This window comes from Corynebacterium sp. c25Ua_89 (genome assembly GCF_047459735.1).
Taxonomy (GTDB): Bacteria; Actinomycetota; Actinomycetes; order Mycobacteriales; family Mycobacteriaceae; genus Corynebacterium; species Corynebacterium simulans.
This window is the reverse complement of record NZ_JASBOD010000001.1, coordinates 229,162-344,504: the sequence shown is the minus strand read 5'-3', so window position 1 is coordinate 344,504 and position 115,343 is coordinate 229,162. Positions and strand designations below refer to the sequence as shown.

Annotated in this window: 108 protein-coding genes, 1 tRNA gene and 1 pseudogene (2 of these 110 only partly in view); 44 read left to right on the top strand and 66 right to left on the bottom strand. The window is 58.8% G+C overall.

Features of this window, described 5'->3' with window-relative positions; genetic code table 11:
• The 22 genes from QKB66_RS01630 to rho all read right to left on the bottom strand — a co-directional run.
• Positions 1–498 carry the 5' portion of an ABC transporter ATP-binding protein gene (locus QKB66_RS01630; RefSeq protein ID WP_248090599.1) on the bottom strand. Its footprint begins 300 nt before the window's first position, so only the first 498 of its 798 coding nucleotides appear in the window; its start codon is at positions 496–498; the stop codon falls past the left edge of the window.
• A gap of 53 nt (positions 499–551) precedes the next feature.
• The gene (locus QKB66_RS01625; RefSeq protein WP_248090602.1) at positions 552–947 is read right to left on the bottom strand and encodes a low molecular weight phosphatase family protein; all 396 of its coding nucleotides are present in this window, start codon (positions 945–947) and stop codon (positions 552–554) included.
• 21 nt (positions 948–968) lie between these two features.
• Positions 969–2,405 carry a cation:dicarboxylate symporter family transporter gene (locus tag QKB66_RS01620; protein WP_414252535.1) on the bottom strand — a complete coding sequence of 479 codons (1,437 nt, stop codon included), beginning with the start codon at positions 2,403–2,405 and terminating at the stop codon, positions 969–971.
• A gap of 123 nt (positions 2,406–2,528) precedes the next feature.
• Complete coding sequence (locus QKB66_RS01615; protein WP_311517987.1) at positions 2,529–3,413, bottom strand: tetratricopeptide repeat protein; 885 nt, start codon at positions 3,411–3,413, stop codon at positions 2,529–2,531.
• Positions 3,410–3,718, bottom strand: coding sequence for an MTH1187 family thiamine-binding protein (locus tag QKB66_RS01610; RefSeq protein ID WP_248090611.1), 309 nt, complete (start codon positions 3,716–3,718; stop codon positions 3,410–3,412). Before QKB66_RS01610 ends, QKB66_RS01615 begins: the two co-directional genes overlap by 4 nt.
• A 10-nt stretch (positions 3,719–3,728) precedes the next feature.
• Positions 3,729–4,013 carry a hypothetical protein gene (locus tag QKB66_RS01605; protein WP_414252534.1) on the bottom strand — a complete coding sequence of 95 codons (285 nt, stop codon included), beginning with the start codon at positions 4,011–4,013 and terminating at the stop codon, positions 3,729–3,731.
• On the bottom strand, positions 4,013–4,705 hold the full coding sequence (gene nucS / locus QKB66_RS01600; protein ID WP_248090619.1) for an endonuclease NucS: 693 nt from the start codon (positions 4,703–4,705) through the stop codon (positions 4,013–4,015). The genes QKB66_RS01605 and nucS overlap by 1 nt, the downstream gene beginning before the upstream one ends.
• Positions 4,706–4,729: 24 nt before the next feature.
• Entirely contained in the window at positions 4,730–5,206 is a 477-nt protein-coding gene (locus tag QKB66_RS01595) for a DUF2550 domain-containing protein (RefSeq protein WP_248090622.1), read from the bottom strand.
• Between the two features lie 181 nt (positions 5,207–5,387).
• Entirely contained in the window at positions 5,388–5,756 is a 369-nt protein-coding gene (locus QKB66_RS01590) for a F0F1 ATP synthase subunit epsilon (RefSeq protein WP_061921985.1), read from the bottom strand.
• A gap of 10 nt (positions 5,757–5,766) precedes the next feature.
• Positions 5,767–7,212: a F0F1 ATP synthase subunit beta gene (gene atpD / locus QKB66_RS01585; RefSeq protein ID WP_062035306.1), complete on the bottom strand. Its 1,446-nt coding sequence runs from the start codon at positions 7,210–7,212 to the stop codon at positions 5,767–5,769.
• A 3-nt stretch (positions 7,213–7,215) separates the two neighbouring features.
• On the bottom strand, positions 7,216–8,199 hold the full coding sequence (locus tag QKB66_RS01580; RefSeq protein ID WP_414252533.1) for a F0F1 ATP synthase subunit gamma: 984 nt from the start codon (positions 8,197–8,199) through the stop codon (positions 7,216–7,218).
• 57 nt (positions 8,200–8,256) lie between these two features.
• Complete coding sequence (gene atpA, locus QKB66_RS01575; protein WP_248090624.1) at positions 8,257–9,897, bottom strand: F0F1 ATP synthase subunit alpha; 1,641 nt, start codon at positions 9,895–9,897, stop codon at positions 8,257–8,259.
• A gap of 65 nt (positions 9,898–9,962) precedes the next feature.
• A complete protein-coding gene (locus QKB66_RS01570; RefSeq protein WP_062035312.1) occupies positions 9,963–10,778 on the bottom strand; it encodes a F0F1 ATP synthase subunit delta in 816 nt (271 codons plus the stop codon).
• A gap of 6 nt (positions 10,779–10,784) precedes the next feature.
• Complete coding sequence (locus tag QKB66_RS01565) at positions 10,785–11,351, bottom strand: F0F1 ATP synthase subunit B (RefSeq protein ID WP_061921968.1); 567 nt, start codon at positions 11,349–11,351, stop codon at positions 10,785–10,787.
• Positions 11,352–11,396: 45 nt separating this feature from the next.
• Positions 11,397–11,636: an ATP synthase F0 subunit C gene (locus tag QKB66_RS01560; protein WP_005532052.1), complete on the bottom strand. Its 240-nt coding sequence runs from the start codon at positions 11,634–11,636 to the stop codon at positions 11,397–11,399.
• A gap of 105 nt (positions 11,637–11,741) precedes the next feature.
• Positions 11,742–12,542 (bottom strand): F0F1 ATP synthase subunit A, encoded by an 801-nt coding sequence (gene atpB / locus QKB66_RS01555; protein WP_414252532.1) that lies wholly within the window; start codon positions 12,540–12,542, stop codon positions 11,742–11,744.
• A 438-nt stretch (positions 12,543–12,980) separates the two neighbouring features.
• Entirely contained in the window at positions 12,981–13,424 is a 444-nt protein-coding gene (locus QKB66_RS01550; RefSeq protein WP_311517983.1) for a hypothetical protein, read from the bottom strand.
• 38 nt (positions 13,425–13,462) lie between these two features.
• Positions 13,463–14,638: an MraY family glycosyltransferase gene (locus QKB66_RS01545; RefSeq protein ID WP_414252531.1), complete on the bottom strand. Its 1,176-nt coding sequence runs from the start codon at positions 14,636–14,638 to the stop codon at positions 13,463–13,465.
• 15 nt (positions 14,639–14,653) lie between these two features.
• The gene (locus QKB66_RS01540) at positions 14,654–15,322 is read right to left on the bottom strand and encodes an L-threonylcarbamoyladenylate synthase (RefSeq protein ID WP_248090633.1); all 669 of its coding nucleotides are present in this window, start codon (positions 15,320–15,322) and stop codon (positions 14,654–14,656) included.
• Positions 15,323–15,352: 30 nt separating this feature from the next.
• Positions 15,353–16,198: a peptide chain release factor N(5)-glutamine methyltransferase gene (prmC, locus tag QKB66_RS01535; RefSeq protein WP_414252638.1), complete on the bottom strand. Its 846-nt coding sequence runs from the start codon at positions 16,196–16,198 to the stop codon at positions 15,353–15,355.
• 17 nt (positions 16,199–16,215) lie between these two features.
• A complete protein-coding gene (gene prfA / locus QKB66_RS01530; protein ID WP_061921954.1) occupies positions 16,216–17,292 on the bottom strand; it encodes a peptide chain release factor 1 in 1,077 nt (358 codons plus the stop codon).
• Positions 17,292–19,130 (bottom strand): transcription termination factor Rho, encoded by a 1,839-nt coding sequence (rho, locus tag QKB66_RS01525; RefSeq protein WP_414252530.1) that lies wholly within the window; start codon positions 19,128–19,130, stop codon positions 17,292–17,294. The genes prfA and rho overlap by 1 nt, the downstream gene beginning before the upstream one ends.
• Positions 19,131–19,466: 336 nt before the next feature.
• On the opposite strand from rho, the gene QKB66_RS01520 reads away from it, so the two are divergent.
• The 5 genes from QKB66_RS01520 (at position 19,467) to QKB66_RS01500 (ending at position 24,698) form a co-directional block, all read left to right on the top strand.
• The gene (locus tag QKB66_RS01520; protein ID WP_070498320.1) at positions 19,467–21,227 is read left to right on the top strand and encodes a long-chain fatty-acid--CoA ligase; all 1,761 of its coding nucleotides are present in this window, start codon (positions 19,467–19,469) and stop codon (positions 21,225–21,227) included.
• Positions 21,228–21,302: 75 nt separating this feature from the next.
• The gene (gene moaA, locus QKB66_RS01515; protein WP_248090639.1) at positions 21,303–22,319 is read left to right on the top strand and encodes a GTP 3',8-cyclase MoaA; all 1,017 of its coding nucleotides are present in this window, start codon (positions 21,303–21,305) and stop codon (positions 22,317–22,319) included.
• A 25-nt stretch (positions 22,320–22,344) separates the two neighbouring features.
• Complete coding sequence (locus tag QKB66_RS01510) at positions 22,345–23,580, top strand: molybdopterin molybdotransferase MoeA (protein WP_070498317.1); 1,236 nt, start codon at positions 22,345–22,347, stop codon at positions 23,578–23,580.
• A gap of 32 nt (positions 23,581–23,612) precedes the next feature.
• Positions 23,613–24,092 (top strand): cyclic pyranopterin monophosphate synthase MoaC, encoded by a 480-nt coding sequence (gene moaC, locus QKB66_RS01505; RefSeq protein WP_248090644.1) that lies wholly within the window; start codon positions 23,613–23,615, stop codon positions 24,090–24,092.
• Between the two features lie 3 nt (positions 24,093–24,095).
• A complete protein-coding gene (locus tag QKB66_RS01500; protein ID WP_248090647.1) occupies positions 24,096–24,698 on the top strand; it encodes a molybdenum cofactor guanylyltransferase in 603 nt (200 codons plus the stop codon).
• A gap of 16 nt (positions 24,699–24,714) precedes the next feature.
• Here QKB66_RS01500 and QKB66_RS01495 read toward each other — a convergent pair whose 3' ends face one another.
• Positions 24,715–25,197, bottom strand: coding sequence for a molybdopterin-binding protein (locus QKB66_RS01495; RefSeq protein ID WP_248090650.1), 483 nt, complete (start codon positions 25,195–25,197; stop codon positions 24,715–24,717).
• A gap of 232 nt (positions 25,198–25,429) precedes the next feature.
• On the opposite strand from QKB66_RS01495, the gene QKB66_RS01490 reads away from it, so the two are divergent.
• Genes QKB66_RS01490 through narI form a run of 5 tightly spaced genes read left to right on the top strand, consistent with a single transcriptional unit; the run spans position 25,430 to position 33,738 of the window.
• Positions 25,430–26,755, top strand: a complete 1,326-nt coding sequence (locus QKB66_RS01490) for a nitrate/nitrite transporter (RefSeq protein WP_062035330.1) — start codon at positions 25,430–25,432, stop codon at positions 26,753–26,755.
• Positions 26,756–26,787: 32 nt separating this feature from the next.
• Positions 26,788–30,516, top strand: a complete 3,729-nt coding sequence (locus QKB66_RS01485; protein WP_248090652.1) for a nitrate reductase subunit alpha — start codon at positions 26,788–26,790, stop codon at positions 30,514–30,516.
• Positions 30,516–32,111, top strand: coding sequence for a nitrate reductase subunit beta (gene narH / locus QKB66_RS01480; RefSeq protein WP_062041156.1), 1,596 nt, complete (start codon positions 30,516–30,518; stop codon positions 32,109–32,111). Before QKB66_RS01485 ends, narH begins: the two co-directional genes overlap by 1 nt.
• 16 nt (positions 32,112–32,127) lie before the next feature.
• Positions 32,128–32,946: a nitrate reductase molybdenum cofactor assembly chaperone gene (gene narJ / locus QKB66_RS01475; RefSeq protein ID WP_248090655.1), complete on the top strand. Its 819-nt coding sequence runs from the start codon at positions 32,128–32,130 to the stop codon at positions 32,944–32,946.
• 9 nt (positions 32,947–32,955) lie between these two features.
• Positions 32,956–33,738 carry a respiratory nitrate reductase subunit gamma gene (narI, locus tag QKB66_RS01470; RefSeq protein WP_062041159.1) on the top strand — a complete coding sequence of 261 codons (783 nt, stop codon included), beginning with the start codon at positions 32,956–32,958 and terminating at the stop codon, positions 33,736–33,738.
• A 57-nt stretch (positions 33,739–33,795) separates the two neighbouring features.
• On the opposite strand, the gene QKB66_RS01465 is transcribed toward narI, so the two are convergent.
• From QKB66_RS01465 to QKB66_RS01455, 3 genes are read right to left on the bottom strand one after another with little or no spacing between them, the layout of a single operon-like run.
• Entirely contained in the window at positions 33,796–35,163 is a 1,368-nt protein-coding gene (locus QKB66_RS01465) for a multicopper oxidase domain-containing protein (protein ID WP_414252529.1), read from the bottom strand.
• Entirely contained in the window at positions 35,164–36,363 is a 1,200-nt protein-coding gene (locus tag QKB66_RS01460) for a beta-carotene 15,15'-monooxygenase (RefSeq protein ID WP_414252528.1), read from the bottom strand.
• Positions 36,350–37,417, bottom strand: coding sequence for a hypothetical protein (locus QKB66_RS01455; protein WP_235591286.1), 1,068 nt, complete (start codon positions 37,415–37,417; stop codon positions 36,350–36,352). The genes QKB66_RS01460 and QKB66_RS01455 overlap by 14 nt, the downstream gene beginning before the upstream one ends.
• A gap of 75 nt (positions 37,418–37,492) precedes the next feature.
• On the opposite strand from QKB66_RS01455, the gene QKB66_RS01450 reads away from it, so the two are divergent.
• From QKB66_RS01450 to QKB66_RS01435, 4 genes are all read left to right on the top strand, one after another.
• The gene (locus QKB66_RS01450; protein WP_110333295.1) at positions 37,493–37,753 is read left to right on the top strand and encodes a DUF2249 domain-containing protein; all 261 of its coding nucleotides are present in this window, start codon (positions 37,493–37,495) and stop codon (positions 37,751–37,753) included.
• 22 nt (positions 37,754–37,775) lie between these two features.
• The gene (modA, locus tag QKB66_RS01445) at positions 37,776–38,492 is read left to right on the top strand and encodes a molybdate ABC transporter substrate-binding protein (RefSeq protein ID WP_062035347.1); all 717 of its coding nucleotides are present in this window, start codon (positions 37,776–37,778) and stop codon (positions 38,490–38,492) included.
• Positions 38,493–38,502: 10 nt separating this feature from the next.
• A complete protein-coding gene (locus QKB66_RS01440; RefSeq protein WP_414252527.1) occupies positions 38,503–40,188 on the top strand; it encodes an ATP-binding cassette domain-containing protein in 1,686 nt (561 codons plus the stop codon).
• A 119-nt stretch (positions 40,189–40,307) separates the two neighbouring features.
• Positions 40,308–41,003, top strand: coding sequence for a helix-turn-helix transcriptional regulator (locus QKB66_RS01435; RefSeq protein ID WP_414252526.1), 696 nt, complete (start codon positions 40,308–40,310; stop codon positions 41,001–41,003).
• On the opposite strand, the gene thrB is transcribed toward QKB66_RS01435, so the two are convergent.
• From thrB to argS, 4 genes are all read right to left on the bottom strand, one after another.
• Positions 41,000–41,929, bottom strand: a complete 930-nt coding sequence (gene thrB, locus QKB66_RS01430) for a homoserine kinase (RefSeq protein ID WP_414252525.1) — start codon at positions 41,927–41,929, stop codon at positions 41,000–41,002. The two genes, QKB66_RS01435 and thrB, sit on opposite strands and share 4 nt — an antisense overlap.
• Positions 41,926–43,263, bottom strand: coding sequence for a homoserine dehydrogenase (locus QKB66_RS01425; RefSeq protein WP_414252524.1), 1,338 nt, complete (start codon positions 43,261–43,263; stop codon positions 41,926–41,928). Before QKB66_RS01425 ends, thrB begins: the two co-directional genes overlap by 4 nt.
• A gap of 111 nt (positions 43,264–43,374) precedes the next feature.
• Positions 43,375–44,709, bottom strand: coding sequence for a diaminopimelate decarboxylase (gene lysA / locus QKB66_RS01420; RefSeq protein ID WP_414252523.1), 1,335 nt, complete (start codon positions 44,707–44,709; stop codon positions 43,375–43,377).
• Positions 44,710–46,371, bottom strand: a complete 1,662-nt coding sequence (argS, locus tag QKB66_RS01415; protein ID WP_070456190.1) for an arginine--tRNA ligase — start codon at positions 46,369–46,371, stop codon at positions 44,710–44,712. It abuts the gene before it with no gap.
• A gap of 197 nt (positions 46,372–46,568) precedes the next feature.
• Between argS and QKB66_RS01410 the strand changes: the two genes are divergently transcribed.
• The 8 genes from QKB66_RS01410 to QKB66_RS01375 all read left to right on the top strand — a co-directional run bounded on the left by QKB66_RS01410 (position 46,569) and on the right by QKB66_RS01375 (position 53,505).
• On the top strand, positions 46,569–48,221 hold the full coding sequence (locus tag QKB66_RS01410; protein ID WP_248090678.1) for an L-lactate permease: 1,653 nt from the start codon (positions 46,569–46,571) through the stop codon (positions 48,219–48,221).
• 330 nt (positions 48,222–48,551) lie between these two features.
• Positions 48,552–49,337, top strand: a complete 786-nt coding sequence (locus QKB66_RS01405) for a (Fe-S)-binding protein (protein ID WP_311517972.1) — start codon at positions 48,552–48,554, stop codon at positions 49,335–49,337.
• Positions 49,337–50,842 (top strand): lactate utilization protein B, encoded by a 1,506-nt coding sequence (locus tag QKB66_RS01400; RefSeq protein ID WP_414252522.1) that lies wholly within the window; start codon positions 49,337–49,339, stop codon positions 50,840–50,842. Before QKB66_RS01405 ends, QKB66_RS01400 begins: the two co-directional genes overlap by 1 nt.
• Positions 50,839–51,474 (top strand): LutC/YkgG family protein, encoded by a 636-nt coding sequence (locus tag QKB66_RS01395; protein ID WP_414252521.1) that lies wholly within the window; start codon positions 50,839–50,841, stop codon positions 51,472–51,474. The genes QKB66_RS01400 and QKB66_RS01395 overlap by 4 nt, the downstream gene beginning before the upstream one ends.
• Positions 51,475–51,568: 94 nt before the next feature.
• Positions 51,569–51,642 (top strand) — tRNA-Arg (locus QKB66_RS01390).
• Between the two features lie 306 nt (positions 51,643–51,948).
• Positions 51,949–52,161 (top strand): hypothetical protein, encoded by a 213-nt coding sequence (locus QKB66_RS01385; protein WP_414252520.1) that lies wholly within the window; start codon positions 51,949–51,951, stop codon positions 52,159–52,161.
• A 3-nt stretch (positions 52,162–52,164) separates the two neighbouring features.
• On the top strand, positions 52,165–53,019 hold the full coding sequence (locus tag QKB66_RS01380) for a hypothetical protein (RefSeq protein ID WP_414252519.1): 855 nt from the start codon (positions 52,165–52,167) through the stop codon (positions 53,017–53,019).
• Between the two features lie 60 nt (positions 53,020–53,079).
• The gene (locus QKB66_RS01375; protein ID WP_062035372.1) at positions 53,080–53,505 is read left to right on the top strand and encodes a cupin domain-containing protein; all 426 of its coding nucleotides are present in this window, start codon (positions 53,080–53,082) and stop codon (positions 53,503–53,505) included.
• A gap of 91 nt (positions 53,506–53,596) precedes the next feature.
• Here QKB66_RS01375 and QKB66_RS01370 read toward each other — a convergent pair whose 3' ends face one another.
• From QKB66_RS01370 to QKB66_RS01340, 7 genes are all read right to left on the bottom strand, one after another.
• Positions 53,597–53,797, bottom strand: a complete 201-nt coding sequence (locus QKB66_RS01370) for a hypothetical protein (RefSeq protein WP_062035374.1) — start codon at positions 53,795–53,797, stop codon at positions 53,597–53,599.
• A 106-nt stretch (positions 53,798–53,903) separates the two neighbouring features.
• Complete coding sequence (locus QKB66_RS01365; protein ID WP_414252518.1) at positions 53,904–54,227, bottom strand: molecular chaperone GrpE; 324 nt, start codon at positions 54,225–54,227, stop codon at positions 53,904–53,906.
• 86 nt (positions 54,228–54,313) lie between these two features.
• Entirely contained in the window at positions 54,314–54,832 is a 519-nt protein-coding gene (locus QKB66_RS01360) for a MarR family winged helix-turn-helix transcriptional regulator (RefSeq protein ID WP_239238803.1), read from the bottom strand.
• 36 nt (positions 54,833–54,868) lie between these two features.
• Complete coding sequence (locus QKB66_RS01355) at positions 54,869–57,448, bottom strand: AAA family ATPase (protein ID WP_414252517.1); 2,580 nt, start codon at positions 57,446–57,448, stop codon at positions 54,869–54,871.
• Between the two features lie 4 nt (positions 57,449–57,452).
• Complete coding sequence (locus QKB66_RS01350) at positions 57,453–58,550, bottom strand: metallophosphoesterase family protein (RefSeq protein WP_062041200.1); 1,098 nt, start codon at positions 58,548–58,550, stop codon at positions 57,453–57,455.
• A gap of 54 nt (positions 58,551–58,604) precedes the next feature.
• Entirely contained in the window at positions 58,605–59,438 is an 834-nt protein-coding gene (locus QKB66_RS01345) for a hypothetical protein (protein WP_061925914.1), read from the bottom strand.
• Positions 59,438–62,479 (bottom strand): DEAD/DEAH box helicase, encoded by a 3,042-nt coding sequence (locus QKB66_RS01340; RefSeq protein ID WP_414252516.1) that lies wholly within the window; start codon positions 62,477–62,479, stop codon positions 59,438–59,440. The genes QKB66_RS01345 and QKB66_RS01340 overlap by 1 nt, the downstream gene beginning before the upstream one ends.
• A 237-nt stretch (positions 62,480–62,716) precedes the next feature.
• Between QKB66_RS01340 and putP the strand changes: the two genes are divergently transcribed.
• From putP to QKB66_RS01325, 3 genes are read left to right on the top strand one after another with little or no spacing between them, the layout of a single operon-like run.
• Entirely contained in the window at positions 62,717–64,279 is a 1,563-nt protein-coding gene (putP, locus tag QKB66_RS01335; RefSeq protein WP_414252515.1) for a sodium/proline symporter PutP, read from the top strand.
• 60 nt (positions 64,280–64,339) lie between these two features.
• Entirely contained in the window at positions 64,340–64,876 is a 537-nt protein-coding gene (locus QKB66_RS01330) for an HNH endonuclease family protein (protein ID WP_070432818.1), read from the top strand.
• Between the two features lie 37 nt (positions 64,877–64,913).
• Complete coding sequence (locus tag QKB66_RS01325) at positions 64,914–65,357, top strand: hypothetical protein (RefSeq protein ID WP_061925925.1); 444 nt, start codon at positions 64,914–64,916, stop codon at positions 65,355–65,357.
• Between the two features lie 111 nt (positions 65,358–65,468).
• On the opposite strand, the gene QKB66_RS01320 is transcribed toward QKB66_RS01325, so the two are convergent.
• Positions 65,469–67,430: a DEAD/DEAH box helicase gene (locus tag QKB66_RS01320; RefSeq protein WP_414252514.1), complete on the bottom strand. Its 1,962-nt coding sequence runs from the start codon at positions 67,428–67,430 to the stop codon at positions 65,469–65,471.
• Positions 67,431–67,591: 161 nt separating this feature from the next.
• On the opposite strand from QKB66_RS01320, the gene QKB66_RS01315 reads away from it, so the two are divergent.
• Positions 67,592–68,470, top strand: coding sequence for an SGNH/GDSL hydrolase family protein (locus QKB66_RS01315; protein ID WP_414252513.1), 879 nt, complete (start codon positions 67,592–67,594; stop codon positions 68,468–68,470).
• Here QKB66_RS01315 and hutI read toward each other — a convergent pair.
• The 6 genes from hutI to QKB66_RS01285 all read right to left on the bottom strand — a co-directional run bounded on the left by hutI (position 68,467) and on the right by QKB66_RS01285 (position 74,533).
• Entirely contained in the window at positions 68,467–69,645 is a 1,179-nt protein-coding gene (hutI, locus tag QKB66_RS01310; protein ID WP_414252512.1) for an imidazolonepropionase, read from the bottom strand. The two genes, QKB66_RS01315 and hutI, sit on opposite strands and share 4 nt — an antisense overlap.
• 48 nt (positions 69,646–69,693) lie before the next feature.
• Positions 69,694–71,370, bottom strand: a complete 1,677-nt coding sequence (gene hutU / locus QKB66_RS01305; RefSeq protein ID WP_070518667.1) for a urocanate hydratase — start codon at positions 71,368–71,370, stop codon at positions 69,694–69,696.
• A 263-nt stretch (positions 71,371–71,633) separates the two neighbouring features.
• Positions 71,634–71,837 carry a hypothetical protein gene (locus QKB66_RS01300; RefSeq protein ID WP_414252511.1) on the bottom strand — a complete coding sequence of 68 codons (204 nt, stop codon included), beginning with the start codon at positions 71,835–71,837 and terminating at the stop codon, positions 71,634–71,636.
• Positions 71,825–72,193 (bottom strand): flavin reductase family protein, encoded by a 369-nt coding sequence (locus tag QKB66_RS01295; protein WP_414252510.1) that lies wholly within the window; start codon positions 72,191–72,193, stop codon positions 71,825–71,827. The genes QKB66_RS01300 and QKB66_RS01295 overlap by 13 nt, the downstream gene beginning before the upstream one ends.
• A 1-nt stretch (position 72,194) precedes the next feature.
• A complete protein-coding gene (gene hutH, locus QKB66_RS01290; RefSeq protein ID WP_414252509.1) occupies positions 72,195–73,748 on the bottom strand; it encodes a histidine ammonia-lyase in 1,554 nt (517 codons plus the stop codon).
• 77 nt (positions 73,749–73,825) lie between these two features.
• Complete coding sequence (locus QKB66_RS01285) at positions 73,826–74,533, bottom strand: IclR family transcriptional regulator (RefSeq protein WP_248091272.1); 708 nt, start codon at positions 74,531–74,533, stop codon at positions 73,826–73,828.
• A 98-nt stretch (positions 74,534–74,631) separates the two neighbouring features.
• Between QKB66_RS01285 and hutG the strand changes: the two genes are divergently transcribed.
• Complete coding sequence (hutG, locus tag QKB66_RS01280) at positions 74,632–75,564, top strand: formimidoylglutamase (RefSeq protein ID WP_414252508.1); 933 nt, start codon at positions 74,632–74,634, stop codon at positions 75,562–75,564.
• Between the two features lie 36 nt (positions 75,565–75,600).
• On the opposite strand, the gene QKB66_RS01275 is transcribed toward hutG, so the two are convergent.
• Positions 75,601–76,014 carry a hypothetical protein gene (locus QKB66_RS01275; RefSeq protein ID WP_414252507.1) on the bottom strand — a complete coding sequence of 138 codons (414 nt, stop codon included), beginning with the start codon at positions 76,012–76,014 and terminating at the stop codon, positions 75,601–75,603.
• Positions 76,015–76,136: 122 nt separating this feature from the next.
• Complete coding sequence (locus tag QKB66_RS01270) at positions 76,137–77,483, bottom strand: YjiH family protein (protein WP_414252506.1); 1,347 nt, start codon at positions 77,481–77,483, stop codon at positions 76,137–76,139.
• Positions 77,484–77,617: 134 nt separating this feature from the next.
• On the opposite strand from QKB66_RS01270, the gene QKB66_RS01265 reads away from it, so the two are divergent.
• Complete coding sequence (locus QKB66_RS01265; protein ID WP_061921839.1) at positions 77,618–78,031, top strand: (deoxy)nucleoside triphosphate pyrophosphohydrolase; 414 nt, start codon at positions 77,618–77,620, stop codon at positions 78,029–78,031.
• 82 nt (positions 78,032–78,113) lie between these two features.
• A complete protein-coding gene (locus QKB66_RS01260; protein ID WP_141741036.1) occupies positions 78,114–78,338 on the top strand; it encodes a hypothetical protein in 225 nt (74 codons plus the stop codon).
• Here the strand turns inward: QKB66_RS01260 and QKB66_RS01255 are convergent.
• Positions 78,316–78,708 (bottom strand): hypothetical protein, encoded by a 393-nt coding sequence (locus QKB66_RS01255; RefSeq protein WP_144290896.1) that lies wholly within the window; start codon positions 78,706–78,708, stop codon positions 78,316–78,318. The genes QKB66_RS01260 and QKB66_RS01255 overlap by 23 nt on opposite strands.
• 160 nt (positions 78,709–78,868) lie before the next feature.
• Between QKB66_RS01255 and QKB66_RS01250 the strand changes: the two genes are divergently transcribed.
• Positions 78,869–79,906: a DNA cytosine methyltransferase gene (locus tag QKB66_RS01250; protein ID WP_096336783.1), complete on the top strand. Its 1,038-nt coding sequence runs from the start codon at positions 78,869–78,871 to the stop codon at positions 79,904–79,906.
• A gap of 10 nt (positions 79,907–79,916) precedes the next feature.
• The gene (locus QKB66_RS01245) at positions 79,917–80,837 is read left to right on the top strand and encodes a NaeI family type II restriction endonuclease (RefSeq protein WP_096336784.1); all 921 of its coding nucleotides are present in this window, start codon (positions 79,917–79,919) and stop codon (positions 80,835–80,837) included.
• Positions 80,838–80,841: 4 nt separating this feature from the next.
• On the opposite strand, the gene QKB66_RS01240 is transcribed toward QKB66_RS01245, so the two are convergent.
• Both QKB66_RS01240 and QKB66_RS01235 read right to left on the bottom strand, forming a co-directional pair.
• Positions 80,842–82,842: an ATP-binding protein gene (locus QKB66_RS01240; RefSeq protein WP_096336785.1), complete on the bottom strand. Its 2,001-nt coding sequence runs from the start codon at positions 82,840–82,842 to the stop codon at positions 80,842–80,844.
• 585 nt (positions 82,843–83,427) lie between these two features.
• Positions 83,428–84,707 (bottom strand): annotated as a pseudogene (locus tag QKB66_RS01235) ((Fe-S)-binding protein); the annotation flags it as partial.
• Positions 84,708–85,011: 304 nt separating this feature from the next.
• Here QKB66_RS01235 and QKB66_RS01230 point away from each other — a divergent pair.
• Complete coding sequence (locus tag QKB66_RS01230) at positions 85,012–85,812, top strand: GntR family transcriptional regulator (RefSeq protein ID WP_414252505.1); 801 nt, start codon at positions 85,012–85,014, stop codon at positions 85,810–85,812.
• On the opposite strand, the gene QKB66_RS01225 is transcribed toward QKB66_RS01230, so the two are convergent.
• Positions 85,809–87,092, bottom strand: coding sequence for an MFS transporter (locus QKB66_RS01225; protein WP_414252504.1), 1,284 nt, complete (start codon positions 87,090–87,092; stop codon positions 85,809–85,811). The two genes, QKB66_RS01230 and QKB66_RS01225, sit on opposite strands and share 4 nt — an antisense overlap.
• Positions 87,093–87,234: 142 nt before the next feature.
• Here QKB66_RS01225 and QKB66_RS01220 point away from each other — a divergent pair, with 142 nt between their 5' ends.
• Positions 87,235–87,807 (top strand): hypothetical protein, encoded by a 573-nt coding sequence (locus tag QKB66_RS01220; protein ID WP_311518131.1) that lies wholly within the window; start codon positions 87,235–87,237, stop codon positions 87,805–87,807.
• Here the strand turns inward: QKB66_RS01220 and QKB66_RS01215 are convergent.
• The 3 genes from QKB66_RS01215 to QKB66_RS01205 are packed head-to-tail and all read right to left on the bottom strand — an operon-like array spanning position 87,762 to position 91,260.
• Complete coding sequence (locus tag QKB66_RS01215) at positions 87,762–88,679, bottom strand: hypothetical protein (protein WP_414252503.1); 918 nt, start codon at positions 88,677–88,679, stop codon at positions 87,762–87,764. The genes QKB66_RS01220 and QKB66_RS01215 overlap by 46 nt on opposite strands.
• Positions 88,669–89,505 (bottom strand): hypothetical protein, encoded by an 837-nt coding sequence (locus tag QKB66_RS01210; protein WP_062035418.1) that lies wholly within the window; start codon positions 89,503–89,505, stop codon positions 88,669–88,671. Before QKB66_RS01210 ends, QKB66_RS01215 begins: the two co-directional genes overlap by 11 nt.
• A 60-nt stretch (positions 89,506–89,565) precedes the next feature.
• Positions 89,566–91,260 (bottom strand): carboxylesterase/lipase family protein, encoded by a 1,695-nt coding sequence (locus tag QKB66_RS01205; protein ID WP_414252502.1) that lies wholly within the window; start codon positions 91,258–91,260, stop codon positions 89,566–89,568.
• 187 nt (positions 91,261–91,447) lie between these two features.
• On the opposite strand from QKB66_RS01205, the gene QKB66_RS01200 reads away from it, so the two are divergent.
• Both QKB66_RS01200 and QKB66_RS01195 read left to right on the top strand, forming a co-directional pair.
• Positions 91,448–92,215, top strand: coding sequence for a hypothetical protein (locus tag QKB66_RS01200; RefSeq protein ID WP_414252501.1), 768 nt, complete (start codon positions 91,448–91,450; stop codon positions 92,213–92,215).
• A 154-nt stretch (positions 92,216–92,369) separates the two neighbouring features.
• A complete protein-coding gene (locus QKB66_RS01195) occupies positions 92,370–96,086 on the top strand; it encodes a multifunctional oxoglutarate decarboxylase/oxoglutarate dehydrogenase thiamine pyrophosphate-binding subunit/dihydrolipoyllysine-residue succinyltransferase subunit (RefSeq protein WP_248090755.1) in 3,717 nt (1,238 codons plus the stop codon).
• 118 nt (positions 96,087–96,204) lie between these two features.
• Here the strand turns inward: QKB66_RS01195 and QKB66_RS01190 are convergent, their stop codons facing one another.
• Positions 96,205–96,990 (bottom strand): hypothetical protein, encoded by a 786-nt coding sequence (locus tag QKB66_RS01190; RefSeq protein WP_248090758.1) that lies wholly within the window; start codon positions 96,988–96,990, stop codon positions 96,205–96,207.
• Between the two features lie 133 nt (positions 96,991–97,123).
• Between QKB66_RS01190 and QKB66_RS01185 the strand changes: the two genes are divergently transcribed.
• Positions 97,124–98,260 carry an Mrp/NBP35 family ATP-binding protein gene (locus QKB66_RS01185; protein ID WP_096336706.1) on the top strand — a complete coding sequence of 379 codons (1,137 nt, stop codon included), beginning with the start codon at positions 97,124–97,126 and terminating at the stop codon, positions 98,258–98,260.
• A 31-nt stretch (positions 98,261–98,291) separates the two neighbouring features.
• Here the strand turns inward: QKB66_RS01185 and QKB66_RS01180 are convergent, their stop codons facing one another.
• The 3 genes from QKB66_RS01180 to sigE all read right to left on the bottom strand — a co-directional run bounded on the left by QKB66_RS01180 (position 98,292) and on the right by sigE (position 100,270).
• The gene (locus QKB66_RS01180; RefSeq protein ID WP_414252500.1) at positions 98,292–98,921 is read right to left on the bottom strand and encodes a Sec-independent protein translocase TatB; all 630 of its coding nucleotides are present in this window, start codon (positions 98,919–98,921) and stop codon (positions 98,292–98,294) included.
• Positions 98,922–99,018: 97 nt separating this feature from the next.
• Positions 99,019–99,477 (bottom strand): anti-sigma factor family protein, encoded by a 459-nt coding sequence (locus tag QKB66_RS01175; RefSeq protein ID WP_248091278.1) that lies wholly within the window; start codon positions 99,475–99,477, stop codon positions 99,019–99,021.
• A 127-nt stretch (positions 99,478–99,604) separates the two neighbouring features.
• Complete coding sequence (sigE, locus tag QKB66_RS01170; RefSeq protein WP_311518126.1) at positions 99,605–100,270, bottom strand: RNA polymerase sigma factor SigE; 666 nt, start codon at positions 100,268–100,270, stop codon at positions 99,605–99,607.
• A 152-nt stretch (positions 100,271–100,422) separates the two neighbouring features.
• Here sigE and QKB66_RS01165 point away from each other — a divergent pair, with 152 nt between their 5' ends.
• Positions 100,423–101,067, top strand: coding sequence for an O-methyltransferase (locus QKB66_RS01165; RefSeq protein ID WP_070586666.1), 645 nt, complete (start codon positions 100,423–100,425; stop codon positions 101,065–101,067).
• An 83-nt stretch (positions 101,068–101,150) separates the two neighbouring features.
• Here the strand turns inward: QKB66_RS01165 and glgC are convergent, their stop codons facing one another.
• Complete coding sequence (gene glgC / locus QKB66_RS01160) at positions 101,151–102,368, bottom strand: glucose-1-phosphate adenylyltransferase (protein WP_096336702.1); 1,218 nt, start codon at positions 102,366–102,368, stop codon at positions 101,151–101,153.
• Positions 102,369–102,477: 109 nt separating this feature from the next.
• Between glgC and glgA the strand changes: the two genes are divergently transcribed.
• Together glgA and QKB66_RS01150 are read left to right on the top strand one after the other, a co-directional pair.
• On the top strand, positions 102,478–103,632 hold the full coding sequence (glgA, locus tag QKB66_RS01155) for a glycogen synthase (protein WP_414252499.1): 1,155 nt from the start codon (positions 102,478–102,480) through the stop codon (positions 103,630–103,632).
• A 26-nt stretch (positions 103,633–103,658) separates the two neighbouring features.
• Positions 103,659–105,101, top strand: coding sequence for a GH32 C-terminal domain-containing protein (locus QKB66_RS01150; protein ID WP_248090769.1), 1,443 nt, complete (start codon positions 103,659–103,661; stop codon positions 105,099–105,101).
• 114 nt (positions 105,102–105,215) lie between these two features.
• Here QKB66_RS01150 and QKB66_RS01145 read toward each other — a convergent pair whose 3' ends face one another.
• From QKB66_RS01145 to dapE, 7 genes are all read right to left on the bottom strand, one after another.
• Complete coding sequence (locus QKB66_RS01145) at positions 105,216–106,082, bottom strand: methyltransferase domain-containing protein (RefSeq protein WP_248090772.1); 867 nt, start codon at positions 106,080–106,082, stop codon at positions 105,216–105,218.
• Positions 106,083–106,092: 10 nt separating this feature from the next.
• Entirely contained in the window at positions 106,093–106,260 is a 168-nt protein-coding gene (locus tag QKB66_RS01140; protein WP_005531903.1) for a DUF3117 domain-containing protein, read from the bottom strand.
• 63 nt (positions 106,261–106,323) lie between these two features.
• On the bottom strand, positions 106,324–106,620 hold the full coding sequence (locus QKB66_RS01135; protein WP_061921778.1) for a hypothetical protein: 297 nt from the start codon (positions 106,618–106,620) through the stop codon (positions 106,324–106,326).
• A gap of 3 nt (positions 106,621–106,623) precedes the next feature.
• Positions 106,624–107,358 carry a glucosyl-3-phosphoglycerate synthase gene (locus tag QKB66_RS01130; protein WP_061921775.1) on the bottom strand — a complete coding sequence of 245 codons (735 nt, stop codon included), beginning with the start codon at positions 107,356–107,358 and terminating at the stop codon, positions 106,624–106,626.
• Positions 107,355–108,167 (bottom strand): dihydropteroate synthase, encoded by an 813-nt coding sequence (gene folP, locus QKB66_RS01125; protein ID WP_162492722.1) that lies wholly within the window; start codon positions 108,165–108,167, stop codon positions 107,355–107,357. Before folP ends, QKB66_RS01130 begins: the two co-directional genes overlap by 4 nt.
• A 28-nt stretch (positions 108,168–108,195) precedes the next feature.
• Positions 108,196–108,960, bottom strand: coding sequence for a TIGR00730 family Rossman fold protein (locus QKB66_RS01120; RefSeq protein ID WP_070496778.1), 765 nt, complete (start codon positions 108,958–108,960; stop codon positions 108,196–108,198).
• Between the two features lie 5 nt (positions 108,961–108,965).
• Complete coding sequence (gene dapE / locus QKB66_RS01115; RefSeq protein WP_414252498.1) at positions 108,966–110,066, bottom strand: succinyl-diaminopimelate desuccinylase; 1,101 nt, start codon at positions 110,064–110,066, stop codon at positions 108,966–108,968.
• Positions 110,067–110,155: 89 nt separating this feature from the next.
• Between dapE and QKB66_RS01110 the strand changes: the two genes are divergently transcribed.
• From QKB66_RS01110 to QKB66_RS01090, 5 genes are all read left to right on the top strand, one after another.
• Positions 110,156–111,517, top strand: coding sequence for an amino acid permease (locus QKB66_RS01110; protein ID WP_239239954.1), 1,362 nt, complete (start codon positions 110,156–110,158; stop codon positions 111,515–111,517).
• Positions 111,518–111,599: 82 nt separating this feature from the next.
• A complete protein-coding gene (dapD, locus tag QKB66_RS01105) occupies positions 111,600–112,577 on the top strand; it encodes a 2,3,4,5-tetrahydropyridine-2,6-dicarboxylate N-succinyltransferase (RefSeq protein WP_239239956.1) in 978 nt (325 codons plus the stop codon).
• Positions 112,578–112,682: 105 nt separating this feature from the next.
• Positions 112,683–114,029 (top strand): amino acid permease, encoded by a 1,347-nt coding sequence (locus QKB66_RS01100; protein WP_248091281.1) that lies wholly within the window; start codon positions 112,683–112,685, stop codon positions 114,027–114,029.
• A 152-nt stretch (positions 114,030–114,181) separates the two neighbouring features.
• Entirely contained in the window at positions 114,182–114,406 is a 225-nt protein-coding gene (locus QKB66_RS01095) for a helix-turn-helix transcriptional regulator (protein WP_061921754.1), read from the top strand.
• Positions 114,399–114,887: a transcriptional regulator gene (locus QKB66_RS01090; protein ID WP_248090784.1), complete on the top strand. Its 489-nt coding sequence runs from the start codon at positions 114,399–114,401 to the stop codon at positions 114,885–114,887. The genes QKB66_RS01095 and QKB66_RS01090 overlap by 8 nt, the downstream gene beginning before the upstream one ends.
• Before the next feature lie 147 nt (positions 114,888–115,034).
• On the opposite strand, the gene QKB66_RS01085 is transcribed toward QKB66_RS01090, so the two are convergent.
• Positions 115,035–115,343, bottom strand: the 3' portion of a protein-coding gene (locus QKB66_RS01085) for a GtrA family protein (RefSeq protein WP_248091284.1). 219 nt of this gene lie beyond the right edge of the window; only the last 309 of its 528 coding nucleotides appear in the window; its start codon lies beyond the right edge, outside the window; it ends in the stop codon at positions 115,035–115,037.

The following is a 115,343-nucleotide window of genomic DNA, read 5'->3' as shown; positions in this document are numbered from 1 at the left end:
ATTATGGAGTACTGCGCCGGCAAGCAGAATCTTCTTGGTCATGCCGGCGGAATAGTCGGCGATGCGTTTGGAGGCGGCGTCGTCAAGCGCGAGCACGTGCAGGAGCTCGACGGCACGGCGCTGTGCCTCCCCCTCGTCGAGCTTGCGTAGCGCGCCCAAGTAGTAGAGATACTCGGCGCCCGTGAGGCGGTCGAATACGGGTGCGCCGTCCATGAGCAAGCCCATCGATGCCTTCGCAGGGATGGGATCGTGCCACACGCGGTGACCGGCAACGAATGACTCGCCGCTATCGGGGCGCAGAAGACCGCAGGCCATGGTCAACATCGTGGTTTTGCCCGCGCCGTTGGGGCCGACGATGCCATAAATGGAACCTCGCGGGACGTCGAGATCTAGATTGCGAACGGCGGGAGAACCATTGAAGGATTTGTTAAGGTCACGGACCGCAAAGGCGTGCTGCCTAGGATCGGGCGAAATCGGTGCTCGGTGCGGACTTGTCATGCACCGCACTTTATTAGAAAAAGTTACCTATTTCTAGGTATTTAGTATCCAAATTAATTATGGCGCGCAATCAATTCTTTGACGCGGGCATCAATATCGTCGCGCAGCTCGACCATCCTTTGCTTCCCCTCGACGCCACGCTGGGAGGGATCTTCAATCTCCCAGCGCTCGGCGGGGCCTGAGTAGTCTGCTCCGCCAACGATGATGACATGATCAACCTTCGCGGCAAGTTCCGGATCAACCGGCTTGGGCGTGCCCTCCGACATGTCGGCGCCTACTTCGGCCAGGCAATGGGACGCCTCGAGATTTACGTCGCCGGGCTGGCCCGGTTCGGCCACCTGGACGCCTGCCGAATAGACCTCCCACGAGGGAGCGTGCAGCTTCGCCAAAGCTGCGGCCATCTGGGACTTGCCGCGGTTGGAATTGCAGAGGAAGAGTACTTTCGTCATAGCCTCGCAGTATAGCGAGAACTATTTGTAGTACATCTCAGAGCCGTCTTTGTAGCGCTCCAAGTCAACCTGCTGCGTTGGCTGCAGGCGGTCGTGGGCTGGGTTCTCCACGTCTGGCATGCGCAGGTTAACGGTGCTGTCCTTGCCGGAATCAGCGTATGGTTCCTCACCGTTGAGGACCTTCGTGACGCGGTCCATGTCTACGGTCTTGGTCCAGCGGCCAACCAGGATGGTTGCGAGCGCGTTGCCGGCAAAGTTGGTCAGAGCGCGAGCCTCGGACATAAAGCGGTCGATGCCCATGATGACGTCGACGCCGCCGAGGAGCTCAGGACGGTGGGACTGCAAGCCCGCAGCCAGCGTTGCGATGCCGGCTCCGGAGACACCCGCTGCGCCCTTGGACGCGATGATCATAAAGACCAGCAGGCCCACCTGCTCGCCCAAGTTCATCGGCATATGCATTGCCTCGGAAATGAAGATGGCGGAAAGCGTCAGATAAATAGCGGTGCCATCCAGGTTGAAGGAATAACCGGTCGGTACAACGATACCCACGGTCGGCTTCTCCACGCCGAGGTGTTCCAGCTTGCGCATGAGGTTCGGCAACGCGGATTCAGAAGAAGAAGTAGCAACGATGAGCAGGAACTCGCGGCCCAGATACTTGCAGAGCTTCCACATGCTGATGCCGCCGAATACACGGGCGATGAGGCCGAGTACCACGAATACGAAGAGGAAGCAGGTGATGTAGAAAGCCAGCATCAGGGTGGCCAAGGACTTCACGGCATCCATGCCGGTCTCACCAACGACGCCGGCCATAGCACCGAAAGAGCCGAGCGGCGCCAGCCACAAAATCATGTTGAGGATCTTGAAGACGAGGCGCTGCAGGCTGGCGACGAAGCCAAGAATAGGTTCGCCTGCGTCGCCCATGGACTGCACGGCGAAGCCACACAGCAATGCAATAAACAGGACCTGGAGAACAGATCCCGAGGTAAACGCCGAGAACATGGTCTCTGGGACGATGGAGCTGACAAAGCCCCAAAGACCTTCGCCTTCCGCACCTGCCTTGATGTACTTAGAGCCATCACCGCCGCTAATATGAAGGCCAGCGCCGGGATCGATGAAGTTTCCGACCACGAGGCCGATCGCCAGCGCAAAGGTGGACATCGTGATGAAGTACGCCAAAGCGATGCCACCGGCCTTACCGACCGATGCCGCAGCACGCACCGAGCCGATGCCCAGCACGATGGTGCAGAAAATGATTGGCGCGATGACCATCTTGATGAGGCTGACGAACATCGTGCCCAATGGCTTGAAGTTAACGGCAACGCCCGGGGCGACTAGACCCAAGGCAATACCGGCAATCACCGCAACGATGACGCCGATGTAGAGCCAGTGGGTACGGTCCTTCTTCGGGGCTTTGGGCTCCGGGATTTTTGGACCATTAATTGGTTGCATAGTGGGCATAGAGCACTCCCTTTTAATTGGCCTCTTAATTTGCTCTGTCAAGGATTTTCTGCCCTGATAATAGAACCGGAAAAAGCGATCCAGAAATTCCCGAAAGCCGGGGGTGCTCTAATTACCCCTTCGCTAATAAAGAGCGCTTGCGAGCTTGGTGCGCGCTTGCAGGACACGGGAATCGGAGGCGTCGAAAAGCGCGAAGAGCTCGAGCAAGCGATCCTTGAGGGCTTGCTTGTCGTCGCCTGCGGTTGTTTGCATCGCCGAGATGAGGCGCTCGAAGGCTTTCTCGGGCGCACCGGCGACTACCTCGGCGTCGGCGGCATCGCACTGCTTGGCGACGTCGTTTGGCGCGGCGTCGGCGGCAGCAATCGGATCCTCGGTGCGGTTGGCCGGGTCGAGACGACGCAAAACCTGGGTGGTGTTGCGGGCCTGCTTGGCCTCGGCGTTGTCTGGATCGTCGGCCAAAATGGCGTCGTAGTGGGCGATGGCTGCGTCGAAATCGCCGCGGTTTAGGGATTCCTCGGCGGCCTGCACGCGTGGGTCCGCGGCAGGTTCTGGTTCTGGGGTCTCGGTGCTGAGACCACTCAATTGAGGCCCAAGCTTCTCGACGAGCGTGGCAGTCCACTGCTCCAGCGCATCCTTGGGCTGGGCTCCCTCGAAGTTGGTAATCGGCTGGCCGGCAGCTAGGGCGACGGTGGTTGGCAGATTGCGCACGCCAAAGACCTGCGCTACCTGCGGGATAGCATCGGCGTCGATGTAGCCAACGATGAACTTGAGACCACCGGCCTCTGCGACAGCGCGCAGGTCATTCTTCAGTTGCTCGGAGGCGGGCGAACGCGAAGAACCGATGAGCGCAATAACGGGCACCTCGGCGGAACGGCGAATCAGTTCGGATTCGAAGTTAGCCTCGGTTACCTCGAAGAATGCAGAGACCCCGGAAGGCGCTTTCTCAGTCTCCTTTTGCTGCTTCAGCGCGCCCAAATCGAGGGCACCGCCTACATAAGGTCCGGTCACTTGTTTTCCTCCAAACGTCGATTCACAGACTCCACCTTTTGCGTCAACTGGCCAGTCACGCCTTCGCGGATATCGGCCTTGACTACAAGCGAGGTACGCGGCGAAACCTTGCGTACCGCGTCGGTGGCTTCCTTGATTACGGCAAAGACCTCATCCCATTCGCCTTCTAAAAGGGTAAACATGGCATTGGTCTCGTTGGGCAAGCCGGATGCGCGCACCACGCGGACGGCTTCGGCGACGGCTGCAGACATCTCCGCAGTTTCCTCGCCCACCACGGTTGGCGCGACAGAAAAAGCAACAATCATGTCCGCTATCCTACCTACGCTCCCAGCAGTGACGGTGCCAGTGGCGGCGGTCATCTTCCCTGCCGCCTGTATCACGCGGCCAGGCCACGATATGGGCAACGCGAGGCGGAATATTTTGGTTGCAGCCGGGGCAGATATAGAACTTGGTAGCCACCGCGCTGCCGATATGGCGCATGATGAAGGGCTCACCGTGGGTCCACTTTGGGCCCTCGACGGTCTGCGAACCTAGAAAGGTAGAACCGTCCTTAGGCAGCGGGCGCGGGCTGACGCGGTTTCTCCTGTTGCGGCGTGGCATTAGAAAAGACGCAGCTCGTTCGACTCGATGCCGCGCAGATCTTGGTAGTCAAGGATGACGCAGCGAATACCACGGTCCTCGGCCAGCGTACGGGCCTGCGGCTTGATTTCCTGGGCTGCAAACACGCCTTGCACGGGTGCCAGCAGCTCGTCACGGTTGAGAAGCTCCAGATAGCGCGTGAGCTGCTCGACGCCGTCTATACCACCGCGGCGCTTGACCTCAACCGCAACGAACTTATTGTCTTGGTCTTTGGCCATGATATCGACTGGGCCAATTGCGGTTGGATACTCGCGCCGAACGAGCGAATAGTCCTCGCCCAGGGTATCGATGTGCTCGGCGAGCAGCTCCTGCAGGTGCGCCTCGACGCCGTCCTTAACAAGCCCTGGATCCTCGCCCAACTCGACGGAGATGTCTTGGTGAATCTCCGCGATCGTGATACGCAGCTGCTCCCCCTTGGGGTTTTCAACGAGCCACAGCTGCTCGCCAGTGTCCTCGCCGTCGATGTCAGTGATGGCGGATTCCTCCAGCGTGCACGGCGGAGTCATCCAATTCAGCGGCTTATAGGCGCGGTCGTCGGCGTGGATCGACACGGAACCATCTGCCTTGACGAGGATGAGGCGATCGGCGACGGGCAAATGGGCATCCAAACGGCCGACATAATCAACTGAACAACGAGCGATGACTAAACGCATGCCCTCTACCCTATAGGTAGCCGCCTACTCCTTAGTAAAACGGGTAGCGCGCTGGCGCAGACGCCGATAGTCAGGACGTTGCAAGCGCTTGGAAGGCGCCGCCTCAATCCAGGCGGTAAGACCCATGATTCCGTGTAGGTCAGTGGCAATTTCGTATTCCTGATCCGCGAAGGAAAAGCGGATTACCTGGTTGGCGGCGGACATAAAAGCAGCCTCGTCATCGTCTAATTGACGAGTGCCAATTAGCTCGACGCCGAGGCGATTGAAACGAAGGTCTGCCTGGACCGAAACCGAACGCAGCTTGAAGTACTCCACGTATTCTCCGTTATAGCGCATCACGCCATGACGCCAAGAATGAGAGTTTTTAGCGGGAAGGGTTCTCAGCAATACAGAGGTCCCGCGCGCACGCAACTTGAAAAAGCGACGAGCAGCAAGGATAAAGCACAAAAGGATAGAAGCCGCCACGATGAGGAACAACCAGCCTAGACCTGAAATGTACATATCCTGCCGCTCCCTTTTAATCCTGAACCTGAAAGATTTTAGATAAAATTCTAGTATCTTCCCCAGCTGTTATGCCACTAAACCCCGTAGCAAAAGCGGTAGAAAAAGCGCCCCACCTTTCTGGTGAAAGAAAGGTGGGGCGCTTATGAGAGTGGAAGGGCTTTGCTGCCCGTTACTCTACCTAGCCCTTGGCGCGACGAAGCGCTCGCTGAGCGGCTTCACCACGGTTGTGGACAATAAACTCCTCGGACTTCTGGTCTTCGGAAGCCTGTGCCTCATCAACTTCGGTGGACCAAGTGGCCCAGTTGGCGAGGACAGTGATCTTGTCCTTGGACACGGAGAGGAAGCCACCCTGGACCGCGGCGACGAGGCGCTCGCCGTCGACTGGGTGGATGGTCACAACACCATTGTCGGCCAGCTGACCGACCAATGGCTCGTGGCCAGGAAGCACGCCGATCTCACCCTCAGTGGTCTCAGCCGTAACCAGCGTGGCCTTACCAGCCCACAGCTTACGCTCGACGGATACCAATTCAGCGGTGATGTCAGCCATGTGCCACTCCCTACTTCTCGGAAAGCTTCTTGTACGCAGCCTCGACGTCGTCCAAGCCACCCAGGCCGTTGAATGCCTGCTCTGGGTAGTGATCGAACTCGCCGTTGCAGATGCGCTCGAAAGCATCGATGGTCTCGGTCAGCGGGACGTAGGAGCCCGGCAGGCCGGTGAACTTCTCTGCGACGAAGAAGTTCTGGCCCAGGAAGCGCTCGATACGACGTGCGCGCTGAACGGTGACCTTGTCCTCCTCGGACAGCTCGTCCATACCAAGGATGGCGATGATGTCCTGGAGTTCCTTGTTCTTCTGCAGGATGTGAATGACGCGCTGCGCAACCTCGTAGTGGTGCTCGCCCACGATGGACGGCTCCAGAATACGAGAGGTCGAGGTCAGCGGGTTCACAGCCGGGTAAATACCCTTGGAAGCAATACCACGGTCCAACTCGGTGGTTGCATCGAGGTGGGCGAAGGTGGTGGCCGGAGCCGGGTCGGTGTAGTCATCCGCAGGGACGTAAACGGCCTGCAGAGAGGTAATCGACTTGCCCTTCGTGGAGGTAATGCGCTCCTGCAGGACACCCATCTCGTCAGCCAAGGTTGGCTGGTAGCCAACGGCGGAAGGCATACGCCCCAGCAGGGTCGAAACCTCAGAGCCAGCCTGGGTGAAACGGAAGATGTTGTCAATGAACAGCAGCACGTCCTGGTTCTGCACATCGCGGAAGTACTCCGCCATGGTCAGGCCGGACAGAGCCACGCGCATACGGACTCCTGGCGGCTCATCCATCTGGCCGAACACGAGGGCGGTGTCCTGGAGAACACCCATCTCTTCCATCTCGAGGAAGAGGTCGGTGCCCTCACGGGTACGCTCGCCGACGCCGGCGAAGACAGAGGTACCGGAGAACTCGCGTGCGATACGAGTAATCATCTCCTGGATGAGAACGGTCTTACCAACGCCTGCACCACCGAAGAGGCCGATCTTGCCGCCCTTCACGTACGGGGTCAGGAGGTCGATAACCTTAATACCGGTCTCCAGGATTTCGGTTTTGCCCTCGAGCTGGTCGAATGCTGGCGGCTCACGGTGGATGCCCCACTGCTCACCGTCGCGGCCCAGACCAGGCTGGTCGAGGCAGTCGCCCAGTGCGTTGAAGACGTGGCCCTTGACCACATCGCCGACTGGAACAGATATTGGCTTGCCAGTATCGGTCACGGTAGCGCCGCGGACGAGGCCGTCGGTCGGTGCCATGGAAACGGTACGGACGAGGTTGTCACCGAGGTGCTGAGCGACCTCGAGGGTGACGGTCTTTGCAACAGCCTCGAGAGAAATCTCGACGGTCAGTGCGTTGTACAGTGCCGGTAGTCCGCCACGCGGGAATTCCACGTCGACGACCGGACCGATGACGCGCACCACACGGCCGGCAACAGCCGACGACTGTGTGTTCTGCTCTTGCAGAGCTGAAGTCATAATCTAGTCACTTTCTGCGCTTTCGGCGAGCGCCCCAGCGCCACCGACGATCTCTGTAATTTCCTGGGTAATCTGTGCCTGACGAGCCTGGTTGGCCACGCGCGAGAGGTCCTTGACCAGCTCGGTTGCATTGTCAGTAGCAGACTTCATTGCGGTACGGCGTGCTGCGGACTCGGAAGCGGAAGCCTCCAAGAACATCGCAAAGAGGATACGAGAGACGTACTGCGGAAGCAGTGCCTCCATAAGAGTGTCAGCATCCGGCTCGAACTCGAAATCAGGCGAAACCTGATCCGTAGGCTCGGAGTCGGAAAGCGCGGACTCTCCGAGGTGGAATTCCTCATCCTCAATAACCGGAACCACCGGCAACAACTGCTGTGCACGCGCGGTTTGGGTCAGCATGGACTCAAACTCGGTGTACACAACGTGGACCTGGTCGAAGCCACGGATGCCTTCGCCCGGGGTGTTGAGGCCGTCGCGGTACTTGGCAGTACCTTTGGAACCTGCAATGAAGCCGTCGATCATGTGACGACGGACATCGTGGGTGGTCTCCCAGGACGGATCCTGCGAGAAACCAGCCCAGCTGCCTGCGACATCAGCTTCACGGAACTTGTAGAAGCCAACGCCCTTATTACCCGTGACGTAGCGGACGATCTCGTAGCCTTGCTTCTTGAGCAGGGCTTCGAGCTCGGCTGCCTTCTTGAAGATGTTGTTGTTGTAGCCACCACACATACCGCGGTCAGAAGAGACCACGAGAATAGCGGCGACCTTGCCATCTTCACGTTCACGAAGCATCGGGTGATCCAGCGAGCTGGCCGCTGCGAGCTTGTTCATCACATTCGCAAGCTCGTGTGCGTAAGGCTGTGAAGCCTCAACCCTAGCCTGTGCCTTGGTAATGCGCGAGGTAGCAATGAGCTCCTGTGCCTTGGTGATCTTCTTAGTGGAATTGACGGACCGGATTCGGTCGCGCAGTTCACGAAGATTAGCCATGGTGTTCGCTCCTCCCTTCTATTATCTCGACGGTTGATTCTTAGAGCTGTGCGGACTCTATTTAGCCGTCTTACGGGAGACGCTGAGCTCGGTCTTCTTTACCTCTGCCGCATCGAGCGCCTCGACCTCTGCCTCGGAGCCCAGATTGTGGCCCTCGGTGGTGCGGAAGGTCGGGGTGAAGTCCTTAGCAGCCTTGACGAGCGCATCCTTGGATTCGTCGGACAGAGGCTGGCCACCAGCGATCTGCTCGAATACCTGCGGGGTATTCGAGTGCAGGTACTCGTGTACCTCAGCCTCGAAGCGACGTACATCCTCGACGGGAACGACGTCGAAGATGCCCTGGTCAGCCAAGTAGATGGAAACCATCTGGAACTCGACTGGCTGCGGGGAGGACTCCGCCTGCTTGAGCAGCTCAACCAGACGCTCACCGCGCTCGAGCTGTGCCTTGGAGGCAGGGTCGAGGTCGGAAGCGAAGGCAGCGAATGCCTGCAGGTCACGGTAAGCAGCAAGCTCAAGACGCAGGTTACCGGCGACCTTCTTCATGCCCTTGGTCTGTGCAGCGCCACCCACACGGGAGACGGAGACACCGACGTTAATTGCCGGACGGACGCCCTGGTTGAACAGGTCGGACTCCAGGAAGACCTGGCCGTCGGTAATGGAAATAACGTTGGTCGGGATGAAGGCGGAAACGTCGTTCGCCTTGGTCTCGATGATCGGCAGTGCGGTCATGGAACCTGCACCCATGTCGTCGGAGAGCTTTGCAGCACGCTCCAGCAGACGGGAGTGGAGGTAGAAGACGTCGCCCGGGTATGCCTCGCGGCCCGGCGGACGGCGCAGCAGAAGGGAAATCGCACGGTAGGCCTCAGCCTGCTTGGTGAGATCATCGTAGATGACCAGGACGTGGTTGCCCTGGTACATCCAGTGCTGACCCAGGGCTGCACCGGAGAACGGTGCCAGCCACTTGAAGCCGGCGGCGTCGGAAGCCGGAGCTGCCACGATGGTGGTGTACTCCAGTGCGCCGTGCTGCTCCAGGGTGTGGCGGACTCCAGCGATGGTGGAGCCCTTCTGGCCGATAGCGACGTAGATACAACGTACCTGCTTGTCCTTGTCGCCAGACTCCCAGTTAGCCTTCTGGTTCAGGATGGTGTCGATGCAGACTGCGGTCTTACCAGTCTTACGGTCACCAATGACCAACTGACGCTGACCACGACCAATCGGGGTCATTGCGTCAATAGCCTTGATGCCAGTCTGCATCGGCTCTTCAACCGGCTGACGCTGCAGCACGGAAGGTGCCTGCAGCTCGAGGACGCGGTCCTCTTCAGCGGCGATTGGGCCCAAGCCGTCGATCGGCTGGCCCAGTGGGTTGATAACGCGGCCGAGGAATTCCTCGCCCACAGGGATGGAAAGGACTTCGCCAGTCCTCTTGACCTCGTCGCCCTCGGTGAGGGACTCGAAGTTGCCCAGGACAACGACACCGATGGAGTTGGTGTCAAGGTTCTGTGCGACGCCGATAACGCCGCCTGGGAACTCGAGCAGCTCATTCGCCATAACGGATGGCAGGCCAGAAACCTGCGCAATACCGTCAGCTGCCGAAATGACCACGCCGACCTCCTCACGGGAGGCCTCCGCGGAGTAGCTCGAGGTGTAGTTCGCAATCGCGCTACGAATCTCATCGGAGGAGATCGTCAGCTCCGCCATGTTCTTCCTGCTCTCGGTAGTATCTTCCAGCAATTACTTAATCATTTCTGTCGTTTCGGCCTGACTTAAGCCATCTTGGCACGCAGGCGGGCAATCTTGCCTGCCGTGGAGCCGTCGATAACTTCGTCGCCGACGCGGATGGTCATACCACCGAGGAGGCTGGTGTCAACCTCAGAGTGAATGGACATCGCACGACCATAAATTTTGCCCAGCTTCTCAGCGAGTGCTGCACGCTGGCTATCATTCAGCTCACCCGCGGTGGTAACACGAGCAATGGTGCGACCCTGCAGCTTAGCTGCGTAGTCGGCCAGTGCCGCGACATCATCGATCGGGTTCTGCTCAGGGCGGCCGATGGCCTGGAGCGCGAGCGCCTCAGAGAACATCGTTACCTTGCCGTAGAGCACGCTTGCCAGCAATCCGCGCTTACGTGCGGACGTAGCAGTTCGGTCGGAAAGCAGCTGGGTCAGCTCTGCCTCGTTCTTCAGGATGCTAGACAGGCGGAAGAGCTCGTCTTCTACCTGGCCCAGCTGGCCCTGAGCCTCAGCACCGCGCAGAAGAGCGCGGCGGCCGAGAGACACGAGACCCTTGACGAAGTCACGGGAGGTGGACCACTGCTCGGCAGCAGAAGCTTCGATCACCTGGGTGGCGACCGGAGCAATCTTTGCACCGAAGAGGTTCTGCACCAGTGACTTGCGGTTTGCAGCCGGAACGGCGGCGTCGGTTAGCGCGACGCGCAGTTCGCGGTCAGCATCAAGGACATCAACGACCTCGAAAAGGTCGAGACCTGCCTGTGCCGCCGTCGCAATCGCATCGTCCTGCGCCAGAATCTGATCCAGCTGGGACTCTACGTGTGCGAGGGCTTCGCGGCTAGCTGCCTTCATAGTTGCCTACTTTCCGGCCGGTGCCACAGAATCGAGCTCGGACAGGAAGTTGTCAATCGTGGAGGACTGCTTGGTTGCGGAAGAAAGTTCGCCGCCCAGCAGCTTCTCAGCCAAGTTGATGGAGTTCTGTCCGATATCGGAACGCAGCTCAGAGATGACCTGTGCACGGGAAGCTTCCAGCTGCTTCTCGCCAGAGGCGACAATGCGGCGGGATTCTTCCTCAGCCTGGGTCTTAGCTTCAGCCTCGATCTGCTTGCCGCGCTCGCGCGCCTGCTCGCGGATCTCTGCAGCTTCTGCACGTGCGTCAGCAAGCTGTGCGTTGTACTTCTCGAGAGCAGCCTTAGCTTCAGCCTGCTGAGCCTCAGCACGCTTCATGCCGCCCTCGATGCGGTCCTCGCGCTCCTGGAGCATCTTGTTGTATGCCGGAAGAACGAACTTCCAGAACAAAATCAAGATGACAACGAAACAGATCAAAGACCAGAAAATGTCATAGTTCTTGGGCAGAAGAACGGAGAAGCTGCCGGAACCCGGGTTCTCCTCCCCCGCCGCAAGCGTATAAAAGACGTTGTTCATGTGGTCTCCAGTCTTAAAAGGTTGGTTTAGGAAAACGCGAACTTTTTAGAACAGGAAGCCTGCAACGAGGCCGATAAGTGCAAGAGCCTCGGTGAAGGCGATACCCAGGAACATGGTGGTACGCAACTGGCCGGCCATTTCAGGCTGGCGTGCCATAGCCTCAACGGTCTTGCCGGCAACGATGCCGATACCGATACCAGGGCCGATTGCGGCGAGGCCGTAGCCAACAGCCTTCAGGCTGTCGAGGTTAGCGGCAGCATCCTGTGCAAGAATGATTTCGTTCATGGTGAAAGTCGTTCCCTTTCGTATGTCCTGCCCGCAGGTTTACGGACAGGGAGATAGTTTCTGTGAAGTTGAGATTATTCTCGGTCGCGCTCGTCGACCTCGTCCTTAGTGCGAATCCGCGTGCAGGGACAGTTCGATGTACACCGCCGTCAAAAGCGCGAAGATGTAGGCCTGCAGGAAGATGACCAGGAGCTCGAACAGGCTGAAAGCCAGTCCCAGAACAATGGTCAAACCGGACAGTGCCGTCCAACCGTTCAGCTGCCAGAAGAAGAAGTTCGAAGCAGAGAAGAGAAGGACCAGAATGATGTGTCCTGCCAAGAAGTTCGCCATGAGACGAATGGCGAGGGTAACTGGTCGCAGAATGAAGGTCGAGAAGAACTCGATCGGCACAACGAGCAAGTGCAAAGCCGGCGGCAGGTTAGGAATAACCACCGAGGACTTGATGAACTTGCCGAAGCCATAGCGCTTTGCGCCGGCGTAAATCATTGCGATGTACGACACGACTGCAAGGACGATAGGCATGCCGATACGACCATTCGGCGAGATGTTGAGTCCCGGGATGATGGTCGGCACATTCATAAACAGGACTGCGAAGAAGATCGTCGCGATTACCGGAAGGAATCGCTTGGCCTCCTTAGTACCCAAAATATCTTCGGCGATGTGGATACGGACGAAATCGACCGCATTCTCGCCGACGTTCTGCAGACCCTTCGGAACCAGCTTCGGGTTCTTGAAAGCCAGCATGAAAAGAACCACCAATACCAGCGTCATCAAGATGCGCACCAGCATTAGGCGATCAAGCGCGAACCATCCGTCGGCAAAGTCGCCGAAGAACAGATGGTCAGCATCTACTTGCCCCGGGAAGAATTCTTCACCCAGATCAGGCGCGTGGAAGTGCCCTTTCATGGCCAATGTTGTAACGCTCAGCGTTCTCTCCCGTGTTAGGGCCGCCGCAAAATAACTTTGCGGACGGTGCGATGGACGTCTCAAGCTCTCTGCCACGACTTCGGACTCCGTCGCACATCTTCGAAGAAGTGACAGGGATTGACCGCGCGGGATCCAATGCAAAAATCTCGGTCCCGTGGTAACCCGCGAGAAATAATATCAGTTCAGGGCCTCATTCACGTGTACCAGGGTAGGCACGGGTTGGCACCCGTAGCTCGCGGGCGATTTTTTGGCTGAAATAGCGCCCATGACTAGGCAAAAGCCCCCGTATGGCCTTTGTCACAAACGGTTTTTGTACACCACCTCGGGGGTGGAATTAACACCCTTTCCACATCTTCCCCCAAGGAAATTAAGACTAAAGGGCTCGTGTTATATCCCCGCCGCCCTTTTTCAGGGTGGCTAATGCACATAAGAGACGCGGGCACTGACGACGCCCCAGGCCTCGGTACCCAGCGTTGCGATAAGGGCCAGAACTACGGTGACAAAGAGCGCCATCTTATCGTAGAAGTCCATGTCGCGAATGACCGCGAGGATGACAATCAGCACCAGCAATTTGATGAGCCAGCTACCCATAACGACGATGATCGTGTTGGTGGGGCTAGTCTTCGATGCGGCAAGCACGGAAAGAACCGTCAGCAGGACAAAACCGCCGCCGATGCCGGCACCGACAAGCACTCCCCAAATCCCCGGCATTCCACGCATGCCACCCCACACAGCGAGCGAGATAATCGTGATGGCCACCAGCGCAATCGAGCCGAAGCGCAGTGCACGCTTGAGCGGCAAAACTGGGTCGTCAAAGTCATCCACGTTGTTTAATGCCGCGTTCGTCATCGGATCAGTCATAGGCCAAAAGCCTACCGCACTACGACAGCCCGAGACTCCTAGGCGGGATCGGTATGCGCCACCACCGTGGTAGCCCGGTTACTTGGGCCAAGCTTGCCCCGGCGCAGAGGAATGAGCGTGACGCCGAATGCCACCCCCAGCGCGATGGCGGTAAGGGCGACGGCAACGGGCCACGGGACGATGGAAAAGGACACCGCGCCGAAGGCTACCGCTGAGACCCACAGGTATAGCACCAAGACGGTGCGGCGGTGGGTATGGCCGAGTGAAAGCAGGCGGTGATGAATGTGCGCCTTATCGGCAGAAAAGGGCGATCGGCCCTGCGAAAGGCGGCGAATAACCGCCCAGACAAGGTCCAAGACTGGAATAAACACAGCTGCGGCGACCACAATGAAAGGCGATGCGAGCGCCACCATGTCAACGGTGCCATACAGCGACATGTTGATCTTGCCGGAAGCAGAGGTGGAAGCTGCGGCCAACAGGAGACCGATGAGCATCGATCCACTGTCGCCCATAAAGATGCGCGAAGGCTCAAAGTTGTGCGGCAGGAAGCCCGCACAGATACCGACCAACGCAGCAGAGATGATCGCCGGCGGATAGGCAGAGACTGCCCCACCCTGGTCATGCAGAACCGTGATGGAAAAGATCAAGATGGCACCACCTGCAATTAGCCCTAAGCCAGCGGCGAGACCATCAAGACCGTCCACAAAGTTCATTGCGTTAATGAGCAGCACCGTAAAGAAGGTTGTCAAGAGTGTGCCCTGGATTTGATCGAGCAACACCGTAGTTCCGCCGTCGATTGGAATAAACAGAAGCGTCCAGGTAAGGCCAAGGCCGCTCATGATTCCAGCGGCGAGCAATTGGCCGACCAACTTCACCATCGCACCCAGTTCGAGGGCGTCGTCGATGACGCCCACGAGCACGATGGCTAGCGCCGCCCAGACCACGGCATTCATCTCAGGGGTCACTGGCATGAAACCGCGAGTCAAGGCTGGAAGCTGGGCGGCTAGGAACACTGAGGTACCGAAACCGGTAAACATTGCCACGCCACCCATCTGCGGGGTGGGCTGGGAATGCGAATCGCGCAGGCGAATCTCTGCCACCCGCCCAGTGCGGACGAGGAAGCTACGTACCAAGCCCGTGGCAAGGTAGGTAAAGGTCGCTGCAACCAAAATGACAAGCGCTAGCTCGCGCAGCGGTACACCGGTGCCACTCACACAATCTCCTTTTGTTTAGGCAGTGGGGCGAGTGCGCAGCGACTCGGCGCTCACGCCAATGACCTCGGCGATTTCTTCGGCAGAAAGCGCGCCCTCACGCAGCAGGTATGGGTGCTCAGCGGACAAATCGATGATGGTGGAAGGCTTGCCAACGGCAGTCTCGCCACCGTCCAAGTAAACGGTAACGGCTTTACCAAGCTGCTGCTTTGCGGCCAGCGCGGTGGTCGGTGGCTGATGCCCGGAAATATTCGCGGAGGACACAGCCATCGGTCCAACCTCACGCAGAAGCTCGATGGCAATGGGATGCAGCGGCATGCGCAACATAACCGTGCCGCGGGTATCTCCCAAGTTCCATGGCAAGGAAGGCGCCTGCGGGACCACGATGGAAAGGCCACCGGGCCAAAAGGCCTCGACGAGTGCTCGCGCAGTATCGGTGTACTCCGCGACGAGACCGCGGATGGTGTCCCAGGACCCCACGAGGACCGGAACGGGCATATCAGGGCCACGCTGCTTGGTTGCAAGGAGGCTGGCCACAGCGTCGTTGTCGAAGGCGTCGCAGCCGAGGCCGTACAACGTGTCAGTAGGCATCACGACGAGGCGGCCAGACTTTGCTGCTTTGACCGCGATGGCTAGGCCTTCTTCACGCTCTGCCTTATCGGCACAGTTATAAATCTTTCCTTGCATTCTTTCCTCACTTCGTGTGTTCAGACCAACCTACTGTACTCCCGTAGGAGTGGCGGTCGCACTTTTAATAGCAGTTACAAAACGCGCGGTACCTGTTAGGTCTCGCAGCACTGCGACAGCGTGGAATCGCCCAGAATTCAGCAACGCAACTTGCACAGCCTCGCTCGTGGCATCGTCGTGCTCGATGCCTACTTTCCCGCCGGGACGCAGTAACTTCGCAATGCGAGGCACGAGACAGTCGATGACCTCCATGCCATCGGCGCCGCCGAAGACCGCCATGTGCGGGTCGCGGTAGACCTCGGGCTCTAGGTCCGGTGTCTCCGGAACATAAGGCGGATTCGTGAGCACGAGATCCACGGTGCCGTCGAGTTCGGCCAGAAGCGAGAAGTCTGTTGCATCGCCGTGGACCAGATGCACGTCTTGGGCAAGATTGCTGCGGGCAAAAGGCAGCGCATCTTCAGAAAGCTCGACCGCGAATACATCCGCGTCCGGCCGCTCATTCTTTACATAGGCGGCCAGTGCCCCGCTGCCGGTGCACAGATCAACAACGCGAGGCTTGGCGACGTCGCGAAGCACCCGCACTCCCCAATCCGCCAGGACTTCCGTTTCTGGGCGTGGAATAAACACGCCCGGGCCTACCTTGAGCTCGAGCGGGCCAAACCAGGCCGTGCCCAGAATGTGCTGCAGCGGCTCGCGGGCCTCACGGCGTGCGACCCAGCCCTCATAGGCGATGGCAAAGCCGGGAATCGGTTGGGCATCCAGTGGGATGTCCATATGCCCACAACCAATGAGCTCGGAGGCAAGCACTCGTGCGTCCCACTCCGGGCTAGGTACTCCAGATGCGCGAAAGCGCTCCGCGGCATCGCGAAGCGCCATTGCGTAGGTATCCACCTCTAGTCTTCCGCCTCCAAGCGCTCGGCGCGCTCTTGAGCCTGTAAAGCGGTGATCAGATCCTGCATATCGCCGTTGAGAACGGAATCCAGGTTATTCGCCTTGTAGCCGATGCGGTGATCAGTGATGCGGTTTTCCGGCCAGTTATAGGTGCGGATACGCTCGGAGCGGTCCAAGGTGCGCACCTGGGATGCACGTTGCTCCCCTGCCTCAGCCTCACGGGCTTCGCGCTCGATCTGATCCAGGCGTGCCTGCAGCACCTGCAGTGCGCGGGCCTTGTTCTGAATCTGGGAACGTTCCTTCTGGCAGGTGACCACCAGGCCAGTCGGCAGGTGGGTAATGCGTACTGCGGAGTCAGTGGTGTTAACGCCCTGGCCGCCCTTACCGGACGAGCGGTAGACGTCGATGCGCAGGTCCTTTTCGTCGATGTTGACGGATTCGACCTCATCCGGCTCCGGGTAAACCAACACGCCGGCAGCTGAGGTCTGGATGCGGCCCTGAGACTCGGTCACCGGAACGCGCTGGACGCGGTGGACGCCGCCCTCGAACTTGAATACGGACCAAGCGCCGTCGCGAGACGGGGTCTTGGACTTAAACGAGATGGACATGTCCTTCACGCCGCCCAAGTCGGACTCGTTGAGGCCCAAGACCTCCCACTGGAAACCAGCTTTGTCGGCATAACGCTCGTACATTCGCGCGAGATCGCCTGCGAACAATGCGGCCTCCTCGCCGCCGGCACCAGCCTTGATCTCCATAATGATGTCTTCGGAGTCGTGCTCGTCACGCGGAGCGAGTAGGTCAGCGAGCTTTTCCTCCAGTTCAACGACGAGCGGCTCGAGGCGGTCGACTTCGTCCTGGAAGTCATGGTCCTCGTAGGCCATTTCCTTGGCATCTTCGAGGTCCTGACGAGCCTGCTCTAGCTCATTGTTGACCGCGACGATTGGACGCAGCTCGGCATAGCGCTTAGACAGCTTACGGAACATCGTCTGATCGCCAGCGACCTCAGGATCGCCCATCTGCATCTCGATGCCCTGGTACTCGGAGACAATGTCGTCTACGAGGGAAACTTGATTAGCCATTAGATGTAATCCTCAGCTTCCTTGTCAGCGACCATCGGCGCCGAGCTTGCCACCTGCATCAAGAACTCGCCGTTGGAGCGGGTCTTCTTCAGCTGCTTGATGAGCAAGTCGATAGCGGCGAAGGAATCCAAACCAGAAAGGATGCGACGCAGCTTGGTCATGATGCGCGCTTCCTCCGGAACGAGCAGCAGCTCGTCCTTGCGGGTTCCGGATGGGTTAACGTCCACGGCCGGGAAGATGCGACGCTCGGAAATGGCGCGGTCGAGCTTGAGCTCGGCGTTGCCGGTGCCCTTGAACTCCTCGAAGATGACCGTGTCACCGGTGGAGCCGGTCTCCACCATCGCGGTGGCGATGATGGTAAGGGAACCGCCGTTTTCGATATTGCGGGCAGCACCCAGGAAGCGCTTCGGTGGGTAGAGCGCATTGGAATCCACACCACCGGAGAGGATGCGGCCGGATGCTGGGGAGGAGTTGTTGTAAGCACGGCCCAGGCGGGTAATCGAGTCCAAGAGAACCACGACGTCCTTGCCCTGCTCCACCAAGCGCTTCGCGCGCTCGATGGCCAACTCGGCAACGGAGGTGTGCTCTGATGGCGGGCGGTCGAAGGTAGAGGCAATGACCTCACCCTTGACACTGCGCTGCATGTCGGTGACCTCTTCTGGGCGCTCGTCTACTAGGACGACCATGAGGTAGCACTCTGGGTTATTTGCGGAAATCGCGTTGGCGATGTTCTGCAAAATGGTGGTCTTACCGGCCTTCGGCGGGGAAACAATCAGCGCACGCTGGCCCTTGCCGATAGGCATGATGAGGTCGATAACGCGGGTGGTCAGGATCTTCGGATCCGTTTCCAGGCGCAGACGCTGGTTCGGGTACAGCGGGGTCAGCTTGGAGAAGTGAGGACGGTCCTGTGCCGCTGATGGCTCCATGCCGTTTACCGTGTCAACCTGCACCAACTGGTTGTACTTGCGGCGATTACGGCCATTGCCGTGGGTATGAGTTGGGCCAGAGACCTTGACCTGGCCGGTCACGGCGTCGCCAGAGCGCAGGCCCAAGCGCCGGACCAAGTTGTTGTTGACAAAGACGTCAGAGCTTGCCGCGCGGTAACCAGTGGTGCGCAAGAAAGCCACGTTGTTGTCGACGACCTCGAGGATGCCGCCTACTGCCTGGACTTCATCGCCCTCGCGGATCTGGAGATCGTTGCCGCCACCGTTGTTGTCATTACCACCGCGGTTGCGGCGGTTGCGGCGGTTGCGGCGGTTGCGGCGGCCGCCACCGTTGTTGTCATCGTCATCATGGCGGCGGTTGCGGTTGCCGCGGTTGCGCTCACCGTTATCACGGTTGTCACGGTTGTCACGGTTATTGTTATCGCGATTGTCGTTAGAGTTCTCGGAATCCTTGTTTGATTCCTTGTTCGACTCCCTGTTCGACTCCTTAGCCTCTTCCTTAGCGCCCTCCTGCTTTGCCTCGGCGTTCTCGCGCTCCTGGCGGCGGGCGCGGTTGCGGCGGGCACGGCGAGCCTGGGAGCGCGACTCGTAGCGCTGCTCCTCGTTCTTCTCACCCTTTTCTTGGGCCTTTTCTTGAGCCTTGTCTTCGCCACTATCCTTGGCGTTATCCTCAGCCTTTGCCGGCTTCTCTTCAGCAGGCTTACGTGTGCGGCGCTGTCGCTTTTCCGCCTTTTCCGCCTTCGCAGGTACCTGGCCAGTGCTCAGGGCGGTGATCAGATCGCCCTTGCGCAGACCCGAGATGCCGCGCAGGCCGCGCTCTGCAGCCAGCTTGCGCAGTTCCGGCAGCTTCATGGATGCGTAATCCTGTGCTGCGGCTTTGTCCGTATTGCTCACGGATATCCTTTCGTCGCTTCACCAGCGTCTAAATGCTTTTCGCCTGCAGTCCGGCTTAAGCGCTGGAAGCCAATCTGTATTTTTATGGTGCATGCCGCCACAAGCGGGAAGCCGCGGGCGGTGAGATATCTAGGCCTCTCCTCTGGGAAAAGGAATGTCACGGAGGAGAATTGATAGAAGGCGACTGCGAGCGAGAAAAAGAAACGCTCTGCGGCGCTTCTGCAATACTCGGTTACGCGGGAGCTTTCCTAAAATTCGGGCTAGACCGCGTCAGTCACGAGCCACTATACCGTATTAGCATCCCGCGCCGGAAGTGACACCGCTAAAGTAGGACTCATGCTTTCTACCATGCAGGATATCCCCCTGTCCCTGACCCGCATCCTGGAATACGGATCGACGGTGCATGGGCAGACGCAGGTGACCACGTGGCGCAACCATAGCGAGCCGGAAACCACCGACTTCGCCGCCATCGGCGCACGCGCGGCCGCATTCGCGCACGCATTGCATGATGAGTTGGGCATTACTGGGGACCAGCGCGTGGCATCTTTCATGTGGAACTGTGCTGAACACCTAGAGGTCATGTTCGCCAGTGCCTGCAAGGGTGCTATTTTCACCCCGCTAAACAAGCAGTTAATGAATGATCAGATTCGCCACATCATTAACCACTCCGAAGCGGAAATTGTAGTTGCCGATCCGCGCTTAAAAGATCAGCTGGCTAAGGTCTTAAACGGCGTAAAAACCGTGCGTGCGGTGGTTCTCATTGGTCTAACCGATCCCGCCGACTACCTGGGCAAGTTTGGCGCTGGCATCGAGGTCTATTCCTATGAGGCGCTACTCGACGGCCGCCCTACCGAGTACAACTGGCCTGAGCTAGACGAGCGGACGTCGGCCGCCTTGTGCTATTCCACCGGCACCACTGGCGCGCCCAAAGGCGTGGTCTATTCCCACCGCGCGCTCTACCTGGAGAGCATGCAGTTGCGCGCCTCCGATTCGCTGTGCGTTACCCACGGCGAGACCTTCCTGTGCTGCATCCCGATTTATCACGTGCTCAGCTGGGGCGTTCCCTTTGCCGCCTTTATGACGGGCACGCCACTAGTGCTTCCCGACGCCGACGTATCGGCACCGACGCTTGCTAGCATCATCGCCGCCACCTCGCCCCGCGTGGCGCATGGCGTACCCACCATTTGGATTCAGCTTTTCGCGCACTATCTCAAAAATCCCCCAAACCGTATGACGCTGACCGAGATCTTCGCCGGCGGCTCCCCCGTCCCGCCGCAGCTGATCAAAATGTGGGAGGAGCGCTACGGCGTCGACGTCGTGCACGTGTGGGGCATGGTGGAAACCACAACGGTGGGCACGGTGGCCCGCCCGCCCCAGGGTGCTGATGGCGATACCCGCTGGGCATACCGCATATCCCAAGGACGCTTCCCGGCCTCCTTGCAATACCGTGTGGTCAATGACGGCGTCGTCGTGCCCAAGTCCGACCGCAATGCCGGCGAGATCCAGGTCCGCGGCAACCTCGTTACCGGCTCCTACTACCACTCGCCCACTTCTGAACCGGGCGGTAGTGCCGACGAGTTCCGCGGCAAGCAAGTCGAGGATGCCGAATCCAAATTCACCGCGGATGGCTGGCTGCGCACTGGCGACGTCGGCTCGGTAACGGAAGACGGCTTCTTGACCGTCGAAGACCGCGCCCGCGACGTCATCCGCTCTGGCGGCGAGTGGATCTATTCCGTCCAGCTCGAAAACCTCATCATGGCTAACCCCGTCGTCGTGGAAGCCGCCGTCATCGGTTATCCGGATAAACAGTGGGTGGAACGCCCTCTGGCGGTAACGGTGTTGGCGCCAGGGTTTTCTCCGACAATCGAAACCGCCGAGCGCATCCGCGAGGGTATGCGCAAGGAGCTGCCTTCGTGGATGCTGCCGGAGTACTGGACCTTCGTAAAGCACATCGACAAAACCTCGGTGGGCAAGTTCGATAAGAAGGACCTGCGTTCACACTTGGCTGAAGGCGAATACAACATCATTCGGCTGAAAGGCCCCGGCGAGTCGCAGCGCCTAGATGACTTGCCGCAGCATTTCCCGCCCCGTGATTAGCCCCCCCCCGGATTAAACGCGAATATTTCCGGGTTAATATGGATAAGACCGCTCTCCTTATAGACTAGGACGACAATGACTTATCCGCTTCTAGACAAATACGGCCGCAGGGCCCGCGACCTGCGCGTTTCGCTTACTGATCGCTGCAATCTCCGCTGCACGTATTGCATGCCGGCCGAAGGGCTCGAGTGGTTTCCCACCGCAGAAACCTTGAGCGATGAGGAAACGATCCGCCTTATCCGCATCGGCGTCGAAAAGCTAGGCATCCGCCAGGTACGTTTCACCGGCGGCGAACCGCTCCTGCGCAAATCTTTGGAGAAGATTGTCGCTGCTACTAAGCAATTGCGCACCGACGAAGGTAAATCACCGTCTACCGCACTGACCACGAACGGCTTGGGCCTCGACCGGCGTATCGATGGATTGGTGGAAGCAGGCCTCGACCGCGTGAACATCTCGCTCGATACCACCGACCGCGAGCTTTATGCCCGGCTAACCCGGCGCGACCGCATCCAGGATGTCTTCACAGCCATCGAAGCCGCGGCGCGCGCCGGGCTGCACCCGGTCAAGGTCAACGCGGTAGTGATGCCGGGCATTAACGAGGATTCTATTATCCCGCTGGCGGAATACTGCATTGAACAAGGCGCACAGCTGCGTTTTATCGAGCAGATGCCGCTGGGCCCCCGCGATAAGTGGCGGCGCGAGGATATGGTGACCGCGGACGATATCTTGGCCCACCTTGGCGAGTCCTTCGAGCTCTCCCCCGCTGATGAGCCGCGCGGCTCTGCCCCGGCATCACTGTGGAATGCATATCGCGGAGGCCGCAAGATAGGACAAATCGGTGTCATCGCCTCAGTCACCCGCTCCTTCTGTGGTTCCTGCGATCGCACGCGCCTGACAACTGACGGCGCGGTGCGCAATTGCCTATTCGGTAATTCGGAGACCTCTCTTCGCGACCTCATGCGCGCGGGCGCCAGCGATGAAGAGCTCATGGAGGCATGGGCCGCAGAAATGTGGGCGAAGCTGCCCGGCCACGGCGTGAATGACGAGGGTTTCTTGCAGCCGGATCGCTTGATGGCAGCAATCGGTGGCTAAAGGCTAAGGAACTAGGTTGAAAAGCATGCGCACCCCACAAGAACACTTCGAGGCGATAATGTCTCACGCCCGGCCGGTGCCGGTAGAGGTATTTCCGGAAGCCCAGCCAGTCAACGAGACACTTCTGGGCCGCGTTATTGCAGAAGACGTCGCTGCGCGCCTAGCGGTGCCGCCTTTTAGCAACTCTGCGATGGATGGTTTCTTGGTACACCTAAAGGATCTGGTTGAGCTGCCTGCGCGTTTGCCCGTCGCAGGCGACGTTCCGGCGGGCCAAGCACCCAAGGAGGTGCCAGCGGGCAAGGCGGTGCGCATCATGACCGGCGCGCCGGTTCCGGAGGACAACGATGGCCTAGTCGTAGTCCCGGTGGAGTTGACCGATATTCCAGCCGGCCCACACGAGCTGCCGAGTGAGGTCACCATCAACGAGACGCCAAGGCGCACGCACATCCGCCCTAAGGGAGAAAACGTTCGGGAGGGCGCGACCATCGCCAAGCCGGGTACCGTGGTCGATGCCGGCCTTATTGCCGCGCTGATTTCGGCTGGCATCACGCATGTTCGCGTCTACCGCCCCGTTCTCGTAGGCGTGGTCTCCTCCGGCGACGAACTGGTCGAGGGCTCGAGCCTCGAGCCGGGCCAGTTGCCCGATTCGAATGGGCCGATGATCGAGTCGCTGATTCGCTCCACCATCCCGCATGCGGTGGTAACGCACATGCGCTCTTCCGACTCCCCGGAGCAGCTGCGCGAGACGATTGAGCAGCTGTTTTATTCCCACGAGGTTGTAATCACGACGGGCGGTGTTTCCGCCGGTGCCTTCGACGTCACGCAGACCGCGCTTCAGGCCGCAGAGGACTGTGAGGCTTGGTTCGGCGGGGTCAAGCAAAAGCCGGGCACGCCGCAAGGTTTTTCCCTCTATGGAGGTTTGCCAGTTATCTCCCTGCCGGGCAATCCCGTAGCGGCGTTTGTTTCCTACCACCTTTATGTTTCGCCTTTCCTCGAGGCCTTGAGCGGGCGCCCTGCCCGCACGAAGGTCTGCAGCGGACGCACCATCGTCGCGCGCGCCGGGGAGGCCTTCCCCATAGCGCACAAGCACGGCACGGCATTTGTGCCCACGCGCTTGGAGTTCGGCGAGGCCGTCGTGGCGTACCCCTTTGCCAGCGGGTTGAGCAGCCACTTTGTGGCCTCGCTCCACGGCACGTGCGGCCTGGTTGAGGTGACCTCCGAAATTCAGGCTGGCGATGAAGTCCGCGTGGTTGTCTATTAATTCTCGATTAGGACTTAATTAGACTAGACCCCATGAAATTTACCCATCTCAATTCTTCCGGCTCCGCCTACATGGTGGATGTGACAGAAAAGCAGCCCACCGTCCGCTCCGCTACCGCGCAAGGCGAGGTCGCGTGTTCTCCTGATGTTCTTTCTGCGCTTCGCGACGGCACGGTTCCCAAGGGCGACGTGCTAGCGGTCGCGCGCATCGCCGGCATCTCGGCGGCCAAGAAGGTCCCGGAACTGCTTCCCCTCGCCCACACCATCGGCGTGCATGGTTGCTCGGTCGATCTGGAAATCCGAGACGACCACGTCTTCATCGAGGCAACGGTGCGAACCGCCGATCGCACCGGTGTGGAGATGGAGGCGCTTACCGCGGTCAACGTTGCGGCGCTGTCCATCATCGATATGGTAAAAGGCGTCGACCGCTCCGCATTTATCCGCCGCTGTGGGATCACCGCAAAGTCCGGTGGCCGTTCCGGCGACTGGAGCCGCGAGCTTCCTAAAACCTAAGCAATGCTGAACTACAAACCGCACGAGCTAGGAGTCATCATCCTGGCAGGCGGCCACGGCACCAGGATGGGCGGGCGCGATAAGGGTTCGGTGCGTGTGCGGGGCGAAAGGCTTGTCGACGTCGTGCGCAGGCAGCTTCCTTATGGCGCGCCGGTCTGCGTGGTTTCCCCGTTTCCGCTGGGCCTGCCGCAGGTATGCGAAAATCCGCTTTTTGGTGGGCCTGCAGCTGGCATCGCGGCAGGCTTAAAAAACCTGGAAGCACGTAGTTTAGCGCCACTTCGCTATATCGCAGTGCTATCTGTGGATGCGCCGGATTCGCCCCAAATGCTGCCAAAGTTGTTGGAAAAACTCGCCGCCTGCGAAGCGCAAAGCTCGATTCCCTCGGTAGCGGCGGCTTTAAGCGGCGATTTTATCCAGCCGCTGTGCGCGCTGTGGCGCTACGACGGCCTGCGCCAAGCGGTAGATTCCTTCGACTGCCTGCACAACAAATCAGCCCGCAGGCTGTTGCACACAGTCCCTCGCCTCATCGCGGTGCCGGGTACAGGCGCGGAAATGGACTACGATACCTTGGCTGAACTCGCCGAATGGGAGCGCCGCCGAGCGTAGTAAGTAACCGCGCTTATCAGTTACTCTTCGCATCCCGGAAGATATCCCCGAGCAAAGGGAGAACGACACCCAAGGTGTCAGCAACTGCGCCGCAGGAGGACGCGGAATTGATAATCAGCGAGCCACAGCCGCGGTCAGTCATGCCAATGACCCCGCGGGAAAGGCCAGTCTTGTGCGAACTCTCCAGACCTTTGAGCAGCACCTGGGTTTCCAGCCCGTGAAGGCGGGCAGCGATGAACTCTTCGGTTACTTCAGGTGTGTAGTTGGTGGGACCGACGCCAGTACCTCCGATGACCACAATGACGTCGACGCCAACCTGTACTTGCTCGCGCAGCGCTTCGGCCACGCGGGCGTAGCCTTCCGCAACGACATCGTGGCTCGTCACTTCGAGCCCCTGAGCCAACAAAAGCTCCTTGGCCAAAGTGCCTGCAGAATCAGGCTTTGCGCCGCTCAAAACGCGGTCAGCGGTGACGATTATGGCAGCGGTGGCAGGTTTCATTTGGGCGTCCTTTACCTCGGTTTAATAGTGTGACATTTTTAACAGAAGCGAGTCATAAGCAGCGGTTTCCCACCCCTTGATGGGTTAACCAGCGAAAGGTCGGTATGTGAAATGTTTTCGCAACACTAATGTTTCCTAATTAAACTCGGAGAACTCCGTAGAAAATGTCTCCTTTTAAGGTAATTGAAACTAAATTGGACAGGGACAGTTTCTACGAAAATACTGAGGAAAAATGACTGCACTTGATACGTCGGGCAAGACCATCCAAGGATGGAACCCCGAAGAAAAAGACCACTGGGATTCCAAAGTTGCGTGGCGAACCTTGTGGGTTTCCACCTTCGTGCTGATCATCGGTTTTGCAACGTGGTACCTCGTTTCCGCAATTGCACCGATGCTCAACCAGATCGGCTTCGATCTCAGCAAGAGCCAGCTGTACTGGCTAACCTCTATTGCAGGCCTCGCATGCGGCTTATTCCGCCTGCTGTTTATGTTCCTGCCGCCTATCATCGGCACCCGCAAGCTGGTGTTCGTTTCCTCCCTGCTGTTCATCATCCCGATGCTCGGCTGGTTTTTCGCCGTGCAGGACACCTCCACCCCGTACTGGTGGCTTTTAACCTTGGCTTTCCTCTCCGGTATCGGCGGCGGCGTCTTTTCTGGCTTTATGCCTTCCACCGGCTACTTTTTCCCTAAGCGCATGTCCGGCACCGCCCTCGGCCTGCAGGCTGGCTTGGGCAACTTCGGTATTTCCTTCATTCAACTGGTTGCACCGTGGCTGATGGGCTTTACCCTCCTGGGAATCGGCTTCGTGGCACCGCAGCGCACAGATGATGGCGCAATCTTCGTGCACAACCCGGCCATCTTCTTGGTTCCATGGGCAATAGTTGGTGCTGTTCTCGCATGGATGCTGCTCAAGGACGTTCCAGTCAAGGCAAACTTCCGCCAGCAGATCGATATCTTCGGCAACAAGAACACGTGGATCTTGACCGTTGTCTACTTGATGACCTTCGGCGCTTTCTCCGGCTTCGCGGCTCAAATGGCGCTTCTTATCAACCAGACCTTCGGCGCCGATTCCCAGTTTGCTGGCCAGTTCGATGACCTGCCGCGCGGTGCTGCCTATGCCTTCCTCGGCCCGCTGATCGGCGCGCTGGTCCGCGCGCTGTGGGGCCCGCTGTGCGATAAGTTCGGCGGCGCTATCTGGACCTTCGTCGGTTGCGTAGGCATGACGGTGTTTACTGCCCTTTCTGCGCTTTTCTTAAACCCCTCCGACCCGAGCGAGTTCAAGGGCTTTTTGACCTGCATGCTCATCATGTTCTTCTTCACCGGCCTAGCCAATGCCGGCACCTTCAAGCAGATGCCAATGATTTTGCCGAAGCGTCAGGCAGGCGGCGTCATCGGTTGGACTGGTGCCATCGGCGCATTCGGCCCGTTCGTCGTAGGCGTGTTGCTTTCCATGATGCCGGCCGCCACGTTCTTCTGGGGCTGCGTTGTGTATTTCGCAATCACCTCTGTCCTCGTGTGGATCTACTACGCTCGTCCACGCGCACCTTTCCCCGGCTAAACCACGCCTTTCCAAAGGAGTAACCCACCCCCATGACTGAAAATAAATCCGGCCCCAGCTCCCTTTTCAAGCTCGGCGCCTATCTGCGCAAAGGCGAAGCCAGCGACTCTGGCCAACAGCTGTTTTTGAAGGGCGGCAGACAGGCAGATGTCTTCTACCGCAACCGCTGGGCCTTCGACAAAATGGTTCGCTCCACACACGGCGTCAACTGCACGGGTTCTTGCTCGTGGAAGGTCTACGTCAAAGATGGCGTCATCACCTGGGAATCCCAGGCCGTGGACTATCCCACCACCGGCAATGACATGCCGGAATACGAGCCGCGCGGATGCCCTCGTGGTGCTTCTTTCTCCTGGTACACCTACTCGCCTACCCGCGTGCGCTATCCCTATGCGCGCGGCGTTCTGGTGGACATGTTCCGTGAGGAAAAAGCTAAAAACGGCGGCGACTCTGTCCTCGCATGGCGTGCCATCCAGGAAGATCCTGAAAAGCGCAAGGCTTATATCTCCCAGCGTGGCAAGGGCGGCCTGATTCGTATCAGCTATGAAGAGGCGATCGACATCGCTGCTGCGGCGCACGTTTACACCATTCGCAAGTACGGTCCGGACCGCATCTTCGGCTTTACAGTTATTCCTGCCATGTCGCAGGTCTCCTATGGCGCCGGCACCCGCTTCCTGCAGAGCATCGGCGGCGTCGCTCTGTCCTTCTATGACTGGTACGCCGACCTGCCGCCGGCATCCCCCCAGACCTTCGGCGATCAGACTGACGTACCGGAATCCGGTGACTGGTACAACTCTTCCTATCTCATGATGTGGGGCTCCAACATCCCGGTAACCCGTACCCCGGATGCACACTTCATGGTGGAGTCACGCTACAAAGGGACCAAGGTCGTCGTGGTTTCGCCGGACTTCGCCGACAACACGAAGTTCGCCGACGAGTGGGCCCGCATCGAACCCGGCTCGGATGCCGCTTTGGCCTTTGCCATGGGGCATGTCATCTTGAAGAAGTTCCACGTTGAGCGCCAAGAACCGTACTTCTTGAACTACATGCGCAAGTACACGGACTCGCCTTTCTTGGTCACCTTGGACGAGCGCGAGGACGGCACCTATACCCCAGGCAAGTTCCTCACGGCTTCCCAGGTCTCCGATGCGGAGCTGAATTCCTCGCCAAACGCCACCCACCGTGGCCTCGTCATGGAAGAAGACGGCAAGGTAGTCGATCCGGGCGGCACCGTCGCTGACCGCTGGGACAACAACTCGGCGAAGTGGAACCTCTCCCTCGACAACGCCGATCCTGTCATGTCCATCGCAGAGACCGATTCCTTCGAGACCGCCGAGGTACTCTTCCCGCGCTTCGACCTGGATGCGGACCCAGCCGACATCGGCACCGAGAAGCCTGTCGGCACGGGCATCGTGCACCGCGGTGTGCCGGTTCGTCGCGTCGACGGCAAGCTCGTGACCACGGTCTTCGACGTCATGCTCGCACACTACGGCGTCAACCGCGAAGAACTTAACTTGCCAGGTTCCTGGCCGAAGGACTTCTACGATGCCTCCGAAGTGGGCACGCCAGCCTGGCAGGAAGGCCTCACCGGCGTGCCTGCCGATACCGCCATCCGCATCGGCCGTGAGTTTGCGCAGAACGCGGCAGATTCCAAGGGACGCTCCCAGATCATCATGGGTGCCGGCGTCAACCACTACTTCCACGCAGATACCATCTACCGCACCTTCTTGGCGCTGACCTCGATGTGCGGCACCCAGGGTGTCAACGGTGGCGGCTGGGCTCACTACGTGGGCCAGGAGAAGCTGCGCCCTGTCAACGGGTGGACCCAGTGGGCCATGGCCACCGACTGGCAGCGTCCTCCGCGCCACATGATTTCGACAGGCTTCTACTACTTCGCCACCGAGCAATACCGCTACGACAACTCCCGCGCCTCCCATCTGGGATCGCCCCTGGCCAACCACGGTGCCATCGGTGACAAGATGGTCTCCGACACCATGGCTGAGGCTATGCGTCGCGGCTGGATGCCGGCTTACCCGCAGTTCAACCGCAACAACCTATTGCTTGCGGCAGAGGCAAAGGAAAAAGGCGTCGACATCAATGACTACGTTGTAAGCCAACTCAAAGATGGCGACCTCGAGTTCTCCTACGACAACCCTTCGGCAGAAGAAAACTGGCCGCGCATTCTTTTGAACTGGCGTACCAACCTGCTGGGCTCTTCTGCAAAGGGCACCGAGTTCTTCTTGCGTCACTTGCTCGGAATCGACTCCGATGCCACGGCCGAAGAGCTCGCTGCCGAGGATCGTCCACGCACCATCAAGTGGGTTGATGAAGCTCCTGAGGGCAAGCTCGACCTCATGATGACCACAGACTTCCGCAATACGTCGACGACCTTGGTCTCTGACATCGTGCTGCCGGCAGCTACCTGGTACGAAAAGCACGATATGTCCTCGACGGATATGCACCCATACCTGCACTCCTTCAACGCGGCCATCAACCCGCCGTGGGAGGCGCGCACCGACTTCGAGGTCTTCCGCGACCTCGCGGCTTCGCTTTCTGCCAAGTCCGCAAAGTGGCTCGGCGTGCAAACTGACATCGTCACGCAACCGAGCCACCACGACTCCCCCGATGAGTTGGGCATGCCAAACGGCATTGTGCCCGACGTCGAAAAGCTCGGCTTGGTGCCAGGGGTTACCATGCCGAAGCTGCATGTGGTGGAGCGTGACTACACCAAGATCTATGAGAAGTGGACCCACTTGGGCCCGCTGCCGGCCAAGGCCGGGACTGCGGTGCATGGCACCAAGTTCAACGTGGAAAAGCAGGTCAAAGAGCTTGAGCTCATCTGTGGAACCTCGAAGACCTCGATGGGTGAGCTCATTGACTTGAGCAAAGACACAAAGGTCATCGACGCCATCTTGCACCTATCCGGTGTATCCAACGGCGAGCTGGCAAAACAAGGCTTCGAGTATCTGTCTTCGCGCACCGGCCGTGACATGACACCGCTTGCGGCCTCCGATGAGGACGTGCGCATCAGCTGGGATTCCATCAAGGAACGCCCGACCGAGGTCATCACCTCGCCGGAATGGACGGCTGACAAGCGCAATAAGCGCCGCTACACGGCGTTTAGCATCAACGTCGAGTTCGACAAGCCATGGCACACGCTGACCGGCCGGATGCACTACTACATCGACCACGATTGGTTCATGGACTACGGCGAGGCGCTGCCTATCTTCCGCCCACCGCTTGATCATCTGCATATGCACGGCGAATTCGCGCCGGGCCAGACCTTGCAGAATGAGCGCGGCGAGGTCGAGGTCACCCTGCGTTATCTCACCACCCACAACAAGTGGTCGATTCACTCGCAGTACTTCGACAACCTGCACGTGCTGTCTATTTCCCGCGGCGGCCAGGTCGTCTGGATGTCCGACAAGGACGCCGCAAAGATCGGCGTGAAGGACAACGAGTGGGTTGAGGTCTACAACCGCAACGGCATCGTTTCCGCCCGCGCCATCGTCTCCCACCGCATCCCGGAGGGCACAATGATCTGCAACCACGCCCAGGAACGCACCGTTGGTACCCCAATCAACGAGTTCACCGGCCGCCGCGGCGGCACGCACAACTCGCTGACCCGTATCTCTATCAAGCCGGTCCACATTGCCGGCGGCTACGGCCAGCTGACCTATCACTTCAATTACATCGGCCCAACCGGCAACAACCGCGACGAAGTCACCCGCGTGCGCCGTCGCTCCCAGGAGGTTTCTTACTAATGAAAGTCATGGCCCAAATCTCCATGATCATGAACCTGGACAAGTGCATCGGCTGCCACACCTGTTCGGTCACGTGTAAGCAGGCATGGACCAACCGCGAAGGCACCGAGTACATCTGGTTCAATAACGTCGAAACCCGTCCCGGCGTGGGCTACCCGCGCACCTGGGAGGACCAGGAAAAGTGGAAAGGCGGCTGGGAGCTTACTGGCTCTGGCAAGCTCAAGCCCAAAGCCGGTGGACGCTTGAAGAAGCTGGCTACCCTGTTCCATAACCCGAACCTGCCGACCATCCAGGACTACTACGAGCCGTGGAGCTACCAGTACGAGGATCTGATGGGTGCCAAGGCTGGTCAGAAGACCCAGCCCACCGCAAAGCCGGTCTCTCAAATCGATGGCCGCGAAATTAACAAGATTGAGTGGTCTTCCAACTGGGATGACAACCTGGGTGGTTCTGTTGAAACCATGGACCAGGACCCTACCCTGCACCAGATGAATCTGCAGGTAAAGAAGGAGATCGAGGACTCCTTCATGTTCTACCTGCCACGCATCTGCGAGCACTGCATGAACCCCACCTGCGTGTCTTCGTGCCCGTCCGGTGCGATGTACAAGCGCGCTGAAGACGGCATCGTGCTTGTGGATCAGGACCAGTGCCGCGGCTGGCGCATGTGTGTCTCGGGCTGCCCTTATAAGAAGGTTTACTTCAACCACAAGACCGGCAAGGCCGAGAAATGTACGCTCTGCTACCCGCGCCTTGAGGTAGGCCAGCCCACGGTTTGCTCTGAAACCTGCGTGGGTCGCCTGCGCTACTTGGGCGTCATCTTCTACGATGCCGATCGCGTGGCCGAGGCCGCCGCGACGCCGAATGAGCAGGACCTCTTTGAAGCGCAGAAGTCCATCATGCTGGACCCACACGACCCTGCTGTCGTAGCTGCCGCACAGAAAGAGGGCATCCCGCACTCCTGGATCGATGCCGCGCAGAACTCGCCAATCTACGACCTCATCTTCAAGTACAACGTCGCGCTTCCGCTGCACCCGGAGTACCGCACGCTGCCGATGGTCTGGTACATCCCGCCGCTTTCGCCCATCGTGGACCAGGTAAGCGCCACCGGCAATGACGGTGAGGATCACAAGATCCTCTTCTCCGCGCTGTCTAACATGCGTATTCCGCTGGAGTACCTCGCAGGTCTTTTCACCGCAGGCGATACCGTGCCAGTGGAAAAGTCGCTGCGCCGCCTAGTCGCTATGCGTTCCTACATGCGCGATATCAACTTGGGCAACGAGCCACAGGAGGAGATTGCACAGGCCGTCGGCATGACCGGAGAGGACATGGTGGCTATGTACCGCCTGCTTTCCATCGCCAAGTACGACGACCGCTACGTCATCCCGACTGCCTCCCCGGAGACCCCGCGTGGCATCGCTTCGCTGGATCCTTTCGGCGACGTCGACCCGGCACGCGCTTCCGAGGACGTCTTCCACGACTTGGGCATGGGCGCGCCGGAGGCCTGCACGCACGGCGCGGCAGCAGGTTCCGGCACGGTTTCCCTGCTGTCGTGGACTGGTGACCGCCCCGATTCGATGTTCCCAAACCGGGACTAGGGGGTAAGGCTGAAAGATGAATATCTTTGAAAAGCTTGCCGCCCGTGCGGCTCAACCTCCGCAAGATGACGCCGTGGCAGGATACGGCACCGTCAGCGGTGTGCCTGCCGGCATCGGCTCTTTGGGCGGAGCTGCCGATGTCAAGCGCACGGCACGTACACACACCGGCCAGGTCCCCACTGACTTCGTGACACCGGTGGCGGTCGATGAGACCCAGCGACGCATCGTCGCCATGGCGGCCAGCGTCTTGCTGCGCTACCCGGAGGAGGATTTCCTCTCCCATTTGGACGTGGTCCAGGACCAGCTCGACCAGCTACCAATGGCGCTGGCAACGGACTTCATGGGCTTTATCGACGCCGCCCGTACCGCGGGGCTGCGCGCACTGCAGGAGCACTACGTTGAGACCTTCGATCAGCGCCGCCGCTGCTCGCTGTTTTTGTCCTACTACGCCGTCGGCGATACCCGGCAGCGCGGAATGGCCATCTTGTCTTTCTCCCAGCAGCTTGAGTCATTTGGTTTCCAGCTGGCAGAAAATGAATTGCCGGATCACCTCTGCGTGGTTCTGGAAGCGCTAGGACTCGCCGAGGGCGAAGACCATGCGCGCGCCGTTGAGATGCTGGCGAGCTATCGCGAGGGCATCGAGGTGCTGCGCGCTGCGCTTTCACAACAGGATTCGCCTTATGTGCGCCTTATCGTCGCCGTGTGCAAGGCGCTGCCGGAGGTAGATGCCGAAACCGCGCAGAAATACGTCGATCTCATTCGTACCGGCCCTCCAGCTGAAATGGTGGGCATTGCCGATCTTCCTTTCCCCACTGCCCAACCTGATCTCGTTTAAGGAGCACTCATGGATTATTTCAACAACTTTTTCTGGGGTGCCTTCCCGTGGCTGGCCATCGCCGCATTTTTCGTCGGCATCTTCTGGCGCTGGCGCACCGACCAATTCGGTTGGACCACCCACTCTTCCCAGATCTATGAATCGAAGCTGCTGCGCCTTTCCTCCCCACTGTTCCACTGGGGCATGGTCTTCGTGGTCATCGGCCACCTAATGGGCCTGGCTTTCCCAAAGTCGTGGACGCGTGCAGTAGGCATCAGCGACCACGCTTATCACCTGTTAGCGACGATCCCCGGCTCCATCGCGGCAGTCGCCGTGGTTCTTGGCTTCCTGGGTCTGCTCTACCGACGCATCATTAATCGCTCAGTGTTCCTGTCCACCTCGAGCTCGGACAAGGTCATGTACTTCTTCCTAGCGCTAGCGCTGCTGTCCGGCACCATCGCGACGTTTAGCACCCAGGTCTTCGGCGGGCCACATGGCTATGACTACCGCGAGACCATCTCGCCGTGGCTGCGCCAGCTGCTGATCTTCAACATCCACCCGGAGTGGATGGCTGATGTTCCCTGGCAGTTCAAGGTCCACGTTTTGTGTGGTTTTACCATCATCGCGGTCTGGCCTTTTACTCGCCTGGTCCACGCCTTCTCGGCGCCGGTTGGCTACGTCACCCGTCCGTACGTGGTCTACCGTTCCCGCGACCAGCGCGCCACGGATATGCGCTCACACACTGCGTGGGAGCCGGTGCGTTCCCACCGCGCGCAGCTCGACGCCAACGAGACTCCTGCCCACGGAGCTTAAGCACTAGATCGATTAAAGGAGCGAGGAGGATTTCTTCCTCGCTCCTTTTGTCTAAGCTTACTCCGTGACCACAATCTGTCCGTGCTGGCCCTTTTCAGCCGAGGTCATGATGTGATTGACAAAGCTATAGGTGCCGGGTTCATTGAAGGTCATCTCCACGAATCCACCCTGCGCGGGTAAGAGATCCACGGCCTGAGAGCCGGCATCATCCAGGTCCTTGATGAGGAAGTCGCCTTCCTTGTAGACGGTGTCGAATTGCTCGCCCACCACGTGGAAAGACAACGGCTGGTCTGGGCCCACGTTGAGCAGCCAGATGCGTACCTTATCGCCCACCTTGGCATGCAGCGGCTCAAGGTCGTACTGATTCGGATAGTAATTAAACGCCATCAGGTCGTACTCGCCGTTTGAGACGCGGTCGGCGTCGGCGCCATTTTCGTCGCCCAGGAAGATTTCGTCGGCAATCATTGCGTACTCCGCATCGGCGTCGCCAAGCTCTGGCGGATCGATGACCACCGCGCCGGCCATGCCGTTGGCAATGTGCAGGCTCATCGGCGCCGTGGAGCAGTGATACATCCAGATGCCGGAGCGATGCGCGGTGAACTCATAAGTCAGGGACTCGCCCGGCGCGATGGTCTTCATGTTCTCATCCGGGTTGACCTCGCCGGCGTGGAAGTCCACGGAGTGGCCCATGCTTCCCTCGTTCTTGATGGTGATCTTGAACTTATCGCCCACCTTGCCGCGCAGGGCTGGCCCTGGGGCTTGGCCGTTGAATAGCCACCGCGTTTGTTTTACACCTGGCGCTACCTCGACCTCTTCCTCGGTCATGGTCCAGGTTTCCTCGTGGGTGGTTCCTTCGGCCTTGGCCAAGCGGGCATCGAAAGCCTTGAAGTCGTCGCGCTTCTGGGTGCGCTCCGCCGCACTCGGTACGTCGGGGTGGCTCGCAGAGTGATGGTGCTCGTGCATGGCATCGCCTGCTGTGCCTGCAGCTCCCGCGGCGTCGTCAGTCGTGTTGATCTGGAGCACCATACCCTGTGCTTTGTGCCCGGCGATAGTGCAATAGCCCTGGGTGGATTCGTTGATAATGCCCGCATCGAGCTCAACGGTCTTGCCTGGCTCCACACGGCCGGTCTCGTTGTCACCAATCTTTAGGTCGTGGACCTGGTCGCCGTCGTTGGTGAAGTTGACCACAAGGTGGGCGCCCTGTGGCACGTCAATCGAAGCCGGGACGAAGGCCATGCCGGAGACTGAGACGTCGACAACGGTCGCTTCCACGCCCGCGCTTTCCGACGCCCTTTGCGCCTTGCCCGTGCTATTAAACACCGCGAGCGCGATAACCGCAGCAAGGGCAATGCCGATGAGCAACCAGGAGGCCCAATTGTTTTGAACCGGCGGCTTCGGAGATTGATTCGAAGAAACGCTGAGCATTTAGTTCTCCAGTCTTTTCTGCTTGTAAACGGCCACTACGATGGCCAAGACGTTGGTGATAAGGCCAAGCCCCATCATGATAAGCCCGGCAACATCCGCGCCGAGTAAGCACAACACTGCGCCCAAGTTGATAAGCACCAAACGCGCATAACCGCCGCGGTCAGCGACTTTTCGCCCTAGTGTGACTTTCGCCAGACCGCCGCCCAACAGGGTGGGCAGGAGGTGATGCAGCACGCCGGTGACCAATTGCAACAGGCCAGCGCCGACGAAGGCGGGCATGAGCAACAACGTCACCGCGCGCGGGTAGACGCCGATGACGGCGCACACCGCGTCCGCAGCGCACAAGCTGAGCATCCACAGCAGGCCCGCCTGCACGGAGACGGCAGCAGTGGTCTGCTGCGGGTTTCCCGCCACCACCGTGGCCAGGATGGGCTGAATGATGAGAATCGAGGCGAGCACGACGAGCAACTGGGCCATGCCCGCTGCCCGTGTAAGCCCCACCGCGTAAAGCCCCACCGCGAGGGCGAGGCCTACGCAGTGCACCGTAAGTACCCGGGAACAGCGGGCGCGCGCTGCCGGGGCGATCTTGGTGCCCGACAGCGTGGGCAGCAGCGTGACCACAGTTCCGAGGATGGTCAGCCAGGCAAAGCCCCACACCATTCCGCGGGAGTGCGCGGCGACCAGCAGTGAGTAGTTGCCCACACCGTTACCCGCCAAAATGACCATCACGACTGAGGCCACCAAGAACACGGCGGCCGTAATGTAGAAAGGTACTGTCACGGCAAAAGAACCCGCAAGCGAGCCTTTGAGCGCGCGGTAGATGTCCCACGCGTGCCAGAAGAAGGTGACGATGATGAGAAGCGAGGCGGCGTCGGAAAGCGGGCCCCAATCATAGCCCGCACGATCGACGAGCAGGAGGACCAAGCCCACCTGAATTAGCGCCACGCGCCAGGCCACCGACTTGTAGCCACGGGCCTGCATGCGGGTCAGTGCCTCAGTAAAGTGCGTGGAATACACGATGATCGCCGTGGTCATCGCGCCAATCGTGAACGGGTGAATGAGTTCCCACCACACCACTTTGGCACCGAGATTTCCTGCCACGTTGATGGCAACGCCCACCACCACCCAGAAGCCAATGACGCTCGCTGCAATCGTGTGCCAACGTCCGCGGGCGGCTAAAGATACGTCAGCGATGTGCACGTCGTGCCTCCCGGATGGTCAAAACAAAGCCACTTAAAACGAACAGCAGCACCGCCACCACGTTAGTCATACCGCCTACCTGATACACCCCGGTGTGAACAACGATATCCGCGCCGACGCGCACCACGAGGCCCGCGTGCAGTAGCACCACTGGCACATAGAGAACGGGGTTATAGGGCAGCTTCTTTCGAATGACAGACGTCAAGATGATCGGTGCGTGCGCAAAGATCATGGACATGACAAAGCCCAAGAAAACAGTGTGCACCGAAGCGTCGTAACTAAAGCCGCTGACCTGCCCCATACCGAGCCACGCCAGTCCAGCTAGCGCCAGCCAGAAGTAACCGGCCAGCATGCAGGCTGCGGAATATTGGGGCAGTCCCTTAGCGCGCACGAGGTTCTTGGCCACGTCCACGCGCACAGTGGTCAAGGAGATGGCAAGCAAAAGCGCACCCATCAGGCGGTAGCCCACTGCGGGCACGAGGATGTAGATAACTCCCGCGGCTGCCAGGGCGAGGACCAAAGCAGTGATGAGGTTTTCCGCGCGAGTGCCGGCCATGGTCACGCGGGCGAGCTCCATACGTTCGCCGATGATGGTGGCGACGACGTAGAGGACGCACAGCGGCATGGCCGTAGCAAAGGAGGGAGTCATCGCCCACAGTAAGGAAGCGGCGACTCCCCCAATCACGCCGGCAGCCTGGACGAGGACAGCGAGGGTGGGCTGGCGGCGATGGACCTCCAGATAGATAAAGCCCAGGACGAGGAAGCTCAGTGCAAAGCACACCGCGGGTACGGGTCGCGTTACCCCGACGAGGAGCGTTAGCACTGCCAGCACGTGAAAGGCCGGGCCCGCCCAGGCCCACGTCTTCTTCACTGCGACGGCACGCTCCAAGCCGATGGCGCCGCCCACGAAACCGAACACCATCAGCGGGCCATGGGCGTTGGTCACTGCGCTGGCTGGGGCAACGCCCAGCAGTGAGGCACCGGCGAAAAGACCGACGAGCAACGCCGCGCCGGCGAATGCCAGGAACACGAAACGATGCGCTATATTTTTCACAAGTTTTATCGTACTAATATTGGGGCTAAGGTGAAACTCGAAACACTTTCGAGCACCTCCAACGAAAGGAACATCATGCAACTGCCTATCTCTGATGCGCACAAGGGCAACGACATCCCTACCCTGAACGCCTCTGAAATTCCGCACGCAGTCCGCCACGGCGCCATCCACGGCGCGCTCGGCACCCTCAACGTTGGCGAGTCGATGATCCTCATCGCGCCACACAACCCGGTGCCACTGCTCAAGGAGATCGAGGCACGCGACGAGTCCTTCGACCTTGCCTACCTCAAGGAAGAACCACAGGATTTCCACATCAAGTTCACCCGCACCGCCTAGTGCTGGCGTAAGTTAGATGGCTATGAAGAAGCTCCTTGCCCCGCTCATTGCATCGACACTTGCGGCTCTGTCGCTGAGCGCCTGCGCCAGCGACCCCGCGGAACTCAACGTTTTTGCTGCGTCCTCGACGCGTGTGCTGAACGATGCCCTCACGGCCACCACCCCAGTGCTTATCAACAACGGCGGATCGGCATCCCTCGTCGATCAGATTCACCAAGGAGCACCGGCAGACCTCCTCATCACGGCCTCAGAAAAGACCATGGACAAAGCCGTGGACAACGGCGATGTGGACAAGCCCCGCCTGCTGGCCACCAACACCATGGTCATGGTGGTCCCGCCTGGTAACCCGGCAGGGATTTCCTCGGTCCGGGACTTGCGCGAGGAGGACTACTTCGTGCGCTGCGATCCATCCGTGCCCTGCGGCGACATCGCGGACAAGATCATGGAGGACCTCCACCTCACCATCACTCCCGATTCGGAAGAAGGCCAGGTAGCTGACGTCGTGGGCAAGGTCGCCAGCGGCGAAGCCGACGCCGGCTTTGTCTACTCCACGGACGCCGCGGCCAACCCAGACCTCGAGGTCATCCCCATCGAGGGCGCAGAGAAGTTCCGCAACAAGATTATGGGCGCGGTGGTCACGCACACCGAGCGACGCGACGCTGCCGAGCAATTACTGGATACGCTCTCTGACGACTTTGATGAAACCTGGACGCAGTACGGCTTCCAACCCGCCGACTAAACTGCTCTGCATGGCTTCTCGAGAAACCCCCACCCGCGCCCCGTGGCCCTTCGCCATCGTGGGCGCCGTGGCGGTTTTATACGTTGCTATTCCCGTCGTGGCACTAGCAACGCGCGTGCCATGGTCCCGTCTCGGGGCGGTCGTCGGTCAAGACTCCACCCGCGACTTGCTGCGCGTGACTTTGGGTTCTGCGGTCTTGGCCACCGTCCTTGCCACGTTCCTGGGCGTCGGGCTCGCCATGTGGCTCCACGGCCTCAAACGCATGGGCCAGGCTGTGCGCCTGCTGGTCTACCTTCCGCTGGCCATGCCGCCGGTGGTGGGTGGCCTAGCGCTAAGCGCGGCACTCGGTCGGCGCGGGCTCTTGGCCCCGCTTCTCGACGCCCTCCACTTGAAGTTCGCCTTTGCCTTTGCCGGTGTGGTCACAGCGCATACTTTCGTGGCGCTGCCCTTCGTGGTGGTGGCGGTGGACTCGGCATTACGCCACATTGACCAGGAGGTATCCACCTCAGCGCGCCGGGTGGGAATGTCACGGTGGGCGGTATGGCAGAAGATCACGCTGCCTACCATTGCGCCCTCCATCTTTACCGGCGCCGTTCTGGCCTGCGCGCGCAGTCTGGGCGAGTTTGGCACCACGATTACCTTCGCTGGTTCGTCGCCAGGTATTACGCGCACGATGTCGAGCGGCATCTACTTAGAACGCGAGGCCAGCGCGGACAACGCCTATGCTCTCTCCGCCGTGCTCATCGGCCTAGCCGTGCTTTGTTTAGCACTCGCGGGCCTGCCCACGCTGCTGCGCAAGGAACCAGCGCCACGGGCACACGCACAAGGCCCACTTGATATCGAAAAGCTCCGCGAGCTAAGCAGGCCGCAGCAAAGCCGCGAACTCACGCCGTTCCGGCCCCATGCCACGACTGCCGTGGTGGGCGTTAACGGCGCGGGCAAGACAACGCTGCTGCGCCGCATCGCTGACTCCTCCGACAGCGTCATGCTCACCCAGAAGCCCGCATTGCCGCCGCTGTCCACAGTGACCGAGGCGATCAGCATGGTCACCGGTGTCGAGGACGTTACCGCGCAGCTCATTTCCGCTGCCGGGTTAGATGAGATCGCCCACGTCAAGGTGCGGGACCTCTCCGGCGGACAAGCAGCACAAGCCGCCTTGGTACGCGCTTTGGCCGCGCGGCAGGCAGTGCTACTACTCGACGAACCCCTGGCTGCAGTGGACGCCGCTGCCGCCGCACAATGGCGCCGTCTGCTTGCTGCCGCGGCGCACGACCGCACCACGGTCCTCGTCACCCACAATGTTCTCGACCTTCTCAGCCTGGCCGATGACATCGCGGTGGTGGAAAAAGGCGAAATTCTTGCACACGCCCCTCGCCAGGACGTCGTCAATGCTCCGCCCAACCGCTTCGTGGCGCAGTTACTTGGCCGCAGCGTCATCCGCGGCAACCAGGTTGCAGGCGCGCTGCAGCCCGATCCGCAGGGCGACACAACGCTCGTCCTAAGCAACAGCGACGTCGTGCTTTCCCCTTCCGGAAGCATCACTGCCACCGTGCTGGATTTGCGAGCTATCTCCTTAGACCGGGCCGTCGTTACCCTGGACTTGGGCGGGCAATCTGTAGACGCCGAAATCTCGGTCACCGAGGCAACAAAGCTCGTCGTCGGCGGGCAAGTCCACTGCTCCATCCTCACTAATTAGGGGGAAGTAGCTCCACGTAGTGGCACATATCGCACCTCTATCATTGTCTTTTCTACGGGTCAGCGCTGTATCGTCATTATTAACAACCCATTAGCCTTATAAATTATTCGAGGAGAAACATGCCTGTCCATGCACCGCGGTCCTCCACAGAACTTTTCCCAGAAGCACTCCGCCTGTCACCCAAACAGCGAGAAGTTTTAAACGTTCTGCAGGAATATCCGCAGGGAGCACGCGCGGCGGACATCGCCAAAGACATGGACATGCATGTCAATACCGCGCGCGGCCACCTCGATGAACTGGTACATGTCGGCGCAGTCCGCGTTATAACCGCACCAGCCAAGGGCCGCGGACGCCCTTCGCTGATTTTCCAGGTTCGCATCCCTGATAACCGCTCAGTGGCAGAAGAATACGTCACCCTCATTAGCGTTTTGGCAGAGATGTTGGCAGATAAGGATGAGATCAACGACTACGCCTCCGAACAGGCACGCGCAATTGGCCGCAAGTGGGCTACCTCAACGCACCAGGACCAGTTCCCCTCCGCCAACGCGCTGACCCCGCTATATCGCAAGATGCGCGATATGGGATTTGACCCCACTGCATCGGCTACCGAGCTCGAAGAAAAGGGCCAGACCGACATGGAGCTGCATGCCTGCCCGTTCGTAGCGGCAGGTATCAAACCCTCCCCGTTCGTCTGCGCTATCCACGATGGTTTCTTGGAACAAGTCGCAGCTGATTCCGGCGAGCACCTCTCGCTTACCCTGGTTCCGAAGTCAGGCAACGGAACCTGCTGCGTAAACGTCAAGCAGACTGTTTAAGCCCGCGCTGCATGGACCTCGACCGGGCCTGCAACCTCCAGTGGGAGTACTCGCAGGCCCGCTTCGCGCGCATCCTGCAAGATTGATTCCTCAATAGGCTCAGTGTGCAGCACCATCGCGGTAGGGCCCGCACCTGAAAGGTAGGCCGCATAGCCGCGGTTGCGCAGACGGTTGACCCATTCCGCGGTAATAGGCAACACATCAGCACGATAAGGCTGGTGCAGCCTGTCACGGGTGCCTTCCCACAACAGCTCCGGATACTTCTGCAGTGCGACGACCTGCACGGCAGTGCGCGAGACGTTGAAGGAAGCATCGCCGTGCGTCACGTGCGAAGGCAACACGCGGCGGACGGCTTGGGTGGAGGCATGGAAATCCGGTACCAAGGCTGTGGCCTGGATGGATTCGTGTACATTCACACTGACAGCGCGATATTCTGGCAAAGATCGGCCGTCAACCGGCACTGTGGTCCAGGAGACCACGGCATTGCCTAGCACGGACGCCGCGGCGTTATCGGGGTGGCCCTCAAAAGCAGAAGACAGCTGCACTAGCTGATCGTTGTTTAGCGGTGAGCCTGCCAAGGCATTCCCCGCTGCAACGCCGGCGACGGCAGCGGCGGCCGAAGAACCAAGACCACGCGACTGTGGGATGTTGTTATTGCAGGTAACGCGCAGACCCGGCGCCGCAGCATCCGCCGCATTCAGCGCGGAACGGATGGCTTTAACCACCAGATGAGAGTCATCGCGTGGCAAGTCCTCTGCTCCCTCACCGAAGATTTCTACCTCCAGCCCAGCGGAGATGACCTCAACCTCGACGGTGTCATAAAGGCTCAGCGCAATGCCGAGGGTGTCATAGCCGGGGCCCAGATTAGCTGAGGAAGCAGGGACTTTTACCGTGGCCTTGACGCCTACCTCTACCTCCGTGCTCACAGCTGGCCACCGTCCAAGCGGATAACGGAGTGGACCGCCTTGACATCATCAAGCTGGCCCAGCTCCTCAACGATGCCCTGCATCTCATGCTCCAACGCGGTGTGGGTGACCACGATGAGGCGAGCGATTCCGTCGCCGTCTTCCTGGCGCACAGTGCGCAGGGAGACGTTGTGCTTGGCAAATAGCGCGGAGATCGCAGAGAGCACGCCTGTGCGGTCTACGACTTCCATATCGATGTGATAGCGGGTGTATACCTCACCAAAGGATGCTATCGGCAGGTTAGCGTAGGTGTTCTCCCCCGGCGCACGGCCGCCGTGAACGATGTTGCGGGAGGCGCCGACGACGTCGCCAAGCACCGCAGACGCCGTCGGGTTACCACCGGCACCGTTGCCGTAGAACATCAGGGAGCCAGCTGCTTCGGCCTCGACGAAGATAGCGTTATAGGACTTGCTGACGGAGGCCAGCGGGTGCTCCTTAGGGACCAAGGTCGGGTGCACGCGCGCGTTGACGGACTCATTGCCTTTCGCATCACGCAGGCGCTCGCAGATGGCCAGCAGCTTGATGGAATAGCCTGCCTGCTGTGCGGCGGAAATATCCTCAGCAGTGATGTTGGAAATGCCCTCGCAATAAACATCATCGAAGGTAACGCGGGTATGAAAGCCCAAAGACGCGAGGATGGCCGCCTTCGAAGCGGCATCATGGCCCTCGACATCGGCAGTTGGATCGGCCTCGGCATAGCCGAGCCGCGTGGCCTCGGCGAGCGCGTCCTCGTAGGAGGCGCCCGTGGACTCCATCGCGTCCAAAATAAAGTTGGTGGTGCCGTTGACAATGCCGGAAATGCGTTGGATCTGGTCGCCCGCGAGCGAACGACGCAGCATGCCCACGACCGGGATGGCAGCAGCCACTGCAGCCTCGAAGTAGAGGTCCACGCCGGCGTTATCGGCAGCTTCGGCCAGCTCGTCCGCATGAGCAGCCACCAGCGCCTTGTTCGCGGTAACCACAGACTTACCGGCATTCAGCGCGGCCAGCACGAGCTCGCGGGGAAAATCGATACCGCCAATGACCTCGACGACCAAGTCGATGTCGTCGCGCATGACTAGGGCCTTCGCATCGTCAGTAAGCAGATCCTTCGGCACGCTAGGACGCAGCTTATTTTTGTTCTGCACGGCGACGCCGCGGATTTCTGCGGGACCGCCAATGCGGTGGGCAAAGGCATCAGCGTTTTCCCCCAGCAGGCGGAAAACCTCGGCACCAACGGTGCCGAAACCAAGCAGCGCGATGCCTACAGCTTCGCCTTCGCCTTTACCAGTGCGGATCTTGGTCTGTGAAGTCATATCGTCCCTTAAACGTTGGTAGTTAAATTGCTACCCACACTATACGGAACGAGCTGTCTAGTTTTTGCGCTTCCAGAAGATTCTTTTGCTCAACAGTTAAAAGCGATGAATTTAATCAATTTCAAGGGCCATTAGGTCCTCGACTGTCTCGCGACGCAGCATCAAACTAGCCTCGCCCTCGCACACGGAGACCACGGCCGGCCGCAGCGCGCCGTTGTAGCGCGAGGCCATCATGTACTGATAGGCGCCGGTGGTGGCGAAGGTCAGCAGATCCCCTGTCCTAATGTCACCCGGCAGCTTGCGTTCACTAACCAAGATGTCACCGGACTCGCAGTGGAAGCCCACCACACGGGAATCCACTGGCTCGCCTTGAGTCAACCGGTTAACCACGCGCACGTCATATTCCGACTCATAGAGCGCGGGGCGGACATTATCCGACATTCCGCCATCGACTGAGAGATAACGGCGCATCGGCAGCTCGGCCTTGCCGGTCTCTACGTCTTTGACGGTGCCCACCGAATACACGGTTACCGCAGAGGCGCCGACCAGCGAGCGGCCCGGCTCGACCAGAACGAAAGGCGCATCGATGCCCAGTTCGCGAGCGGTGCGCTCCACTGCGGCAAGCAGATCTTGGGCCAGCTTGGCGACGTCGAGAGCTTCCTCGTACTCCATGTATGGAATGCCGAAACCGCCGCCCAAGTCGAGTTCCTTGAGCGCTACCCCCAGCTCGGTATGGATGCGCTTATAGAGCGAAAGCACGCGCTCGGCGGCCAACTTAAAGCCATCAGCATTGAAAACAGACGAACCCACGTGACAATGCAGCCCCACCAGCTCCAAGTTTTCAGCTTCCAGAACTGCCTTGGAGGCACCAAATGCCGCACCCGTGGACAGGGAGATGCCGAACTTTTGATCCTCATGCGAGGTTGCGATGAATTCGTGGGTGTGGGCATCGACGCCCGGCTTGACCCGGATCATCACCGGTTGCACGCGGCCGGCCGCACGCGCGATTTCATCAAGCAGCGCCAGCTCACCTTCGTTGTCGAGCACGACGTGCGCTACACCATTGTCCACACACAGCTGTAGGTACTCGCGCTCCTTGTTGTTGCCGTGCGCGGTCATGCGCTCCGGCGGGAAACCAGCTGCCAGGGCTACCTTGGCCTCATTGAGGGAAGCCACGTCAAGACATAGGCCTTCCTCGGCCACCCACTTCACGACGCGCTTGGTCAAAAATGCCTTCGATGCGTAGTGCACGTGCTCAGGCCCGCCGAAAGCACGTGCCATGTCGCGGCAACGAGAGCGGAAATCGTCCTCATCGAAGACATAGAGCGGCGTGCCGTATTCCTGCGCGAGCTCTGTAAGTGGCAGGCCGGCGATGGTGACCACGCCATCGTCCTGGCGCTTAGCGTTGCGTGGCCAGACGTGGGCTGGAAGCTGGTTGAAATCCATCTACATCTTCTCCGGGGCGCTGACGCCCACCATGGTCAGAGCGTTGGAGAGGACCTGACGTGCGGCGTCGGCAAGCGCGAGGCGTGCGATATGGATTGGCTGCGTTGTCTCGTCCGCCTTCGGCAGCACCTGGCACTGGTCGTAGAAGCGGTGGAACACAGCCGCCAACTCCTCGGCAAAGCGGGCGATGCGGTGCGGCTCGCGCAAGGTCGCTGCGGTGGAGACAACCTCAGGGAACTCGCCCAGAGTGCGGATCAGATCGCCTTCCTTCTCATGCGTGAGAAGCGCGAGATCTGCATCTGCCATAGCTGCGGCGTCAAGGCCCAGCTCTTGCGCCTTGCGCAGGATGGAGCAGATGCGCGCGTGGCCGTACTGAACGTAATAAACAGGGTTATCGGAGGACTGAGAAGCCCACAGGCCCAGGTCGATGTCGATGGACTGATCCACGGAAGAACGCACCAGGGAGTAGCGTGCGCCATCGACGCCGATGGCCTCGACGAGATCGTCGAGGGTGATGACGGTGCCGGCACGCTTGGACATCTTTACTGCCTGACCGTCACGCAGGAGGTTGACCATCTGGCCGATGAGTACCTCGACTTGCTCTGGGTTATAGCCCATGGCGGCGGCGGCCGCGCGCAGGCGGGCGATGTAGCCGTGGTGATCCGCGCCCAGCATGTATATGGCCAGATCGTGGCCGCGGTCGAACTTGTCAGCTACATAAGCAATATCACCAGCGATGTAGGCAGCATCGCCATCGGACTTGATAACCACGCGGTCCTTGTCATCGCCGTAGTCGGTGGACTTCAGCCACCATGCACCATCTTCGAAGTAGAGCTTTTCGTTGTCCTTCAGGTGAGCGACGGCCTTTTCGACTGCGCCGGACTCGAAAAGCGAGTTCTCGTGGAAGTAGACGTCGAAGTCAACGCCAAACTCGTGGAGAGAATCCTTGATGTGCGCGAACATCATCTCCACGCCGGAGGCGCGGAACTTCTCGCGGACCTCGTCCTCAGAGCCTTCCAGTGCGTTCGGGACCTGCTCGACAACCTTGGCCGCAATCTCTTGGATGTAGTCTCCGCCGTAGCCATCTTCCGGGGTCGGCTCGCCCTTGGCCGCAGCAACGAGGGAGTTGGAGAAACGGTCGATCTGGCGACCGTGATCGTTGAAGTAGTACTCGCGAGTAACCTCAGCTCCCGACGCCTCGAGCACACGACCCAGGGAGTCACCTACTGCTGCCCAGCGGGTGCCGCCCAGGTGGATTGGGCCGGTGGGGTTCGCAGAAACGAACTCCAGGTTGATCTTCTGATCTTTATAAGCATCATTGTGGCCATAAGAAGTGCCAGCCTCGCGAACCTGGCTGACGATTGCGCCCTGCGCGGCAGCAGCCAGACGGATGTTCAAAAAGCCAGGGCCGGCAATCTCCGCGACGTCGATAGCGGCGTTTTCTGCCAGCGCCTCAGCGAGCCAGGTGGCCAGATCACGCGGATTCACGCCAGCCTTCTTGGCTACCTGCAGGGCCAAGTTGGTGGCGTAGTCACCGTGCTCGGGATTACGCGGACGCTCCACGGTCACGGTCTCAGGAAGGACGGCGGTGTCGAGCTCGTGTTCGCTCAATACAGCGACTGCGGTCTCTTTAATAAGCACAGAAAGATCTACGGGATTCATAGCGTCAAAGTCTATCGTCCCGCGCTGACATGAGCAGCATCAGGCACGCATTGGGGCCTTTTTTAACAGCAAGCAACTTGTGTGACATTTGCCCCTTATTGCGAAACTGTCGCGAGAAGGCTCGCTCAAGTTTTAGGCTTTAGGAAGACTGAGTATTAAATAAAACGCTCGTTTTCCTTCTAGAGACTTGGGTAACTATGAACACTTTCCAAATATCGACGGATGCGATCGGCGGTAGCCTTGGCCTTTCCGCTGCCGTAGCGACGCTACCGCTTATCGCCTTCTTCATCATGTTGCTGGGTTTTAAGGCCCGCGCACACACCTCGGGCGCAGTTGCCCTCACCGTCGCACTCCTCATCGCCACCTTCGGCTTCGATATGCCAGCAGGCATGGCCTTTTCCTCTGCGGTGCGCGGCGGCCTGTTTGGCCTGCTTCCCATCGTCTGGGTCATCATCACCGCCATCTGGTTCTACGAGATCACTGTAGCTTCCGGCCGCTTTGAGGATCTGCGCAAGACCTTCGACCTGCTTGGCGAAGGCGATATCCGCATCCAGGCCATCCTCATCGCGTTCTGCTTCGGCGGCCTCCTCGAAGCCCTGGCAGGCTTCGGTGCTCCGGTAGCGATTACCGCAACGATGATTCTGGTATTGGGTGTCAAACCACTGAAGGCTGCCACCACCGTCCTTATTGCCAATACCGCGCCCGTTGCCTTCGGCGCCGTGGGTATCCCCGTTACCACCGCGGGTGAAGTTGGCGGCCGCACCGCGGAGCAGACCGCCGATATTGCGGGCCTGATTTCCTTGCAGGTCCTGCTAATCGCAGCCGCAGTTCCATTTTTCATCCTCTTTATCCTGGACGGTATGCGCGGCGTCAAGGAGGCAGCACCTGCCGCCGCAGTCATCGGCGGTTCCTTCGCCATCGCCCAGTGGGCCGCGGCCAACTTCTTTGCCTACCAGCTGACTAACGTTGTGGCCTGCATCGTTTCCCTGGGATGCGCATTCGTGTTCCTGCGTATGTGGAAGCCAAAGGGCGTTGCCGAACTGCGTCAGCGCATGGAGATCCCAGCACAGGAGGAGGTCACCGATCTTTCCGGCGTCCGCATCTGGATGGCGCTGCTTCCCTACGCCGTGGTTACCGCAGTCTTTGCGCTTGCCACCGCCGTGCCCAAGCTCTTTGGTTTCTGGAAGATTAAGTTCGCCTGGCCGGGCCTGGATGGCACAGTCCTTGACTCTGCCGGCAAGGCAATGGACACCTCGTTTAGCTTCAATGTCTTTGGTAATCCCGGCACCTTGCTGCTGATTTCTGGACTAATCGTTGCAATCATCTTCTGGATTTTCAACGATGGCGGCCACTACCATTTGGCAAAGTCCGCGCCGCTTGCCAAGTTTGGCGAGGTTTGCGCCCGCATGAAGTTCTCGGCGCTTACGATTATTTTGGTCCTAGCCTTGGCTTACACCATGAACTACTCCGGCCAGACCATCTCTATTGGTGAGTTCGTGGCGTCGGCAGGCGGCATCTTCGCCCTCTTCGCACCCGCCCTGGGCTGGATTGGCACGGCTGTCACCGGCTCGGACACCTCAGCCAACGCTCTCTTTGCTAACCTCCAAGTCACCGCCGCCGAGCGCATCTCCGTCAATCCAGACCTCATGCTTGCTGCTAACACCGCCGGCGGCGTGGTGGGCAAGATGATTTCCCCGCAGTCTCTGGCCATCGCCGCAACGGCCGTCAAGATGGAAGGCGAGGAATCCCGCATCCTGAAGGCCGTGGTGGGCTACTCTCTCGCCTTCCTGGCCACGGTCTGCATCATCGTGTTCCTAATGACCAATGTGTTGGGCTTCCTAGTTCCATAGCCGCAATTTTCAAAGCCAAAAAGTCGCCGCACCTACCCGGCTATTAGGGGCGGCGACTTTCGTATACCCCCAAAAGGTTTGAACTTGCCAGTGACGCATGACTCACTTGACGCCGCAGATCAGACTTTGACAAAAGCCATGCGTCCATCTGTGCACGTGAGCAATTTCGCAACACTAGTGTTGTGAAACAACCCCAGTTAAACAGGCCTTTTAATACAGAATATCTGCGGAGTTATCGGTAGTATTCATGCCACAACCACAAACGTTTGCCTGAGCCTCCTGCATCCAGCTCATCGGAGGCAAACTTGGGCAGTAAAAGGAGCGCAAAGTATGCGAATTGCACTATTTTCCACGTGCATTGGTGACGCCCTCTTCCCGGACGCACACAAAGCAACCGCACTAATCCTCTCCCGCTTGGGCCATGAAGTGGTCTTCCCAGAAGAGCAGACCTGCTGCGGACAAATGCATATCAATACCGGTTATCAGAAGGAAACCCTAGGGATGATCCGCAGCTATGCGGACGCCTTCGCGGATCCTTCCATTGACTACGTAGTCTCCGCTTCTGGCTCCTGCGTCGGCGCAGTTCGCGAACAGCACGTCAAGATTGCTGACCGCTTCGGTAACTCCGCTGACGTCGACGGCGCCAAGATTGCTTCTCAGAAGACCTTGGACCTCCCGGAGTTCTTGGTCGACATCGAGCAGCGCACCGACTTAGGTGCCTTCTTCCCACATAGGGTCACCTACCATGCTTCCTGCCATGGCCTGCGCTTTTTGAAGTTGGGTGACCGCCCGTACCAGCTGCTGAGCAAGGTCGAGGGCATCGACCTCGTGCCGCTAGAAAACGTGGAAGAGTGCTGCGGCTTCGGCGGTACCTTCTCTATTAAGAATCCTGAGGTCTCCCAGGCCATGGTCTCGGACAAGACCCGCCACGTAAGGGACACCGAGGCTGAGTACTTGACCGGCGGTGACTCTTCCTGCCTGATGAACATCGGCGGCGCCCTCTCCCGCCAGCGCAGTGGCGTGCGCGTTATCCACATGGCCGAAATCCTGGCTTCCACCAAGGAGCACCCATGGACCCCTGATACGGCCGCATATTCCAAGGAGAAAATGCTCTAATGACTTCCTTCCTCGATACCACCCCACCGCGGGCGCCCGAAGGCTACGGCAACCTGCGCGGCAGCAAGGCATTCGTGCCGCTGGCACACGTCGGCCTGAACAACGCTACGCAGCGCCACAACCTGTACCACGCCACCACCACTATTCGTAATAAGCGCGCCAACGCCGTCGAAGAGCTACCGGATTGGCAGCAACTGCGTGACGCTGGCTCCGCCCTCAAAGAGGACGTGGCAGCCCGGATGCCTGAGCTCCTCCTCCAGTTTGAGGAAGAGGTAACCAAGCGCGGCGGCATTGTTCACTGGGCCCGCGACGCCAAGGAAGCCAACGAGATCATCGAGGGGCTTATCCGCGAGACCGGTGAGACCGACGTCGTCAAGGTCAAGTCCATGGCAACCCAGGAAATCGGCCTGAACGAGCACCTCGAGTCTGTAGGGATCAATGCCCGCGAAACCGACCTGGCTGAGCTCATCGTTCAGCTGGGCGAGGATAAGCCCTCCCACATCCTAGTTCCAGCCATCCACCGCAACCGTGCCGAAATCCGTGACATCTTCGTCAACAAAATGCCGCACACGGATGAATCCCTAAAGGCTGAGCCAGCCGAACTCGCGGAGGCTTCTCGTATCTTCCTGCGCGAGCAGTTCATGAAGGCCAAGGTCGCCATCTCCGGCGCTAACTTTGGTGTCGCAGAAACCGGCACCATCAGTATCGTGGAGTCTGAGGGCAACGGCCGCATGTGCCTTACCCTGCCGGAGACCCTGATTACCGTGATGGGCATCGAAAAGCTCGTGCCAACATTCCAAGACCTTGAGGTCTTCCTGCAGCTTTTGCCGCGTTCTTCCACGGCAGAGCGTATGAACCCGTATACCTCGATGTGGGCGGGCATAACTGAAAACGATGGTCCGAAGAACTTCCACCTCGTCCTGCTGGATAACGGCCGTACCGCGGCACTATCCAGTCCAATCGGCCACCAGGCGCTCAAGTGCATCCGCTGCTCCGCTTGCCTGAACGTATGCCCAGTCTACGAACGCGCCGGCGGCCACGCCTACGGCTCGGTCTACCCAGGCCCCATCGGCATCTCCATTACCCCGCAGCTAACCGGTATCAAGGACCACCACGATCCTTCCGCCAGCCTGCCTTATGCATGCTCCCTGTGTGGACGCTGCGACGAGGTTTGCCCGGTGAAGATTCCGCTTTCTGAGGTCATCCTGGAGAACCGCCACCAAAAAGTCACCAACGCTACCCCGCCGGTGGAATCCAAACTGTTTAGCGCGGTTCAGCTCGTGTGGGGCCACCCGAAGGTCTGGAACCAGATCACCCACATGGTCGCCCTCGGCCGCGTATTGGGCGGCTTCAACGGCGTCATCGATAGCTTGCCTTTGTTCCTCTCCGGCTGGTCCGACGCCCGCGATACTGCAGTCCCCCCGAAGAAGTCTTTCCGTCAGTGGTTTGACTCCGATGAAGCTAAAGAATTGCTCGCCCAGGCCAAGAAGGAGGGTATCAAGTGAGTACCGCCAAAGAAGAGATCCTGAAGCGCATTCGCACCGCGCAGAAGCAGGCAGGCCTGTCTGAACACGTCGACATCCCGCGTGAGTACGAAACACAGGGCACGCTAAACGCGGATGAGCTGCGTGACATGCTGGTTGACCGCCTTGAGGATTACAAGGCGGAGGTCCACGTCACGGATGAGGCTTCCCTGGCCAAGACCATCTCGCAGGTCTTCACGGACAAGGATTGTTCTACGGTGACCTATGCGCAGGGCATGGACACCGCGCTTATCGACGCCATCACCTCCGACGTCACATTAAACGCCGACGATCCCACGTCTGACCCACGCGAGCTGGATACTGTCGACGCCGTGCTCACGGAGTCGCACGTAACTTCCGCACAGACCGGCACCATCGTGTTGGAGGCGGGCCCGCTGTGCGGCCGCCGCGCTCTCACGCTGGTCCCAGACCGCCATGTATGCATCGTACGCAAAGAGCAGGTGGTCTACGGCGTGCCGGAGATGGTCTCGCGCATCAATCCGGACTTCCCAGCAACCTGGATTTCCGGCCCGTCTGCTACTTCCGATATTGAGCTCTCCCGCGTCGAGGGCGTGCACGGTCCACGCGATCTCATAGTCATCATCGTGAAGTAAGGCTCGTATGCGGAACTCACCCCGCATTAGCTTCTAACGACTGGCATGCGCTAGAATCACACCGTTGATATCTGGCGCATGCCACCTATCATTTGCCTCCGTAGCTCAGCGGATTAGAGCATCGGTTTCCGGTACCGAAGGTCGCAGGTTCGACCCCTGTCGGGGGCACAATTTCTCCCCTCGCTTGCTCGGCGTTCAACCCGGCAGGCGAGGGTTTTAGCTTCGTATCCACATTTTCCATTTCTTGCAGCTTCCAGAAATCTCTAGCGCATCGCCGTCGCTCGATATTAGGAATCCCTTACCGCTCGAAGTCAAAGAATCATTCCTAAGAATGATCCCGCGGGCTGTAAGGTCAGGGCCATGGAATCAACATCTCGACCCACGCGGGCCTACCTCTCGTTTCTCGCGGCCGCATTAGCGTTCTTCGTGGCGCCAGGGATTGTGGGCGCGGCTCTTAGTGGGAGTACAGCGACTGTGACCATGCTGGTGCTGCTGCCAGTGATGGCGTTGGCATTGGGCATGCTGGATGGCCGGCTCTTTCGCTACACGCTGTCCTTTCCGCTCATTGCGGCTTTTATGTTCTGGCTTTCTACCAATGTCTACTACAACGACGGAACGTGGGTCTATGCAGTTGGGGTCGTCTTGCTTGCTTGGTTGGGCAGCTGGTTAACAGGAAGGAAGACCTAGGTCATGGAAACGTGGATTCTGAACCATCCGGAGGCCGGAAAACTCGAAGTCATGGTCGGCCCAGATGTGGAGTTTGCTGCAGCTTATGAAGACTGGCCGCAAGAACCGAGCGAGCAAGAATACACCGCCCTAGACGCCAACATGCCGCTTAAAGATAGAATCCAGGCATTCATTGATAATCCACCTATTCGCGTGCAGATATGCTGCGACGGCGAAGTCCTTGGAAGGTACACCTCGTTGTCTTCGACGCGAGTGGCACTAAAACAAATCGAAACCGACGAGCTGCACAGCTTCGATGCCATCAACCGCACGAAGCCGCACCTCAAGCTGCACGCGAATGCTCTCGACGAATTGCTCGAGGTGACCTATCACAACGGCAAAGAGGTCATCGAGTTTGAGCCACCAGCTAGCAGCCGGGGTGCGCGGCGTCGCGAAGCAATGGAGCAAAGCCCCGTTAAACGCGTGACCTATCCCCTCCTCGCAGGCCTCGGAAAGGGCGGCTGGGCGTTGGCCGTTATCGTGCTCGGCCCAATCCTGCGCAAGCTTTTGGACTTGCTGCCTATCCCCGACATCGACTGGCCGGATCTGCCAGACCTCCCCGAACTTCCCCAAATCCATCTGCCAACCATCAGTATCGATTGGCCGGACATCAACTGGCCGAACATCGATTTCCCTGACCTCCCGGCGCTGCCCGAGTGGATGGTTTTCTTGCTCGATAACTCGAAGGTGTGGGTGCCCATCGTCATCGGTATCGCCATCGGCGTGATGTCCATGCGCAACCACAAAAAGTCCGAACAGCATAAGAGGCAATGGCAGGACGGCGGCGAAGATACGAGAAAAGAGAATCCTCTGCATTAATACGCGGGCGCGCATAAGCTGGTGTTGAAGAACCATAATCTCTACAAGGAGGTACCTGACATGTCAGATCTGCGCACCGACCATGGTCCGAACCCTTATGTTCTCAACATCGAAGAGACCACCCTGGCTAACGATGCTTTCCGTGACACCCTGTGGACCGGCCAATACCTGCAGATGACCGTCATGTCTATTCCTGCCGGCGGCGAAATCGGCGCGGAGGTCCACGATGACCATGACCAGTTCCTGCGCCTCGAGTCCGGCAAGGGCCGCATCATGATTGGTGAAGACAAGGACAACCTGGACATCGATCAGGTAGTCGAAGACGACTTTGCCATCTTCGTACCAGCTGGCAAGTGGCACAACTTCGTCAACGAGGGCTCCGAGCCGGCAAAGCTCTACTCCATCTACGCCGCACCGGATCACGTTAAGGGCACCATCCACGAGACCAAGGAAGACGCGGACAACGATCCGAACGAGCAGCACTAATTGCGGCAGGCTTTTAAAACAACAAAATGGCGGTCCAGAAGATGGGCCGCCATTTTAATATTTAGCTATTGAGCTTTGAGTTCTCCAAGTACTACTTGATGAACGGGTTTACGATCTCCTGGGTGATGTCCAGGGAGCCGTGCTCGATGTAGAACATGCCGAGGAACATAGCGGTAACGAGAACGAAAGCCAGGAGCATGTTCGGGATCCACTGGACGAACACAGATACCCAGCCGTCAGCCTTGTCACGTGCAGCTGCTTCGCGCTGTTCCTGTGCCTCGTATTCGTTCATAATCCGTTGTTTCCTTTCACTGCGCCTTGTACTCCCTAGGCACACCTCGCCTAGCAAGAGTAATCACTGGCACTAACTTTAGCAGTAGATCGTTATGAATTTGTAGTTATCCACCGTTTGATTGACACCATTGCGGCCTGTTTGAAATACCAGGGTCCTCGTTGTTTTCGAGGGCGTCGACAAAAGCGTCTCTATCGGCGAACATGCGGTTGATATCGGCTTCTTCACCAACAATCCAGTGGCCGCTTTCCTCGTCAAAGGTAATTGCAGCGTCTGGAAACTTCTCCAAAGCGGCGTCCATGGCAGCCGCCTGTTCTTCCGTAGCAATTCCCTCAAGGTGAGCTTCTGGGTCGCCCAGGTCATCGAGAACAGTGATGTTGTAGTGCGGGTACTGGCGCTTAGGGTGCTCGAAGAGCTCTTGTCCCATCATGGTGGTGTCTCCTTTTGGGCTACATATGAGTTAGGCTGTGGCGCTAAGCCACATGATAGGTCAAGTAAGACCTTGGCCTTGCAAGCTTAAGCCTGCGGCTCGTCTCGCCCGTGCAGAAGTTCGTCGGGTACGAATCCCTCGTAGCCAGGGACGTTCTTTACTGCTAGCACTCCTTTGAAGAAGTTAACCAACGAGGGAACATCTTCCTCGCTTAGGTGATCGAAGACAAGGCGGCGCACGGACTCGACGTGCTCGGGCACGGCGCGCTCGAGGCGGGTAAAACCGTCATCGGTTATTTTTACCACCACGCCGCGGGCGTCGCCGACGCTCTTGCACTTGGTGACGAGCCCGCGCTTTTCCATGCGTGTTACCTGGTGAGATGTGCGGGAACGGTCCCAATCCAGCTCGGCACACAGCTCGCGCAGGCGCATCTGATGATCTTTTTGCTCGGATAACGTCACTAGGACGGCGAACTCAGAAGCAGAGACTTCCCCACCGGACATGAGAGTTTCTTCCATGCCGCGATTGATCTTGCGGATGGATCCAAGAAGCAGGCGCCAAAGCTCCTGTTCCTCCTCGTTAAGCCAGCGAGTTCCCGTAGTCATGCAAATAACAGTACACACTGGCTTTACTGAGAAAAACTAAGCCTTCAGCGCCTCCATGGCAAGCTCCGTGCGCTCCGGTACACGTGCATATCGCTGCGGCATACATGTAAGCACGAGCACCTGCGAATGCTTGCCTACCTGGGCGAAGAGCGTCGACATCAGGTTCAGGCGCGTCGTGTCGGTAGAGCCCAGCGCATCGTCCACGATGACGGGCACGCCGTACTCTTGAACGAGCCCGGCGATAGCAAACCGTGTAAGGATGGCCAGCTGCTCCTTCGCGCCGCCGGAAAGCGAACCCATATCAATGGTTTGGCCGTTGCGGCTACGCGCGGTGACAACGAGCTCCTCGGAGAGCTCGAAGTCGACGTCACCGCCGAAGACGGTGCGCGCGAGAGCATTAAGCTTTGTCACGAAAGGCGCGGCGTAGCGCTGGCGCGCGGCATCGCGATGCTTAAGCAACAGCTCCCGCAGATAGCGGGCAGCATTTGCACGCTTTTCGACGGCCGCGAGTACCTCCCGTGAGATTTCCAGCTCGGCGCTGGCTGCAGCCAGACGTTCGGCCACACCAGAGTGCATCTCGATTCGGCCTACATATTCGCGCATGTCGCCGTCGGCACTCAAAATTGCGTTGTTCAGGCTACGTACCTGTTCCTCCGCGCCCTTGTGCAGAGCAAAGACCGTATCGACGTCGATGGCGCTTAGTTCTCGCAGGCGTTCGCGCTGCTGCTCCAGCTGCACCTTCGCCGCACGGAGAGCCTCTTCGACATCTGCATCCGTTGCTGCATCGCGGGCCTGACGCAGCGCCTCCTCAGCTGCAGCATGCTGGTTGGCAGCGGATTCATGCCGCGCCGTCGCCGCAGCCAGCTGCGTGGCCGCCTGACTATCACGGTACGGGGCCAGCTCCTTTTCCGCCATGGTGACTTCGCTGCGCGCGGCCTCCTCAGCTGACTCGGCACTGGACAAGTCGAGTGCTTCCTCAGATACGTCCGTATCCTCGTGCTCGCTAGGCTCTTCAAAGTCCGCTGACTGTGCGGCATATTTTGCTTTGAGCTCGCCTAGGTCGTCGGTGCCCAAGGCCGCCTTGAACTCGCGCTGAGCTTGTTCGACGGCGCGTTGCTTTTCCAAGAATTCCTCGCGCAGCTTCTGTGCCGCAGCGAGGTCTTCGCAACCAGCGTCTTCAAGCAGTTCCGCAAGGCGCGTGCGTGCCTGTGCCACGGTATCGGCCGAGGTATCACCGGCTGCTGCTTGGTAGGTTGCCTGAATCTTGCCAAATGCAAACTTCATGCCATCGCGTAGCTGGATGGTTTGTGTGTTGTCGTCGGTTTGTTGGACTTCGCCGTCGACCTCGAACTCGCCTTCACCGCTGATGACCAGCTTGGCAGCGGCTGCGGCAAAAACGCGTTCTTGGACCTGGACTTCGTTGGCGGCTTGCTCGATGTCTTTCAGGTTCGCAATCTCTGGTGCTTGAGCTAGCTCTGCGCGGCGCGCTGCCAATTCTTTGTCCAGCTTTTCCAGATACTCGAGGCGCTCGCCAAGGGCTAGCCACTGTTTTTTCTTGTCTTGCTTTCGCGCGCTCTGTAAGGCCACGCGAGCTTTTTCGTAGGTCTTGTTTGCTTGCTCGAGTTTTTCCGTAAGTTCGCGGCGGACTTCTTTCTCATCTTCGACGCTCGCGCTAAGTTCTTCGACCATGGTGGCTAAAGCCGCGAGATTCGCAGCGGCCCTGGAAACCTCCTCCACCGCGCTGCGGCGGCGTTCGAGTGCTTCTTTCTTGGCTTCCACATCTGCCGCAGCGCGGTCAACCACTTCGCGCTGGGCTTCGATTTTTTCGAGGACGGCGCGGGCCTCAACAACGTCCTTTTCGCGCTCGGCTAGTTCTGCCTGCGCTGCCGGCAATGCTTCCTCGGCGTCGCGCTTGGCAAGTTGGGCAGCCTCGTGTTTGACCACGACATCGTCAAGCTGGCGCAATGCTTCCGTGGCCTCATTGTGCGCAAGTTCTGCCGCGTTGTAGCACTCTTGGGCATCCTTTAGTTCTTTAGCCGGCTGCCCGGTGAGCGCGGTGAAGTATTTTTCGTATTCCTTCTGCACGCGATTGACCAGCTCAGAGTCTTCCGCGGCCGCGGTGGACATACCGCTGGCCTCTTCCAAGGCATTCGTCACCGAGGGAATTCCCACGGCAGCCACGCCGGAGCCTAGGTCATCCTGGCGGAGGAACAGAGCGTCAAGGAGCTGGCGGTCAAGATGCTCGTTCAAGATGCGATCCAGCTCGTCATCGGCCTCGCCACCCGTAAATTGCGCCGCACGCGGTGCCAGAACGCGCAGTTCAGACATCTTCTTCTTGAGCCAGCGCTTGTGGATGCGGAAGTGATACGGACCCACGGTGACCTCAAGCTCTACCTCAGGGCCCGCATCTCGGTCCACCGGTTTGAGCGCCTTAATCTTCTTAGCGGCACCCGTGTGCTTTTCCGTCAGCACGGTGTCGATGGCTTCCACGATGGTGGACTTGCCGGTCTCGTTCTCACCATGGATAACCACGACGCCGGTCTCCGGCAGCTGTTCGATGCGCAGATGCTCGACGCCGCGGACGTTCCAGATTTCCAAGCTGTGTAGACGCATCATGGCGTTAGGCCTCCTTCACACTGAGACGGAACAACAGGTTGGCTGCGTCGCGGGCTACAGGGTCCTCCAGGTTTTCTACCAACTCCGCCAAGGCATCAGCGGCGAAGCCGGAAAGCTCTAGGCTGGCAAGTTCCTCCTCATCGGGAGCAAGATGCAAGTCCATGGTTCGCTCACGCGGGCGAAGCGAGGCGAAGACCGGCTCCAGCTCGGCCAAGCCTTGCTCCAAACGCGCTTGGGCGCCCAACCCCACCGTGCCGCGCAATCCATACTTCACTGCGGTACGGGACTTATTCGGCATGTCATCGAGAACAGTGAGGAAGCGCTCGACATCCTCGTCGGAGTTGACGTCTGCCGCCACCGCGCGAAAAGCCCAGCGGCCGATGTGGTGCGGGGTGACCTCAACCTGCCCATTGTCGATTACCACGACCAGTGCATTGCCGGAATCGCGCTCGCGGTCATCAAAAGCGGTGGTTTCCGGGCTGCCGGAGAACCAGACGCGCCCCGATTGCCCCAAGGCCTGCGTGGAGTGAGTATCTCCCAGAGCCAGGTAGTCGATGACGCCCTCAGAAATCTGGTTTTCAACAAACTTTAAGTCAATAACGTCAGCCTCAGACTCGCGTGCTTCCACTTGCCCGTGGCCCACGGCGATGCGCACGCCGTCGTAAGGCTCGAGCGGGGCGAGCGCTGCCTGCACGAGGTCATAGTTTGCGCGCTTGGAGAGATACGGGGCGCCGACGATCTCTACTCCTTCGCGCACCTCAATCGGGGTGGAATCCGCGATGACGTGGACGTTGTCCGCAAAAGGCTTGCGCAGGATGGAATCCGCCACGAGCGGATCGTGGTTGCCGGGCAACAGATAAACAGGCACCGGCAGATTACGAAAGGCCTCCTTGGCACGCCCCAAGGTGGCCTTGCTGAGCGAATTATGCTCAAATACGTCACCTGCCACCACGATGAATTCCGCACCGGTTTCCGCGGCTAATTCGCCGAGCCTGACAACGGCCGCCTCACGGTCATCGTTGAAGCGCACCTGGGCCTCGCCCTCGAGGAACCAGCGGGTCATGCCTAACTGAAAGTCCGAGGTATGGATGAAGGTCACCATGGATGAAACTCTCCCCTTTTGAAGTCTCCGGCAGCAGGTACTAAGCCCTTATGCCTATTGGTGAGTCAGATGATAGTAAAGGTCCTCGACATCAGAGACCGCGCGAAGCAAATCTATGTTCGTATGGCTGACGGCGCGCATGGCCTTACGCAGCAGATCTGGGTCAGAGTCATCGACTGCCGGTGCCACTTTCGGGCGCGGCATATCGGGCAGCTGCCGGCCTTCCCAAAACAGCTCGTTGCGCTCTTCGGGGCTGAGGCTGCTACCGGAAAAACTGTCCTGGGAGACATTTTTCGCCTGCTCCATCACAGCCTGCTCGAGGCGCGCAAAGTCCAAGCCACGCAGCGCAAAGATTACCGAGGGATCGGCATCCATGCGCGCCGCCAGCCGGTCGGCCACGGCGACCACGTGCTTACACACGTACTCGGGGTCCGGGCAGGTGCACGAAAACCGCATGTCGGCTGGGTCTTGCGCAATGAGAATGTCGAGCGCTTCCTCACTGAGCAGGCCGTCGCGTGCGTTCGCGATCGAGTTCGGCGTGCGGGCAAACATTTGGCTCAGCTCCGCCACGTCATCGTTGGTGCGATACGGCACCTGCAACAACACGGTGAAAGGCTCGTTCTGGGAACCGGCAACCTTGCCGTGTACTGCGCCGTTGCGCACGTCCAGGCCCACCACGTGACCGCCGTTGGCATACTGGCGTCCACGGGTAATGCGCCCGGAGTCGGCCTCCTTATTCACGAAGGAGACGATGCGCGTTGCCGCAGGAGCCATGCTGCGCACGCGAGAGACGCGGCCGGCCTCCTCCGGGGTGCTCACGCGTTTGCGCGCGCCGAAGTTGGCATAGATGACGTTGTCGTGTTCCTCAGACTTAGTATGCTGCGCCATTAGTCAGCCTCCCTGTAGCTCATCAGCTGTGCCAATTGCTCCGGATCCAGCTCGGTTAGCCAGCCTTCGCCCTCGCCCACCACGGCGCCGGCCAGGTGCGTCTTGCCGTCCAAAATGTCCTGGATGGATTCCTCGAGCGTACCCGCAGTAATCATCTTGTAGACCTGCACGTTGCGTTGCTGACCAATGCGGAAGGCACGGTCGGTGGCTTGGTTTTCCACGGCGGGATTCCACCAGCGGTCCATGTGCACGACAATCGACGCCGCGGTCAGGTTCAGGCCCGTGCCGCCTGCCTTGAGCGAGAGGATCATCGCCGGCGGCCCGTCCGGCGCCTGGAATTCCTCCACCATTCGGTCTCGACGGTTCTTTGTCACCCCACCGTGCAGGAAGGGGATGTCCCTGCCCAGCTGCTGGGTGAGATAAGGCTGCAAAAGGTCGCCGAAAGCCTTGTACTGGGTAAAGATGAGGATGCGTTCTTCGCTTTCTACAGCTTGGTCCACAATCCGCATCAGCTCTTCGACCTTGCCTGAGCGGTGCTTTCCCTTAATGGTGATGGCAGAGCCATCGCCCAGATAGTGCGCTGGATGGTTGCAGATCTGCTTGATTCGAGTCAGCGAGGCCAACACCAGGCCGCGGCGCGACATGCCCTCGCGTACCTCCAAGGCCTTTTGCACGTCGTCAACAAGCGCCTTGTACAACGCCGCCTGCTCGGCCGTCATCGCCACGGTGATGATCTGCTCCGATTTCTCTGGCAGGTCATCGATGATGTTCGGATCCGTCTTGAGACGGCGCAGGATAAACGGCGCTGTCAGCTGGCGCAGGCGCTCGGCCATGGTCTCGTCGTTTTCACGCTCGATGGCCTTGGCAAAATGATTGCGGAAGAAGGACGCGCTGCCCAGAACGCCGGGATTGCAGAAATCCAGGATGGAGCGCATCTCCGACAAACGGTTTTCCACCGGCGTGCCGGTCAACGCGATACGGTGGCGCGAAGGCAGCGAGCGCACCGCCTTCGAGGAACGCGTCGCGGCATTCTTAATCGCCTGTGCCTCATCGAGCACCACGCGGTCCCATTCCACCTTGCCCAAGGTAAGGAAGTCACGGCCGACTGTTCCGTAGGAGGTGATGACGAGGTCTGCCTTCTCCGCGGCTTTGATGAGTGCTTCATCCTTGAGGCGATCCGAGCCGTGCTGCACCAGGACTTTGAGGCTCGGCACGAACTTCGCGGCCTCGCGCGCCCAGTTGCCCACTACGGAAGTAGGCGCCACGACAATGGTTGGCTTGAGCTCCGGGTTTTCTTGGCGCTCGATGGCAAGCAGCGTAAGCAGCTGGAGGGTTTTGCCCAAGCCCATGTCGTCGGCGAGCACTGCTCCAATGTTGTTGCGGGACATCCAGTAGAGCCAATCCACGCCGCGGCGCTGATACTCGCGCAGCTCCGCCTGGACGGTATCGGGCAACTCGATGCGCGCGGGCGCGGGAGAATCCATGCCGCCGAGCAGAGAGGTATGCCACGTCGAGCCGGTAAATTCTACCGGCTCCTCGGCCATGGATTGCAGGGCCAACTCGCGCAGCTCCGCCACGGAGACCTGGGAGGTTTCGCCCTCGTTGAATTCTTGCAAGCGCTTTTCGACGTCCGCGACAAGTTCCTGCCAGCCCGGCTGTTCTAGCTTCCGAGCGCGCTCGGCGGCGGCGCTAAGCCGCTCGAGTTCCTTCTTCTTACGCTTCTTGGCGGTTTCCGCCAGCTTGTCCATGTACTCGGAAATCTTGGACAACGCCTGGGTATCGGCGGTCACCCACTCGCCGCGGAGGCGAATCAGGCCGGACTTGGACGCCACCAGCTGGCGCATCTCTTCCTCGGTGAGCTCAATATCGCCTACGGAAAGATGCCAATCATATTCCACCAGCTTGTCCATGCCGAGGTGGGCCTTGGTGGATCCTTCGGCAGGGTCACGCACCTCGCGGGTTTCCAGTTTGGCTTTGGTTTCCATGTGCGCCCATGCCTTAGGCAGCAGCACGGTAAAGCCGGCTGCCTTGAGCTGGGCGACGTCCTTGGAAACGAACTCCACCAGCTGATCGGTGCCCAAGAATACATCCCAATCGCCGGCGTCATAGTCCGGAACGGCCGAAGACTCGCGCAGGCGCGGCGCCAGGCTAAATGCCTTGCGCTGCGAGTCGCGCAGCTTGACCACGCTGCCTCTGTCCAGCTGCTCCTCGATGATGGGGCGCGGGGCGTCGGTGCCGGAACGGACCTGCACGCGGATGGGCCAGACGCTGGATTCTGGATCTTCATCGTGGCCGGGCTCTTCCACAATGAACACCAGCTGCAGGTCGACAGAGGTAATCGAGTCTTTCCACTCGTTTAGAGCACGCAGCAGCTGCGCGCGCCCCTTTTTCACCGGCGCGGTCGTGAGCATGGCCTGCGCGAAGTCGTGCCACGGTGCGGGACGGGGGGCGTCGGCAAGCGAGCGCAACTGTGTAAATGCGATCCAGTGGGTCAGCTCGTCTGCCATGTCATCAGAAAGCGCGCGGTTATTGATGGTCAAAATGCCCGGCGCGGCAGCCAGCATCTCGGCGAGCCATCCGCGCTCGCCCAAGCCCGAGGTCAGCTGCCACATGGGGAACCACTCGCCGCCCTGATAGGAAAGGCGGATGGTCACGCGCCCGGCGCGCACGAACTTACTAAGTCCCCGGTAGGCGCGAATCAGCCACAGAAGATCTGGGGCGATGGTGGCTTTTTGTTCCGGTGTTGCCGCTTGGCTTAGTGAGTCTAAAAACTCCATCTTGGCCAGGGTGGCCACGGCTTCCTCGGGAGCAAACATGGCCATGGGGACCATGAGGGAGACGTCCTTGCCCTTTGGCGTGCGCAAAGAGACTCGGGCGCGGTTGCGGAAGGACTTCTTGGCAAGAATTGTCTCCACCACCTCGGGGAAAGTCCCCTCTGGCACTGCCGAAGGCATGATGATCTTGTGCCCTTCCACCTGCTCAATCCATAGGCTAAGCCCTGAGACTGGGAGCCAAAGGCCGTGGAGGAGGTAAGAAGCCATAGCTGCCAGTCTAGCAGCGCACCTTTTGGGGGCAGGGCGAGAGCTTTGAGAGCGAAAATGGCAGGAAAGAGCAATCGTTATAATCTCGTTACATTCTTACGTTTCCAGTGATAGACCATGAGATTTACCTGTGTATGGAGTCACATATTTTTGGTAACGGGACAGAATCTCGTTGGGTTGTAATGCGCGTCACGTTAGCGTGGGAGGGTCCTACTCTCAAACAACGAGGAGAAATCCGTGCAAGATTCCACTTGGTACGTCGTGGCGATGATTCTCTATCTGCTCGCGATGGCCGCCATCGGTTTCTGGAGCTATAAACAAACAGATCAGTACGACGATTATGTCCTGGGCGGGCGTGGACTCCACCCCTTCGTCGCGGCACTGTCCGCCGGCGCCTCGGACATGTCCGGCTGGCTGCTCATGGGCCTGCCTGGCGCATTGTTCTTAACGGGTATGTCGGAGCTATGGATGGCCATCGGCCTGCTGGTTGGCGCATGGGCCAACTGGAAATGGGTCGCCCCACGCCTGCGCTCCTACTCTGAGATTGCCGGTAACTCGATTACCGTTCCGTCCTTCTTTGAGAACCGCCTGCATGACAAATCCCGCGTGCTGCGCATTCTCTCGGCCGTCATCATCATCTTCTTCTTTACCTTCTATGTCTCTTCCGGCATGGTCTCCGGCGGCCGCTATTTCGAGTCCACCTTCGGCGGCGATTACTTGGTCGGCATGCTGATCGTTGCGGCCGTTACCGTGTTCTACACTTTCGTCGGCGGCTTCCTCGCGGTCTCCTACACCGATACCGTGCAGGGCTTGCTCATGTTCGCCTCGCTCATCATCGTTCCGATCATGGCAATCATGACTTTGGATAATCCTGGCGATATCTTCAGCTTCGCGGCGGAGAATCCTTATGCTTCCGGCGGAGTCATTGAAAACCCTGAGTACTTCTCGCTCTTCTCCGGTGTTTCCGCAGCAGTTATCATCGGCAACCTAGCCTGGGGCTTGGGGTATTTTGGTCAGCCGCACATCATTGTGCGCTTCATGGCGCTGCGCAAGCCTGCCGACGCCCGCGCGGGCCGCTTCTACGGCGTCAGCTGGATGTTCCTTTCCCTGATTGGCGCCATCTTCGTGGCCCTGGCCGGCACGGTATTCTTCACCAACACTGATCACGCCATTACCGATCAGGAAAACTACGAAACCATCTTCCTTGACATGGCCCAGGTCATGTTCCACCCGCTGTTCGCAGGTCTGGTTCTTACTGCGGTTCTGGCCGCCATCATGTCCACCATGTCCTCACAGATGCTCGTGGTTTCCACCTCTCTGATCGAGGATCTGTTCATGATCGTGGCAAAGAAAAAGCCCTCCCAGGACGTTCTCATTAACCTATCGCGTACGGCTGTGGTTGCCATTGCCATCATCGCGACAGTCCTGGCGATTAATCCTTCCGATTCCATCCTGGGCTTGGTCGGCTTCGCTTGGGCCGGCTTTGGTTCCGCATTCGGCCCGCTGGTGCTGCTGTCCCTGTACTGGAAGCGCCTGAACTCCACCGGCGCGATTGCCGGCATGGTGACCGGTGCCATCGTGGCTGTCGGCTGGGGCATGTCTGCGCTTTCCGATGCCCTCTACGAGCTGGTCCCAGGCTTTGCCATCTCCCTAGTGGTCACCGTCGTGGTCTCCCTAGTGACCAAGGCACCAGATACCAAGGTCGTCACCGAGTTCGAGGAAGCTTCCCAGCTGGCCAAGCTTGTTGAAAACAACAAAAACTTGGGCTTCGAGGAAGCAGCAGAGAAGGTACAAAACTAAGCCACCCTTATATCTCCCCACCGGGAACCGCGCACAGCACGGCACAAGTCTAAATAGTCTATGAAGCACTATTTTCTTGCCGGGCTGTGCGCGGTTACTGCGTTGTGGGGCCTAAACCACTTCCTGCCGGGCCCGCCCTTGGGCGTGGCTGAAGCAGATATGCGAGTTCGCATCATCGGCTACGAACGCGAAGCCTTCGGCGGCTGGCTACCCGATACAAAGGACAATGTACGAGATGCCCAGGCCACCGCCTACGGCCTATACGATCCTTATTCGGGTAAACACAACCCAGCCACCGTTGAGGTCGACCACGTCTTCCCTCTTTCGGCGGCGTGGGACATGGGCGCCTACCGCTGGGATAGGCAGCGCAAGACAGCCTTTGCCAATGACCCGCTCAACTTGGTAGCAACTGCAAAAGATCTCAACCAGGACAAGTCCGATTCCCTGCCTTCCGAGTGGCTACCGCCTGCCAACCGCTGCGACTACTCCCGCCGGCTTGCGGCCGTGGCACGCAAATATGATTTGCCCCTTCCAGCTGCGGATGTACGGGTAATGCGCAGGCAGTGTCGGTTCGATTTCCAGCTCACCACTGACTAAACTTCTTGCGAACCCCAAACTGAAGTGAAAGGCCTCCATGACTAGTCTTCTAGTAATTCTGCACGTCCTCGCAGCAGTGCTGCTCATCGGCCCGGTCTGCGTGGCAACTTCTGCCTTCCCTGGTCAGATGTTTAGCGCCGCCAATGGTGAGCACGTAGCAGTCGGTGCAGCGCGCATCCTGCACAAGATCACCAACACTTATGGCTACATCTCCGCCATCGTGCCGGTTCTGGGCGTCGCTGTCTTCCTGACGGACCTCGAAGCCTACAAGTCCGCAGTCCAGTTCCACATCGCGATCCTGCTGGCAGTTATCGCTTGGTGCCTGCTGTTCTTCCTCATCGTGCCGAAGCAGAAGAAGGCCCTCGCTGCTCTCGACGGCGCCGAAGACATGGACGCTGAAGGTCTGAAGAAGCAGCTTTCCGCTTTCTCCGGCATCTTCAACCTGCTGTGGATGATCTGCGCAATCTTGATGTTCGTCTAAGCAGGCGGGGCATCCTTAAGCACTCTGCTTATTCAACAAAAAGACCGCCCAGTCTAAACCTCCTACTTAAAGGAAGGACTCAGACTGGGCGGTCTTTCTATATCTTTTGGCTTAGTCGCGCCAACCGCCGCGACGGCCTCCGCGTCCGCCACGGTCGTCACGGCGCCCACGGCCTCCGCGACGATCATCGCGGTAGCCACCACGGCCGCCGCGTCCGCCACGGTCATCGCCATCGCGGCGCGGCGGGCGGCCGGTGTCCTTGGCGATGTTAATCAGCTGGCCGGAGATGCGTGTGTCCTTCAGACGGTCCAGCACTGCGCGGTCAAGGTTCTTCGGCAGGTCAACCAGGGTGTGGCCCACTGCAATGGTGATGCGGCCGAAGTCCTTGGAGGACAAGCCACCCTCGTTGGCCAGAGCACCGACGATGGCGCCTGGGCGCACGTTCTGGCGCTTGCCGACGTCCAGGCGGTAGGTCTCAAAGTCACCGTCCGGGCGGCGCGGGCCACGGTCACGATCACGGAAGCCGCCACGTCCACCGCGGTCACCACGGTCGCGGCGATCCCCACGGTCAAAACGGTCGCGGTCACGGCGGTCGCGCTTCGGCGCTGGCTGCTCCTTGAGCAGGAAGTCCTTGCCGCCCTGCAGCTGGACTGCAAGCGCTGCGGCGATGTCATCCATGGCAACGTTGTTCGCTGCAGAGTACTCGCGGACCATGTCGCGGAAGAACTCGAACTGCTTCTCGCCCAGGGACTCGCCGATCTTGGCCAGGAACTTTTCCTTGCGCTTCTCGTTGACCTCGTCAGCGGAAGGCAGGTCCATTTCCTCGAGGCGGGCGTTAGTTACGCGCTCGATGGAGCGCAGCATGCGGCGCTCACGCGGGGTGACGAACAGGATCGCCTCACCGGTACGGCCTGCACGGCCGGTACGGCCAATGCGGTGCACGTAAGACTCGGTGTCGTTCGGGATGTCGTAGTTGACCACGTGGGTGATGCGCTCAACGTCCAGGCCACGAGCGGCGACGTCGGTAGCCACGAGGATGTCCAAGCGGCCATCCTTGAGCTGGTCAACGGTGCGCTCACGCTGCTGCTGGGCGATGTCGCCATTAATGGCAGCCGCGTTATAGCCAGCGTCGCGCAGATTGTCAGCGACCTCTTCGGTCTCATGCTTGGTGCGGCAAAAGACGATGATGGCGTCGTACTCGATGACCTCGAGGATGCGGGTGAAGGCATCCATCTTCTGACGGTGTGGGGTCAAAAGGTAGCGCTGCGTGATGTTGTCATTGGTGCGGCGCTCAGACTTAACAGTAACCTCAGCAGGATCGTTGAGGTACTGCTTAGACAGGCGGCGGATGGAGTTCGGCATCGTTGCCGAGAACAGCGCGACCTGCTTTTCTTCCGGAGTGTCTTCCAGGATGCGCTCAACGTCTTCCTGGAAGCCCATGTTCAGCATCTCATCTGCCTCGTCGAGGACTAGGAAGCGCAGCTGGGAAATATCCAGGGAGCCCTTCTCTAGGTGGTCGATGACGCGGCCCGGGGTGCCGACGATGATCTGGGCGCCACGGCGCAGACCAGAAAGCTGAATGCCGTATGCTTGACCACCGTAGATTGGCAGCACCTCGATGCGACCCAGGTGATCAGCAAAGGACTGGAAGGAGTCCGCAACCTGCAGGGCAAGTTCACGCGTTGGGGCGAGAACCAGTGCCTGTGGGTGGCGTACTTCTGGGTCGACCTGGGATAGAACCGGCAGCGCGAAAGCTGCGGTTTTTCCGGTACCCGTCTGGGCGAGGCCCACGACGTCGCGGCCTTCCATCAGGATCGGGATGGTTTGTTCCTGGATTGGGGATGGCTGGGTAAAGCCGACCTTCGCAACGGCGTGCTGAACATCGTCAGGCAGGCCGAGAGTTGCAAACCCCTGGGAATTGTCGTTGGCTGAAGTATTTTCAGCGCCGGTGTCCTCAGGGTTATTCGCAGCCCCGGTGGTTTCAACTTCACCTTGCGAGATTTCCTGAGATTCCGACTTATTGATTTCTTCCGGCTCGTTCACGCCGCCGGTGGCGTTATCGGTAATGCTCATTGCTTGCTCCACAGTACGTTATGCAAACCGCTTACCGCCATCGATCGAGATAAAAGCGCTTTAAAGGTGCCCACAAACACACCATCTACCCCATTGCCCAACGATCACACTCGCCCAATTGCATAGTCAACCTTCCCCCGCATTTGCGTACAATCACGCCCATGACCATCCCCGCTCGTTTCTTTCCGCGCCACGTGCGCCACAGCACGCTGGCTGCGCTGGCAACCGCCACGTTGGCGCTCAGCCTCAGCGCCTGCGACACAGCAAAAGAAGAGACCGGCAAGGAAGAGCAGACTAGCGACGCCCTGCACTACGTCGCGTTGGGCGACTCGTACGCCTCGATGGGCACCCGCGGCGCCCCACACACCGGGCCAGGATGGTGTGCACGGGCGAGCGATAACTATCCGTCGCAATTGCAGCAGATGAAGGGGCTCGCGCTTGTCGACGTCACGTGCCAAGGCGCCCTAACCGACCACGTCCTGGGGCCACGTGCGGACCTTCCACCGCAGTTGGACGCCGTGGACACCACGACCGACATCATCACCTTGTCCATCGGCGGCAATGACGCCGGCTTCGGCGTGCTGACAAGCTGCGCAATGAACACCAGCGACCTAAATTGCGCCGAACTCCACGGCGGGGAGATCGACCAAGCCTTGACGGCTCTGCCTGCCAAGCTAGACGACGTCTACGCCGGCATCCACCGCAAGGCCCCACAGGCAAAAATCTTTGCGACCGCCTATATGCCACTTCTTGCACCGACGGATAACGAAAGCAATTGCCCCGCGATTGAAAAAGTCAGCGACGTCGACCGTCTTTGGCTGATACAAAAGATTTCGCAGATCAACTTGGAAGTCGAGCAAGCAGCCCACCGCGCCGGCGCGCAGTTCATCGTGCCACCGGGCACCGAACTGCACACCGGCTGCGCCCCCGTTGCGGAGCGTTGGGTCGACCTCGCAGGGACGGAAACTGGGGCCTACCCCATGCATCCCACCCATGAAGGGCAGTCAGCGATGGCACATGCCATCGCCGAGCACCTTTAGAACGCAGGTTTTCCTGCGACAAACGTACGCCACGTCATGGGCATACCCGGGCGATAAGCCAAGTGAATGGCGCTCGGTGCATCGAGCACATGAAGATCGGCCGCAGCACCTTCAACAATCGTGCCCTTTGCCGGGCGCCCCTGTGCATCTAGGCCTCCACCAACATCGTGCCTGCGAAGAGCTTTAGCGCCACCAAACGTCGCTGCTCGGACAGCCTCGTCTAGAGATAGACGCTGCTGCAGCACCGCCGTAGTAACGCAAAAGTTCATCGAGGAGGTATAAGACGTTCCCGGATTCAGATTAGAAGCGATAGCAACGGTGGCGCCTGCATCAAGCAGACGACGCCCTGGAGCTAGCGGCTCGCGAGTGGAAAGATCGCAGGCAGGAAGCATGGTAGCGACAGTCTCGGAGTTGGCTAAAGCCTCAATGTCGGCATCGCTCAAATAGTTAACGTGGTCGACTGAAGCGGCATCCAGCTCAACCGCGAGTTGAACACCGGGCCCCTCACCCAACTGATTACCGTGTACACGCACGCCTAAGCCACGATCCTTGCCAGCGGCAAGAACCCGCCGAGACTGCGTCTCATCAAACGCGCCTCGCTCACAGAACACGTCAATCCAATTCGCATAGTCTGCGACGCCGTCAAGCATCGGTCCTACGACCTCATCCAAGTAGGCATCAGCATCCGCGCCAGGTGGAACAAGGTGCGCGCCGAGAAAAGTGACGTCATCTGCGTACTTGGAGGCTACTCGCGCAGCAAGCACTTCGGATTCGGTGTTGAGGCCGTAGCCAGTTTTTGTCTCGACGGTCGTGGTACCGCCTCGACGGGCCGCTGCAATGCGCTCGACCAGAAGCTGCTCGAGTCGGCTTTCGCCAGCAGAGCGAGTGGCATCCATAGTGACTGCAATGCCGCCTGCTTCATAAGAGCCACCGCTCATGCGGGCCTCGAATTCGGCGGAGCGGTCTCCATCGAAAATCATGTGGGTATGCGAATCGACCCAACCGGGCAAAACTGCTCGCCCACCGCAATCCACGATGTCGTCAGCGGCCGGCGCTTGAGACCGCTGCCCCACCCACGAAACCACACCATCGGTGGCGACGATGGCGGCGTCGTCAAGCGTTCCGGCTTCACTAACCGTGTGTAATTCGGAGATTCCAGTAAACAGGGTGCTCATCTAAAGCGTCCTTTCTGGGTTTGACCAACCCGTATGTGGTGCCGTCTGCTAGTCGCGAGCTCGAAATTCCATCGGAATACGTACGCCGCGCTCATCAGCTACTTCCTTCGCGCGAGTGTATCCGGAATCGACGTGGCGGATAACGCCCATGCCCGGGTCGTTGGTGAGGACCGCGCGCAGCTTGGCGGCGGCCAACTCGGTGCCGTCTGCAACGGTAACCTGACCGGCGTGGATGGAACGGCCCATGCCCACGCCGCCGCCGTGGTGAAGGGACACCCAGGTAGCACCGGAAGACACAGCGGTCATGGCGTTAAGCAGTGGCCAGTCAGCCACGGCATCGGTGCCATCGAGCATCGCCTCGGTCTCGCGGTATGGGGAGGCCACGGAGCCGGAGTCCAAGTGGTCGCGGCCGATGACAATAGGAGCCTTGATCTTGCCCTCGCGCACCAGGTCGTTAAAGAGCAGGCCGGCCTTGTGGCGCTCGTTGTAGCCCAGCCAGCAGATACGTGCCGGCAGTCCTTCGAACTCGACGTACTCCTCTGCTGCGTCGAGCCAGTTGTGCAGGTGCTCGTTGTCTGGGAAGAGCTCCTTGAGGGCTTGGTCGGTGACCTTGATGTCCTCTGGGTCACCGGACAGGGCAGCCCAACGGAACGGGCCAAGGCCCTCGCAGAACAGCGGACGAATGTAGGCCGGCACAAAGCCAGGGAACTCGAAGGCACGCTGGTAGCCGGCCTTGCGAGCCTCATCACGAATGGAGTTGCCATAGTCAAAGACCTCTGCGCCCTCATCCTGGAACTCGACCATAGCCTGGACCTGAGCAGCCATGGACTCGCGGGCCTTCTTAGTGAAGGTGGTTGGATCCGCCTTAGCCTCGTTGTGCCAGTCTTCCACGGTGATTTCAGAAGGCAGGTAGGACAACGGATCGTGGGCCGAGGTCTGGTCGGTGACGATGTCGACGGTAAATTCCCCGGCGCGCTGGCGGCGCAGAATCTCCGGGAATACCTCGGCGGCGTTGCCTACCAGGCCTACGGATAGCGGCTTCTTGTTTTCCTTGGCGTCAAGAACCAGCTTGAGTGCTTCATCTAGGTCGGTGACAACCTCATCGAGGTAACGCTTATGCTGGCGGCGCTTTAGGCGGGTCTCGTCCACGTCTACGATGAGGCAGGCGCCACCGTTAAGGGTGACAGACAGCGGCTGTGCGCCACCCATGCCACCGCAACCACCGGTCAGGGTGAAGGTGCCGGCCAGGGTGCCGCCGAAACGCTTCTTCGCTACGGCCGCGAAGGTCTCAAAGGTGCCCTGCAGGATGCCCTGGGTAGCGATGTAGATCCAAGAGCCGGCCGTCATTTGGCCGTACATCATGAGGCCCTCGTCCTCGAGCTCACGGAAGTGCTCCCAGTTGGCCCAGTCCCCCACGAGGTTGGAGTTGGCGATGAGCACGCGGGGTGCCCACTCATTGGTCTTCCAGATGCCGACCGGCTTACCCGACTGGACGAGCAGGGTCTCGTCGGACTCGAGATCCTTAAGGGACTCTACGATGGCATCGAAGGCTTCCCAGCTGCGCGCTGCACGGCCGGTGCCACCGTAGACCACGAGGTCCTCGGGGCGCTCGGCTACCTCCGGGTCGAGGTTATTCATGAGCATGCGCAGGGGCGCTTCGGTCTGCCAGGACTTGGCGGACAGTTCGGTTCCGCGCGGTGCGCGTACTTCGCGTGGTTGAGACATGGTGAGAATTCCTTTCGCTTGTGCTTTTCGACGCCCTCACAAGCCCCCTAGGCCGGTATCCCGGGGCTGTCCCCGAGGACTTGTTCAGCGTCACATGTCATAAAGTACTGTGACCCAGACCTATGTACCATGCCACATTAGACCTAACTGTCTCATATATGAGACACATACGGGATGATCTATGACGGCCTGCATGCGCCGGTTTATCCCCCTCTTTTCTGCGGCCTTTCTCGCCGCTTGATCCACCCACGCGGGCCAGCGGGCTATGGCCGATGCGCTACGCGCTGCCTTCTAGTCCGGCGCGCGCGGCGTCGTCGGAGCCGGGCACGCGCATCTCGAATTTTTTCAGTGACCACGGTGTAGTCAAAGTAGCCCATGCGCGCGATGGGCTTAATCTTGAGGATGTCAAGCTTGCCTTCCTCATCGATGACAGATTCATCGATATGGATAGTCTTTACACCCGCCACCCTTTGGTTACGGACAGGCGGTCCCTCTCGCTGTCGCCATAGTCGAGCACTTGGGCGGATTTATTGACTTCCTCGCGCAAATCATAGGTGGCCATATTCCACACAAACCAGCCGGTCTCCTCCGCGTTAAGCACCGTGTCCTTGCGGCGACCATCCGGGTACTGATTGGCCGAAAACATCACCATGGGTGGATCGAAGGTGAGGTTTTGCCACTGACTATAGGGCGCGATGTTTTCGCGGCCCTCACCATCCACGCTAGAGAGCCATCCAATGGGGCGCGGTACCGTGCTGGCTTTAAAAGGGGAAAACGGCAAGGGGTTGGGCTCAGATTGTGGGTGCCAAGAGATGGTCGACATATTAATCACGCAGCTTTCCAGTAGCATTCTCGACGGCTTCGACAAGCACGCCCTCCTTGACCAAGCGCACCGTCTCCTCGATTTCCGGCGAGAGGTAGCGGTCCACACCTGGACCCTTGACGGTCTCGCGCAGCTTGGCGATCACCGCGCCGGTCCCCTTAGCCGGGGTGCCCTCGCGCATATCGATGGCGCGGGCAGCGGTGAGGATCTCAACGGCCAGCACGCGCTGCAAACCATCGACGGCCTTGCGCAGCTTGCGAGCCGCGGACCAGCCCATAGACACATGGTCTTCCTGCATGGCAGAAGAAGGAATGGAATCGGCCGAAGATGGGTTGGCCAGGCGCTTCATTTCGCTCACGATGCCGGCCTGGGCGTACTGGGCAATCATGTGACCGGAGTCAACACCGGGGTCGTCGGCAAGAAAGGCGTTCAGCCCGCGGTTGCGCGCCGGGTCTAGGAAGCGGTCGGTGCGGCGCTCAGAAATGGAGGCCAGGTCCGCAGTGACAATGGCTAGGAAATCAAGCGCGTAGGCCACCGGCGCGCCGTGGAAGTTGCCGTTGGAGACCACGCGGCCATCCTTGGCCACCACCGGATTATCCACCGCGGCAGCCAGCTCGCGTTCAGCCACCTGGGCAGTGTGGGTCAACGTATCGCGGAATCCGCCAGCTACCTGCGGGGCGCAGCGCACGGAGTAGGCATCCTGTACCTGATTCTTCTTGAACTCCTCGAGCGCGGCCTCCAAAATCTGTGACCCCTCAGCTACCTGGAGGATATTGGCTGCGGCATCGGCCTGGCCCGGATGTGGGCGCAGTTGCTGCAGGTCATCCGCAAAGACCACGAGGGTACCCAGCAGGCCCTCCACGGTCATGGCGGTGGCGATTTCAGCAGTCTTTGCGGCCGCGCGCAGGTCAGTAATGGCCAAGCATAGTTGGCCGAGCATGCCATCGGTGCCGTTAATGAGCGCTAGACCTTCCTTCTCGCGTAGCTGCAGCGGCTCGATGCCAGCTGCGGCCAAGGCTTCGCCCGCATCCTGCAGCTCGCCGTTCACGCGTACCTCGCCCTCTCCCAGCAGGGCCAGCGCACAGTGAGCAAGCGGCGCCAAATCTCCGGAGCAGCCCAGCGAGCCATACTCGCGCACCACCGGCACAATGCCGGCATTGAGGGCCTTGGCATACGTTTCCACCACTACGGGGCGCACGCCGGTGCGGCCGGTGCACAGGGTAGACAGGCGCAGCAGCATCAGTGCGCGGATGACTTCTTCTTCTACTTCCGGGCCGGTGCCCGCAGCATGCGAACGTACCAGGGAAAGCTGCAGCTGGGCGCGCATCTCTTCTGGGATATGGCGGCGAGCGAGCGCGCCAAAGCCGGTGGAAATGCCATAGACCGGGGTGGGATCCTGTGCCAGTTCTTCCACGCGCTCGCGGGTAGCTGCCACCTCTTCTAGCGCTTCGGGAGCAATCTCCACCTGCGCGCCATAACGGGCAACGGCAACGACATCCTCAATGCTCAGCGCGCCGACATTTACGGTCACGGTGGTTGGGTAGGCGTTAGGCATGGCAAAAACTCCTTTAAAAAGGGATCAATAATTTCAATGTGTCGCGCGACAGCCCAACGCGATGAATGTATGCTACATCACTTTTTGTGATTGCGGTACATTTTGGCCGCCATCTTGTCCGATACTTCCAGCAAAGCTCGAATGGCGGCGTCTACCTTCGTATCCGGCGTCCCTACCGGATACGTCACCGCCACCGCCGCCGCTGGGCGGTCCAAATGATCCAGGATGGGTACCGCCACAGAGGCCTGACCGCGAGTAATTTCTTCAATCTCTTGGTCCCACCCGCGTGCAGCTACCAAACTCAAGCGTTCTTTCAACGCAGTAAAGCCGCTACCTCCCGCAGTATCAAAGGCGGCGCGCACCTCCGCATCAGGCAGATGCGCCAACATCACACGCCCGGATGCCGTCTTATGTGCTTGCAGACGCACGCCCACCTCGGTCACCAAGGAGGTAGCCCCGGCTGCACGCACCTCCTGCAGATACAAAATTTCCGATCCAGCCATACGTGACAGATGCCCCGATCCGCCCACCAGCGCCGCACACTGTTCCAAGTCCCGAGTAGCCATGCGCACCAAGGGTTGCTGCGTTACATAGGCCGAGGCCATGGAATACGCCGCCAGCCCCAGGCCATAGGTCTTATGCTCCGGCAAATGGACTACAAAACCAGCATCAACCATCTCCGCCAGCAGGTGGTACGTCGATGAGCGCGGCAGGTTGAGCTCACCTTGGATGCGTGCAGCAGAAATAGGGACGTCGATGGTGGATAAAAGCTTGAGGATCTCCATCGCGTGACGCGCCGCGGGGACTCTGTTGGTACTCACGCTTAGTGATTGTAGGCAGAGTTTCCTGCCACACGCCGCGGTTTTACCTAACATCGAAAACCATGAACACTGAAACAGCTGAACTTTTCACCCCCGCCCCCGAATGGTCCGGCCGCTCCGATGGCCCAGGACCAGAGCATGCTCGCTGGCATAGCGTTATCAACCAGTCCGCCACTTCCCCAGCCCCAGTGACTCTGTTGGGCTTTGCCTCCGATGAGGGCGTGCTGCGCAATGGTGGGCGCCAGGGTGCAGCCGCAGGCCCAGCCGCGCTGCGTTCCGCGCTTGGCTCCTTGGCGGTGCACCATCAGCATGCGCTTGCCGACGCCGGCACGATCACCACCCAGGCCGATGACCTCGAGGGTGCCCACGACGCCCTTTCCGATAAGGTGCAAGAACTCGTCGCGGCCGGCACCCTCCCCATCATCCTGGGCGGCGGGCACGAGACTGCCTTTGGTTCTCACCGCGGCCTGTATTGCGCGGTAGGCGCCACCAAGATCATCAATCTGGACGCCCACTTCGATCTGCGCCGCGCGGACCAGGCCACCTCCGGCACCCCGTTCAAGCAAATTTCAGAGCTTAGCGATGACTTTGATTACACCGTGCTGGGCATTTCCCGCCCCAATAACACCAAGGTGCTTTTTGATGAAGCCAAATCTCTCGGCGTGGCCATCACTTTGGATGAAGAGCTAACCAACCTCACCCCGGCCGAGTGCGGCGAACTTGCAGCCCGCGCCACCGAGGGCAAGGACAAGGTTCACTTGTCCATCGACCTCGATGTCCTGCCGGCTTCTACCGCGCCGGGCGTATCCGCCCCGGCATCTCTGGGCGTGAGCTATGAGCGTATCCGCGCCATGGCCGTAGCGATTGCGCGGACGGGCAAGCTGGCTCTGGTGGACGTCGTCGAGCTCAATCCCACCTTTGACATAGATAACCGCACCGCCAAAGCAGCGGCGCGGCTTATCGACGACATTGTCACGGCCCACCTCGCTAGCTAAACGCCAACGGCGTTGGGTTTACCCGGGCCGCGCAGTTTATCGGGTAGCTTTCTTACTCATCCAACGTTGGACTCCCCACCACATAGCGGGAGTAAAGGCAACAGCGATGAGCCAGTAGACAAGCCAGAAGCTACCCGCTAAGCCAGTCACCACAATGCCTATGAGCAGCAAAAGCGCTGCGCCAGCACTCGCAACCACACACTTTGTGAAACTGCGCCGGTCATCTTTGGGCCCTTTGCGAGTGCTGACGCCAGAAACCTTCTGGTCTACGAATCCAATAATGTCTTTGCCGAAGACAACAGAGAAAGAAATATAAAAGGCCGCGAATCCGTGCATGAACTCGGCCCTACCGCCTTGGCTCAGGCTCACATAGAAAAATACCAAGAGCAGCAGGTCGATAATTGGGGTCGCGGCCATAAGTATCAAACCGAGTTTGCGCAGATTAAACACGTAACGCAAGAAGCAGCCAGCCACCAAGCAAAGCCAAAAAGCTACCTCAGCTGCGATAGTGGCTATAAGCATCATTGCCCTCCAGCGATATAGATCCTCTAACCCGTCTTGGGTTTAACCTATCAAAACAGCAGGTGGGCAATCGGGGTGGCGATGAGAATGGTCAGCGCTACACGCTCAAACCAAATGATGACCAAGTGGGTCAGCTTCACCGGAATCTTGGTTGCCAGGATGCACGGCACCAATGCGGAGAAGAAAATAATGGCAGAGACTGCCACCACGCCGATGACGAACTTGAGGACCATGCTGTCGCTGCCTGCCACTGCGGTGGCGGGCAGGAACATCTCCGCAATTCCCATGGCCGCGCCCTTGCCCGCTAGTACCGGCTCCGGAAGCCGCACTACCCACGCAAATGGGTAGAACAGGTAGCCAATCCACTCGAAGATGGGCGTAAAGCGCGCCAGCAGCAGTCCAATGAGACCCACCGACATGATGGAGGGCACAATGGCCGCCGCCATGCGCACACCATCGCGCAGGTTCTCCCAAATGGATTCCCACAACGACGGTGCGCGTTGTAGCGCCAGCATCGCCTCGCGCCACGCGTTTTTGATGCGCGAGCCTTCCACCGGCTTTTCCGGATCTGGGTGCGCGTCCGCAAAATACTCGTCTGGAATGGTGCGCAGCGGCGGAATCCGCACGGTAATGGCAGTAACCACAAAGGTCACGATGAGCGTGACAATGAAGTATGTGCCCCATACCTTCATCAAGTCGAGCTGCTTGGCCACGATGACCATGAAGGCCGCAGAGACCGTCGAAAAGCCGGTGGCAATAATCGCTGCCTCACGCCCTGTGTATCCGCCCTTTTGGTAGACGCGGTCCGTGACCAAAATTCCCAGTGAATATGAGCCCACGAACGAGGCCACTGCATCAATGGCAGAGCGTCCCGGCGTCTTCCACAACGGCCGCATGATGGGCTGCATGAGCACGCCAACGAACTCCAGCAGGCCAAAGCCAATGAGAAACGCTAGGAACGCACCACCAATAGGCACGATGAGGCCTACCGGAATGGCAATCGAGTTCCACAGGAACGGCACCAAGTCCTCGTCACCGAGCACCCACGGCAGCGCGTCGATGACCATAAGAAACGAGATCACCGCACCGACAACATTGAGCACCGCAAAGACTGCCTGAAGCGCGCTTTCTTTAAATGCGCCGGTAATAAAACTCCGCACCGTTCCGTACACGGCCAAGGCAAAGATAATCCACGGCACCGCCGCCGGAATCCCCTCACGCACCATGGTGACCATGTGGTCCAAAGGAATAGAGCGCTTATCCTGATACGTCACCGGCAGGAAGAATACGAATGCGCCAATCGCGCTATATAAAAAGAGTTTCCACCGTCCCCCAGGCTGCGGAATTTCCCCGTCATGACTCTGGTGGGAGGAGTAAACCGATTCGGTAGAAGTCACAGTAAAACCGTCCCCTCAAGCTTGCATACAAAATTCAAGCCCGCGCGACAGCCTTTACGCGAACATCGGGAATATGTTAGCTAAGTTACAGACTGCTGTCTACACGTTTTCGAGATCCAAGGCACAATAGAGTCATGTCTAAACCCATTCGCGTTGTGGGCGCCGTCTTCGTCGATGAAGAACGCACACAGCTTTTAGCCTTCCGCAAGAAGCCCGGCACTTCCCTTGCTGGCATGTGGGAATTTCCCGGCGGCAAGATCGAACCCGGCGAAACACCAGAGCAAGCACTCGCGCGCGAACTTAAGGAAGAACTCGGCATTTCAGCCACCGTCGGTGAAAAGGTAACGACAACCGTTCACCATTACGATTTCGCCACCATCGAGCTCACCACCTTTTACTGCACCACCACCGCCTCCCTGCTAGCCGACGACCTCAGCCTCACCGACCACGACGATACGAAATGGGTTACCTCCACAGAGGCCGCGCATCTTACTTGGGCTCCCGCAGATATCCCGGCGGTAGAAGCTATTGCTTCTAGTCACAGCTAAGAAAGGAATCCACCCGCGGACTTGACCAACTAGATAGGCCCCCGAGCAAGCCCTCGCCCGTGAGCTTCACGAAGAGCTCGGTATCGAAGCCACCATCGGCGAGAAGGTCACCACCACCGTGCACGAGTACAAGTTCGCCACCATCGAGCTGACTACTTTTCGCTGCACCACCGAGGCCAACCTGACAACCGAAGGCCTCGCCCTCACCGACCACGACGCTACCCACTGGGTCACCCCAGACAAAGCCCAAGAACTAGAGTGGGCGCCGACCGACATTCCGAGCCTTAAACTCTTAGGCCTGGGATAACGAAACTCCGGTATGTGTCAGACTCCAGCATTTGCTGTATCTTAATTCCAGCTTCAAAGACTTCCATCTGGTGCTCAATCATGTATTCAACAATCGAATGAGTAGTTTTTCCACCATTGGTCGCTTTTCCTGGATACCCTGGGCGTGCAGTTAATAAGTCGTAGTATTTCCGCTCGACACCATTAACATTACGGAATTTCGTGTCCTCTTCACCTAGCTCGATTTCAGGGTGGACGGCGCATCTACGCAGTAGACTCGAGAGCTTTTCCATTTCCGAACGCGGCGGCGTTTTCGGCCACCCATACTTGATCCCGATCGCAGCCACTACCAAGATCTCATCTCGATGCCAGGGCACTCGCGTCGTTTTCATGCAATTACACCCCTTAAGGGAACAAGCGTTCGTAAAATTATATGGAATGTCCGCCAACTCGCTATGCTCTCAACAGAGAATCAACACAGACACTTTATTAATCAAACCATTATCACACGATGGTTGTTTACGTTTTCACGACCAGAAAGGAACCGGCTCGATGGCTACCTCACGCCTCCACTCATTCGAGATTTGCGCTGGCGCTGGCGGCCAGGCTTTGGGCTTAGAACAGGCAGGTTTCCATCACGCAGCGGTCGTCGAAATCGATAATTGGGCCGCTGAAACTCTCCGCCAAAACCGCGGAACTGAAGGACCTCTTGGAAAATGGAATGTCCATGAAATGGACGTCCATAACCTGGATGGTAGGCCATGGAGAGGGAAAATCGACCTATTTGCTGGCGGAGTTCCATGCCCTCCTTTTTCAATAGCAGGTAAGCAACTTGGCGCCGACGATGAACGCGACCTCTTTCCACAGGCGCTACGTCTGATCAACGAAATTGATCCACGTGCTGTGCTTCTAGAAAACGTTAAAGGGCTCGGTCAAAAACGGTTTGACTCCTACCGAAATCAAATAATCGATCAGCTTGAAGAAATGGGGTACACCGCCTTTTGGAAACTTCTCCAAGCAGCTGATTATGGAGTGCCGCAACTTCGGCCAAGGTTCATCCTTGTCGCTTTAAAGGACGAATTTGCCAACTATTTTGCCTGGCCGAAAGTAGTTAAATCACACACGCCGGTGGGAACAGCACTTCTCCCGCTAATGGCAGAAAATGGTTGGCCTGGAGCTGAAGCTTGGGCTCGAAACGCAAACACAGTGGGCCCGACTCTTGTGGGCGGAAGCAAAAAACATGGTGGCCCAGATGTAGGGCCAACACGTGCTCGAGAAGCCTGGAAGAAACTCGGAATTAAGGGCTCCTCTATCGCCGAATCACCGCCAGCTGCTGATTTCACAACAGACCCCGAACAAGAAATGCCGCGTTTGACGGTACGAATGGGTGGTGTCATCCAAGGTTTCCCCGAAGACTGGAAGTGGGCCGGTGGGAAAACCGCACAATGGCGGCAGGTTGGCAATGCCTTTCCTCCGCCGGTGGCCAAGGCACTCGGCGAACGCATAAAGTTCGCGCTGCGAAAGAAACCAATTCCGAAGTCTCTAGAACCTGCAACACCAACCCGTGTCAACCAGCTGAGTCTGATTTAAAATTGGCAAGGTGATTGCCAAGATTCAACCTGACACGATTTCTATACAGCTAGCGGCAGCATTCAAAGAGCAAGACCCCACGGGAGAACGGCTCGGACGTGTCTTCCGCGAGTCTTTCGACCAGATTTATGATGGTCAACATACTGGACGTTTCGCCATTAGCCAGCTCAGTAAGACCGAATCTGCTCACCTCGGCTCAATAGTCGAAATCAACATTCGCCGAGAATTCGACGGCTTTATCGGCGACGGTGAGGTGATGGATTTCGACATCGAGGGCTTCGAAGTTGACTGCAAGTACTCGAAACAGAAGTTTGGCTGGATGATCCCTATCGAGGCTCTCGGGCATCATGGAATGCTTTGCCATGCCGACGATGAGCAGGGAACTTTTCGAGTGGGATTCGCTTTTCTCGATTACTCAATTCTGACTAGAGGCAGCAATCGCGACGGCAAGCGCTCGATTTCCGCCGCTGGTCGCAGCGCAATTCAATGGCTTTTCCTCGACGAAGCTTTTCCGCCGAACACCCTCCTACAACTCAGCGAGGACGACCGAGCAAAGATTTTCGCTTCAGGTTCCGGAGCTCAGCGCCTCAATGAATTGTTCAGAATTGCTCAAGGCATCATAGTCCCACGTGGCATCATCGCCACTGTCGCGCAGCAAAAGGACTATATGAAACGTATTCGATACAACGGAGGCTCTCGTTCTGCTCTACAGCCTGAGGGGATCGTGATCCTTGGAGATTACCTCAAGCACCAAAAAATTGCCGCCGAATTAGGCCTACCAATCCCCAAAGACGGTGATTCACTATCAACGCGATTAGTGAAGTGTGAGAAAAGCTTCGAGGGCTCTAAGACCTATATCGATGATTCTTACTGGCGAATTGCAACACCAACCGATGAAGTCGAACCAGCCCCGACACTCCCATTCAAGTAGACATCTATAATCCGGTTCTGATGTAGTGACGCCCATTAAATCGATTTACTATCCGCGACTCAACATTAACCAGCCCCAACAGCGCAGCAGTCAGAGCTTCTGGCCCTAGCCAAGCATTCACTACGGTTTGAGAAATCCTCAAATCTACGGGGGACTCAGCTTCTTCTAGCGCCTCTGGACTAATTGTTCGAGCACCATTCAGCTTTTTCGCATGCATCACCTTGGACACTGCTTCACTTTCGTATGCAGATTTCACGATTTCCATGACTTCTTCATACGGAGCGTGACCGTACTGTTCCTGCCAATACTTAAACTCATTTTGGAAAAGCGGAAAATACAAATTCAGATGTAAAACGCCTTTTCCCGTTCCACCATTACTAGTTCTGAACCTTTCGTTTGGCTCGAACCTCGCTGCGAGGAACCGATCCTCGAACGGAAAATCGTCATCCCATGAAACCTTTGGAATGCCATCGGATTTCGCTCGACGCACACCGGTTTTGTCCCCATCGATAGATTCTGACAGAACGGCCGTGTCGCCTTGTCCTCCAGTTGCTTCGTTTGAGCCACTGTGGGTCTCGGAATCCTCACCACGCGGCCTGCTACCGCCTAAAGACTCGGGAGACCCTGTTGAAGAAATTTGCCCAGTCGCACGCACATTTCCGTTGGGGTTCTCCACAATATGAATTGGCCGGAAGCGTTGACTAAAGCGCGACATGGTTCGGCGCAATGCTTCTTCTTGCTCGAGATCCTCAGGATTGGGAACCGAATTATCGGACAGCAAGATTGCGTTTGTAATCGCATCAGGCAACGAATCGGAAAACCAATCGCGCCATTCAGCCCAGGGAAGGATTCCACCACCAGACACAATCAATTGATTCCTTGAACCTTGTGGCTTAACTCCCCAAGTTGTTTCATCGCCTTCAATTGATTCCGGCGGCTCAATCGTTAGCCATACTCGATCTCGAACCGCCTTTGGCAGCCCAAAGGATCTAAAATCACTCGTCGTCTGGAGCAGCGAATACGCCTCTCCCTGATACAAAATTGCAATAACTGGCCTGGTAGGGCCATCGCCGCCTTTTACCGGTTTCGCATCAGAGGGGCTGAGGTACCAGTGAAACTTTGTGTCGTACGGGCCATTCTCCATTACTCCTTTGACTGCGCCATCGGGAATCATTCCCTTAATTCCCTTGGGAGTTCTACTGTGGACACCAACTGTCGTTTTACCATCGGGTCCCAGGTAAAAGCTGTCTTTAGACCCGCGGCGTTCTGCGGAGCGAACATGTTTCTCTAGATTCTCCACACGGATATCAACGTCGTCGGGAAGCTCTACGAAACGCATGTTTATGTATCGAAGAATGCCTCTTGACTGTTGTTCTTCTTGACGAAGAAAATCTCCGCCTTGGGTATCTCGCAACGCGGAATCTCCGAGAAACAAAAATACTGTGCCCTGTCCAGCTTCACGAATCTGCTCAAACATCAGGCGGTCCGGATCCACTCCAATTTCAGATAAAGCTTCTTTAGTCGGGGGAATGCAGTCAGATACGAAGGGGTCTCCGAACTCATCGTAAGACTCAAAGTCTTTCAGCTCCCAGTACTCTGTCCCATTCCGTACCCGCTTGTGGATCCAAATCATGCGCCCATCTGGAGTGCCTTTCGTCCACGAGAGCACAACAATTCCGTATGGGTTCCAGAGATAACAAGATGCTTTAAAACCCTGGCCGAAGTTTCCATGATCGGAGATTTCACGGCCGCCTGAACCGAAATGAGAAAGAAAGTCACCAAGCTCATCTTCGTTCATTCCATGGCCGTTATCTGCAACATAGCGACGAAGGACCCCTTGACTTTCGTACCCCGATTCCTCAATTCCAAACTTGACCCAAGTTGCCTCAGCTTGGATTGAGTTAACCAAACTTTCACGGACCCATTGAAATTTTCCACCGGCTTGGTATGCCTGGCGAATCAGATTTCCAACCGCGGAATTATCGACGGAAACTTGACGAGACATGCTGACGACCTCCTGAAACTTAGCTCTCACTAAGCACACTATCCACAAAACTCGACGTCAGTCAGCATTTTTCACAAGTTCGAACCTCTTATCTAACCAACAGTAAGGCCACCTTTTCTAGTTTTCGCTTGAAAATCCACCGGTTCAAGACTTTCACCTCGCAGAGATGCCCGAACGTACAAACGAAACTTACACTACAAAAGGGCGCGCCCATACACTGCTTCCTCCAGTACATATACACCTCAGAAGAACAGTCCATCCAGTTTGAGTGGTCACTCCAACGAGAGATGCTGAAGCAACTTTTTGCGGCTGAAAACAGTCGCATAGAGGTCATTTTCGAGGCCACCGTGAGACGCAAAGCGAAAGGCTTAATTTCGCATACAGACTGAAGGTTTCTTATCTTTGTTGCTTAGAAAATACCTTATGGTTCTGGGCCATACGGTTACCCTGCGCCGCGGTACTAACAGCGAACATGTAAAAGAACTAGTGGACAACAACCAGCGCTAGTACAAAACAGCCAGCGGCCGGTCTTCCCCACTTTGTGGCGGAAGCCCGGCCGATGTTGTGGTTTTATCGGGCGCCTGCTTAGTTGTAGTAGCTGGCCTTGCCGATGATGCCGTGGACGATCTCAGTGATGTGCTTGGCATCGCTCCCTGTCCCCGTTCGATCTGAGTGCGGCAGGAAAAGCCATCAGCGATGACGACCTTGCCTTCCGTGGTTGCCTTCCTCACCTTCGGGAATAGTTCGCGCTCCCCCAGCGCCATGGACACTTCAGCATGGTCTTTCTCAAATCCCCGGTTGCCGGCCAAGCCGCAGCAGCCGGTGGTGATCTGTTCCTCTTTGATTCCGAGCGCCCGCAGCACGGCAGCGGAATGTTGCGGGTCGCCTAAGGACTTTTCGTGGCAGTGCACCTGTGTCAGCGCGGAGACATCGCCCGGCGCGATGACGCCGGCGGCGATGAATTGCTCAAGGCGCTTGGCAATAGACTCACTAAACGAGTGGGTGTTGCACGCCAGGTTCTTAATCACTGCGCCGTATGTCGGGTCGTCGCAAAGCTCAGCGGCTTCATGTTGCAGCATCACGGTGCATGAGGGCTCCACGCCAATCACAGGCAGCCCGCGGTCCAGGTAAGGCTTCATCACCTTGGCCGTCTGCCGCAGCACGCGCTTTACCATGTCAAGCTGACCAGTCGAGTGCCAGGTCAGGCCACAGCAGCCGAACTGCTGCGGGATCACCACCGTGTAGCCGAGTGCTTCGAGAACCTCTACCGCGGCCGTCGCCGGTGAAGTACCCAGTGAGGAATTGAAAGAATCCGGCCACAGGACGACCGTCCGTTCGTTGTCGGCCAGCGGCGGTACCGTCGCCTTGTCGTTGTTGTTCGCGGTGCCGTTGTGCGCGGCGTCGTTGTGCGCGACGCCGTCAAGCGCGGCGACGGGGGTGTGCTGCTTGTGCCACTTGCGCAGAGAGGTGTGGGCGAAGCGGATGAGCGGGCGGTTCGGGTCGAGGCTGCCCACCTTCGCGATGAGCTTGTCGAGGCCCTTGGTGGACATCGTCTTGTCGATGAGCGTGGGCAGAAGCGGAGTCTTGTGTGCGATATAGCCCAGCAGCGGCAGCCAGCCCATCACGTAGTGCGTGCCCGGGCGCAGCTTGCCCTTGTAGTGGTTGTGCAGGAACTCCGCCTTGTACGTCGCCATGTCCACGTTCACCGGGCATTCGCAAACGCACGCCTTACAGGACAAGCACAGGTCGAGGGCTTCCTCCACTTCCTTGGAATCGAAGCCGTCCTTGATGGACTCGCCGCGGAACATCTCACTGAACATGCGGGCACGGCCGCGGGTCGAGTGCATCTCGTCGCCGGTTATCTGGACAGTGTCAAAGGCCAGCACTGCCAGCGCCTTGACCTTAGTCACTGGCACCAGCTTAACCTTCAGTTTCGTGATGATGCCCGTGGTTCCCTCCGACCCCGCCAACGCCTTGGCGGTGTCGAAGGCATGCTTATCCAACAGGTAGTGCAACCCGTAACCGGAAACCTGGCGCGGAAAGCGGCCGAGCTCGGCGTCGATAAGCGTGGCGTTTGCTTCTGCAAGTTCTCGTAAGCGTTGCTCGATTTCTGGGTCGTCGCACCCACCCTCGCTAAAGGTCACCTCGCGGCCATCTGACAACAGCAGAATGAGTTCCTCCAAGTTCTCCGCCGCAGTGCCAAAAGCCACCGAGGTGCCACCGCCTCGGCCAACCACGCTCCAATCGCGCAAAAACCTCGCGCGCGAGGTCATGGACTATGTTTGCGATCGCGCCCAAGCAGGGGAAATGACACCGGGTACGTGGTATAGCGTGTACAAACTTTCAGAGGAGCTAGAGATTTCCCGCTCCCCTGTCCGCGACGGGTTGCTCCGCTTGGAAGAAGCAGAGCTCATTGAATTCTCCCGCAATCGGGGTTTCCAGATTGTGGAGACCAAGCCTTCTGACGTCGCGCAAATCTTCGACATGCGTCTGGCACTAGAGCCACGAATTGCCGCACGCGCCGCCGAGTTTCGCACTCCCGCACAAATTGAGCAGATGCGCGAAATCCTGCAGGCCATGGAAACCCATGTACAGGCAGGCGACGAGGCCCAGTTCTTCAACTGGGATAGGCGCCTTCATGACGCCATCTTGGAAGCCGGTGCCACCAGCCGCGCACAAGATACATTGGCACGGCTGCGCACGCATACCCAGATTCTGACCGATTCAACGGTGCGCAGCGAGCGCTCTTTATCGGACGTCTATGCAGAGCATCTACCCATCATTGAGGCAATCGCGGAGGGTGATGCCCGTGCCGCGCGCCAGCGCATGAGCGAGCACATCACCACTACCGGCCGGCTGCTGTTGCGCCAGACGCTCGTGCACACTGCGGGCTTTGACGCGCTTGCCGACGCCGCCCTTCTCGACGCACGAGTCGAGGAAATCTGGGACGCTCACACTGGCGAGTTTTAAAAGCGCTTCTTCTTGCGCAGCGGGATTCGGCGGACGATAGCGCGGCGTTCTTGTAGCGTCTCACGGCCGCACAGCCAAGCCACGAGCCCCATGGCGGCCATGCCCGCGCATACCGCGAAGGCTTTGGCGAAGCCGAAGTAGTCCGCCAGGCCGCCAACCACGATGGGGCCAAGAATCTGGCCAAAGTCACCGGCCATCTGGAAGGTGGAAAGCACCTGACCGCCGGAGCGCTTGTTGCTCACGACGTCGCCAATAGCGGCAGTCTGCGCCGGATTGATAAGCCCGGAGGCGGCGCCGGCAAAAGCCGAGACAATGAGCAGCATCGGGATGGTATCGGCCAAGCCCATAAGCCCCACGAACACGCCCGTGCCCACCAATCCGATGAGGATCATAGGACGACGGCCGTAGATATCGGCCCACCTGCCAGAAAATTGCAGCACCACAGCGTTTCCCGCAGCGAATACAGCTAGAGCAAAGCCGGAGGCAGCGGCGCCGTTATGAAAGACCGAGGCGGCAAACAACGGCAGCACGGAAACTCGCACACCCATGTTGATCCAGCCTTGAGCAAAGTTAGAGGTCAACACCGCGCGATAGGCGGTATCGTGCCATGCCTCGCTGAGCTTCATCGGCGGCAGCGCCGCGCCCGCAGAACCATCGCGCGAAAGCGAAGGCATGAGAACCCAGACCACAACCGCCGCAAGCGCGACGCCCGCGCCATAAAGCACGAAAGGCCACCTAAAGCCCATAAACGCGAGGCTGGCGCCAAGCAGCGGGCCGATGATATTGCCAAGCAGGAAGGCCGTGGCATAGGTTGCAGAACACTTGCCGCGGATAGTCGGCGGCGAAAGCTTCACGATAAGCCCCATGGCAGAGACCGTGAACATCGTGGAACCGATACCCGCCAGGGCGCGGAAGAGCACGATGTGCCAGTATTCCTGGGCCACCGCTACGAGCGCCGTGGTAATCGCCACCGTAAATAAGCCCGTCAGATAAACCCAACGCGAGCCAAACTTGTCCACGAGCTTGCCCGCACCGGGTGCAAAGATGAGACGGCTGGCGGAGAAAATCGAGACCACCATGCCCGCCGCCGCCATCGATACATCGAAGCTCACCACAAACTGTGGAAGCAGCGGCGCGATGATGCCGTAGCCCAAGGCGATAATGAAGGCCGCCGAGACCATAATCCAAATTTCACGGGGGATCTTTGGCACTGCTTGCGGTTTGGGCTCACCGGCACTTAATTCATCTGCTGCAATAGCTGCTTTTTCATTGTGGGGCATAGCAACATTTACCTTAACCCGCTTGGCAAACCGGCAGCTAAGGATGGAAATGACACTAGAAATAGTTTAGAAAAATCCCAATTCGAACAAATTTTCGCACAATTTTCTTTTCATGTCAGCTACACCAATTAGGTTGTGCGCCATGAAGAACTTCAAGAACTCCCCTGCTTCCACAAACACCCGTTTCGGCATCCGCCACGCCGCAAGCCGGCGTGCACGCACTACCCATAGCCATTCGCATGTGTCCGAGCGCCTCCGCGCCGGCGAGATAGCCGCTGACATCCTCTTCCATGAAACAGAAACGCTCAACGCTCTAAACGGGATAGTGCGCCATCCACGCTCGCTGGCGCGGCCCACGCCAACATGGCGGCCACCATTAAAGGAGCTTCCGGCAGTAGCAGGCTTTCCGGCACTAACCATGGCAATAACGCGCCATCGTGTGGGCGAGCGCGCCCGCGCACGAGTCTTGGGCTATGGCGAAGACCAAGTGCCCGCGTATCTCGTCTCAGTACGAATTACTGATTCGACAGGAGCCTCTGTTACCCCGGAGCTTGCCGAAGCATGGGTGCGTGCAATGGTGCCGCCGGAGCTAGCAGACGCTGTCCACGAGCTAACCAATGCCGAAGCGCAGCGGTTCGTGTGGCTGGTTGACAGTGCCTACCTTCCGGTTCACTCTCCAGTCTCACTCTTCGCAGGCTTTAGCCAGGCAGCATAGCGGCTGATACCACGGTCCATATAGCGCAAACCGCGGCGAATGCCATCGCCGTGCCCAAGGCTTTCGCTATTTTCACGGAAGACGCTATCCGCAATTGCTGCGTTTCCGGGATAGACGGCATAGGACCGCAAGCCGGCAGGGGCAAAACGGATGAGGAGACACGCTGCAACGACTGTGAAGGCCTTGTCAATGGAATCAGAGGTAAGCGCCTGGCAGATAATGGCCAAGCGGTCATTTCCAGTTACCATCTGGTAGAAGTTCAACAGGCCTTCACGCCCGATATCGCCTTCCCCACCGAGCGAATAGATCGTGGGATAGACGGTAATCATGCCTGACAAGCATCCGGCCAGCAGGCCAATCACGATGGTGGTTGCCACGTAACGGAACATGCGCCGTTGCGCCAGCGCACCGAAGATATACCCTACGAACATGGACACAGGGATAAAGGCTAAAGGATGCGCAGCATAACTAGCGCTCAGCACAGAAGCGCCGAGGCCTGTAGCCATACCCAAGGTAGGCCCATACAAAATGGCAACCACGATAGTGCCCAAAGTATCGAAATAAAAGGGGATGTTCGTTCCTACCACCAAAGAGCCAATAAGCATATTCAGCGCCATCCCCATCACGGGGTTGAACATCATATAGCGCGGAAATAGCCCGTACCTAGAAAGTAATAGGCCCGCAGTTGCAACCAAGCCCAACGCCCAAATGGTGATGGTCAAAGGGCTCGAGAAGGTATAGGTTATCTCCCGGAACTGCGGGGATGTCGACATAGACCACGCGCCTGCGGCAACCAGCACCGAGAAGAGGACGCTTAGTTGACGCCAGCGATTGCGGAAGAGGCCCGATACGGCGCCCAGTTTAGAGCTCATCCTCGTCATCGTAGTCATCGATGACATCATCATCTTCATCATCTAGCGCTTCATCCTCATCGTCGTCAGCGCCGAAGATGTCGTAGACGTCGGGCTCCTCAAACTGTGCATCATCGAAGGAAACCAACTGACACTCCCAGTCCAGAGCTTGATCGGAGACCAAGCTCAGCACATCAAAGAGGCGATCGAAGTCAGTGTAGGTACCAAGCTCCAAAGCCTCGGCCGGGACTTCAATGATTGGGGCGGAATCGTGAGCCTCGCCGACCTCAAACAATGCAAGACGCTGCTCCTCGCTCAAGTCATCGTCCTCGTCCTGCTCCCACAGCTCGTTGATGGCTTCATCCTCGAGCTCGTCATACTCTTCCTCGTCAAAGTCGAATGCCAAGAAACGCACGATGGCAGAGGGCACGCCATCGACAGTCTCTACGAGCACGCGCAGCTCAGAGTCGTTAGCCACCTCAGCCACGACGAGGTTCGGGTTGAACTCATCCTGCATAAACTCAAGGTCCGCAATGCGTTCATCGGTGCCTTCCAGCAGGTCCCGCAAAACCGTCACTACCTGATCGGTAGCGATGTGCTTTGCCACAGCCTCAACTGCATCATCCACGGAGAAGGCCACCGAGACCAGCACGGCCTCAAAGTCTTCATCATCTTCATCCACATCCGCTGCTGCAATGTAGACATTCGCGGCAGGCAGGATTGGGTCAATTTCCACTAGTTGAATCTCAAGATCCGAAGTAATGGGCACAAACATCACGTCATCATTGACGCGGGACTCAATTCCCTCAGCGTCCAACGCAGAAGCGATATCTTCAAAAAAGCTCATCAGTGCAATCCATCCATGTGGCAGTTGGTCACCATGGCTATCACCAAGGCTCCTCAAAGCCTACCCGTTATCCTGCTGCCGTGTTTCTAAACCGAGAGCAGCCAAAAGCTCGGGTCGACCGCTTCCCCACTCGAGCATGTGATAGTTCTGCCATGCCTGGCGACGCCGCTCGAAGGGCGCAACCACGACCTGCGGCTCCGAGTCAAAAATCATGGTCTTGCGCTGGCTTGGCTCATAGCGCGGCCAGTCCTCGTTTGGCCGACCAGTATGGATAAAAGAGGACCACTGCGACTGCATGAGTTGGGTCATGTCATCCATCAGTGCACTATCGCCCATACGGGTCAGTGCGGAGACCCGGGAAGCGCCAGGATCGCCGAAGATATTGGACAGCTCCATCGAATGCATCGCACCTAGCCCAAGCCATTTCAACGCTGCCGGCGCAAAATCGAAGCGATACATCCAGGTCTCGTGCTCCCGCGAGTGTGCATCGGCGACGCGCACGGTGGGTGCCCAGAACAGGGCGTCGGTAAGCAGGTGCGCAAAATCCTGCCGAGCAACTGCCCCGCCATAGGCTTCCACCACAGCTGGGGCGTTGACCTCATCGAAGGAAGCCAACAAGCGCAACGCAGCTCGTTGACGCGCACTTCGCCGCTGGTAGAGAAACTTGCCAAAGCTCGCCTCATCCGAATTCGTCCCCACCAACAGCGGTACATCGGCTTGTTTGCCTTGGGCGAAAGCCTCCAACGGATGCAAAGGAATCAAATCGTCATCCACCGTGGGCGCGTAGCAGGAATTCAAGTGGAAAAGCTCGCCCGCGCGCCACATCATCGATTGGCCCGCGCGCACTATGTCGCCGAATTCAAGCTCGCGCAAATCATCCACGCTGGCCGCGCGCGGCAAGGCCATACGGTTGACCAACTCGCGCGCCCAGAACGTTGACTGCGCCCGCGAATGCAGCATGCCAATCGGCGGCGACTGCGCAATCGCACGGTGAAACAGCCCGTGCGCACGCGGCACCGTCATCAGTGTCAATACCGCTGCGCCACCGGCAGATTCACCCATCAACGTGATGTTGCCATCATCTCCGCCGAAAGCGGCGATATTTTCCTTAACCCACTGCAAGGCTAGGAGCTGGTCCGATACCGCTGGGTTGGCCGAGCACTCGCCTTCCAGGCTGCGCAGATCCAAATAGCCCAGCGCCCCCAAACGGAAGTTGATGGAAACGTAGACCACGTTCATCTGCGCAGCCAGTTCGAATCCACGCAGCATAAGCATGTGCGAGGAGCCAACGATGAAACTGCCGCCATGGATGTAGACCACCACCGGCAGCTTTTCGTCGTTGTCTGGGCGAACGACGTCGAGATGCAAGCAATCCTCTCCGCCCGCGACGCGATCTTGCCAAGAATAGATAGGCTGCGGGGCTACTGGACCAAAGTCATAGCACTTGCGCACGCCTTCCCAACTGGGAGCTTTCTCGGCAGCACGAAAACGCTGGGCGCCACTGGTATCGGCGCCGAATGGAATGCCCCTCCAAGAGCGCACGGGCGCGGAAATTGGGCGATCTGTACGGAGATCTTCTTCCCTCGTGCCGCGTACCCAGCCAGATGAAGTCCGTACCGTCAGCTCGTCTTCCCACACGTTGGCAGCGGCCTCCGCGGCAGCGCGGGCACGACGATGCGCATCCGCTGCATGCATGCGGGCAGCGGCGGAACTAGTTTCACGGGATATATCCCCGAAGCTCCCCTCAGCTTTCATACTTCTAAGACTAGAAAAGTTTCTCTCTTTTAGGCGGGTTTGGATACTTAAAAAATTCTCGACCAACGCTATTGCTAAATCCACAGCAAGCGCTCAGGAAAAAGCAGAGACACTTCGCTACGGTGGTATTTACAACAGGCAACCAAATACCGGTTGTCATAAACAGTTTTTAGAGGTGTTTTAGAAGATGAGCATTTTAGATAAGGCAAAAGGCGCAATTGAAAAGAGGGTTTCTAACAACGCGACGGGCCCGGCAAATCCCTCCAACTCCGACGATGTTTATGAGATTAACCCGGAAGAAGCCAACCGCGTCACCAACGCGCTCTTAGATGGCCTAGACAAAGCAGTCGCAGCGCAGTCTGGTGTTATCAAGAAATACGTTGATGGCCTTCGCAAACGAAATCCGGAATCAAACCCAGCACAAATCCAAGCAATCCTCGATAAGCACTTGCTCAACCTAGTCTCTGGCACTGGTGCTGCTGCCGGTGCTTCCGCCGCAGTTCCTGGTGTAGGCACCATCGCCGGTATCGCTGCTATCGCGGCAGAATCCGTGGTTTTCCTGGAAGCCGCCTCTTGGTACGTATTGTCTTCTGCTTACCTGCGCGGTGACAACATCGAAGACGAAGAACGGCGCCGTGCCCTGGTTCTGCTGGTGCTGACCGGTTCCAAGGGCAGCGCCTTGGTTGACACCTTGGTCGGCGACATGGGCACCGTCAAGGGCGTTACATCCGCAGCCACCCTGTCGCGCTTTACCGGCCCAACCCTAAGCGGTCTCAACGGCCGGCTCACCAAGCTTTTTGCCAAGCAGGTAACCAAGCGCCTGAAATGGGCATGGGTCTCCAAGCTGATGCCAATGGGCATCGGTGCAGTGCTCGGCACTTCTGCCAACCGGAAACTCGCCAAGAAGGTAATTGAGCATGCTGGCGAGCAACTTTCGCCTTTGCCCACCTCATAAGGGGCGCTTTCACCCCTGACCTAGTGAGCAAAACATCTCGGAACGTATCATGGTTGAAGACACTTTTCGGGGTGCTGTGTGCACCCGCGCGAAGGCCCTACTAAAGTCCCATTAACGAACCGTAATTAACAAGGAAATGAGGCGAATTCCTGCCGTGAGCAACTCGAGCATTTTCGGCCCCAATGCGTGGCTGATTGACGAACAGTTCCAGCAGTACTCAAAGGATCCCAACTCCGTAGATAAGGAGTGGCGCGATTACTTTGAGGCCAACGGAGCACCGAAGAACGCGGCTTCTGCCCCAGCAGCCGCTGCACAATCCTCCGCGAAGAAGTCCACTCCGGCGAAGCCAGCTGCAGATTCTACTGCCCCGAACGGTGCGCCAGCAGCAAAGCCAGCGAAGGTAGCAGAGAAGCCAGGCAAGGATTCTGACTCCAAGAAGAACTACCCAGATTCCCCGCTCGATCGCATCGGCGAGGCTCCGGAGGCTGGCGAGCGTCAGCTCAAGGGCATGTTCAAGGCAATCGCTAAGAACATGGACGAGTCCCTCGAGATTCCAACCGCAACCACCGTGCGCGACGTTCCAGTCAAGCTGATGTGGGAAAACCGGGCGATGATCAACGATCACCTCAAGCGCACCCGCGGTGGCAAGATTTCCTTTACCCACATCTTGGGCTACGCCTTGGTCAAGGCGACCCAGATCCACCCGGACATGAACGTCCGTTACGAGGTCAAGGACGGCAAGCCGACTGTCGTACAGCCAGAGCACGTCAACCTGGGCCTCGCTATCGACCTCCCGCAGAAGGATGGCTCCCGCGCACTCGTTGTTGCAGCGGTCAAGGAAGCCGAGAAGATGTCCTTCTCCGAGTTCGTTGACGCATACCAGGACATCGTCAACCGCTCCCGCCAAAACAAGCTCACGATGGATGACTTCTCCGGCGTCACCATCAACCTCACCAACCCGGGCGGCATCGGCACCCGCCACTCCATCGCCCGCCTGACCAAGGGCTCCGGCGCCATCATCGGCGTCGGCTCCATGGATTACCCGGCTGAGTTCGCCGGCACCTCCGAGGACCGTCTGGCTGACATGGGTGTAGGCCGTCTGGTCACTCTGACCTCCACCTACGATCACCGCGTCATCCAGGGCGCGGAGTCCGGCGAGTTCCTGCGCACCTTGGGCCAGCTGATCACCGATGATCGCTTCTGGGACGAGCTGTTTGAGTCCATGGGCGTTCCTTACCAGCCATTCCGCTGGGCACAGGATGTCCCGAACACCGGCGTGGACAAGAACACCCGCGTCATGCAGTACATCGAGGCTTACCGCTCCCGCGGCCACCTCCTCGCCAACGTCAACCCACTTGGCTGGCGTCAGCCGGGCCTGCCTTGGCCGGATCACCGCGACCTTGACCTTAAGACCCACGGCCTGTCGATCTGGGATCTGGACCGCACCTTCAACGTCGGCGGCTTCGGTGGCCAGGAGACCATGAAGCTGCGCGACGTCGTCAAGCGTCTGCGTGATGCTTACACGCTGAAGGTCGGCTCCGAGTACGCCCACATCTTGGACCGCGATGAACGCAGCTGGCTGCAGGATCGCCTCGAGGCTGGCATGCCAAAGCCATCCAACGCTGAGCAAAAGTACATCCTGCAGAAGGTCAACGCTGCTGAGGCATTCGAAAACTTCCTGCACACCAAGTACGTCGGCCAGAAGCGCTTCTCCCTCGAGGGCGCTGAGTCCCTCATCCCGCTGATGGATGCCATCGTGGACACTGCTGCGGGCCAGGGCCTCGACGAGGTCGTCATCGGCATGCCGCACCGTGGCCGCCTGAATGTCTTGTTCAACATTGTTGGCAAGCCACTGGCTGACCTCTTCGGCGAGTTCGACGGCAACTACAAGGGTGGCCAGCTCGGTGGCTCCGGTGACGTTAAGTACCACTTGGGTTCCCAGGGGCACCACATCCAGATGTTCGGTGACGGCGAAATCGATGTCAGCCTGGCTGCTAACCCGTCTCACCTCGAGGCCGTTGACCCAGTCCTGGAGGGCATCGCCCGCGCTAAGCAGGACCTACTGGACAAGGGCCAGGATGGCTTCTCTGTTGTCCCAGTCATGCTGCACGGTGACTCCTCCTTCAACGGCCTGGGCATTGTTCAGGAGACCATCAACCTGTCCCAGCTACGTGGTTACACCACCGGCGGTACCGTCCACATCGTGGTCAACAACCAGGTGGGCTTCACCACTACCCCGGATTCCGCACGTTCTACCCACTACGCCACCGACCTTGCGAAGGGCTTCGATTGCCCGGTATTCCACGTCAACGGTGACGACCCAGAGGCAGTTGTCTGGGTTGGCCAGCTGGCTACCGAATACCGCCGCAAGTTCGGCAAGGACGTCTTCATCGATCTCATCTGCTACCGCCTGCGCGGCCACAACGAGGCAGATGATCCTTCGATGACCCAGCCGGAGCTGTACTCCATCATCGATGACCACAAGTCTGTCCGTGAGATCTACACCGAGGAGCTCATCGGCCGTGGCGACCTGTCCGAAGCAGACGCTGAGGCTGCAGCTCGTGACTTCCACGACCAGATGGAATCCGTCTTCACCGAGGTCAAGGAATCGGAGGCCGGTGCCCCTGGCGAGCAGCACGGTATCACCTCTGCGCAGGAGCTGACCCACGGTCTGGATACCTCCATCACCGCCGAGGAGATCGAGGAAATTGGCCAGGCCTACGCCAACGGCCCAGAGGGCTTCGAGTACCACAAGCGTGTTGCCCGCGTTGCCAAGGAACGCCTGAAGACCTCCACCGAGGGCGGCATCGACTGGGGCTGGGGCGAGCTTATCGCCTTCGGCTCCCTGGCTAACCAGGGCAAGCTGGTCCGCCTGGCCGGTGAGGATTCCCGCCGCGGTACCTTCACCCAGCGCCACGCTATCCCGGTCGATCCGCGCGATGGCTCCGAGTACAACCCGCTGAACTACCTGGCTCAGACCAAGGGCAACGGCGGCCGCTTCCTGATTTACAACTCCGCCCTGACCGAGTACGCAGGCATGGGCTTCGAGTACGGCTACTCCGTGGGTAACCAGGACGCACTCGTTGCATGGGAGGCACAGTTCGGTGACTTCGCAAACGGTGCACAGACCATCATCGACGAGTACCTGTCCTCCGGTGAGGCAAAGTGGGGCCAGCTCTCCAGCCTGGTTCTGCTGCTGCCGCACGGCTACGAGGGCCAAGGCCCAGACCACTCCTCTGCCCGCATCGAGCGTTACCTGCAGCTGTGCGCTGAGGGCTCCATGACGGTGGCTCAGCCTTCTACCCCGGCTAACCACTTCCACCTGCTGCGTCGCCAGGCGCTGGGCTCCATGAAGCGTCCGCTGGTCGTCTTTACTCCGAAGTCCATGCTGCGTAACAAGGCATCCGCTTCTGCTATCTCCGAGTTCACCGAAATCAAGCACTTCCAGTCCGTCATCAATGACCCGAACTTCGTTGACCACGAGGGCAAGGTTGTAGGCGACGCCGAGAAGGTCAAGACCATCATGCTGGTCTCCGGCAAGCTCTACTGGGAGCTGGCTAAGAAGAAGGAAGCAGACGGCCGCGATGACGTCGCAATCGTCCGCCTCGAGATGCTGCATCCGATTCCGTTCAACCGTCTCGCAGAGGCATTCAAGGCCTTCCCCAATGCCACCCAGGTTCGCTTCGTCCAAGACGAACCAGCAAACCAGGGCCCATGGCCTTTCTACAACGAGCACCTGCGTGAGCTCATTCCGGATATGCCGGAAATGGTCCGCGTATCTCGCCGTGCGCAGTCCTCGACTGCAACCGGTATCGCCAAGGTCCACCAGATCGAGCAGAAGAAGCTGCTTGAAGAGGCCTTCGACGTCTAAGGCTTAAAAGCCAGATAGAACGGCTAAAGCGCCCTTGCCGCCTCGAATAGAGGTAGCAAGGGCGCTTTAGTATTTTTTCGAAAAAGCAAGCTCTACAAGGAGCTGCTCAGCAGTCAAGCTAGGACTTCGGCTTGCTCGAATTGTCCTTTTTCTCATCGCCGGAGGTCAGATCGGATCCTCCGGAAGAGTTGGAATCGCCACCAGTATCCATGACGGTGCCCGCATTGGATTGCGAGTTCCAGTCACTTACCGTTCGCTCCAGAGAACCGGACTCGTCGGTCTTTTCCAGCAGCTCACGGATTTCCTCATCGGTCAAAAACTTGGTCAGGGAAGACACTGCGAGGCGTTCCTCACGGTCAAAAAGGCCCTTGTAATAGACCACGACGTAGTTCTGCGGCAGGTCCGGCTCCGCTTCCTTGCACCCCTGCGCGCTGGAAGGCTCTACCACCGCGAGGTCCGGCGGTAGCGCATTCATCAGCGCCACGTGGGTAGTAGCCAAGAAATCCTCGCCCGAGGGGTCCTTTTGGTCTTCCTCGTAGCGCTTCGAAATCTCGCGTGCGGCAACAGGGTTGAAGGCATCGAGCAATTCACCGGTGCAACCGATGTAGAAGTTCGTTGCGCCGTCGCCGCTCTCGATAAGCGGGAGGTTCTGCTCGTTAGCAGAGGTGGCCTCCAGTTCCTCATTACTGGCCACATTTGCGGCTCTGCCCTGGGACTCCAAAGTCTGCTTATACAACTCAGCGAGCAACAGCTGCCGCTTGGACTTTGGGTTGACGGATATGGTTACCGCTTGGTGCAAGCCAGGCTTTTCATCCGCCGAAGGATCAAATTTGGTGCAGGAGCTCAATGCAGCCAATGCCAGTCCGGCAGTCGCTAGCGTCGCTACAAGGCGGCGGGATCGCATCGGCACAGTTCTCCTTAAAGTTATGGTTCTTCCTAAATATTCCTAAAATTCTACACGGCACTGCTGGGCTTTCCGACGCCGCCTTATCCCAGCGTTTTCCTGTATTTAATAAGGGGCTAAGATGGGTTGGGTTATGACTAGCGCTATTACTGAATCCGCCGTTCGGGAGGCCCTTAGCCGGGTTGAAGACCCAGAAATCGGCCGCCCTATCACCGAGCTCGACATGGTGAAATCCGTCGCCATCGACGGCAATGACGTCAGCGTCGAAATCTATCTGACCATTGCCGGCTGCCCGATGAAAAACACCATCGAAGCCAACACTCGAGCCGTCCTCGAGGACATCGAGGGCGTTGGCAATGTCAGCGTGACCATGGATGCCATGAGCGATGAACAGCGTCGCGCTTTAAAGCAGAAGTTGCGCGGCGGCCAGGCTGAGCCGGAGATTCCTTTCGCCAAGCCAGAATCCACCACGCGCGTGTTCGCGGTGGCCTCTGGTAAAGGCGGCGTCGGCAAGAGCTCCACCACCGTCAACCTCGCAGCCGCGCTTTCGGCCAAGGGCTTAAAAGTTGGCATTGTCGACGCCGATATCTACGGCCACTCCGTACCGGGCCTGCTGGGTTCGACCGCCGGCCCCACCGTCATTGATGATGAAATGCTGCTGCCACCAATTTCCCACGGCATCAAGCACATCTCCATTGGCCAATTCGTCGAGGGCAACGCCCCTGTGGTCTGGCGCGGCCCGATGCTGCACCGCGCGCTGCAGCAGTTCCTGGCTGACGTCTTCTGGGGCGATCTGGACGTTCTACTGCTCGATCTCCCACCCGGCACTGGCGACGTCGCGCTTTCCGTGGCTCAGCTCATCCCTAACGCCGAGCTACTCATCGTCACTACCCCGCAGGCAGCAGCCGCGGAGGTGGCAGAGCGTGCAGGCTCCATCTCGCAGCAGACTCGCCAGCGCGTAGCCGGCGTCATTGAGAACATGGGCGCCATGGTGCTGCCCGACGGTTCCACGATGGATATCTTCGGTACCGGCGGCGGCAAGGTCGTAGCAGAGCGCCTTAGCACCATCTTGGGCTACGAGGTGCCTGTCTTAGCTGAGGTGCCGCTCGATCCGGCTCTGCGCACCGGCGGCGATGCCGGCGAACCAATCATCACCGCCGCCCCGGATTCTCCTTCTGCAAAGGCAATCAAGCAGCTAGCGGATAAGCTCGCCATCCGCAACGACTCTCTGGTGGGCAAGACCTTAGGTCTGGGCGTTACCCGCCACTAAAAAGTAGGCAGACGCCTAAAGCAATAACTGCTTAGGTAACATCAGCCCAAGAAAAGCCGGTTCCTTCTGCGTTGTCATTTTCCGCAGTTGGTGCCGGCTTTGGCGCCGACTTTGGCGCCGACTTTGGCATAGGTGCCTGCGGCTGTTGAGCCGAGCTCTGCTGCGGTTGTGCCGGTGCCGCGTAAATCTGGGAGTAGTCGAAGGTCGGGCGCTGCTGGCCCTGCTGACCTAAATTCGCCTGCTGACTGCGCTGGCCATGTTGGACACGTGGCTCGGAAGCACCGCGCTGCGCTGCGGAGTGCGCTTGCTCATCGCCCGCGCTTAGATGCGGTTTGCCCATTCCCTCGGTTAGCTTACGCGGGTCGAAATCATCCCAAGCGGAATCGTCTCCATCGAAAAGCGCCTTGGTGATAGCGCCGCGTGGTCCCAAGCGCGTCCATTCGGCGGCCTGGCTGATGGGAACACGCAGAGTTTCAAACTCCTCGCTCAGGCCGCCCATTTCACCTTGTAATTCGGCCTTGGCATTGTTGATTGCCTTGCGCGCAGCATAGATTGCAGCACGGACATCCATGATGACGCCGGGGAGCCTCTCTGGACCGATGATCACGATGCCAAGAAGCACGATGACAGCAATCTCTGTCCATCCGATTGAAGAAAACACGATGCTATCTTAGCCCTCCGTTAGCGCCTGTGCGTCGTGTGAAACAGGGCGCCGACCCCCATAAGACATACCGCAACTGCCAAGAGCGCCACTGTGGTTAACGCCCCTGATTGTGCTTGATGGCGCGAATGACCATCTCGACCTTGTCAAGGATATCGCGCTCGCCGACGCCACTGGAACCGCCGTGTGCGCCGTACTTGTTTCGCCCTTTCTTAGGTGCGGCGGCGTCCTCATCAGCTGCTTCAGCTGCGATTCCGGCCAGCTTGGCCATCAAATCCTTCGGTGCACGCACTTGGTGGTCAACGTTGCAGTTGCGCACCCACTGGGAAGCACGGCGCTGCTCGCGGACGTCGGCGCGACATTCAGCGCAGTGCACCAGGTGAACATGCACGCGATGAGTGGCTTTGGGATCCATCTCGCCATCGACGAAAGCTGCCACAGCTTCGGGGCCTAAGTGTCCGATGGAATCGGCCCGCCGAGCCCTTGCTTTGGCCTTATCACGGGCCTTGGCAAGAGTCTTGTCAAAGGTGGTGGTGGCGCCTTCTACTCCACGAATATGAAACGAGGCGCGGTGCTGATGTGCAGAATCCTCCACGGGAGTTTAGCCACCTACCTTTCTATCGAACGTTGGGTTCGTTAATTAGTCTCCACAATAGACCTCATTGCACTTTGGCGTGGGCGGCCTAGCGGCTACGGAGCAAAACTCGGGCTTCGTCGTTGGTCTGCGCGGCGGTTTCGAGAGCCGCGCGCAGCTGCGCACGGCCGCGGTGGATGCGCGAACGAACGGTACCCATCTTCACGCCCAAGGTCTCTGCGATTTCGTCGTAGCTCATTCCCACGACGTCACACAGAACAACTGCTACGCGGAAGTCAGGGGCCAGCTCGTCGAGTGCCTTTTGCAAGATCGGGTCCAAGTTGGCCACGGTATAAGCCTGCTCTGGGGTCATATCGGTGCCCGGCACGCGCTCATAATCTTCCGGCAAGGCCTCCATCCGAATCTTGGCACGATGGCGGACCATATCTAAGAAAAGGTTGGTGGTAATCCGGTGCAACCAGCCGCGGAAAGTACCGGGCTGATACTTATCGAGCGAGCGGAACACACGCATGAAGGTCTCTTGGGTCAAGTCCTCTGCATCATGCTGGTTACCGGACAAGCGGTATGCCAGGCGGTAAACGGAGTCTGCATGCTCGGCCACGAGCTCCGACCACGAAGGCATCGCAGCCTGGCCGGCGTCGAACGCAGCCGTGCCGCTGAGTTCTTCGGAAGCAGCGACGTAAGGCTCCGTTGGGCTAGTGGCCACACCAGTTTCCTGGCGCAAAGACGAATCGACGCGGTGCTTCCTTTTCATGCATTTCATTTTCCTATACCGAGCTTCAAAACGCCAGACAGTACTCTGCGAAGTGACTGTGAGCATCACCGAAAACAAAAACTTCTACCTCATCAGTAACAATCCTGGCGTCTTGACACCGTATACACAGAAAATTACCTATGGTTTAGGTTGTGACTAATACGGCATACGACGCACTGCGTTCTTACATCGAATCCACCAGCGAAGTTTCTACGGCACTCGCCGGGGCCCGTTCCCATGCCGAGGAATTTGGCTTGTCCGTACCAGACGAAGCAACCGGTCAGCTTCTTTCCTCCCTTTCCGCAGCCAGCTCTGGCGCTGATCGCCCCCAGGCCATCGCTATTACTCCGGCTGCTGCTGTAGCCGGAATCTACCTCCTGCAGGGCCTGCCTAACAATGGAATCATCACCTGCATCGATCCGGAGGCAGAGCATCAGGCCATGGCGAAGACCACTTTCCGTGAGGCCGGGTTTGCCACCACCCGCGCGCGCTTCTTGCCTTCCCACCCCCTGGAGGTCATGGGACGTCTCGCCACCGATGCTTATCAATTGATCTTCGCAGACGTTCCCGCGCTGGATATGCCGGCTCTTATCAACGCCGCTTTCCCACTGCTGCGTAAGAACGGCACTCTGGTTCTCGCGAATTCTTTGCTGGATGGCACCCTCGCCGATACCACCCGCAGCGACCGCGACACTGCCGCTGCCCGAGAAGCAGACGAGCTCGCCCGCTCACTCGAAGACGCCGTAGTAACCCGTCTACCACTGGGTTCCGGCCTAACGCTTATCACCAAGCACTAAGAAGTAGAAGCCTCACACGAGATACAGGCGGCTGCCCCTTCATCTCGTGTGAGGCTTCTGTGTTTTCTCCCCGCCGCGGTGCGCTAGACGGTTTCGTTCTTGCCCACGACGACAACGCCGCCGTCAGAGACCTTAAAGCGGGACTCGTCGCGCTCACGGTCGCAGCCGATGATGGCGCCTTCGGAAACCACCACGTTCTTATCCAAAATGGCATGGCGGACAACCGCGCCCTTGCCCACGCGCACGCCTGGCAGCAGCACCGAGCCTTCTACTGAAGCTCCGTCGGCCACATGCACGTCCGAGGACAACACAGAGTTGCGCACAGTACCGCCGGAGATGATGCAGCCGGGGGCCACCATGGAAGACTGCGCGATGCCGTTTTGGACGAACTTCGCCGGCGGAAGATTGGACTCGTCCGTGGAGTGAATGGGCCAATGATTGTTATAAAGATTAAAAATCGGGTGCACCGAAATCAGGTCCATATGCGCTTCGTAGAAAGAATCAATGGTGCCCACATCGCGCCAATAACCATGGTCGCGCTCAGTGGAACCTGGCACGTCATTCGCCATGAAGTCATAAACATGCGCCTGCCCGCGCTCCACGAAGTACGGAATGATGTCGCCGCCCATGTCGTGGTCAGAATTTTCATTCTCCTCGTCCTTTAGCAGGGCCTCAATGAGAGCATCGGCCGTAAAGACGTAGTTACCCATGGACGCATAGGTCATGTTCGGATCATCCGGAGTCGAAGGCGGATTATCCGGCTTTTCCAAAAACTCGGTGATGGTTCCCATGCCGTCTGCCTGAATGCAGCCAAAAGCGGTGGCCTCGCTACGCGGCACACGAATGCCCGCCACGGAGCAGTCGAGACCAGTAGCGATGTGTTCCTGAACCATCTGCTGCGGGTCCATGCGATATACGTGGTCGGCGCCAAAGACGATGACATAGTCCGGCTTTTCGTCATAAATCAAGTTAAGCGACTGGACAATAGCGTCGGCGGAACCGTTGTACCAACGCTTACCGCGACGCTGCTGGGCGGGCACGGAGGCGATGTACTGGGAAGTCGGGCCAGACAAATTCCAAGCCTGCGAGATGTGGCGGTCTAGGGAATGGGACTTGTATTGGGTGAGCACCGCAATCTTGAGGTAGCCCGCGTTGACGAGGTTAGACAGGACGAAATCGATTAGGCGGTAGGAGCCGCCGAAAGGGACGGCGGGCTTTGCGCGATCTTCCGTGAGGGGGAATAGGCGCTTGCCTTCACCGCCGGCGAGGACAATGGCGAGAATATTAGGCTGGGATTTCACATGTTCCAACCTATTCAGTTTTAGGCCACTTCGCAGAGGAAATAGAATAGAAACTACCCCCACGGGAATTTTCTGCACGGTATGGATTTTCTCCGTATTCTGGGAGGACATGAGAGCCGGAATTTTTTCCAAGGAATACCCACCTGAAATTTACGGTGGCGCTGGTGTACACGTCGCCGAGCTAACCCGCTTCATGCGGAAGTTAATCGATGTTTCCGTCCACTGCATGGGCGGCCCACGCGAGGAAAAGGACGTCTTCAACCACGGCGTCGATCCAGAACTTTCCGCAGCCAACCCCGCTATCCAGACTCTTTCCACGGGTCTGCGCATGGCAAATGCAGCTTCCGATATTGATATCGCGCATTCCCACACCTGGTACTCCGGCCTCGGTGGCCATCTCGCCGCCCGCCTCTACGACATCCCACATGTGGTCACCGCCCACTCTTTGGAGCCACACCGCCCATGGAAGCGCGAGCAGCTCGGTGGTGGCTACGAGATTTCCTCGTGGTCCGAGAAAAACGCCATGGAATACGCCGACGGCGTCATCGCGGTTTCCGCCGGCATGAAAGCCTCCATTCTGGATGCTTATCCCCGTATCGATGAGTCCAAGGTGCATGTTGTGCTCAATGGCATCGATACCGAGCTGTGGCAGCCACGCGAGGCAGACTACCTGGACAAACTCGGCGTCGACAAGCAGCGCCCCATCGTTGCCTTCGTCGGCCGCATCACCCGCCAAAAGGGCGTGAAGCACCTGTTGAAGGCCGCAGCCCAGTTTGATTCAGACGTCCAGCTGGTGCTGTGCGCAGGCGCTCCCGATACTCCAGAAATCGCCGCGGAAACCGCAGCTTTGGTCGAAGACTTACAGGCCAACCGCGACGGCGTGTTCTGGGTGCAGGAAATGCTCTCTCGCAGCCTCATCCAAGAGGTGTACTCTGGCGCCGACGTCTTCGTGTGTCCTTCTATCTACGAGCCTTTGGGAATCGTTAACTTGGAGGCCATGGCGTGCGGGACTGCAGTAGTTGCATCTGACGTCGGAGGAATCCCCGAGGTTGTCGTCGACGGTGAGACCGGAATCCTCGTCCACTACGACGAAAATGCGGTCGCTGACTTCGAGGCCAACCTCGCTGCTGCCGTCAACCAGGTCGTCGCCGACAAGGAGCACGCAACCGCATTCGGCCAAGCCGGCCGCACGCGAGCTGTGGAGAAGTTCTCGTGGGCCACCATCGCCTCCCAGACCGTAGATATTTACCGCGCACTGATTTAAATCGAGAATCTTTAGAAAGGCACTTTGTGACAACCCATCGCCCCGAACTGCACTTCACCCCTGAGTCTGGAGTCCTCGAGGCTCCGGCCGGCGTGCTGCTAGACGGCAATACGTGGCACCTGTTTTTCCAGTACCGCCACGAACTTTCCGCCCCGGCGCGCTGGGGACACAACTATTCTGAAGAATTTCCATTCGATTGGTTGGAGTGCGACGACGCACTTGCCCCTGTCGGCGGTGAGCTTTCCTTGCGCGCCGGTTCTGTAGCCGCGGGCGAAGATGCTATCAACCTCTACTTCACCTCCGTGACTTCCACCGGCACCTCGGTGCGTTTAGCGCGCTACACCGATTTCAACGATGTCTGCGAAATTTCGGATGACTCCAACGCACTAGACCCGAATGTCGTGCGCTATGGCGAGGTAGCCGCCAACGTCACCAATTACTCCCGCTTCCGCTCGCCTTCCGTGGTTCCAGACTGGGTCGCGGCCGACCGCGATGAAGGCCACGAGGGCTGGCTCATGCTCACACTTACCGGCCACTCCGATGCACCGCTGCCCGTTATCCTGCGCTCGGCCGACGGCTTGACCTGGGATGTGGAAGGCCCGCTCGAGTTCAATGGCGATCCTGGTTTCAACGAGGGCGAGGTCCCGGCAAACTCGCCGATTCCACCGGTTGTCTCTCCACGCCTGGTCCGCTTGCGTGACGAGGTAGATGAGCGCATTTACGACGTCCTCCTGGTTACCCTTGAGCGCGATAACCGCGATGTCTCCGGTTACCTCGTCGGCCGCTTGGAGGGCACCACCTTCACCGTCGCCTCCGGTTTCCAGCGCATCGACTTCGGCCACGATTTCTCCCGCCCGCGCAACACCAACGCCACCGAGGGCACCGTCCCGCAGGAGACCCGCTACGACGAAGCGGTTGTCCTGGGTCTTCTCAACGGCAATGGCCGCGGCGACGATCCTGCAGCGCATCCTTCCTTCGAGGAGGAAGGATGGGCCAATACCCTCGCACTGCCGCGTCGCATCACCCTGCAGGGAGGCAAGCTCTTCCAGACTCCGCCGCGCGGTCTGCCGGATGCCATCCGCCAGTCAGAGCGCGCCCGCTCCTGGGTCGGCGTAATGGATGTCCCGGAAGGCTCCTCCGTCACCGTCACCTTGCTCGACGGCAACGGCAAGCCCGCGGCAGTCATCACCCATGCTGGCAGCACACTGACCTTAGATCGTTCCATGGGCACTGCTTTCGATTCCTATTTCAAGGACTCGGCTCCTGCCGTAGCGCATTTGGCTGAGGGTGATTCCGATTCCCTCACCGTCGTGGTCGACGGTGCCACCGTAGAGGTCTACGCCGACGGCGGCCAGGTAGCCATGGGCTCTCGCGTCTACTTCGACGGCGGTTGCTCTGATCTCCAGGTCGAGACCGCCGGTGAGGCCGTCATCGAGCAATCCTGGCAGCGCAAAGGCTCGCAGCTCTAAGCGCGACGTGTTTTAACACTCAAAGCGACAATAGGGAAAGGCAGAGCATCTGTGCTCTGCCTTTCCCTATTGTTTGTGCAACCGGGCCAGACCTTTGGCCTTGCCCACCGCTATTTAGACTGCGCGCAGACGGTCCAGGCGGGCATGAGCGGTGACCTGCATGGTCTCTGGCAATTTTGCCATGCGCTCAGCAAGCTCTTCCTTTTCAAGGTGGCGGGCAGACGGGCTCATGCCAACCTGCGCGGCAATAGAGGCGCGATCCAGGGTCATCGGATAAGAGATATCAACCGGATCTGCCGCCTGCTCAAGGTAGCCCGCGGCCTGCTCGTACATGCGCTCGATCTTGCCTTCTTCCACGCCCAAGATTCCCAGCGGCTCGCGTAGTTCATCCAGATGACCGAGGTCCGGAGTCAAGACAACGACCTCACCGCCTGGACGCAAGATACGCTGGAACTCCGCTGGGTTGCGCGGGGCAAAGACCACCGATACCGCATCGATGGAATCATCCTGCAGCGGCAACCGCTCCCACACATCCGCCACCACGGCGCCAACGCGCGGATGGCACTTTGCCAGATGCTTGGCAGCATGTGGGGAAATATCCAAACCAACGCCACGGGCCTCAGCGATGGAATCCAAGGTATGAGCTAGGTAATAGCCGGTGCCGGCACCGACTTCAAGCAGCATAGGCTCGGCAGTCTCAGGCAACTCGTTGGCATCCAGTGCGTCCTGCACTGCGCCCGTGACAGCCTCCACAAATGGGGCGAAGTGCCCCAAAGACAGGAAGGTCTCACGCGCGGACACCATCTCACTGGAATCGCCCTTATGCTTTAGCCCTGCCCCGGGGGCAAGGGTGACATAGCCCTGTTTTGCCACATCAAAAGAGTGCCCAGACTCAGAGACGAGACGAGCAAAATCGTCGGCGCCGCTTAGCGCGGTGCCATCGTTTGGGTCGGCCAGAACATCGATGACGTGTGAAAGCATGCCTTAAAGACTAGCTGGAAACTTCGGTCAGCAATGAACCAAGTTCCGCAGCCTCCTCTTTTGTGAGCTCCACAACAATACGGCCACCACCATCGGAGGGGATTCGCATGACAATTTTGCGGGACTCCTCAACTGCTTCCATTGGCCCACCTGTCGTGCGTGGCTTCATAGCTGCCATAGTTGTACCGCTCCTTTGGGATGTAAAATTTTTGGGTTACCCAAACCACTCTACGCCTTATTGTTAGTCACGGGGCGGTTGCGAAATTGATCTAGCCGTTTCGCCCTCGCTTCGGTAGCGCTTTTCCACCTCCGCCAGCAAGGCATCCACCTGGGATTGGCGGTATCCATGGGAAACGACGTCGAACTTGATGTCATCAAAGTTGTCTTCCGCAAGCGCGCGCTTATTATTAGCAACCACGTCGCGCGGCTCTTCGAGGTCTTCCAAGACTTCCCCACGCCCAAAGATCGAGCCCCAAGCCCAGGTCCCTAAGACAATAAGAACCAGCAACACAACAATTAACAGAATCCAGGAAAGCATGGCTTATAGCTTACCGCCGGATGGTTCACGCTGAGCAACAGGACCCACTGCCCCGGCTCGCGACAAAATCGTGCGCACGACCACCTCAGCCATGGGCGCAAGCTCGTGCAGCGGCCGGTTGCGGTGGATGCGCTCGCCAAGGTCTACTTCGGCGATGGAAGAAACACCGCAGCGCTTAGCGACGTCGATAAGCAGCCCGGCTTCCACCCCGTAGCCGTCAACAAATGGCAATGTCCGAGCCAGCGACGTGCGCAGCGCATATTCGCCGCCCAAGGGCTGAGCGATATCCTCGAGCTCCGGGAAGAAGGTGCGCAGCAAAGGCTTCGCGGTCAACTCCGTGACTCGCCCGCCGCCGCTTGGGGCACCGTTGAAGGTACGACGATAAGTAGCTTTGACCATCTGGATCTCTGGATCCGCAAACGGCGCAGCCAACTGCGCAACCATTCCTGGATACGCAGACTCCAAGTCGGCATCAACGAAGACCACGATGTCACCTTGAGCCGCGGCGACCCCGCGCCAGAGCGATTCACCCTTGCCCGGCCGCGGCGCAATCTCCGGCAGGATTTCGCGCCAGTTGTATACCTTTGCTCCGGCAGCGGCAGCGCGCTGCGCGGTGTGATCCGTGGAGTCAGCATCGACAACGATGACTTCCATTGGGTCATCTGCCAAACAGGCTCGCACAACGTCCGCGACGGTTGTTTCCTCGTTGAGTGCTGGGATGATGACAGAAACGCTCATGCAAGCCCACGGGTGGTGTTCAGCGGGGCCATCGCGCCTTCGATAGCTGCGGTCATACGAATGACGTCGAGGGTCTCCGCGACCTCGTGGACGCGGAAAGCGGCCACACCATGCGCTGCCGACCACGCGGTTGCGGCCAATGTCCCTGCCACGCGCTTGCCGACGCCGCGGTCCAAAGTCTCGCCTACGAAGTCCTTGTTAGACAACGCCATCAGTACCGGCCAGCCCGTGGCAACAACCTCGTCGATGCGGCGCAGCAACTCCAGCCCGTGGAAGGTGTTCTTGCCAAAGTCGTGGGTTGGGTCGATAAAGACCAGCTCCTCCGGGCACCCCAGGCTCGCCGCCCTTTCTGCCAGAGCAGTCGTCTCCGCGATGACATCCGCCACGACGTCGTCAAAGTGCACGCGGTGTGGGCGCGTGCGTGGGGTGACGCCGCCCGTATGCGAGCAGACATAGCCGGCCTTATGTTCTCCGGCGACCTCGATGAGCTCAGGGTCCCAGCCCGCCCATGTGTCATTGATGAGCGTCGCCCCGGCTGCGATGGCGGCTTCAGCAACGCTTGCGCGCCATGTATCTACTGAGATGGTGACATCCGGGTAGCGCTCGTGCGCCGCGGCAATCGTGGGAACCACGCGCTCGATCTCTTCCTGCGCGTCCACGGCTTCGCCAGGCCCTGCCTTCACGCCACCGATGTCGACGATGCTGGCACCCTGCTCGATCACCTCGGCACAGCGGCGAAGGGCCTCAGCTTCGGCGAAAGTTGCGCCCTTGTCATAGAACGAATCCGGCGTGCGATTGACAATTGCCATCACCTGCGCCAACTTGGCGCTACGCGGATTAGCGCTCATCACGAATCCGCTTATCGCTCATCACCTTGTGCGAGTTCACGATATGTGCGACCGCTTCGTCGACGTCATCAGTAAGCAGGAACAAGTCCATGTCTGATGCGCCGATAAGGCCGCGTGCTGCCATGGTGGACTTCATCCACTCCAGGAGGCCGGACCAGTACTCGGTGCCCATCAGAACGATTGGATAATTGGTGACCTTTCCGGTTTGCACCATGCAGGCCACCTCAAAGAACTCGTCCATGGTGCCCATGCCACCGGGCAGACAGATGAAAGCCTGGGAATACTTCAAGAACATCGTCTTGCGGGCAAAGAAGTAACGGAAGTTCAATCCCAGATCGACGTATTCGTTAAGTCCCTGTTCATGCGGAAGCTCGATGCCAAGGCCTACCGAAAGGCCTTTCTCCTCATAAGCACCACGATTCGCAGCCTCCATTAGTCCTGGGCCGCCACCGGTGATGACCGCGTACTGGGCATTGGTTAGCGCTTTGCCCACGCGAACGCCCAAGTCGTATTCCGGCGCGCCCTCTCCCAGACGTGCGGAGCCAAAGACGGTGACAGCCTTCGGCAGCTTTGCCAAAGCATCAAACCCTGAGACGAATTCCCCCTGGATGCGCAGAACCCGCCACGGGTCCGCGTGCTGCCATTCGTGGTCGGCCCCGGATTCCAGCAGGCGCTGGTCATAGGTTGAGGTCTGATCGCCCTCGGTGCGCAGCAATAATGGTCCGCGCAGGGTGCGATTACGTTCTGGCGACATTTTGGTTAGGCCTCCTTGGCGTTTGCGCCGCTTAAATACTCAATCAAAGCATCGGACACGGAAGTAATTTGCGCAATTGGAACCTGCTCGTCTTTCTTATGTGCAAACCCTGGATCACCCGGGCCAAAATTCACGGCCGGAGTGCCCATCTCGGAAAAACGAGCAACGTCAGTCCAGCCGTATTTCGCACGGAAGTTACCGCCGACGGCGTCGACAAGCGCGCGAGCGGCGGGCTGGCCCAGTCCTGGAAGGGCTGCGGAGGATTCGTCATCAACCTCAATGGTGATGTTTTCATGCTCTCCGATAACATCGCGCATATGCGCCATGGCCTCGCACAAGCTCCGGTCTGGCGCGAAGCGGAAGTTCACAAACATCCATGCCTCATCTGGAATGGTGTTGGTTGCTACTCCGGATTCCAGATGCACGATGTTGAGACCTTCCTTATAGGTACAACCATCAATGGTGACCTCGCGCGGAGTGTAGTTAGCTACATTGACCATGATCGGTACCAGTTTATGAGCAGCATTAGACCCCAGCCAGGCACGCGCGGAATGAGCGCGGGTTCCGTGCGCCGTGATGCGGAGACGGATGGTGCCCTGGCAGCCGGCCTCGATCATGGCGCCGGAAGGCTCTCCCAAAAGAGCTAGATCGCCGTGCAGCCACTCGGGGTGATCCTTTTGCAGATGACCCAGCCCATTAAATTCCGAGGAGACTTCCTCCCCCTCGTAAGCAATGACTGTTAAGTCATGGGCGAGGTCGGGGGCGTCGTAAAGCGCAGCAAAAGCGTGCAGGTACACGGCCATGCCAGACTTCATATCGACGGTGCCACAGCCCCACATGACATCGCCTTCCATGTGGTGGGGAACGTTATCCGCCAGCGGGACGGTATCGATGTGGCCAGCCAGAATCACGCGGGATTCGAGCCCGCGATTGGTGCGGGCACAGACGGTGTTTGCGTATCGCACCACTTCGATCTTGTCATTATCAAGGCCCCGTAGGGCTGCCTCTATTGCATCGGCGATCTCCTCCTCATGATGAGAGGGGCTCGGGATGTCTACGAGCGCTTTGGTCAATTCGATTGGGGAGGCAAAGAGATCTAAAGTCACAAAGCGCCATCGTAGCGACCTTGCACGATGGCTGCATTGTGTAATATACCTCTCAATACTTTGTTCTAAATCACAAAAGGTGCATTGATATGGCAGAAACCTCACAGCAGCTCAAGACACGCCACCTCACGATGATGGGGCTCGGATCTGCGGTTGGCGCAGGCCTCTTTCTCGGCGTTGGCCTGGGAATCCAAATGTCCGGTACCTCGGTTCTGCTTTCCTATGCAGTCGCCGGCCTCTTGGTCGGCGCCATCATGTGGATGCTCGGCGAGATGGCAGCAGCCCGCCCCTCGCTAGGATCCTTTTCCACCTATGCCGGCCAAGCTTTTGGCAATTGGGCACGCTTTACCCTGGGCTGGTTGTTCTGGTTCATGCTAGTGATGGTGATGGGAGCCGAGATTACGGGCGCTGCCGCAATCATCGCCTCTTGGTTTAACATCGCGGCGTGGATTCCCGCCCTTATCGCAGTCTCCTTCTTCGCAGTGGTCAACTTTGCAGCTGTTCGTGGATTCGGCGAGTTCGAATTCTGGTTCGCCATCATCAAGGTGGCAGTCATCCTAGCCTTCCTGACAGTGGGCGTACTGATGCTGATTGGCGTGCTGCCAGGCTTCAACGGCGACCTCGCAAGCACCAACTTCACGGAGAACTTCCTTCCGAATGGCATGCCGGGCTTTGCTTCCGGATTGCTCGCCGTTGCATTCGCCTTCGGCGGTATTGAGATGGTAACCATCGCCGCCGCCGAGTCAGAAGATCCTGCACGCAACGTCGCGACCGCCGTGCGTGCGGTTATCTTCCGCATCATGGTCTTCTACATTGGCGCCATCGTGGTCATCACCATGGTTTTGCCATTTAAGTACATCCAAGATGCCGATGCAGCCGCCGATTCCCCATTCACCCTGGTGCTAGAGGCCGCGCAAATCCCATTCGCCGCGGGCTTTATGGAAGTCATCATCGTTTTGGCCCTGCTTTCTGCATTCAACGCGCAGATCTACTCCACCTCCCGCGTAATTTTCGACATGGCTAAGGACGGCTCGGCACCGGCTATCTTCAAGAAGCAGAACCCATCGGGCTCCCCCGTCTTCGCCGTCATCTTGTCCATGCTTTTCGCATTCGGCTCCGTGCTGCTGCAGTTCTGGAATCCGCCAGGACTTCTGTCCTTCCTCTTCAATGCAGTCGGCGGCTGCCTACTGGTCATCTGGAGCTTCGTGGTCCTGTCCTACCTGAAGCTGCACCCAATCATGAAGAAGAACGGCGAGCTTTCCACCGTCGAGGCCATCGCCTACCCGGTTCTGCCATGGGCCACCCTGCTGGCGATTGCCGCATTGGTTGTTCTCATGCTCTTCGACCCATCCGCACGCAACCAGGTCCTTGCAGTGAGTGCGCTGACCGTCGTGCTCATCGTTGCGTCCCGCCTCACAAAACCTCGCCAAGTAAACACGGTGTCGAAGTAGCTGTGTATGCTCTAGCGGTGAAAGAAATGGCCTAGTTTTCGCTAGGCCCTACCCCGCATTTGTGAAGGTTTTTCCTAAAGCTATGACTTCTGCATCCGCACGCGGCCTTGCCACCCTTACCCACGATGGGACCGTTCTCGACGTGTGGTTCCCCGCCGTTCATATCGGCGATGACGCCCCGGTAACCGAGTCCGGCACCACTCGCCTGGAGAAGACCCCTCAGCAGTTCGCCGCCCTGGCGGGCCCGGATGAGGAGCGCGGCGTCGCCCGCGTGGCGGTTGAGACCTCCATTAAGGACTTGGATGATGCGCCGCTGGACGCATATGACGCATACCTGCGCCTACACCTGCTCTCGCACCGTGCCGTCAAGCCGCACGGTCTGAACATGGACGGCATCTTCGGACTTCTGGCCAACGTTGTGTGGACCAACTACGGCCCATGCGCTGTGGCTGACTTCCAGATGATCCGCGGCCGCCTGTCCTCCCGCGGCCCGGTCACCGTCTACTCCGTAGACAAGTTCCCGCGCATGGTGGACTACGTTGTGCCAACCGGCGTGCGCATCGGCGATGCTGACCGCGTCCGCTTGGGCGCTCACCTGGCGGAGGGCACCACCGTCATGCACGAAGGCTTCGTCAACTTCAATGCTGGCACCCTGGGCGCCTCCATGGTCGAAGGCCGCATCTCTGCAGGAGTTGTTGTCGGTGACGGCTCCGATATCGGCGGCGGTGCCTCCATCATGGGCACGCTTTCCGGTGGCGGCAAGGAAGTCATCTCCATCGGCGAGCGCTGCCTGCTCGGCGCTAACTCCGGTATTGGCATCTCGCTTGGCAACGACGCCGTTGTCGAAGCTGGCCTCTACGTCACCGCCGGCACGAAGGTAAGCGTCTTCGGAAAGGTTGCCGAGGCACTAGGCGTGGAGGAAGGCTCCACCGTCAAGGGCTCCCAGCTCTCCGGCGCATCCGGCTTCCTGCTGCGCCGCAACTCCGTTTCCGGCGCCGTTGAGGCCACCGAGTGGAAGTCTGACGCAATCGCTCTCAACGAGGATCTGCACAAAAACTAAGGCTGCTGGGTCGTGGATTTAGTCATGGCTTAAGCTATTTGAGTGACCGATAGCAATAAATCCACGCAAAATCTTGGCAAAGGCCTCAAGGTCCGCCATCTGACCATGATGGGCCTCGGCTCCACCATCGGCGCCGGCCTCTTCCTCGGAACTGGCGTCGGCATCTCGGCTGCAGGCCCTGCCGTCCTCCTCGCCTACTGCATCGCAGGCTTATTAGCCATCTTGGTAATGCAAATGCTCGGCGAAATGGGTACCGTCATCCCCGCCTCCGGCTCCTTTTCCGAATATGCCGAACACGGCATCGGCCGCTGGGCAGGCTTTACACAAGGCTGGATTTATTGGCTAGCCACCGTCGCCGTGCTGGGCGCTGAGATCACCGGCGCCGCCGGCTTCATCGGTTCTTGGTTCGGTGTTTCCCCATGGATTCCCGCGGCTATCTGCGTGGCGTTCTTTGGAGTCGTGAACCTGCTGCGCGTTCGACTCTTCGGCGAGTTTGAATACTGGTTCGCCGCCATCAAGGTCCTCGTCATCGTGGCCTTTTTGATTGTCGGCTTCCTGCTGATTTTTGGTCTTCTGCCTGGGCATGAAGCAATTGGCACCAGGGTCTTTTTGGATGACGGCTTCATGCCGAATGGCTTGGGCGGCGTCGCCGCTGGCCTGCTCGCCGTGGCATTCGCTTTCGGCGGCATTGAGGTCGTCGCCATCGCGGCGGCCGAGTCTGAAGATCCGGAAAAGTCCTTGGTCAACGCCGTTCGCACGACCATCCTGCGCATCTCGGTGTTCTACTTGGGCTCCGTTTTGGTAATTACCTTCCTGCTTCCCTACTCCTCGCTGGGTAACGCTGATACCGCGGCGCAATCGCCTTTCACTCAGGTTCTCGACCACGCAGGAATCAAGGGCGCCGCGGGATTCATGGAAGTCATCATCGTGTTGGCGCTGCTTTCCGCATTCAATGCTCAGATTTACGCTTCCTCCCGCATGATGCACTCCCTGGCTTCCCGCCACGAAGCACCGAAGATCTTCACGAAGACCAATGCACAGGGTGTTCCGACGTACGCGATTGCGCTTTCGGTCATTCTCTCGGTCATCATGGTCGTGCTCAACTATGCCGACACCGGCTGGTTGCTGTCCTTCATGCTTAATGCGGCCGGCGCCTCCCTGCTCATCGTGTGGGTCTTCATCGCGGTCAGCCAGCTGCGCCTGCGCCGCCAGCTTGAGGCCATTCACCCGCTGCCCATCCGCATGTGGGCTTTCCCGTACCTGACGTGGTTTGCATTGGCCGTCTTCGCAGCGATTGCGGTACTCATGCTGACTGACACCTCCGCTCGCGTCCAGCTACTGTCCGCCGGTGCGATGTTTGTCGTCCTTGCAATTGCGGGCGTACTCAACGCCAAGGCGCGCGGCATTTCTCCTACTTCAACGCTGCCGCTGCCGGACGTCGCCAAGCCCTAGCAATTCGCCTCGAATAGTCCCCGGGCCAGCTGTTTCCTTCCAAACACTGACCCGGGGATTTAACGTTTTACAGCATCAATCTTGACACAATGTCAATAATCCTTTACATTAAGAAATGTAAGCACGACACAGAAACCTGAAAGCTTTACATCATGCCCGAACACTCCAATATGGTTCGCAAGTGGCGTCGATGGCTGGAAATGACCCAGGCAGACCTCGCCGCTGAGGTAGGCGTTTCCCGGCAGACCATCGCGAACATCGAAAAAGGTAACTACTCGCCTTCCGTGTACTTGGCACTAGACATCTGCAAGGTGCTTGGCAAGTCCGTGGAAGAAGTCTTCAACACCGACCCAGAAAGCGTGAACGATAATGGCTAATAACAACGATGGCTTCTTTGCCAACCTGACCTTCAAAGAGATTGCGAACTACTCGGCCGATGAGTTCGAAGCGGAAACCTATTTCAAGACCTATGCCATTGGCTACACCACCGCCTTGTTTACCGTCTACTGCGTGTCCGCGCTCCTAGCGTGGGTCCTGCCGGGCCGACTTTCCTTGTGGAGCCTCTCGCCCCTCGTCGCGCTCGCGATTGCAGAATTTGTCTCGGCGCACTGGATGAAAAAGCGTGTTCCGCGTCCGAACAAGATGCGTTCTTGGACAGGCATCATCTTGATACTGATCCCCACCATTGCGCTTTTCGCTGGACTCGCTACGAAACTCAGCATCGACAGCGATTTCGACAACGGTCTCGTAGTCGGCGCATTCACAGGTATAGCTGCGGTGCTCATCCTCGGTCCCATTTTCCTAAAGTGGCAAAATGGCCGCGACCAGCAGCGCTTGAACAGCCAGCTAGAGGACTAATCAAGAGGTTCCTCACCATCTGGCTTCCTAGTCCCCTAGTGTGACACTCCTCTTTTGGCCCTTTTGCTCGGCTCCCTTTGCCGGGTAAAAGGACCAAACAGCTCGTTTTCAGCGGCCGTCGAGAGAGCTTGAGCTGGGTTAGCCAGCTTAAGCCGGCTCGGTATGCTCGACCAAGACTGGGGCCGTCGGGCTAGAGCGGAAGGTCCACAGCTTATTAATGATGAAGTTAATCGGCATCGCAATCAAGATGGATCCCGCAGTAGCCCAGTAAAACTTGGTGCGTAAGCCGGTGGAATTATCGAAAATATCCGAAGGTAGACCGACCGGCGAATTCGGGTTCATGAACAATGTCAAAACCAAAAGGCTGACGACATACGCCCCCAGTCCCGCAACAAGAAACGCAACGTACCCCCGAAGCCAGGAGACCTTTTCCACCGATTTGAAAGTCCACATGCG

Bases quoted from the DNA above. Each gene is read 5' to 3' on its own strand.
- QKB66_RS01410 (WP_248090678.1), top strand. From the start codon at position 46,569: ATGAACACTTTCCAAATATCGACGGATGCGATCGGCGGTAGCCTTGGC.
- QKB66_RS01355 (WP_414252517.1), bottom strand. From the start codon at position 57,448: ATGATGCGTCTACACAGCTTGGAAATCTGGAACGTCCGCGGCGTCGAG.
- folP (WP_162492722.1), bottom strand. From the start codon at position 108,167: ATGGCAATTGTCAATCGCACGCCGGATTCGTTCTATGACAAGGGCGCA.
- QKB66_RS01135 (WP_061921778.1), bottom strand. From the start codon at position 106,620: ATGCTTTCCTGGATTCTGTTAATTGTTGTGTTGCTGGTTCTTATTGTC.
- QKB66_RS01205 (WP_414252502.1), bottom strand. From the start codon at position 91,260: ATGAAAGCTGAGGGGAGCTTCGGGGATATATCCCGTGAAACTAGTTCC.
- QKB66_RS01145 (WP_248090772.1), bottom strand. From the start codon at position 106,082: ATGCTTTCACACGTCATCGATGTTCTGGCCGACCCAAACGATGGCACC.
- argS (WP_070456190.1), bottom strand. From the start codon at position 46,371: ATGAATCCCGTAGATCTTTCTGTGCTTATTAAAGAGACCGCAGTCGCT.
- QKB66_RS01110 (WP_239239954.1), top strand. From the start codon at position 110,156: ATGGCAGAAACCTCACAGCAGCTCAAGACACGCCACCTCACGATGATG.
- QKB66_RS01375 (WP_062035372.1), top strand. From the start codon at position 53,080: ATGTCAGATCTGCGCACCGACCATGGTCCGAACCCTTATGTTCTCAAC.
- QKB66_RS01465 (WP_414252529.1), bottom strand. From the start codon at position 35,163: ATGCTCAGCGTTTCTTCGAATCAATCTCCGAAGCCGCCGGTTCAAAAC.
- QKB66_RS01095 (WP_061921754.1), top strand. From the start codon at position 114,182: ATGCCCGAACACTCCAATATGGTTCGCAAGTGGCGTCGATGGCTGGAA.
- QKB66_RS01090 (WP_248090784.1), top strand. From the start codon at position 114,399: ATGGCTAATAACAACGATGGCTTCTTTGCCAACCTGACCTTCAAAGAG.
- QKB66_RS01325 (WP_061925925.1), top strand. From the start codon at position 64,914: ATGACTAGTCTTCTAGTAATTCTGCACGTCCTCGCAGCAGTGCTGCTC.
- QKB66_RS01350 (WP_062041200.1), bottom strand. From the start codon at position 58,550: ATGGTGACCTTCATCCATACCTCGGACTTTCAGTTAGGCATGACCCGC.
- QKB66_RS01580 (WP_414252533.1), bottom strand. From the start codon at position 8,199: ATGGCTAATCTTCGTGAACTGCGCGACCGAATCCGGTCCGTCAATTCC.
- QKB66_RS01215 (WP_414252503.1), bottom strand. From the start codon at position 88,679: ATGAGCTCTAAACTGGGCGCCGTATCGGGCCTCTTCCGCAATCGCTGG.
- QKB66_RS01330 (WP_070432818.1), top strand. From the start codon at position 64,340: ATGAAGCACTATTTTCTTGCCGGGCTGTGCGCGGTTACTGCGTTGTGG.
- QKB66_RS01285 (WP_248091272.1), bottom strand. From the start codon at position 74,533: ATGGAGATCCTCAAGCTTTTATCCACCATCGACGTCCCTATTTCTGCT.
- QKB66_RS01240 (WP_096336785.1), bottom strand. From the start codon at position 82,842: ATGTCTCGTCAAGTTTCCGTCGATAATTCCGCGGTTGGAAATCTGATT.
- QKB66_RS01370 (WP_062035374.1), bottom strand. From the start codon at position 53,797: ATGAACGAATACGAGGCACAGGAACAGCGCGAAGCAGCTGCACGTGAC.
- QKB66_RS01495 (WP_248090650.1), bottom strand. From the start codon at position 25,197: ATGAAACCTGCCACCGCTGCCATAATCGTCACCGCTGACCGCGTTTTG.
- nucS (WP_248090619.1), bottom strand. From the start codon at position 4,705: ATGCGTTTAGTCATCGCTCGTTGTTCAGTTGATTATGTCGGCCGTTTG.
- QKB66_RS01295 (WP_414252510.1), bottom strand. From the start codon at position 72,193: ATGTCGACCATCTCTTGGCACCCACAATCTGAGCCCAACCCCTTGCCG.
- QKB66_RS01360 (WP_239238803.1), bottom strand. From the start codon at position 54,832: ATGACTACGGGAACTCGCTGGCTTAACGAGGAGGAACAGGAGCTTTGG.
- QKB66_RS01225 (WP_414252504.1), bottom strand. From the start codon at position 87,092: ATGCCCCACAATGAAAAAGCAGCTATTGCAGCAGATGAATTAAGTGCC.
- QKB66_RS01255 (WP_144290896.1), bottom strand. From the start codon at position 78,708: ATGAAAACGACGCGAGTGCCCTGGCATCGAGATGAGATCTTGGTAGTG.
- QKB66_RS01520 (WP_070498320.1), top strand. From the start codon at position 19,467: ATGCTTTCTACCATGCAGGATATCCCCCTGTCCCTGACCCGCATCCTG.
- hutU (WP_070518667.1), bottom strand. From the start codon at position 71,370: ATGTCTCAACCACGCGAAGTACGCGCACCGCGCGGAACCGAACTGTCC.
- QKB66_RS01425 (WP_414252524.1), bottom strand. From the start codon at position 43,263: ATGACTTCACAGACCAAGATCCGCACTGGTAAAGGCGAAGGCGAAGCT.
- QKB66_RS01210 (WP_062035418.1), bottom strand. From the start codon at position 89,505: ATGAGCTTTTTTGAAGATATCGCTTCTGCGTTGGACGCTGAGGGAATT.
- QKB66_RS01340 (WP_414252516.1), bottom strand. From the start codon at position 62,479: ATGGCTTCTTACCTCCTCCACGGCCTTTGGCTCCCAGTCTCAGGGCTT.
- QKB66_RS01140 (WP_005531903.1), bottom strand. From the start codon at position 106,260: ATGGCAGCTATGAAGCCACGCACGACAGGTGGGCCAATGGAAGCAGTT.
- QKB66_RS01380 (WP_414252519.1), top strand. From the start codon at position 52,165: ATGGAAACGTGGATTCTGAACCATCCGGAGGCCGGAAAACTCGAAGTC.
- narI (WP_062041159.1), top strand. From the start codon at position 32,956: ATGGATTATTTCAACAACTTTTTCTGGGGTGCCTTCCCGTGGCTGGCC.
- modA (WP_062035347.1), top strand. From the start codon at position 37,776: ATGAAGAAGCTCCTTGCCCCGCTCATTGCATCGACACTTGCGGCTCTG.
- narH (WP_062041156.1), top strand. From the start codon at position 30,516: ATGAAAGTCATGGCCCAAATCTCCATGATCATGAACCTGGACAAGTGC.
- QKB66_RS01450 (WP_110333295.1), top strand. From the start codon at position 37,493: ATGCAACTGCCTATCTCTGATGCGCACAAGGGCAACGACATCCCTACC.
- QKB66_RS01605 (WP_414252534.1), bottom strand. From the start codon at position 4,013: ATGCCACGCCGCAACAGGAGAAACCGCGTCAGCCCGCGCCCGCTGCCT.
- QKB66_RS01315 (WP_414252513.1), top strand. From the start codon at position 67,592: ATGACCATCCCCGCTCGTTTCTTTCCGCGCCACGTGCGCCACAGCACG.
- QKB66_RS01500 (WP_248090647.1), top strand. From the start codon at position 24,096: ATGCTGAACTACAAACCGCACGAGCTAGGAGTCATCATCCTGGCAGGC.
- hutH (WP_414252509.1), bottom strand. From the start codon at position 73,748: ATGCCTAACGCCTACCCAACCACCGTGACCGTAAATGTCGGCGCGCTG.
- QKB66_RS01120 (WP_070496778.1), bottom strand. From the start codon at position 108,960: ATGTCGCCAGAACGTAATCGCACCCTGCGCGGACCATTATTGCTGCGC.
- QKB66_RS01440 (WP_414252527.1), top strand. From the start codon at position 38,503: ATGGCTTCTCGAGAAACCCCCACCCGCGCCCCGTGGCCCTTCGCCATC.
- QKB66_RS01265 (WP_061921839.1), top strand. From the start codon at position 77,618: ATGTCTAAACCCATTCGCGTTGTGGGCGCCGTCTTCGTCGATGAAGAA.
- QKB66_RS01610 (WP_248090611.1), bottom strand. From the start codon at position 3,718: ATGATTGTTGCTTTTTCTGTCGCGCCAACCGTGGTGGGCGAGGAAACT.
- hutI (WP_414252512.1), bottom strand. From the start codon at position 69,645: ATGAGCACCCTGTTTACTGGAATCTCCGAATTACACACGGTTAGTGAA.
- QKB66_RS01560 (WP_005532052.1), bottom strand. From the start codon at position 11,636: ATGAACGAAATCATTCTTGCACAGGATGCTGCCGCTAACCTCGACAGC.
- narJ (WP_248090655.1), top strand. From the start codon at position 32,128: ATGAATATCTTTGAAAAGCTTGCCGCCCGTGCGGCTCAACCTCCGCAA.
- atpD (WP_062035306.1), bottom strand. From the start codon at position 7,212: ATGACTTCAGCTCTGCAAGAGCAGAACACACAGTCGTCGGCTGTTGCC.
- QKB66_RS01625 (WP_248090602.1), bottom strand. From the start codon at position 947: ATGACGAAAGTACTCTTCCTCTGCAATTCCAACCGCGGCAAGTCCCAG.
- QKB66_RS01130 (WP_061921775.1), bottom strand. From the start codon at position 107,358: ATGAGCGTTTCTGTCATCATCCCAGCACTCAACGAGGAAACAACCGTC.
- QKB66_RS01565 (WP_061921968.1), bottom strand. From the start codon at position 11,351: ATGAACAACGTCTTTTATACGCTTGCGGCGGGGGAGGAGAACCCGGGT.
- atpB (WP_414252532.1), bottom strand. From the start codon at position 12,542: ATGAAAGGGCACTTCCACGCGCCTGATCTGGGTGAAGAATTCTTCCCG.
- QKB66_RS01200 (WP_414252501.1), top strand. From the start codon at position 91,448: ATGAGCATTTTAGATAAGGCAAAAGGCGCAATTGAAAAGAGGGTTTCT.
- QKB66_RS01570 (WP_062035312.1), bottom strand. From the start codon at position 10,778: ATGAAGGCAGCTAGCCGCGAAGCCCTCGCACACGTAGAGTCCCAGCTG.
- QKB66_RS01185 (WP_096336706.1), top strand. From the start codon at position 97,124: ATGACTAGCGCTATTACTGAATCCGCCGTTCGGGAGGCCCTTAGCCGG.
- QKB66_RS01100 (WP_248091281.1), top strand. From the start codon at position 112,683: ATGATGGGCCTCGGCTCCACCATCGGCGCCGGCCTCTTCCTCGGAACT.
- QKB66_RS01510 (WP_070498317.1), top strand. From the start codon at position 22,345: ATGCGCACCCCACAAGAACACTTCGAGGCGATAATGTCTCACGCCCGG.
- QKB66_RS01230 (WP_414252505.1), top strand. From the start codon at position 85,012: ATGAGTTCCTCCAAGTTCTCCGCCGCAGTGCCAAAAGCCACCGAGGTG.
- QKB66_RS01405 (WP_311517972.1), top strand. From the start codon at position 48,552: ATGCGAATTGCACTATTTTCCACGTGCATTGGTGACGCCCTCTTCCCG.
- moaA (WP_248090639.1), top strand. From the start codon at position 21,303: ATGACTTATCCGCTTCTAGACAAATACGGCCGCAGGGCCCGCGACCTG.
- QKB66_RS01540 (WP_248090633.1), bottom strand. From the start codon at position 15,322: ATGCAAGGAAAGATTTATAACTGTGCCGATAAGGCAGAGCGTGAAGAA.
- QKB66_RS01250 (WP_096336783.1), top strand. From the start codon at position 78,869: ATGGCTACCTCACGCCTCCACTCATTCGAGATTTGCGCTGGCGCTGGC.
- lysA (WP_414252523.1), bottom strand. From the start codon at position 44,709: ATGGATTTCAACCAGCTTCCAGCCCACGTCTGGCCACGCAACGCTAAG.
- QKB66_RS01490 (WP_062035330.1), top strand. From the start codon at position 25,430: ATGACTGCACTTGATACGTCGGGCAAGACCATCCAAGGATGGAACCCC.
- QKB66_RS01320 (WP_414252514.1), bottom strand. From the start codon at position 67,430: ATGAGCATTACCGATAACGCCACCGGCGGCGTGAACGAGCCGGAAGAA.
- glgA (WP_414252499.1), top strand. From the start codon at position 102,478: ATGAGAGCCGGAATTTTTTCCAAGGAATACCCACCTGAAATTTACGGT.
- atpA (WP_248090624.1), bottom strand. From the start codon at position 9,897: ATGGCGGAGCTGACGATCTCCTCCGATGAGATTCGTAGCGCGATTGCG.
- QKB66_RS01485 (WP_248090652.1), top strand. From the start codon at position 26,788: ATGACTGAAAATAAATCCGGCCCCAGCTCCCTTTTCAAGCTCGGCGCC.
- QKB66_RS01435 (WP_414252526.1), top strand. From the start codon at position 40,308: ATGCCTGTCCATGCACCGCGGTCCTCCACAGAACTTTTCCCAGAAGCA.
- prmC (WP_414252638.1), bottom strand. From the start codon at position 16,198: ATGGCGCTTCGCGATGCCGCGGAGCGCTTTCGCGCATCTGGAGTACCT.
- sigE (WP_311518126.1), bottom strand. From the start codon at position 100,270: ATGAAAAGGAAGCACCGCGTCGATTCGTCTTTGCGCCAGGAAACTGGT.
- prfA (WP_061921954.1), bottom strand. From the start codon at position 17,292: ATGGCTAATCAAGTTTCCCTCGTAGACGACATTGTCTCCGAGTACCAG.
- QKB66_RS01590 (WP_061921985.1), bottom strand. From the start codon at position 5,756: ATGGCTGACATCACCGCTGAATTGGTATCCGTCGAGCGTAAGCTGTGG.
- QKB66_RS01345 (WP_061925914.1), bottom strand. From the start codon at position 59,438: ATGGCGCAGCATACTAAGTCTGAGGAACACGACAACGTCATCTATGCC.
- QKB66_RS01400 (WP_414252522.1), top strand. From the start codon at position 49,337: ATGACTTCCTTCCTCGATACCACCCCACCGCGGGCGCCCGAAGGCTAC.
- QKB66_RS01190 (WP_248090758.1), bottom strand. From the start codon at position 96,990: ATGCGATCCCGCCGCCTTGTAGCGACGCTAGCGACTGCCGGACTGGCA.
- QKB66_RS01220 (WP_311518131.1), top strand. From the start codon at position 87,235: ATGAAGAACTTCAAGAACTCCCCTGCTTCCACAAACACCCGTTTCGGC.
- QKB66_RS01620 (WP_414252535.1), bottom strand. From the start codon at position 2,405: ATGCCCACTATGCAACCAATTAATGGTCCAAAAATCCCGGAGCCCAAA.
- QKB66_RS01550 (WP_311517983.1), bottom strand. From the start codon at position 13,424: ATGACTGATCCGATGACGAACGCGGCATTAAACAACGTGGATGACTTT.
- hutG (WP_414252508.1), top strand. From the start codon at position 74,632: ATGAACACTGAAACAGCTGAACTTTTCACCCCCGCCCCCGAATGGTCC.
- moaC (WP_248090644.1), top strand. From the start codon at position 23,613: ATGAAATTTACCCATCTCAATTCTTCCGGCTCCGCCTACATGGTGGAT.
- dapD (WP_239239956.1), top strand. From the start codon at position 111,600: ATGACTTCTGCATCCGCACGCGGCCTTGCCACCCTTACCCACGATGGG.
- QKB66_RS01365 (WP_414252518.1), bottom strand. From the start codon at position 54,227: ATGATGGGACAAGAGCTCTTCGAGCACCCTAAGCGCCAGTACCCGCAC.
- QKB66_RS01595 (WP_248090622.1), bottom strand. From the start codon at position 5,206: ATGTACATTTCAGGTCTAGGCTGGTTGTTCCTCATCGTGGCGGCTTCT.